This is a genomic window from Neorhizobium huautlense, assembly GCF_002968575.1.
GTDB lineage: Bacteria > Pseudomonadota > Alphaproteobacteria > Rhizobiales > Rhizobiaceae > Neorhizobium > Neorhizobium huautlense.
In genome coordinates this window covers 1-99,396 of the sequence record NZ_PVBM01000023.1, presented here as the reverse complement: position 1 = coordinate 99,396, position 99,396 = coordinate 1, and the positions used below count along the sequence as shown (strand labels likewise).

Annotated in this window: 95 protein-coding genes, 1 tRNA gene and 3 pseudogenes; 37 read left to right on the top strand and 62 right to left on the bottom strand. The window is 60.5% G+C overall.

All coding sequences use genetic code 11. The annotated features are described in order from the left end of the window. The 8 genes from C5L12_RS21715 to C5L12_RS21680 form a co-directional block, all read right to left on the bottom strand. Positions 1-1,893: DUF2207 domain-containing protein (locus C5L12_RS21715; protein ID WP_105374144.1), on the bottom strand; the 1,893-nt coding region annotated here is incomplete at its 3' end. 39 nt (positions 1,894-1,932) lie between these two features. Continuing rightward, on the bottom strand, positions 1,933-3,192 hold the full coding sequence (gene aroA / locus C5L12_RS21710; RefSeq protein ID WP_105374143.1) for a 3-phosphoshikimate 1-carboxyvinyltransferase: 1,260 nt from the start codon (positions 3,190-3,192) through the stop codon (positions 1,933-1,935). A 140-nt stretch (positions 3,193-3,332) separates the two neighbouring features. After that, positions 3,333-3,884, bottom strand: coding sequence for a LemA family protein (locus C5L12_RS21705; RefSeq protein ID WP_105374156.1), 552 nt, complete (start codon positions 3,882-3,884; stop codon positions 3,333-3,335). Positions 3,885-3,983: 99 nt separating this feature from the next. Further along, entirely contained in the window at positions 3,984-4,940 is a 957-nt protein-coding gene (locus tag C5L12_RS21700; RefSeq protein ID WP_105374142.1) for a glycine--tRNA ligase subunit alpha, read from the bottom strand. 96 nt (positions 4,941-5,036) lie between these two features. Further along, positions 5,037-5,228 (bottom strand): hypothetical protein, encoded by a 192-nt coding sequence (locus tag C5L12_RS21695; protein WP_105374141.1) that lies wholly within the window; start codon positions 5,226-5,228, stop codon positions 5,037-5,039. A 22-nt stretch (positions 5,229-5,250) separates the two neighbouring features. Next, positions 5,251-6,117, bottom strand: a complete 867-nt coding sequence (locus C5L12_RS21690) for a S49 family peptidase (protein WP_105374140.1) — start codon at positions 6,115-6,117, stop codon at positions 5,251-5,253. A gap of 119 nt (positions 6,118-6,236) precedes the next feature. After that, positions 6,237-7,037, bottom strand: a complete 801-nt coding sequence (locus tag C5L12_RS21685; RefSeq protein WP_105374139.1) for a tRNA1(Val) (adenine(37)-N6)-methyltransferase — start codon at positions 7,035-7,037, stop codon at positions 6,237-6,239. After that, complete coding sequence (locus tag C5L12_RS21680) at positions 7,037-7,258, bottom strand: putative signal transducing protein (protein ID WP_105374138.1); 222 nt, start codon at positions 7,256-7,258, stop codon at positions 7,037-7,039. Before C5L12_RS21680 ends, C5L12_RS21685 begins: the two co-directional genes overlap by 1 nt. A gap of 107 nt (positions 7,259-7,365) precedes the next feature. On the opposite strand from C5L12_RS21680, the gene C5L12_RS21675 reads away from it, so the two are divergent. The 4 genes and pseudogenes from C5L12_RS21675 to moaB form a co-directional block, all read left to right on the top strand. Further along, entirely contained in the window at positions 7,366-8,382 is a 1,017-nt protein-coding gene (locus C5L12_RS21675; RefSeq protein ID WP_105374137.1) for a polyprenyl synthetase family protein, read from the top strand. A 160-nt stretch (positions 8,383-8,542) separates the two neighbouring features. Continuing rightward, positions 8,543-10,378 carry a tetratricopeptide repeat protein gene (locus tag C5L12_RS21670; protein WP_105374155.1) on the top strand — a complete coding sequence of 612 codons (1,836 nt, stop codon included), beginning with the start codon at positions 8,543-8,545 and terminating at the stop codon, positions 10,376-10,378. A 6-nt stretch (positions 10,379-10,384) separates the two neighbouring features. Continuing rightward, complete coding sequence (locus C5L12_RS21665) at positions 10,385-11,314, top strand: 4-(cytidine 5'-diphospho)-2-C-methyl-D-erythritol kinase (protein WP_425350820.1); 930 nt, start codon at positions 10,385-10,387, stop codon at positions 11,312-11,314. Then, a pseudogene (gene moaB / locus C5L12_RS21660) lies at positions 11,311-11,853 on the top strand (molybdenum cofactor biosynthesis protein B); the annotation flags it as partial. The gene C5L12_RS21665 and the pseudogene moaB, both read left to right, overlap by 4 nt. 34 nt (positions 11,854-11,887) lie before the next feature. Here moaB and C5L12_RS21655 read toward each other — a convergent pair. After that, the gene (locus C5L12_RS21655; protein WP_105374135.1) at positions 11,888-12,406 is read right to left on the bottom strand and encodes a glycosyl transferase; all 519 of its coding nucleotides are present in this window, start codon (positions 12,404-12,406) and stop codon (positions 11,888-11,890) included. A gap of 131 nt (positions 12,407-12,537) precedes the next feature. On the opposite strand from C5L12_RS21655, the gene C5L12_RS21650 reads away from it, so the two are divergent. Continuing rightward, entirely contained in the window at positions 12,538-13,695 is a 1,158-nt protein-coding gene (locus C5L12_RS21650) for a PA0069 family radical SAM protein (RefSeq protein ID WP_105374134.1), read from the top strand. A 229-nt stretch (positions 13,696-13,924) separates the two neighbouring features. Further along, complete coding sequence (locus tag C5L12_RS21645; RefSeq protein ID WP_105374133.1) at positions 13,925-14,593, top strand: ribonuclease HII; 669 nt, start codon at positions 13,925-13,927, stop codon at positions 14,591-14,593. Between the two features lie 30 nt (positions 14,594-14,623). Here the strand turns inward: C5L12_RS21645 and C5L12_RS21640 are convergent, their stop codons facing one another. The 11 genes from C5L12_RS21640 to C5L12_RS21590 all read right to left on the bottom strand — a co-directional run bounded on the left by C5L12_RS21640 (position 14,624) and on the right by C5L12_RS21590 (position 25,074). Then, on the bottom strand, positions 14,624-15,262 hold the full coding sequence (locus C5L12_RS21640; RefSeq protein WP_105374132.1) for a glutathione S-transferase family protein: 639 nt from the start codon (positions 15,260-15,262) through the stop codon (positions 14,624-14,626). A 105-nt stretch (positions 15,263-15,367) separates the two neighbouring features. After that, positions 15,368-15,853, bottom strand: a complete 486-nt coding sequence (locus C5L12_RS21635) for a F0F1 ATP synthase subunit B (protein ID WP_105374131.1) — start codon at positions 15,851-15,853, stop codon at positions 15,368-15,370. Between the two features lie 4 nt (positions 15,854-15,857). After that, on the bottom strand, positions 15,858-16,505 hold the full coding sequence (locus tag C5L12_RS21630) for a F0F1 ATP synthase subunit B (protein WP_105374130.1): 648 nt from the start codon (positions 16,503-16,505) through the stop codon (positions 15,858-15,860). Positions 16,506-16,589: 84 nt separating this feature from the next. Beyond that, positions 16,590-16,817 carry a F0F1 ATP synthase subunit C gene (locus tag C5L12_RS21625; protein ID WP_037158317.1) on the bottom strand — a complete coding sequence of 76 codons (228 nt, stop codon included), beginning with the start codon at positions 16,815-16,817 and terminating at the stop codon, positions 16,590-16,592. 66 nt (positions 16,818-16,883) lie between these two features. Continuing rightward, complete coding sequence (locus C5L12_RS21620; RefSeq protein WP_105374129.1) at positions 16,884-17,636, bottom strand: F0F1 ATP synthase subunit A; 753 nt, start codon at positions 17,634-17,636, stop codon at positions 16,884-16,886. Between the two features lie 52 nt (positions 17,637-17,688). Next, positions 17,689-18,051 (bottom strand): AtpZ/AtpI family protein, encoded by a 363-nt coding sequence (locus tag C5L12_RS21615; protein ID WP_105374128.1) that lies wholly within the window; start codon positions 18,049-18,051, stop codon positions 17,689-17,691. A 267-nt stretch (positions 18,052-18,318) separates the two neighbouring features. Beyond that, positions 18,319-19,491 (bottom strand): cell wall hydrolase, encoded by a 1,173-nt coding sequence (locus C5L12_RS21610; protein ID WP_105374127.1) that lies wholly within the window; start codon positions 19,489-19,491, stop codon positions 18,319-18,321. Positions 19,492-19,627: 136 nt separating this feature from the next. Next, entirely contained in the window at positions 19,628-21,529 is a 1,902-nt protein-coding gene (locus C5L12_RS21605; RefSeq protein WP_105374126.1) for a potassium transporter Kup, read from the bottom strand. A gap of 15 nt (positions 21,530-21,544) precedes the next feature. After that, positions 21,545-22,516, bottom strand: coding sequence for a magnesium transporter CorA family protein (locus C5L12_RS21600; RefSeq protein ID WP_425350819.1), 972 nt, complete (start codon positions 22,514-22,516; stop codon positions 21,545-21,547). A 291-nt stretch (positions 22,517-22,807) separates the two neighbouring features. Beyond that, the gene (apbC, locus tag C5L12_RS21595) at positions 22,808-23,968 is read right to left on the bottom strand and encodes an iron-sulfur cluster carrier protein ApbC (protein ID WP_105374125.1); all 1,161 of its coding nucleotides are present in this window, start codon (positions 23,966-23,968) and stop codon (positions 22,808-22,810) included. A gap of 377 nt (positions 23,969-24,345) precedes the next feature. After that, positions 24,346-25,074 (bottom strand): LuxR family transcriptional regulator, encoded by a 729-nt coding sequence (locus tag C5L12_RS21590; protein ID WP_105374124.1) that lies wholly within the window; start codon positions 25,072-25,074, stop codon positions 24,346-24,348. Positions 25,075-25,454: 380 nt separating this feature from the next. Here C5L12_RS21590 and C5L12_RS21585 point away from each other — a divergent pair, with 380 nt between their 5' ends. Together C5L12_RS21585 and C5L12_RS21580 are read left to right on the top strand one after the other, a co-directional pair. Further along, positions 25,455-26,336, top strand: a complete 882-nt coding sequence (locus C5L12_RS21585; protein ID WP_105374123.1) for an SMP-30/gluconolactonase/LRE family protein — start codon at positions 25,455-25,457, stop codon at positions 26,334-26,336. A gap of 199 nt (positions 26,337-26,535) precedes the next feature. Then, complete coding sequence (locus C5L12_RS21580) at positions 26,536-27,144, top strand: PRC-barrel domain-containing protein (RefSeq protein WP_105374122.1); 609 nt, start codon at positions 26,536-26,538, stop codon at positions 27,142-27,144. Positions 27,145-27,226: 82 nt separating this feature from the next. Here the strand turns inward: C5L12_RS21580 and C5L12_RS21575 are convergent, their stop codons facing one another. Both C5L12_RS21575 and C5L12_RS21570 read right to left on the bottom strand, forming a co-directional pair. Next, positions 27,227-28,582: a putative bifunctional diguanylate cyclase/phosphodiesterase gene (locus C5L12_RS21575; protein WP_105374152.1), complete on the bottom strand. Its 1,356-nt coding sequence runs from the start codon at positions 28,580-28,582 to the stop codon at positions 27,227-27,229. 100 nt (positions 28,583-28,682) lie between these two features. After that, positions 28,683-30,350 (bottom strand): response regulator, encoded by a 1,668-nt coding sequence (locus C5L12_RS21570; RefSeq protein WP_105374121.1) that lies wholly within the window; start codon positions 30,348-30,350, stop codon positions 28,683-28,685. Between the two features lie 360 nt (positions 30,351-30,710). Here C5L12_RS21570 and mutL point away from each other — a divergent pair, with 360 nt between their 5' ends. Both mutL and C5L12_RS21560 read left to right on the top strand, forming a co-directional pair. Next, positions 30,711-32,525, top strand: coding sequence for a DNA mismatch repair endonuclease MutL (gene mutL, locus C5L12_RS21565; protein WP_105374120.1), 1,815 nt, complete (start codon positions 30,711-30,713; stop codon positions 32,523-32,525). Positions 32,526-32,590: 65 nt separating this feature from the next. Beyond that, the gene (locus tag C5L12_RS21560; RefSeq protein WP_105374119.1) at positions 32,591-32,824 is read left to right on the top strand and encodes a DUF2093 domain-containing protein; all 234 of its coding nucleotides are present in this window, start codon (positions 32,591-32,593) and stop codon (positions 32,822-32,824) included. Here C5L12_RS21560 and lpxK read toward each other — a convergent pair. From lpxK to C5L12_RS21530, 6 genes are all read right to left on the bottom strand, one after another. Then, positions 32,821-33,867 (bottom strand): tetraacyldisaccharide 4'-kinase, encoded by a 1,047-nt coding sequence (gene lpxK / locus C5L12_RS21555; RefSeq protein WP_105374118.1) that lies wholly within the window; start codon positions 33,865-33,867, stop codon positions 32,821-32,823. The two genes, C5L12_RS21560 and lpxK, sit on opposite strands and share 4 nt — an antisense overlap. A gap of 71 nt (positions 33,868-33,938) precedes the next feature. Beyond that, on the bottom strand, positions 33,939-34,670 hold the full coding sequence (locus tag C5L12_RS21550) for an HAD family hydrolase (RefSeq protein ID WP_105374117.1): 732 nt from the start codon (positions 34,668-34,670) through the stop codon (positions 33,939-33,941). Then, on the bottom strand, positions 34,667-35,986 hold the full coding sequence (gene waaA, locus C5L12_RS21545; protein WP_105374116.1) for a lipid IV(A) 3-deoxy-D-manno-octulosonic acid transferase: 1,320 nt from the start codon (positions 35,984-35,986) through the stop codon (positions 34,667-34,669). The genes C5L12_RS21550 and waaA overlap by 4 nt, the downstream gene beginning before the upstream one ends. A gap of 171 nt (positions 35,987-36,157) precedes the next feature. Further along, on the bottom strand, positions 36,158-36,400 hold the full coding sequence (locus C5L12_RS21540) for a DUF4170 domain-containing protein (RefSeq protein WP_105374115.1): 243 nt from the start codon (positions 36,398-36,400) through the stop codon (positions 36,158-36,160). A 51-nt stretch (positions 36,401-36,451) separates the two neighbouring features. After that, complete coding sequence (locus C5L12_RS21535; RefSeq protein WP_105374114.1) at positions 36,452-37,252, bottom strand: 3'(2'),5'-bisphosphate nucleotidase CysQ; 801 nt, start codon at positions 37,250-37,252, stop codon at positions 36,452-36,454. Between the two features lie 6 nt (positions 37,253-37,258). After that, positions 37,259-38,605 (bottom strand): TldD/PmbA family protein, encoded by a 1,347-nt coding sequence (locus C5L12_RS21530; protein WP_105374151.1) that lies wholly within the window; start codon positions 38,603-38,605, stop codon positions 37,259-37,261. A gap of 110 nt (positions 38,606-38,715) precedes the next feature. On the opposite strand from C5L12_RS21530, the gene C5L12_RS21525 reads away from it, so the two are divergent. After that, a complete protein-coding gene (locus C5L12_RS21525) occupies positions 38,716-40,524 on the top strand; it encodes a monovalent cation:proton antiporter-2 (CPA2) family protein (RefSeq protein ID WP_105374113.1) in 1,809 nt (602 codons plus the stop codon). 40 nt (positions 40,525-40,564) lie between these two features. Here the strand turns inward: C5L12_RS21525 and C5L12_RS21520 are convergent, their stop codons facing one another. Next, positions 40,565-41,101 carry a TetR/AcrR family transcriptional regulator gene (locus C5L12_RS21520; protein WP_245422993.1) on the bottom strand — a complete coding sequence of 179 codons (537 nt, stop codon included), beginning with the start codon at positions 41,099-41,101 and terminating at the stop codon, positions 40,565-40,567. Between the two features lie 154 nt (positions 41,102-41,255). Between C5L12_RS21520 and C5L12_RS21515 the strand changes: the two genes are divergently transcribed. Further along, positions 41,256-41,858 (top strand): NAD(P)H-dependent oxidoreductase, encoded by a 603-nt coding sequence (locus C5L12_RS21515; protein ID WP_105374111.1) that lies wholly within the window; start codon positions 41,256-41,258, stop codon positions 41,856-41,858. Between the two features lie 6 nt (positions 41,859-41,864). Here the strand turns inward: C5L12_RS21515 and C5L12_RS21510 are convergent, their stop codons facing one another. From C5L12_RS21510 to C5L12_RS21500, 3 genes are read right to left on the bottom strand one after another with little or no spacing between them, the layout of a single operon-like run. After that, on the bottom strand, positions 41,865-42,746 hold the full coding sequence (locus C5L12_RS21510) for a patatin-like phospholipase family protein (RefSeq protein ID WP_105374110.1): 882 nt from the start codon (positions 42,744-42,746) through the stop codon (positions 41,865-41,867). A gap of 10 nt (positions 42,747-42,756) precedes the next feature. Then, positions 42,757-43,317, bottom strand: coding sequence for a 16S rRNA (guanine(966)-N(2))-methyltransferase RsmD (rsmD, locus tag C5L12_RS21505; RefSeq protein WP_105374109.1), 561 nt, complete (start codon positions 43,315-43,317; stop codon positions 42,757-42,759). A 6-nt stretch (positions 43,318-43,323) separates the two neighbouring features. Further along, positions 43,324-45,273: a pseudouridine synthase gene (locus C5L12_RS21500; protein WP_105374108.1), complete on the bottom strand. Its 1,950-nt coding sequence runs from the start codon at positions 45,271-45,273 to the stop codon at positions 43,324-43,326. Positions 45,274-45,421: 148 nt separating this feature from the next. Between C5L12_RS21500 and C5L12_RS21495 the strand changes: the two genes are divergently transcribed. Next, complete coding sequence (locus tag C5L12_RS21495) at positions 45,422-45,904, top strand: nucleoside deaminase (protein WP_105374107.1); 483 nt, start codon at positions 45,422-45,424, stop codon at positions 45,902-45,904. On the opposite strand, the gene C5L12_RS21490 is transcribed toward C5L12_RS21495, so the two are convergent. From C5L12_RS21490 to C5L12_RS21465, 6 genes are all read right to left on the bottom strand, one after another. Next, a complete protein-coding gene (locus tag C5L12_RS21490; RefSeq protein ID WP_105374106.1) occupies positions 45,905-46,534 on the bottom strand; it encodes a hypothetical protein in 630 nt (209 codons plus the stop codon). A 130-nt stretch (positions 46,535-46,664) separates the two neighbouring features. Next, positions 46,665-49,598: an isoleucine--tRNA ligase gene (gene ileS / locus C5L12_RS21485; RefSeq protein WP_105374105.1), complete on the bottom strand. Its 2,934-nt coding sequence runs from the start codon at positions 49,596-49,598 to the stop codon at positions 46,665-46,667. A gap of 237 nt (positions 49,599-49,835) precedes the next feature. After that, positions 49,836-50,816 (bottom strand): bifunctional riboflavin kinase/FAD synthetase, encoded by a 981-nt coding sequence (locus C5L12_RS21480; RefSeq protein ID WP_105374104.1) that lies wholly within the window; start codon positions 50,814-50,816, stop codon positions 49,836-49,838. Between the two features lie 16 nt (positions 50,817-50,832). Further along, positions 50,833-51,681, bottom strand: coding sequence for a TIGR01459 family HAD-type hydrolase (locus C5L12_RS21475; protein ID WP_105374103.1), 849 nt, complete (start codon positions 51,679-51,681; stop codon positions 50,833-50,835). A gap of 99 nt (positions 51,682-51,780) precedes the next feature. Beyond that, positions 51,781-53,142: a chromate efflux transporter gene (gene chrA, locus C5L12_RS21470; protein WP_425350818.1), complete on the bottom strand. Its 1,362-nt coding sequence runs from the start codon at positions 53,140-53,142 to the stop codon at positions 51,781-51,783. After that, a complete protein-coding gene (locus C5L12_RS21465; protein WP_105374101.1) occupies positions 53,126-53,944 on the bottom strand; it encodes a chromate resistance protein ChrB domain-containing protein in 819 nt (272 codons plus the stop codon). Before C5L12_RS21465 ends, chrA begins: the two co-directional genes overlap by 17 nt. 296 nt (positions 53,945-54,240) lie before the next feature. Between C5L12_RS21465 and groES the strand changes: the two genes are divergently transcribed. The 3 genes from groES to C5L12_RS21450 all read left to right on the top strand — a co-directional run bounded on the left by groES (position 54,241) and on the right by C5L12_RS21450 (position 57,913). Next, positions 54,241-54,537, top strand: coding sequence for a co-chaperone GroES (gene groES, locus C5L12_RS21460; protein ID WP_004675403.1), 297 nt, complete (start codon positions 54,241-54,243; stop codon positions 54,535-54,537). A 55-nt stretch (positions 54,538-54,592) separates the two neighbouring features. Next, entirely contained in the window at positions 54,593-56,233 is a 1,641-nt protein-coding gene (groL, locus tag C5L12_RS21455; protein ID WP_105374100.1) for a chaperonin GroEL, read from the top strand. A gap of 138 nt (positions 56,234-56,371) precedes the next feature. After that, positions 56,372-57,913, top strand: coding sequence for a cation:proton antiporter (locus C5L12_RS21450; RefSeq protein ID WP_105374099.1), 1,542 nt, complete (start codon positions 56,372-56,374; stop codon positions 57,911-57,913). Between the two features lie 43 nt (positions 57,914-57,956). Here the strand turns inward: C5L12_RS21450 and C5L12_RS21445 are convergent, their stop codons facing one another. After that, entirely contained in the window at positions 57,957-58,271 is a 315-nt protein-coding gene (locus C5L12_RS21445; protein ID WP_105374098.1) for a hypothetical protein, read from the bottom strand. Positions 58,272-58,402: 131 nt separating this feature from the next. Continuing rightward, positions 58,403-59,449 (bottom strand): GlxA family transcriptional regulator, encoded by a 1,047-nt coding sequence (locus C5L12_RS21440; protein ID WP_205839369.1) that lies wholly within the window; start codon positions 59,447-59,449, stop codon positions 58,403-58,405. A 128-nt stretch (positions 59,450-59,577) separates the two neighbouring features. Between C5L12_RS21440 and C5L12_RS21435 the strand changes: the two genes are divergently transcribed. Continuing rightward, complete coding sequence (locus C5L12_RS21435) at positions 59,578-60,672, top strand: class I SAM-dependent methyltransferase (RefSeq protein WP_105374096.1); 1,095 nt, start codon at positions 59,578-59,580, stop codon at positions 60,670-60,672. A gap of 156 nt (positions 60,673-60,828) precedes the next feature. After that, the gene (locus C5L12_RS21430) at positions 60,829-61,278 is read left to right on the top strand and encodes a DoxX family protein (protein ID WP_105374095.1); all 450 of its coding nucleotides are present in this window, start codon (positions 60,829-60,831) and stop codon (positions 61,276-61,278) included. A 61-nt stretch (positions 61,279-61,339) separates the two neighbouring features. On the opposite strand, the gene C5L12_RS21425 is transcribed toward C5L12_RS21430, so the two are convergent. The 4 genes from C5L12_RS21425 to hisS form a co-directional block, all read right to left on the bottom strand. Then, positions 61,340-61,744, bottom strand: a complete 405-nt coding sequence (locus tag C5L12_RS21425) for a GFA family protein (RefSeq protein ID WP_105374094.1) — start codon at positions 61,742-61,744, stop codon at positions 61,340-61,342. A gap of 19 nt (positions 61,745-61,763) precedes the next feature. Further along, positions 61,764-62,462, bottom strand: a complete 699-nt coding sequence (gene hisG, locus C5L12_RS21420; RefSeq protein ID WP_105374093.1) for an ATP phosphoribosyltransferase — start codon at positions 62,460-62,462, stop codon at positions 61,764-61,766. Then, a complete protein-coding gene (locus C5L12_RS21415; RefSeq protein ID WP_105374092.1) occupies positions 62,462-63,580 on the bottom strand; it encodes an ATP phosphoribosyltransferase regulatory subunit in 1,119 nt (372 codons plus the stop codon). The genes hisG and C5L12_RS21415 overlap by 1 nt, the downstream gene beginning before the upstream one ends. Positions 63,581-63,784: 204 nt before the next feature. Then, on the bottom strand, positions 63,785-65,311 hold the full coding sequence (hisS, locus tag C5L12_RS21410; RefSeq protein ID WP_105374150.1) for a histidine--tRNA ligase: 1,527 nt from the start codon (positions 65,309-65,311) through the stop codon (positions 63,785-63,787). 192 nt (positions 65,312-65,503) lie between these two features. Between hisS and C5L12_RS21405 the strand changes: the two genes are divergently transcribed. Further along, entirely contained in the window at positions 65,504-66,208 is a 705-nt protein-coding gene (locus tag C5L12_RS21405; RefSeq protein ID WP_105374091.1) for an HAD family hydrolase, read from the top strand. On the opposite strand, the gene C5L12_RS21400 is transcribed toward C5L12_RS21405, so the two are convergent. Beyond that, positions 66,195-66,824 carry a DNA-3-methyladenine glycosylase I gene (locus C5L12_RS21400; protein ID WP_105374090.1) on the bottom strand — a complete coding sequence of 210 codons (630 nt, stop codon included), beginning with the start codon at positions 66,822-66,824 and terminating at the stop codon, positions 66,195-66,197. The two genes, C5L12_RS21405 and C5L12_RS21400, sit on opposite strands and share 14 nt — an antisense overlap. 223 nt (positions 66,825-67,047) lie before the next feature. On the opposite strand from C5L12_RS21400, the gene C5L12_RS21395 reads away from it, so the two are divergent. The 3 genes from C5L12_RS21395 to C5L12_RS21385 all read left to right on the top strand — a co-directional run bounded on the left by C5L12_RS21395 (position 67,048) and on the right by C5L12_RS21385 (position 69,545). After that, entirely contained in the window at positions 67,048-67,812 is a 765-nt protein-coding gene (locus tag C5L12_RS21395) for a L,D-transpeptidase (RefSeq protein ID WP_105374149.1), read from the top strand. A 145-nt stretch (positions 67,813-67,957) separates the two neighbouring features. Then, a complete protein-coding gene (locus C5L12_RS21390) occupies positions 67,958-68,650 on the top strand; it encodes a L,D-transpeptidase (protein WP_105374089.1) in 693 nt (230 codons plus the stop codon). Positions 68,651-68,831: 181 nt separating this feature from the next. Then, complete coding sequence (locus C5L12_RS21385; protein WP_105374148.1) at positions 68,832-69,545, top strand: outer membrane protein; 714 nt, start codon at positions 68,832-68,834, stop codon at positions 69,543-69,545. Positions 69,546-69,600: 55 nt separating this feature from the next. Here C5L12_RS21385 and glcF read toward each other — a convergent pair whose 3' ends face one another. From glcF to C5L12_RS21370, 3 genes are read right to left on the bottom strand one after another with little or no spacing between them, the layout of a single operon-like run. After that, on the bottom strand, positions 69,601-70,905 hold the full coding sequence (gene glcF, locus C5L12_RS21380; RefSeq protein ID WP_105374088.1) for a glycolate oxidase subunit GlcF: 1,305 nt from the start codon (positions 70,903-70,905) through the stop codon (positions 69,601-69,603). Further along, positions 70,905-72,110 carry a glycolate oxidase subunit GlcE gene (gene glcE / locus C5L12_RS21375; protein ID WP_105374087.1) on the bottom strand — a complete coding sequence of 402 codons (1,206 nt, stop codon included), beginning with the start codon at positions 72,108-72,110 and terminating at the stop codon, positions 70,905-70,907. The genes glcF and glcE overlap by 1 nt, the downstream gene beginning before the upstream one ends. Then, a complete protein-coding gene (locus C5L12_RS21370; RefSeq protein WP_105374086.1) occupies positions 72,107-73,546 on the bottom strand; it encodes an FAD-linked oxidase C-terminal domain-containing protein in 1,440 nt (479 codons plus the stop codon). The genes glcE and C5L12_RS21370 overlap by 4 nt, the downstream gene beginning before the upstream one ends. A gap of 290 nt (positions 73,547-73,836) precedes the next feature. On the opposite strand from C5L12_RS21370, the gene C5L12_RS21365 reads away from it, so the two are divergent. The 5 genes from C5L12_RS21365 to C5L12_RS21345 all read left to right on the top strand — a co-directional run bounded on the left by C5L12_RS21365 (position 73,837) and on the right by C5L12_RS21345 (position 79,220). Then, positions 73,837-74,343: an NUDIX hydrolase gene (locus C5L12_RS21365; RefSeq protein ID WP_105374085.1), complete on the top strand. Its 507-nt coding sequence runs from the start codon at positions 73,837-73,839 to the stop codon at positions 74,341-74,343. A gap of 128 nt (positions 74,344-74,471) precedes the next feature. Continuing rightward, positions 74,472-75,977 (top strand): inorganic phosphate transporter, encoded by a 1,506-nt coding sequence (locus C5L12_RS21360; RefSeq protein ID WP_105374084.1) that lies wholly within the window; start codon positions 74,472-74,474, stop codon positions 75,975-75,977. Between the two features lie 12 nt (positions 75,978-75,989). After that, on the top strand, positions 75,990-76,727 hold the full coding sequence (locus tag C5L12_RS21355) for a 16S rRNA (uracil(1498)-N(3))-methyltransferase (RefSeq protein WP_105374083.1): 738 nt from the start codon (positions 75,990-75,992) through the stop codon (positions 76,725-76,727). A 136-nt stretch (positions 76,728-76,863) separates the two neighbouring features. Further along, complete coding sequence (locus tag C5L12_RS21350; protein ID WP_105374082.1) at positions 76,864-78,237, top strand: glutamate--cysteine ligase; 1,374 nt, start codon at positions 76,864-76,866, stop codon at positions 78,235-78,237. An 86-nt stretch (positions 78,238-78,323) separates the two neighbouring features. Continuing rightward, on the top strand, positions 78,324-79,220 hold the full coding sequence (locus C5L12_RS21345; RefSeq protein ID WP_105374081.1) for a DUF937 domain-containing protein: 897 nt from the start codon (positions 78,324-78,326) through the stop codon (positions 79,218-79,220). Positions 79,221-79,298: 78 nt separating this feature from the next. Here the strand turns inward: C5L12_RS21345 and C5L12_RS21340 are convergent, their stop codons facing one another. Continuing rightward, positions 79,299-79,598 (bottom strand): YjiS-like domain-containing protein, encoded by a 300-nt coding sequence (locus C5L12_RS21340; protein ID WP_105374080.1) that lies wholly within the window; start codon positions 79,596-79,598, stop codon positions 79,299-79,301. Positions 79,599-79,792: 194 nt separating this feature from the next. Between C5L12_RS21340 and C5L12_RS21335 the strand changes: the two genes are divergently transcribed. Further along, positions 79,793-80,743, top strand: a complete 951-nt coding sequence (locus C5L12_RS21335; RefSeq protein WP_105374079.1) for a LysR substrate-binding domain-containing protein — start codon at positions 79,793-79,795, stop codon at positions 80,741-80,743. Between the two features lie 62 nt (positions 80,744-80,805). On the opposite strand, the gene katA is transcribed toward C5L12_RS21335, so the two are convergent. Further along, positions 80,806-82,299: a catalase KatA gene (gene katA, locus C5L12_RS21330; protein WP_105374078.1), complete on the bottom strand. Its 1,494-nt coding sequence runs from the start codon at positions 82,297-82,299 to the stop codon at positions 80,806-80,808. A 117-nt stretch (positions 82,300-82,416) separates the two neighbouring features. Between katA and C5L12_RS21325 the strand changes: the two genes are divergently transcribed. Then, complete coding sequence (locus tag C5L12_RS21325) at positions 82,417-83,316, top strand: hydrogen peroxide-inducible genes activator (RefSeq protein WP_105374147.1); 900 nt, start codon at positions 82,417-82,419, stop codon at positions 83,314-83,316. Here C5L12_RS21325 and C5L12_RS21320 read toward each other — a convergent pair. The 4 genes from C5L12_RS21320 to C5L12_RS21305 form a co-directional block, all read right to left on the bottom strand. Beyond that, positions 83,313-84,197, bottom strand: a complete 885-nt coding sequence (locus C5L12_RS21320) for a dienelactone hydrolase family protein (RefSeq protein WP_105374077.1) — start codon at positions 84,195-84,197, stop codon at positions 83,313-83,315. The two genes, C5L12_RS21325 and C5L12_RS21320, sit on opposite strands and share 4 nt — an antisense overlap. Positions 84,198-84,327: 130 nt before the next feature. Further along, positions 84,328-84,744 (bottom strand): MAPEG family protein, encoded by a 417-nt coding sequence (locus C5L12_RS21315; RefSeq protein WP_245422992.1) that lies wholly within the window; start codon positions 84,742-84,744, stop codon positions 84,328-84,330. A gap of 117 nt (positions 84,745-84,861) precedes the next feature. Then, entirely contained in the window at positions 84,862-86,367 is a 1,506-nt protein-coding gene (guaB, locus tag C5L12_RS21310; RefSeq protein ID WP_105374145.1) for an IMP dehydrogenase, read from the bottom strand. Between the two features lie 176 nt (positions 86,368-86,543). Beyond that, positions 86,544-87,533: an MBL fold metallo-hydrolase gene (locus tag C5L12_RS21305; protein ID WP_105374076.1), complete on the bottom strand. Its 990-nt coding sequence runs from the start codon at positions 87,531-87,533 to the stop codon at positions 86,544-86,546. 191 nt (positions 87,534-87,724) lie between these two features. Between C5L12_RS21305 and C5L12_RS21300 the strand changes: the two genes are divergently transcribed. Continuing rightward, positions 87,725-89,128, top strand: a complete 1,404-nt coding sequence (locus C5L12_RS21300) for an MFS transporter (RefSeq protein WP_105374075.1) — start codon at positions 87,725-87,727, stop codon at positions 89,126-89,128. Here the strand turns inward: C5L12_RS21300 and C5L12_RS21295 are convergent, their stop codons facing one another. Further along, positions 89,129-89,866 (bottom strand): RlmE family RNA methyltransferase, encoded by a 738-nt coding sequence (locus C5L12_RS21295; RefSeq protein WP_105374074.1) that lies wholly within the window; start codon positions 89,864-89,866, stop codon positions 89,129-89,131. Between the two features lie 17 nt (positions 89,867-89,883). Beyond that, positions 89,884-91,407, bottom strand: a complete 1,524-nt coding sequence (locus tag C5L12_RS21290; RefSeq protein ID WP_425350817.1) for a Ppx/GppA phosphatase family protein — start codon at positions 91,405-91,407, stop codon at positions 89,884-89,886. A gap of 250 nt (positions 91,408-91,657) precedes the next feature. On the opposite strand from C5L12_RS21290, the gene C5L12_RS21285 reads away from it, so the two are divergent. The 4 genes from C5L12_RS21285 to C5L12_RS28205 all read left to right on the top strand — a co-directional run bounded on the left by C5L12_RS21285 (position 91,658) and on the right by C5L12_RS28205 (position 92,768). After that, a tRNA-Gln gene (locus C5L12_RS21285) sits at positions 91,658-91,731 on the top strand. 159 nt (positions 91,732-91,890) lie between these two features. Then, positions 91,891-92,160, top strand: coding sequence for an integrase (locus C5L12_RS21280; RefSeq protein WP_105374072.1), 270 nt, complete (start codon positions 91,891-91,893; stop codon positions 92,158-92,160). A gap of 60 nt (positions 92,161-92,220) precedes the next feature. After that, positions 92,221-92,628, top strand: coding sequence for a hypothetical protein (locus C5L12_RS21275; RefSeq protein WP_105374071.1), 408 nt, complete (start codon positions 92,221-92,223; stop codon positions 92,626-92,628). Continuing rightward, positions 92,628-92,768, top strand: coding sequence for a hypothetical protein (locus C5L12_RS28205; RefSeq protein ID WP_157949098.1), 141 nt, complete (start codon positions 92,628-92,630; stop codon positions 92,766-92,768). The genes C5L12_RS21275 and C5L12_RS28205 overlap by 1 nt, the downstream gene beginning before the upstream one ends. 21 nt (positions 92,769-92,789) lie before the next feature. Here the strand turns inward: C5L12_RS28205 and C5L12_RS28605 are convergent. The 3 genes and pseudogenes from C5L12_RS28605 to C5L12_RS21265 all read right to left on the bottom strand — a co-directional run. Then, a pseudogene (locus C5L12_RS28605) lies at positions 92,790-93,149 on the bottom strand (hypothetical protein); the annotation flags it as partial. After that, positions 93,147-93,450 (bottom strand): annotated as a pseudogene (locus C5L12_RS28600) (transposase); the annotation flags it as partial. The pseudogenes C5L12_RS28600 and C5L12_RS28605, both read right to left, overlap by 3 nt. Before the next feature lie 171 nt (positions 93,451-93,621). Beyond that, positions 93,622-94,248 (bottom strand): TetR/AcrR family transcriptional regulator, encoded by a 627-nt coding sequence (locus C5L12_RS21265; RefSeq protein WP_105374070.1) that lies wholly within the window; start codon positions 94,246-94,248, stop codon positions 93,622-93,624. A gap of 181 nt (positions 94,249-94,429) precedes the next feature. Between C5L12_RS21265 and C5L12_RS21260 the strand changes: the two genes are divergently transcribed. The 3 genes from C5L12_RS21260 (at position 94,430) to C5L12_RS21250 (ending at position 97,206) form a co-directional block, all read left to right on the top strand. After that, positions 94,430-96,568 (top strand): prolyl oligopeptidase family serine peptidase, encoded by a 2,139-nt coding sequence (locus C5L12_RS21260; protein ID WP_105374069.1) that lies wholly within the window; start codon positions 94,430-94,432, stop codon positions 96,566-96,568. Positions 96,569-96,590: 22 nt separating this feature from the next. Continuing rightward, a complete protein-coding gene (locus C5L12_RS21255; protein ID WP_105374068.1) occupies positions 96,591-96,875 on the top strand; it encodes a hypothetical protein in 285 nt (94 codons plus the stop codon). A gap of 85 nt (positions 96,876-96,960) precedes the next feature. Beyond that, positions 96,961-97,206, top strand: coding sequence for a hypothetical protein (locus C5L12_RS21250; RefSeq protein WP_105374067.1), 246 nt, complete (start codon positions 96,961-96,963; stop codon positions 97,204-97,206). A 365-nt stretch (positions 97,207-97,571) separates the two neighbouring features. On the opposite strand, the gene C5L12_RS21245 is transcribed toward C5L12_RS21250, so the two are convergent. The 3 genes from C5L12_RS21245 to C5L12_RS21235 form a co-directional block, all read right to left on the bottom strand. After that, the gene (locus tag C5L12_RS21245; protein WP_105374066.1) at positions 97,572-98,495 is read right to left on the bottom strand and encodes an arginase family protein; all 924 of its coding nucleotides are present in this window, start codon (positions 98,493-98,495) and stop codon (positions 97,572-97,574) included. An 18-nt stretch (positions 98,496-98,513) separates the two neighbouring features. Further along, positions 98,514-98,864, bottom strand: coding sequence for a VOC family protein (locus tag C5L12_RS21240; RefSeq protein WP_245422990.1), 351 nt, complete (start codon positions 98,862-98,864; stop codon positions 98,514-98,516). A gap of 230 nt (positions 98,865-99,094) precedes the next feature. Continuing rightward, positions 99,095-99,396: helix-turn-helix domain-containing protein (locus C5L12_RS21235; protein WP_157949097.1), on the bottom strand; the 302-nt coding region annotated here is incomplete at its 5' end.

The window sequence follows — 99,396 nt, the reverse complement described above, 5'->3', positions numbered from 1 at the left end:
AGACAGACCGGAGGAGCCGCCCGAAAAGCCGGACGAGGACGAGGAGGATTTCGGCGCGGGGATGGTCGAAGCGATGGTGGAAGACATCGAGGAGGCAAAGCCACCGATGCGGTCGCCGAAGTTCGAATGGGAATTGCCGCTGTACCAGCCAGGTGCATAGGAAGCCGCTGCGGCACCCGCGGCCGTTGCGAGCCATGCTTCAAAGGCGCGGCTCCACGGCTTTTCCACGCCGAGTGCCACCGCATAGGGCAGAAGCTTTTCGAAATGCTGCGGCGACATGGTCGGTGCGCCCGCCATGTTCATGCGGTCCTGTTCCGCAAGTGTCAGATAGGTGCGCAGGCCCTCGATGCCGTCCATCAGCTTGCGGCCGAGCGGCGTCGGCGCGCCCATCAGGAAAAAGAACATCACGTTGACAAGAACGATACCGCCGACGGCCACCAGGACGGGCCAATGATCGTTGCCCGTCATTTCGGACAGGAGTGCCACCATCACCGCCGACCCGATCGACAAAGCGACCAGGCCGATGAAACCGAGGATCACGACCGAAACGACCTTCGACAGCAGGGAAGAACCGCGCCTCATTCCCTTTCCGAAACTCACGGCAAAACCGCCGATAAAGACCGCGAAAAAGGCGGGCACGATCAGCATCGCGATCATGTCCGGCTCCAGATTCCCGAAGACGATCAAGGCGAGGATCGACAATACGCTGAGAGCGACGCCGCCCGCGATATAGCCCGTATTGGCCTTGTAATACTTGCCGCGATGCTCCTTTTCGATCGCCCGCCGGAAGCTCGCGCCGACCGACTGGACCGTCGTCCCGTGCGCCTCGTCGATCACGAGGCTTTCGCCCTTTCCGCCGATGGAACCCAGAATAGAGGCTTGACCGCTCGGCAGATCCCGCGGCGCGGTCTTGTCCGTCCGGCGCAGCACGATCTTTTCCTTCAAATCATCGAGCACCACATATCCCTTGACGGCAAGATCGAGCACGCCCGCGGAAAAGGCTGTCCAACCGCCGCCCGAAAAACCCTTGTTGTCGATGTAGTTGACGAGTGCGGGGGAGATGCCGTCGGGAGCATCCCAGCGCGGCACCATGACCCCGCCGGCCGGATCGCGGCCGACGCGATTCCAGAACACCGAGTAATAGGCGACGACGAGGATCAGTCCACCAAGTCCCAAGAACAGATTGATGTTGTCGCGCAGCCACCAGTCGCGCTCCTGATCGGCAGAAGGCGGCGCGACCACGCCCTTGGGAAAGCCGACAACGACGGTCAGTCCTTCCTGTTCGCCAAGCGGACGGGTGGTGGCGAAATTTGCCTCGTTCCCGTTTGTCTGCATGCGCGCGTTGCGCTGCGTGGAGCCAAGGGGACCGGTATAGGCGGCGGTCTGAGTGACCCGGCCTCCTGGAAGCGTCACACGAGCCGAAACCTGCGCGATGCGAAACTGCCAGCCGTTGCCGGTGACGTTCCAGTAGAGTTCGTCATGGTCGTCGAAGTAACGGATCTGCCGGTCGGTCCGGTAGGTGACGACGTAGGTATGTTCGCCGTCGCGAAGGAAAACATCCTCGGATCCGGTATAGATGCGGATGCCGCCGGCCACCGTTTCCGTATGATAAGGCTCGTCGCGCCCGTCGCGGGTGACCGATATGACGTCGAAACCGACACGCACGGTGCGTCCCGCAGCGTCCTGCATGGTCAGCGGGAAATCGCGGAAGATGCCGCGCCTGATCCGGTTGCCTTCCGCATTGACAACTATCGTTTCGGAGACCGTCAGGTCGCCATCGGCGGCAACCTGGATATCGGAATGGTAGGAGCGGATGTATTCCTCCGCCCGTGCCGGGAGTGCCGCAAACAAACAAAGGAGAAGTGAGACCCAGAAACCGGAGAACCACCGCATCACGACATATCTCCCCTTGGCTTGGCCGATTTTTTTCAGTTATTCGATGTTTGTATAAGCCACACCCAGCGAGGCAAGCACGTCCCAATAGGCCGGGAAGGTCTTGGCAACGCAATCGGGATCAAGAATGGTAATGCCGCCGATCTTCAGCCCCGCCAGGGCAAAACTCATGGCGATGCGATGGTCGGCGAACGTGTTGATCTCCGCCAGCAGGGTCTGGCCCGCCAGCGATGGATCGGAGGCGACGACGAGATCATCCCCCTCCTCCGTCGCGAGACCTTCGCGAATATTGTTGAGGCCGAGCGACAGCGCGCGGACGCGATCGCATTCCTTGACCCGCAAATTGGCAATGCCGGTAAACCGTACGGGGGTCTCATTAAAGGCGGCAAGCACGGCGATAGTCGGAACGGCATCCTGCATCTGAGAACCGTCGATTTCCGCCGGCAAATGCGGGAATTGCGAGATAATCTCGTAGGCCTTGGCGTCCGGCTGCGTAAAAGCATCCGCCGGCACGCCGAGATCGATGGCGCCGCCGGTCAGCACTTCCGCCGCCCAGAGATAAGTGGCGGCCGACGCGTCAGGCTCGATGGCGAAATCAGCGGCCTGATAGCCGGTCGGTTCGATCCTCCAGGAAGACGGCGTCGGCTGGGTGACCTTGGCGCCGAAGGCACGCATGACCGCGAGCGTCAGATCGATATACCCTCGCGCGCCTATATCCGCGCCCGCGAGTTCGATGAGAAAAGGTTCGGAACCGCAGGCGGCGGCCATCTGCAGCGCCGAGACATACTGGCTGGAAAGACCGGCGTCGATAACGACCGCATTTCTGGTGAAGGCTCCATTGGCATCGATCGTGACGGGAGGGCAGCCGCTCGGTGCATCGATCGTAACGCCCAGCGACTTCAGCGCTTCGACGAGCGGCTTGATCGGCCGCTTGCGCATGTGCTCGTCGCCGTCAATGACATAGCGGCCTTCCCCGAGCGCCAGAGCCGCGGTCAGGAAGCGGGTCGCGGTGCCGGCATTGCCGAGAAACAGCGGTTCAGATGGCGGCATGAGCATGCCCGTGCCGGCGACGACGAAGGTCGTCGCATCCGGCTCATCGACCTTAACGCCCATGGCCCTCAGCGCCTCTGCCATATAGCGCGTGTCGTCGCTCTTCAGCGCGCCCGTGAGACGGCTCGTACCCATTGCAAGTCCAGCTAGAAGCAGCGCCCTGTTGGTGATCGACTTCGATCCGGGCGGCATGGCGCGGCCGGACACTGGCTTGCCGGGCGGCAGGATGGTGAGTTTGGCTCTGCCCATGGTGATCGTCTCTTATGCCATCTGCAGCGCTGTCATGCCGTTCCGGCACGTCAGGGACGCCGCAACATTGATTTTACGCCGCAAAAGCGCGGCCGACCGCGCTCATAAACCGTTGCGTCCGAAAGGTCCAATAGCGGAGTTCAGAACTTGACGGCCGGCACGGCGCGGTCCGCCGCGTTCTCGATCTCGAAATATTCGCGTTTGGAGAAACCGAACTGGCTGGCGATCAGATTGGAGGGAACGCTTTCAACCTTGACGTTCAGATCGCGGGCCGCACCATTATAGTAACGCCGCGACATCTGAATTTCGCTTTCAATCGTCTCCAGCGAGGCCTGGAGTTCGGAGAAGTTCTGGTTCGCCTTGAGGTCCGGATAGGCTTCCGCCAATGCGATGATCTTGCCAAGAGCCTGGCCGAGAAGACCTTCTACTTGCGCTCGACCCGCAACATCTCCTGCAGGTACGGCCTGCGCCTGATTGCGCAGCTTGACAACCTCTTCGAACGTACCCTTTTCGTGGGCGGCGTAGCCCTTTACGGTTTCGATGAGGTTCGGAATCAGGTCGGCGCGGCGCTTCAGCTGCACGTCGATGCCGGACCAGGCCTCTTCTGCCATCTGCCGGGATTTGACCAGCCCATTATAGAGCATGACAACGTATAGGCCGACGAGAACGACTATACCGAGAAGAATATACATGCGCGAATCCCCCAGAACCGTATAATTCCGGGCGGACACTAGGCATACTTCCTTAAGGGCGTCAAACGGACCGTCGAAGGCCTTAGAGGCTGCCGTCGATCACGCAGCCTCTTTGCCGAAATTCGCGCCGCCCGCTTCCGTCAACAGGAACGCTTCGCCGCAGGCTTTGGCAAGCGTGCGCACGCGCAGAATGTAGCTCTGGCGTTCGGTCACGGAAATCACCCCGCGCGCGTCGAGCAGATTAAAGACGTGAGAAGCCTTGATGCACTGGTCATAGGCCGGGAAGACGCATTTGTGCAGCATCTGATTGGCGTTCGCGCCGGGAGCGCCTGCCGCGAGCAGAGCCTGGCATTCCTTTTCGGCATCGATGAAGTGGCGATGCAGCATGGCGGTGTCGGCGAATTCGAAGTTGTGGCGCGAATATTCCTGTTCCGCCTGCAGGAAGACGTCCCCATAGGAGATCTTTTCCTCGCCTTCGCGGCCGTTGAAGTTCAGGTCGTAGACATTGTCGACGCCCTGGACATACATGGCGAGGCGTTCGAGGCCATAGGTGAGCTCGCCCGCCACCGGGGAGCATTCGATGCCACAGACCTGCTGGAAATAGGTAAACTGGGAAACCTCCATGCCGTCGCACCAGCATTCCCAGCCGAGACCCCAGGCGCCAAGCGTCGGGCTTTCCCAGTCGTCCTCGACGAACCGCACGTCATGAAGCAGCGGATCGAGACCGATCGCCTTCAGCGAGCCGAGGTAGAGCTCCTGAAGGTTGGAAGGGTTCGGCTTCAGGATGACCTGATACTGGTAGTAGTGCTGCAGGCGGTTCGGGTTTTCGCCGTAACGGCCGTCGGACGGTCGCCTGGACGGCTGCACATACGCCGCCTTCCAAGGCTTCGGCCCGAGCGCGCGCAGCGTCGTCGCCGGATGAAAGGTCCCGGCGCCGACTTCCATGTCGTATGGCTGCAGCACCGCGCAGCCCTTGTCTGCCCAATAGTTATGGAGCGCGAGGATCAGCCCCTGGAAGGAGCGGGTCGGGGACATATGGTCGGGCAGCTCGGTCATGGCAATATCAGGTTCGGTTGGAGGGACGCGGACGAGTGCCACGCATGAGGGGCACGGGTCAAGGATTAAAGGTTTAGAAGCGCCGGGCCGCGGTGCTTACTCCTCGTCCCGCTTCACCCGGTATTCACCGGTCAACGGATCTTTTTCAAGCGTGCCGACCGCACCCGTCTGGCGCTCCTTCTCGTGCTGGCGGGAGCGCTGAGAAAGCCGTTCGGCATCCTTGGTGAACTTCTTGTACAACATCCAGCCGCCGCCGATCAGGATGATCAAAAATATGAGCTGCGCCATTTCCCCCTCACGTTTTGGCCGTTCAAAGACCGTAGCGGCTCCACAATGCCTTTTCCTCAAGCCCGGCGGCAAGTCCCGTGGTCAGCTCTGCGGCGATTTCGCCGGCCTTGCCCTCGCCAAATACCACTCCCGGCACGCGACGTCCGAAGAGCGTGCGGGCGCTGCCGATCAGTTCCAGCTTGGCATCCTTGCCATAGCGACGTTTCAGAACGTCTCGCATGTCGCCCAATCCGTCGACCAGACCGAGGTCAACGCCGCGCATGCCGCTCCAGAAGAGACCGGAGAAGATGGTCGCATCATCGGCCAGCCTCTCGCCACGCCGCATCTTCACCATGTCAATGAAAACCTTGTGGATTTCGAGTTGCAGCGCCTTCAGATACTCGATATCGCCTTCCTTCTCCGGCTGGAACGGATCGAGGATCACCTTGTTTTCGCCAGCGGTATAGACCCGGCGCTCAACGCCAATCTTGCGGAGCAGTTCGGGAAAACCGAAGCCGCCGGAGACAACGCCGATCGAGCCGACGATGGAGGTGGGATCGGCAAAAATCTCGTCGCCGGCGAGCGCAATCATGTACCCGCCGGATGCTGCGACGTCCTCGACGAACATCAGCACCTTCTTGTTCTTTTCCTCAGCGAGCGCCCGGATGCGCTGGAAGATCAGGCGCGACTGCACCGGCGAACCGCCCGGTGAATTGATGGAAATGGCAACAACCGGCGCCTCCTTCTTCGAGAAGGCCTTATCCAGCATCGGCGCAACGCCGGCCAGATTGAGCGGCTGCTTGAATTGGCTGCCACCGGCCATGATCGCCCCATGCAACCGGACGACGGGGATCGTCACGCCAGTCTTACGGAACCGCTTCGGCATCAGCCTATTCCAAAACCCGCTCATTTTTCTTCCTTCTGTCGCATTGGGCCTGCCCCAGCATGTATGTGACGGATTCGCAAACACAATGGCCGCGCCCTGAAAACAGGCGAAAACGGCCGAAGAGCGCACCGCCGGTTCAGACTTTACGCCGGCGGCAGATTTCTTTTCGGGCCGATTCGCCGATACGCGGCGCGGCCGTTGTTGAGGTCGTCCACGAACGGCGTGAAAGCGTGTCCGTCCGCGCCGTGCACGAAGAGCGGCGCCCTCAATGTCAGCCTCGCCCGCGAGCCCTTGATGGCCGTAACCAAAATGCGTGTGGCGCTTTCATCCGGACGCGGATGGAGCGCGGTTATCTCCAACCCACCGAAGCGTTTGCCGCAGGCATCGATAATCTCGGCGATCGATTGCGGCCGGGCAATCAGCGACAATTGCCCGCCAGGTTTCATGATTGCCCCTGCAGTGCGAACCCAGCCGTCGAACAGACCTTCGGTCATGGCATGAGCCTCGGCCTTCAATGCATCCGGCGTCCGGCGGTCGGCGGCATCGTTGAAGGGAGGGTTCATGATGACGTGGTCAAAGATCTCGTCCGGGAGCCCCGCAGTTATCCGTGGCTTGCCCGTCAAAGTGACATCTGCTTCGAGAACCTCAACACGCCCCGCCAGGGAAGCGTTTTCGAGCAGCGCAAGGGTCCGGCGGGCATAATCGGCCATCAACGGCGATTTTTCGACCAGCATTACTCTCGCTTCCGCGAGGCGCGCGGCAACGGCAAGCCCGGCCGCGCCGGCACCCGAACCGAGATCGGCGACCGTGACCGGCCTGTCTGACGCCACCAACGAGGCCAGCAGCATTGCATCTACGCCGGAGCGATGTCCGCCGCCCTTCGGCTGCATGATGTGGAACCTGCCGCGATGAAATGCGTCGATAGTATAGGCCGATGCCGTCATCAGGACCGCAGCTCCGCCTCCAACCCCGCATCCGTCAAAATCCGCCGCGCCTCTTCGGCCCGCTCCTCATCCACCAGGAGGCGGCGTGGCAGCAGTCCAAGCGACCCCTCCAGCACACTCATCGACTGATCCGCGATCATGCAGTGAATGCCGGCGTCTTTCATCAGGCTTTGCGCCAGCGACAGGATTACGACGTCGTTGGTGCGAATAATCTCCAGCATGACTCTTTTTGAACTCCATTAGACCATGCAGCATACGATTTGCGCTTGCCGCACTATCCGCCTCTTTCTATTGTCGCCCGAAAGATTTCGCTAGGGAGGCCTCATCGTTGGGCGTCGTCATACCGCTTGAAGAAGGCAAAAACAAACACGCATCCGTCAAGCCTCTGGTGGACCTCACCAAAGCGGACATGGAAAGGGTCAATCAATTGATCCTGTCCAAGGCCGGTTCCGACGTGCAGATGATTCCCGAGGTGGCAAACCATCTCATCTCGTCCGGAGGCAAACGGCTGCGGCCGATGCTGACGCTGGCATCCGCTTGCCTGTTCGGCTATCAGGGCGACGCTCATGTGAAGCTCGCGACCAGCGTCGAGTTCATGCATACCGCGACCCTGCTGCATGACGATGTGGTGGATGAAAGCGATCTGCGCCGGGGCAGGTCCACCGCCCGGATGATCTGGGGCAATCAGGCAAGCGTTCTGGTCGGCGACTTCCTGCTGGGCCAAGCCTTCAAGATGATGGTGGAGGTCGGTTCGCTCGAAGCGCTCGACGTGCTGTCGACCGCCGCCTCCGTGATCGCCGAGGGCGAAGTGCTGCAGCTTTCCGTCGCCAAGAGCATGGAAACGACAGAAGACGATTATCTCTCCGTCATCCGCGCCAAGACCGCCGCTCTCTTCGCCGCGGCAGCCGAAGTCGGTCCGATCATCGCCAATGCCGACAAGGCAGGACGCGGCGCGCTCAAATCCTACGGCATGAATCTCGGCCTGGCATTTCAGCTTGTCGACGACGCACTGGACTACGGCGGAAAAGCCGCCGATCTCGGCAAGAATGTCGGCGACGATTTCCGGGAAGGCAAGATCACGCTGCCGGTCATCCTCTCCTATCGTCGCGGCACCGAGGCCGAGCGGGCCTTCTGGCGCCATGCGATCGAAAAGGGTGAAAGCAGCGACGAGAACCTGGAAAAAGCACTCGGCCTGATAAACAAATACGGCGCGCTGAACGATACCATCGCCCGCGCCCTGCACTATGGTACCATTGCTCGCGACGCGCTGGCGCCCCTGCCGCACTCGCCGATCAAGGCAGCGCTTCTCGAGGTCATCGACTTTTCGATCCAGCGCGTTAACTAAAACAGTACCGGCCAACAAAGGTTTGACCGGCGCCGCCTACTGCGGCGCTGGAGATTTCCTTGCGGACCTGCTTCAAAAAAGCCATTCTGTCGTGAATCAAATGGGCGCGAACGGCAGCGGCATTTACTGCTGCGCCACGCTCTACACGAAAGGCATCTTCATGCGGCGGACATCCAGCCTTCTTCTGCTTTCCAGTGCGGCAGTCGCGACCCTCCTCCTGTTTGGTGTGGCCGCGAATGCCGCAACCGAGGAACCAAGGCCGACCGCAGCAGAGGTCGTGACCTTCAGCCCCGGCGACGTCCAATCCTTTTCGGGCGCCTTCCTCGCCGCCCGCACTGCGGATGTGGATCATGACTATTCGACTGCCATCACCCTTTACCGCAAGGCGCTCACCTTCGACCCGGCCAACCTAGAAATCCGCGAACGGCTGATGATCTCGCTGCTGCTCAACGGCGACTTCGACGACGGGCTCCAGGAAGCGGAAGCCCTCAAGAGCGATTCGGCCGTCGAGCGGATCACCAAGATCGTGCGGGGCCTTGACGCGTTGCGCGACAAGAAGTTCGACACTGCCAAAAAAGTCCTCGCCTATGAGGGCCCGAACGATCTCGACCGGTTGACCCATCAGCTACTCCTGGCTTGGGCACAGGTTGGCGCCGGCAAGGGCAAGCAAGCCATATCGAGCGTCAGCAACCTGAAGGGCCCACCGTGGTTCAAGGTCTTCACCGACTACCATCTCGGCGCCATGGCGCTGGTAGCCGGCGACATCGGAACCGCCCGGCAGCATCTCAATACGGCCGTCACCAACAAGGAAGCCGTGGCAACCGCGCCCGATACCTTCATGCGTGCCGTCATGGCGCTCGCGCGCCTGGAAGCAGCCGCTGGCAACAGACAGAAGGCACTCGACGCGATCGCCGTCGGGGATGGCATGGTTTCAAACTATGCGCCGCTCAAGGCATTGCGGCAGAGCATAGAGAAGGGCGAGAAGCCCGAACAGCAGGTCACCAACGCGGCGGAAGGCGCTGCAGGCGTTCTGTTCTCCATTGGCGGTGCATTGAACCGCCAGGGCGCCGAGGACATGGTTTCGCTCTATCTGCAGATATCTCACGCCCTCGATCCGAAGAGCGCCGATACGCTGATCCTGCTTGGCGGCATTGCCGAAAAACTGAAGCAGCCCGAGCGCGCCATCCAGTTCTATTCAAGCGTGCCGACCGATTCGCCGATGCGGCGGATTTCGGAACTGCAGCTGGGTATAACGCTGTCGGAAACAGGAAAGGTCGATGAGGCCAAGCAGCATCTGAAATCGCTGATCGAATCGGATCCAAGCGATATCCGCAGCTATATCGCCTATGGCAGCGTGCTTTCCGAAGCCAAGGACTACAAAGCCATGGCGGAAACCTACGACAAGGCGATCGGCGTTGTCGGCCCCGTACCGAAGGCCGGCGACTGGACCATCTTCTTCCAGCGCGGCATCGCCTACGAGCGGCTCAAGCAGTGGGACAAGGCCGAGCCGAATTTCCGCAAGGCCCTGGAGCTCAACCCCGAACAACCGCAGGTGCTGAACTATCTCGGTTATTCCCTAGTCGACATGAGCAAGAATCTCGAGGAAGGCCTCGATATGATCCGCAGGGCGGTGGAGGCCCGGCCTGACGACGGCTATATCGTCGATTCGCTCGGGTGGGCCTATTACCGCATGGGCAAATTCGAGGAATCGGTCACCGAGCTCGAGCGCGCAGTGCAGCTTCGTGCGGGCGACGCGACGATCAACGACCATTTGGGCGATGCCTACTGGCGTGTCGGCCGCAAACTGGAAGCGGTCTACCAGTGGAACCGGGCACTGATCTCGGAAGGCGAGGATATCAACCGCGAGCAGATCAAGGCTAAGATCGAGAAGGGTTTGCCACCGCTGGACCCAAATGCCACCACTGCCGACCGCAGCCAGATCGCACCCGTTCCCCCGACCCCACCGGCACCTGCCAATCCCGACAAGAAGTCCTGACGCATCATGTTTGCCGATGGCATGCCTTTTGAAACCGGGTCCACCGAGGAGGCGGGCCTTTTCGAGCTGGCCCCGGCGAAGATCAATCTTGCCTTGCACGTCACGGGACAGCGGTCTGACGGCTATCATCTGCTCGAAACTGTCGTCACCTTTGCCGACGCCGGCGATCGGCTGAAGTTTGCGGCAGCGGAGGGCGACGAATTCACCGCTTCCGGACGATTTGCGCACCTTCTACCCAATCAAGCGGAAGGCACCTATGGGAATCTGGTGTTAAGGGCTCGCGATCTGCTGCGGGAGAAGCTTAGAACAACCGGCTTCACCGCTCCGCCCGTCACAATCCATCTTGAAAAAAACCTGCCCGTCGCTGCCGGAATCGGAGGCGGGTCTGCAGATGCTGCAGCCGCCTTGCGGGGTCTCCTGCGCTTCTGGAAGAGCCCACTGCCGGAACCGGAAATCCAAGCTCTTGCCCTGGCACTTGGCGCCGATGTGCCCATGTGCCTCAAGAGCGAGGCCCTGGTCGCCAAAGGCATAGGCGAAGACATTGCAGCCTTGCCCACCTTGCCGTCGCTCGCCCTCGTGCTCGGCAATCCGTTGGTGGGCGTTTCGACGCCCGACATCTTCGAGCGGCTCAGCCGCAAGGAGAATCCACCGATCGGTGCCTTGGAAATGGATTGGATCCCTTTCCTCAAAAGCCTACGCAACGATCTCGAGCCGCCGGCACGCTCCCTGGTGCGCGAAATCGACCAGATCTCCAATATGATCGGCGCAGAAGGCGCCATGCTGACGCGGATGTCCGGTTCAGGCGCCACCTGCTTCGGCATATTTCCTTCCGCCGAGATCGCAGAGAGAGCCGCGGCAAATCTGACCGGCCAAAGGCCGGACTGGTATTTCCAGGCGGTGCAGACCGTTGGCCAGAACGCTGGAAAGACATCATGAGCCGGATCGACGAAACCCGTTCCTTCATTCCGGTCGGCATTGCCGTGCTGACCGTTTCCGACACCCGCACATTGGAAAACGATAAATCGGGCGACACCCTTGCGGCACGCATTGCGGAAGCAGGCCATGAAATGAAGGCCCGCGCCATCGTGACTGACGACAAGGACAAGATCGCCGCTCAGGTGCGGGAATGGACGCTCGATCCCGAGATCGACGTGGTGATTACCACCGGCGGTACGGGCTTCACCGGTCGTGACGTCACCCCGGAAGCGCTTGAGCCGCTTTTTGAAAAACGCATGGACGGCTTTTCCGAGGTCTTCCACCGCATTTCCTACGACAAGATAGGAACTTCAACAATCCAATCACGCGCGACCGGCGGAGTGGCGAATGCCACCTTCATCTTTGTGCTGCCGGGCTCACCGGGCGCCTGCAAGGACGCCTGGGACGGCATCCTGAAGGCGCAACTCGATTATCGGCACATGCCGTGCAACTTCATCGAGATCATGCCGCGGCTCGACGAGCACCTGAAGCGCGGCGCTCATCGCAGAAATAGCCGGAGCGGCTCCCGCCCAGCTAATGCACCGCCTTGGCGACCCAGGCGGGAATAATTTCGCTGACGAGCTTGATGGCTTTTTGCCCCTTCGCCAGCGTTTCAAGATCCATGCCTGACTTCGCGAGCGCGATTGCCTGGCGTTTGGGAAAAAGCAGGCCATGTTCCAGCGGAGGAACGGCCCGCCCGATGCGCTTGAAGAACGGCCGCCGGTAAGTCCGAGATGGGGCGAATCGGGCCGGTTGCCTCCCGAGTGCGAGATATTCCATGACCTCATCGATCCAGCCTGTCTGCAATCGGGCGCCGGGCTCCAGCAACAGCAGCCACTCGCCCCGCGCGGACCGCAAAATATCCTTAATGTCCCAATGGGTGTGGAAACGGCAACCGGCGGCATCGGCCACCCGGGAGGTACCATCCCGCGAGCCGTGATCAAGCACCACCACGTCGCTCACGAGCCCTTCCACCGCCGCGGAAACAAGCAGCGAGAGCGTCTGCGCCAGCTCTGATTCCTGATCGCGGCATTCCAAGATGACAGTCAGCATTCCTGACGTTTACCGCATCGCGCCACAGAAAACCAGAAACATGTCGCCAAATTTTGTTCTTGCAATGTTCTTATTTTGCGGCTAGGAATTTAATCATCAGAAACGGGACGAACACCCGTCAGGAGCACCCCATGAACGAGCTGTCCCATTTGCGGCAGAGCGCTTTGGCGCCTGCTCATACGGCCGATATTGCCGATGCACTGGTAAAGTCCTCCGGTCTCAGGGTCGAAGTGGACCGCAGGCGCGGACGTGGGGCCGGGCTCAATCCGAGCGGCCGCTTCGAGGCAGAACGCCGGGAGGTGTTCGACGACGGGTGGCAGACCATCGAAGAACTCGAACCGTTCAAGACAGAGGTGCAAGTCGAAAAGCCGCGTACTGCAATCACCCGGAATGAATCCCCCGACCTGTCTTTCGACCGCTCGATAAATCCCTATCGTGGCTGCGAACACGGCTGCATCTATTGCTTCGCGCGGCCGACCCACAGCTATATGGGTCTTTCGCCGGGGCTCGATTTCGAATCGAAACTGTTTGCCAAACCCGACATTCCGAAGCTGCTTGAGCGCGAGCTTAGCAAACCGGATTACAAGGTGCGCGCAATCGCCATCGGGACCAATACCGATCCGTACCAGCCGATCGAGCGAGAATGGCGCATCATGCGGCAGATCCTCGAGGTCCTGAACAAGGCCAATCACCCGGTCGCGATCGTCACCAAGTCGGCACTCATTACACGCGATATCGACATCCTTTCCGAAATGGCTTCGAAAGGGCTCGCCAAGGTCGGCATCTCCGTCACCACGCTGGACCGCAAGCTTGCCCGCACCATGGAGCCGCGCGCCTCGACCCCTCCCAAGCGCCTCTCAGCCATCAAGGCGCTGACCGATGCCGGAATTCCGACAGCGGTCATGGTGGCCCCCGTGATTCCGGCGCTTAACGATCACGAAATCGAGCGGATACTCGAGGCAGGCCATGCGGCAGGCGCGACGGAGGCAAGTTATGTGCTGCTGCGCCTTCCTCTGGAAGTGAGCCCATTGTTTCGCGACTGGCTGCTGCAGAATTATCCCAACCGCTATCGGCATGTGATGTCGCTCGTCCGCTCAATGCGCGGCGGCAAGGATTACGACGCGGAGTTCGGAAAGCGGATGAAGGGAGCCGGGCCTTATGCCTGGCAGATCGGCCGGCGATTCGAAATGGCGACGAAACGGCTTGAAATGGTCCGCCGCGGTCTGCCGCTCCGGGACGATTTGTTCATTCGGCCGGATGGCGGAGGTATTCAGCTTTCGCTGCTTTGAGCCTGGTGTTTCGTCTTCACTGGCCATCTCTCGAAGGCATCAAAGGTGGATAGCGGAATCTTATGGAGCAGGCGTGAGGCCTTCACTGTTGTAATTCTGTTTCCGGCGCTTGCCCGTCCTGTCAAGCGCCGGATTCTCCCCGGTTCCACCGCCGCCCCTCGGTGGATAGCGACGCCGCATCGCCTGCCGGGGGTTGCAGGAGATCGGGTCGACGTGCGAGGTTGCCGCCATGTTGCCTCGCACGTCACCCGATTCTCCGATGCTCTTCGAAGAAGTGCCGGTCGTCCCGGACTTCAGCCTGGAACTTCTGGCGCGGAAAGCCGGCCACTGGCCGGTTGCCGGCACGGACGAGGCCGGGCGGGGACCATTGGCGGGACCAGTCGTTGCCGCGGCGGTGATATTGGACCCGGAGAATATTCCAGACGGCCTCAACGATTCCAAGCAGCTGACGGCTCTGCAGAGGGAAACCCTGTTCGAGGCGATCATGGCAACCGCAGAGGTGTCGATCGCGGCCTCCGGACCGCGCCACATTGACGAACGCAACATCCTTCGAGCGAGCCTAGACGCCATGCGCCGGGCTGTCGCGGGTCTCGCGGTCACGCCCGCCTATGTTCTTGCCGATGGGCGCGACGTGCCGCGCGGCCTCTGCTGTTCCGGCAAGGCGGTCATCCAGGGCGATGCGCGTTCCGTTTCGATCGCGGCGGCATCTATTGTCGCCAAGGTGACCCGCGACCGGATGATGACGCGCGCCCACCATGTCTATCCCGTCTACGGTTTCGCCAACCATGCCGGCTACGCCACCCCGCAGCATCGTGCGGGCATCGAGGCGCATGGCCCCTGCTCACTGCACCGCATGAGTTTCCGTCCGCTCAGGAAGGACGAGTTGCCAGGCACGTAAGGATACACCTTCGGGACTAGCATCCTGCGGTCAGCTCGTCGGGATCGTCGCTCGCATTGAAGCCCTAGAAGAAATCCGGTTCCACCAGGAAGCGAGCGCCGGAACTCCCCTCATCAGGCCGGGAGCGACTGGCGCCTTCATGAAATAATCCATCATCGGCGCCAAATGAAGATCGGCAAGGCTGAGGTCGGATCCGCCTGCCCACGGCCCATCCGTCATCAGATCCTCCAGCGCCTGTAAGCAGATTGGCGCCTTGTCGAGCGCGGTCTGCAGCCGGGAAAAATCCCTCTGTTTGCCACTACGGGGTTTCGAGACCTGCTCCACGTAGATACCCCAGACGAGGGTTGGATAGATATAGCCGTCGGCGATGCTGATGATCTGGTTCATCCGTGCTCGGCTGCGGATATTTACCGGCTGCAGTGCCGGCCCCTCGAAGGCCTCGTCCACATATCTGGTGATGGCGCCGGTCTCATCCAGCGTAAAGTCGCCATGCTCGAGCGCCGGAATACGGCCGAATGGGTGCTTTTTCAAATAGGAAGCGGGCGGGCCATCCGCAGCAAAGACGTCGATCGCATCCAGTTCATAAGCGACGCGCTTTTCGGTGAAAGCTAGCCGGGCGCTACGTACATAAACGCTGTAGTCGGCGCCAAACAGTCTGGGCTTTTGCATCGATCCTCCCGGCAGTCCCATTCGCCTGAAAAACAAGCCACAAATGAAAAACCCCCGGAGGCACAGAGCTTCCGGGGGCTTCTTATCTTTCGCAAGGTATCGCAGTCAGTTCAATCGCGACTGCACCTGGCCGAGGGCGTCCTTGAAAAGGGAGTCCTGCGTGGAAGTATCGGCCTTGTTGGCAATGACTCGTTCTGCAGCAGCGATCGCAAGATCGACAGCGGCGGCCCGAACGGCACCGATCGCGTCGGCCTCGGCCTGCCGGATCTTCTGCTCCGAAAGCGCGTTCCGGCGAGCCACAAACTCCTCCGTCTTCTGACGGGCTTCTTCACTCAAGGCAGCGGCTTCGCGTTCGGCAGATGCCACGATGTGAGCGGCTTCCGCTTCGGCTTCCTTGCGCTTGCGCTGATATTCGGCAAGCAGCGCCTGAGCCTCTTCACGCAGACGTTTGGCTTCCTCAAGTTCCTTGCGGATGTTGTCGGCACGCTCGTCGAGCGATTTCGCCATCATGCCCGGAACCTTGAGATAGGCGATCAGGGCAAGAAAGAGAACGAGACCGACGAAGGCGAAAAATGTTGCATCGAATGCCATTGTATCAGGCCTCCGTCTTCGCGGCTGCGACGGCAGCCTTGATATCGTCGCCGGATGCCTTGGCGCCGATCAGCTGATCGACGATGGCAGAGGCGGTTTCTTCGGCAATCTGGCCGACCTGAGCGAAGGCCTGAGCCTTGATTTCGCCAATGCGGGTTTCAGCCACCGAAAGCTTCTGAGCCAGTTCCGTCTCGATCGCGGCGCGATCGGCGGCAGCCTTGCCCTTGGCCGCTTCGCGAGCGGTCTCTGCAATGGTGTGTGCCTTGGAACGGGCGGCCGCCAGTTCCCTTTCGTAGGTCTCGACAGCGGCGTCGGCTTCAGATTTTAGGCGCGCGGCTTCATCGAGGTCCTGAGCGATCCGGTCGTGGCGGTGTTCGAGAATACCGCCTACGCGCGGAACGATGACCTTCTTCATCAACAGATAGAAGAGGCCGAAAGTGATGACGAGCCAGAGGATCTGCGACGGGAAATAGGTCGCATCAAATGGCGGGAAGGTGCCGCCACCGTGCTCGCCGCCATGGGCGACGCCGGTTTCGGTATGCACTTCGCCAGCCGGTGCGGCATGCGGATCGCCCGCGGGAGCGGCGCCCGGTGCTGCAGGCGTTTCAGGAGCGGCCGGCGCGGTCTGCGCATATGCCGAGGTCACGAACATCATCACCTCCAGGTGTATTCCAAATGCGAAGGATCACGGCGCGCTATCTTGCAAGCGGCCGCGATCCGGATGCCTGGTCAGGTCTTAGACTGCGTAGAGCAGCAGGAGAGCGATGAGCAGCGAGAAGATGCCCAGAGCTTCCGTAACGGCGAAGCCGAATACCAGACGGCCGAACTGGCTGTCAGCGGCAGACGGATTGCGCAGAGCGCCCGAGAGGTAGTTGCCGAAGATGTTGCCGAGGCCAAGAGCCGTACCGGCCATGCCAAAGCAAGCCAGACCTGCACCGATGAACTTTGCTGCTTCCGCTTCCATGAGAAACTCCTTCGAAATGGTTGTTGCGGCTGTAGACTGACGCCTAGGACGCCAATGTCGTTATCCTTAGTGCCCGCCGGGATGGATCGCGTCGTTGAGGTACATGCAAGTCAGCACCGCGAAGACGTAAGCCTGGAGGAAGGCGACAAGGAATTCGAGACCGGTCAGGGCGACGGTCATGATGAGAGGAAGGACGGCTCCGCCGATGCCCAGCGCGCCCATGGTTCCAAGCGAGGCAACGAAGCCCGCGAACACTTTGAGCGTGATATGGCCGGCCAGCATGTTCGCGAAGAGACGAACCGACAGCGAAACCGGGCGGGACAGGAACGAGATGATTTCGATCGACACGACCAGCGGCAGAAGCGCGCCGGGAACGCCGCTTGGCACGAAGAGCTGCAGGAAATGCAGACCGTGCTTGTAGAAGCCGTAGACGAGAACCGTACCGATGACCAGCAGCGCCAGCGCGAAGGTGACGATGATCTGGCTGGTAACGGTGAAGAAATACGGGAACATGCCGAGCAGGTTCGCCGTCAGCACGAACATGAACAGCGAAAAGACCAGCGGAAAGAACTTCATCCCGTGGCTGCCGGCGCCTTCGCGCAGCATGCCCGCGATGAATTCGTAGGACATTTCCGCTACCGACTGCGCCCGGCCGGGGATCAGCCCGCGCTGCGAGGTGGAGAAATAAAGGAAGCCGGCTGCGCAAGCCACAGTGGCGACCATAAAGAGGGAGGCATTGGTAAAGGAGAAATCGATGCCGCCGATCTCAATCGGAACGATCTTGCTGATCTGGAACTGATGGATCGGATCGTTTGCCACCGTCTACCTCTTTCATTGCCGGGCCAGCGGCCCAATCTTCCTGCGGGAGGCGTCAGAGACCGCTTCCCTTTCCATTCTCGTCGCCCCGCTTGTGCATGGTCGGCGGCGGAGCCACCATACCTACTGCGCGAAGCACATTCAAAACGCCGGCACAAAAACCCAGAAGAAGAAGGACGATCATCCCCCAGGGCGACGTACCGGCAAAACGGTCGAGCAGAAAACCCAGAATGGCGCCAACGGCTACAGCGGAGATGAACTCGGAGGAGAGCTTGAAACCGAGGGCCATGCCCCTGCGGCTCTCTTCAGATTGCGCGTCCCTCTTCGCCTCTGCCGCGTCTTCAGCCTTCCTGTCCGCGAGTTTTGCAGACAGGCGCTTCCGGCGCTCTTCCAGACCATCGTCCCGATCATCCGTCATTCACGTCGTCCCTATTCCCAGCTTCCGGGCAACCGGTCCTTAGAACCGGCCGACCGCCAAAAAGTGCAGCCAGCGAGGGATTTCGCGCCTTCAGGCCCGTTTTCAAGTCGCGCGCAACATAGTTTTGAGCGCCCCCATAGTCAAGGCGTCGGCGGCGCTTCATGCAAGGTTAATTAACCTTGAAAATTCAAATTGTTAGTAGCATTGCAACCGGGAGCGGGCAAAACTGTCGCGGGAATCGCTTCGCATTTGCGAGGCAGAAGGCGGTCAGCTCCAGCCGCCGCCATAGGTGCGGTAGAAGACGTGCAGGCCGATGCGGCCAACCTTCTTCATGGTGCGAGCCCAGGCAGGACGCACATAAACTGCGTGATAGTGGGTGGAGGAACCGACTTCCGGAAGCCAGATCTTTCCGGCGGTAACGGCCATCGCCACCTCGCGGGCCATTTTCCAATGGTATTCGGAGCGGATACGATCCTTGATGTTGTCGCAGGCGAAGGAGAACTGGCAGCGGTTGCGCCAATCCTCGTTCTGGTAGACGACATCGCATATGGTGCCGGGATAGGCGGGATTGCGAACACGATTGAGGATCACCTGCGCCACCGCGGCTTGGCCGCGGGCTGCTTCGCCGCGCGCTTCGAAGTAGATGCCCGATGCGAGGCATTGCTGTTCGCGGGCGGAAAACGCCGACGGCGGTAGCGGCGTTGCGGCCCAAGCATGATCATCGGGCCCGATCGGCGGAATGAACCGTCCCCCTTTCGGTTTTTCCGTCAAGATTGCATCGAAAGGCGATTCTTCGGCGAAGTCGGGCTCCGGCGGCGCATAGGCGGTTGCGAGCACATCAGCCTGCTGGTTGTTGATAAGGCCGGCGATCATCGGCATCAAATCATCTTGCGGCTTCGGCTCTTCCTTCTTCCGGAAATAGAAGGATGCAAGCTCGATTGGCTTCTGCGCCTTGCCGGCTCTGGCAAAGGCGGCCAGTTCATCACGCCCCTCGATCGGCAGAGTGAGCGCGCTCGAGCGCTGAAGGACGGAGCCGGCGGAGAATGCCTTCGGCGGCTGCATCGGTTCGACTGCGACGATGCGGCCCTTCTTCCCTGCCCGGTTGACGCGGTCTTCGTCGGGCCGCGGATCTGCGGATTGCTTTTCATCGACCAGGGCAATCTTGCGACCATCCGCGAGCGTAACGCCCGCATTGCCGGAAACGGCGTCCTTCAATCCCGGGAATGCCAGCGACGCCTGGTGGATCGACCCTGCGGGGGAATCTGTCAGGACCATGCGCCATTGATCGGCCCGATCCAGCCCCGTCAGAAGATCGGCCAGATCGCCATGGGCGGGGGCGGACGGAAAGATTAGCCAACAGGCAAGGCCGAAGACAGCCGGGGAAGTCCATGCATCCCGACGGGATGCAGACTTGCGACGCAAAACGCTCTTCGAACGCAAAACCGTAACTCCACAAGGCAAAGACGACCCCGTGAAGATCAATCATTAACCTTGATGAGCGGTTAACGCCGGCAGTCGAAACACCTGCAAACCGGACTGAATTAGGACATTCACATAGATGTCAGCCTGCGGAACGTCAGATGATGACGTGGGAGCCGAGTTCCACCACCCGATTGGCAGGCAGGTGGAAATAATCGGACGGGTCGGTCGCGGTGTTGGCCATGGCGATGAACAGCCGGTCCTGCCACATCGGCATGCCCGACTCCGCATCCGGCACGAGCTTGCGGCGTCCGAGATAGAAAGAGGTGGACATGATGTCGAACTTGAAACCGGTCTTGCGCAGATAAGCAAGCGCTTGCGAGACGTTGTGCGATTGCATGAAGCCGAAACGGAGTTCGATCAGCGTGAAGCGTTCGGACACCTTTTCGATCTTATAGCGCTCTTCCAGCGAAACGCGCGGCTTGTTGCCAGTCACGATCGTCAGGATGACGTTCTTATCGTGCAGGACATGGTTGTGTTTGATGTTGTGCAGCAGAGCCGCCGGAGCGGTTTCCGGATCGCTCGTCAGGAAAATCGCCACGCCCGGCACCAGGACCGGGGCATGATCGCTTTTCTTCTCGACCATCGGAATGAAGGTCGCGAGCGGCACGTCGATGCGGCGGGTCTTCTCGAACAGGATCGCGGTGCCGCGTTTCCAGGTCCACATGATAATGGTGAAGATGATCGCCATCATCACCGGAACCCAGCCGCCATCATGCACTTTCAGTAGGTTTGCCCCGAGGAAGACCAATTCCAGCGCCAGCAATGGTGCCAGGACGCCAATCGCAAGGCTCTGCGGCCATCTCCACTTCAGCCGCACGAATTCGTAGGCCATCAGCGTCGTGACGACCATGGCGCCGGTCACCGATATGCCATAGGCCGTCGCCAGTGCTTCGGAGCTTTCAAACCCCAGAACCAGCGCGATCACGCCCACCAGAAGCAGTGTGTTGACCGATGGCAAAAAGATCTGACCGGTATTAGTCTCGGAGGTGAAAAGTATCTGCATGCGCGGCAGGTAGCCGAGATGGATTCCCTGGCGCACGAGCGAGAAGGCGCCGGTGATGACCGCCTGGCTGGCGATGATGGTCGCGGCGGTTGCAAGAATGACCACCGGCAGCAGCGCCCATTGCGGGAACATCAGATAGAAGGGATCGGACATGGCCTCGGGCCGCTTGAGCACCAAAGCCCCCTGCCCCAAATAATTGAGCGTGAGAGCCGGGAATACGAGCGTAAACCAAGCCCACTGGATCGGTCTGCGGCCAAAGTGACCAAGGTCGGCATAAAGCGCCTCGGCACCGGTAACGGTTAGGAAAACCGCGCCCAGCACGACAATGCCGACAAAACCTTCGTGCAGCATGAATTGGACGGCATACCAGGGATTGAAGGCGGCCAGGATGCCGTAGTCGTCGGAAATATGGGCGATACCGCCCGCTCCCATGACCAGGAACCAGACGGCGGTGATCGGACCGAAGAAGCGGGAAACCAGTCCCGTGCCCTTCGACTGGATCGCGAAGAGCCCGATCAGAATGCCGACAGAGATCGGCAGCACAGCGCTGTCCAAAGCCGGGGTCACGAGTTTCAATCCTTCGACCGCCGACAGAACCGACAGCGCCGGCGTGATGATCGCGTCACCTAGAAAGAGTGCCGCGCCGATCAGCCCGAGCAGCATCAGGAACGCCCTGTGGCCGTTGGCTGATTTCGTGAGGAGCGCCAACAGCGACAGAGTGCCGCCTTCGCCGTCGTTGTCCGCCCGCAGCAGGAAGAGCACGTATTTGAGCGTGACGATGATGGTCAGCGTCCAGATCATCAGAGAGATCAGACCGATGATCTCCACTTCGGTGACGCCGTCATGGGAAATGGGTTTCAAAGCCTCACGGAAAGCGTAGAGAGGACTGGTGCCGATGTCGCCATAAACGACGCCGACGGAGCCGAGTGCGAGTGCAAACAGGCCTTGAACCTTGGTGGTTTCGGCAGCGGAATGTTCAGCAGGATGGCCCATGGGACGTCTGGCTTGCTACAGCCAGCCTTTCCAGCGGAAAATGAAAAAAGGGACGATGGCAGAGAGGATCATCGTTAAGATCGCCAGCGGATATCCGAGGTGCCAATCGAGTTCCGGCATGAAATGAAAATTCATGCCGTAGATGGAAGCGACCAGCGTCGGCGGCAGGAATACCACCGAAGCGATCGAGAAGATCTTGATAATCGAATTCTGCTCGACGTTGATCAGGCCGAGCGACGCGTCAAGCAGGAAGGCGATATTACCGGCGACGAACGCCGCATGCTCCGAAAGAGTCTCGACATCGTGGGCGACGGTGGCGCAGAGGCTGCCGTCGCTCTTGTCTTCATGCATGAACGGCACGTTCCTCAGGAAGGTCAAGAGTCGCGAAAGGGAGCCCAGGCTGTCCCGTACTTTTCCGACGAGCCGATGACATTCGGCAATCTCTGCCAGTTTTCGCTCGAGGAATTGCGGCGGGCGCCGCTTACCGCGATCTCGGAAAATGTCCGTGGACAAGGTATCGACCCGATCCACGGCATTCTCCAGGATTTCCGCAGTGCGGTCCGCAATGGTTTCGAGAAGCCTCGCAAGCAGGGTCGTGCCGTCGCGCGCCTTGTCGGGAATACGGCCGAAGGCGGCGATAAAGAGCTGAAAGCTCTTTGGATCAGCGTAGCGGACCGTAATGAGGCGGTTGCCGGACAATATGAAGGCTACGTCGGTGAGCTCCGGGTTCGTTCGGTCTGCATGCCAGACGAGCGAAGCAGTCATAAAAGCGGAGCTGCCTTCGATATAGAGCCTGCTCGAGGGCTCGATGTCCTTCAGATCGTCGCGGGTAGGTATTTGAACGCCGACCAGGCTCTCGACATAGGCATCCTCCTCCGGTGTCGGTTCGATCAAATCGATCCAGACAACATCGTCGGAGAGCTGGCGCTGCGCCTCAACTGGCGCAAGCGTCTTCATCGACCCATTGGCACTATAGGCATTGATCAAACGTGGTCTCCGACCGAAATCCTCGGCCTTAAAGAGAAGCGGATTTGCCGGTTCCCAGATCCGGGGCCATCAACGACCCCGGCGGGACGCGCCTATAAAGACAGCCATAGTCAAAATCAAGAGGTACCGAACTCCCGATGTGGCGCCGCAACATGACTCCGGCGCGTCGGATATTCAAGAGGAGGCGGCAAGGCGAGCCTTTTCATGACCCGCATCAAAGCCTTGGCGGGCGCGCAACGGCCGCAAGCCCCGCTCAAAGTCATAGCGTTCTGGGAAAACCTTTGCGTCAAACTATTCAAAGACGATGGCAGGAGCCTGCCGCGGCGTGCGTCCGTCCAGTTCCGCCCACACCTTGGCGGCGATATCTCGATAGATCCTGGCCGACGCGCCTTCCGGATCGGAGACTACCACCGGCGTACCAGCGTCTGAGCGCTCGCGGATGTCGATCGTCAGCGGCACCTCTCCAAGGAAGGGTACGCCGATACGCTCTGCCTCTGCGCGCGCGCCGCCATGGCCGAAAATGTCATAACGCTTGCCGGTGTCGGGGGCCAGGAAGTAGCTCATGTTCTCAACGATGCCGAGCAGCGGCACCTCAACCTTCCGGAACATGGTAATGGCCTTGCGGGCGTCGATGAGGGCCAGATCCTGCGGCGTCGAAACGACGACCGCACCTGCCAACGGCACCTGCTGGGCCATGGTGAGTTGAGCATCGCCGGTGCCGGGGGGCATATCCACGACGAGAACATCCAGATCGCCCCAAGCCACCTCCCGCAGCATCTGCATCAGCGCCGACTGAACCATCGGTCCGCGCCAGATCATCGCTGTCTCTTCATCGACGAGAAAACCCATGGACATGGCTTTCAGACCATAGTTCTCCATCGGCCTGATGATGCGGTTCTCGATCTGTTGCGGACGCCCCGATATCTTGAGGAGCCTCGGCACGGAAGGGCCGTAGATGTCCGCGTCCAGGATACCGACCTTGAGCCCGTTCGCCTGAAGTCCGAGGGCAAGATTGACAGCCGTTGTGGATTTGCCGACGCCACCCTTGCCGGATGCGACCGCGATGATGGCACCGACACCGGGCACGCCAGCCTTCTCGCGCTGCGGAGGGTGGGCGTGGCCATGGCTATGGTCATGTGCCGGTCCGGCAGCGGCAGTCCGAGGCGGAACCGGTTGGGGAGGCGGCGCGGGCGAGCCTGCCTTTCGATCAGCCGTGAGCGTCACCAGCGCACCCTTGATCCCAGGCATGGCTCTGACGCTGCGTTCGGCCGCGACGCGTAGCGGTTCAAGTTCGTGCGCCCGTTCCGCCGGCACCGTAATGGAGAAATAGACCTTGTTGTCGGAAATAAAGACGTCCGAGACCATGCCGCGCGAGACGATATCGCCTTCCAAATCCGGCCCGCGAACTTTGGCCAGCACCGCCAGCACTTCTTCCTTCGTCACCTCGGACATGGCCCTAAAGACTCCTGCTTTCGTTAGAGCAGCATTCACCCGGTTAACAGGTCAGCCGCATCCGGCGATATATAGGAGTTCAATATTGTTGAGGGCAAGGAAAGAAGCGACCACCGTTCGACCGGCGGCCATATGGCGCACAGACCGAACGGTGGCTTTTCTTGTCACGCCTCTTGGGGCGCTTTTACAGTCCCCTCTGGACCTGCACTAGAGAAGCACGAAACGTGCCACTCGGGAAGATGCTTCCTTTTATTGAGCTTTTCCAACAACTATTGGCTATTGGCGCCACTGCGGCGCAGCAATTCCAGGATTGGCCTGCCTTTAACGGCGCCAAATGCTTAAGCAACGATGAAATAGTGTGCAATGCAGCACGCGCTTTATTTGATCAAGCCGATCCGCAACGCCTTGGCAACGGCCTGAGTGCGGTTAACCGTATCCAATTTCTTCGCGGCGCGGTTGAGATAGTGGTTCACGGTGTGCTCCGACAACCCCAAAATTTCCGCGATCTCCGCGCTGGTCTTGCCGGCAGCCGTCCAGTTGAGGCAATCGATCTCTCGTTCGGTCAGGACATCGGTGGCGCGTACGTCGAGATTGCGGATCTCCGCCAGCCGCTCGAACACATGGATGGAGATATACATCAACTCCATCATCTGCTGCCGGTTGAAGAGCGGACCGTCACCGGCGAACGAAACCGCAGCCCGAATGCCCGAGGCGTCGTGGACGGGGAAATAGGCGCCGCGGACCAGGCCAAACCTCCCGAAAAAATTTCGGATCAACGGCCCTCTGTCGGAACTTACACTCTCCAAATCGAAGGTGAAAGGCAGGGTCGAACTGCGGAGCCGGCGAAGAACGGGACTGGACTGCAGCAAACCTTCCCTGTCGAAATGAGATATCAGTTCGGCCGGCCAGTTCGTGATGATTGTGTTGCTGGACAGCTCGAGCGACGTCGCATGAGGAAGATTGACGACCATGAAGGTGCGGCAACCGTAATATTCCGTCACCCGCTTCATGAAGCGAAATACGTCGAACTGGGTCTTGAGGGTCGCGATCTCCTCGACGTTTCCATCGAAAACCCAGGCCTCGGCAACTTTCTCGGTCTTGGACATCACTTACTTCTTTGCTCGGCCGCTCATCTGAGCAAATGCTGGCATCCCAACTGGATTCACACCGACGGACCGTTCGTATGGAGAGTATTTGCGCAACCGGCCGAAGTCCGCGTGGAAGCTGCCTGATCGTCGTCGCGACATCCCAAGAGCCATTCCACTCATGACAGGGCTTTACCTTCGATCGGCCGATGCTTTCAAGTCTTTACTAATAAACATTTCCAAAAATGATGACATCTGCTCGGGTTTAATGTCTTCTTGCACGGTTCCAACCCCTTGTCAGGAGATAATTATTGGGGATCAAATTCGCTATGCTCAGAGTTTGCGGACTCATGTCGGAATGATACAGAGTAATTACCTCTGACTGCAATTGGAGATTTTGTATGACCACCACTTACAATTTTGAAGGACGGATCCTCTCCCCCTCTCTCTGCTCACTTGGAGAAGGGCCGGCCTTCGAAGCAGCAACTGAGACGCTCTGGTGGTTCGACATCCTCGGCAAGGCACTTCATCAGCTGCATCTGCCGACGGCACGCGAAAGCGTGCATCACCTGCCGTTCATGGGAAGCGTTCTCGCGCCCATCGATGCGGACCGACAACTCCTGGCAAGCGACAAAGGGCTCTTCATTCGGGACCGAGCCACGGGCGAGTTCTCCGTTTACCGGGAGCTGGAGCCGGAAAAACCCGGAAACCGTTCGAACGACGGCCGAGTGCATCCTTCAGGAAGCCTGTGGATCGGTACGATGGGGAAAAAGTCCGAGGACGGCGCCGGCGCAATCTATCATGTGGCCCAAGGCGTGATCACCAAGATCTTCGACAGTATCAGCATCCCGAATTCGATCTGCTTCTCGCCGGACGGAGCAATCGGCTACTATGTCGACACACGGGTAAACAGGCTGATGCGGGTTCCACTCGATCCGCAGACTGGACGGCCCAATGGCGAGCCGTCCATACTGGTGGACCAGAATGGTCGGCCGGGCGGGATTGACGGCTCGATCTGCGCGAGCGACGGGACGATCTGGAACGCCCGGTGGGGTGAAGGGGCGGTCGACCACTATGACGCCAATGGAACGCATCTTTCCCGGCACCTCTTGCCCGCTCGCCGGACGACGTGCCCGGTGTATATCGGCCACGGACGCCTTGCGGTCACCTCGGCATGGGAAGGACTTGACGAAGCGGCCCGTGCCGCAGACCCGCTGGCCGGATCGCTGTTTGAGATCGCAGCGCCCATCCACTGCGGTGCTGAGCCCGCCTATCGCCTTTGATTGGCAAAAAACGCGAGTATTTCAAACTACGCAGATCGAAAAATGTTCCGGAAAAATCGCCTAATATTTCAGGGGGATAATCCGGAACTATTCGCTTGTCATAACATTTCCCTCTCGAACCGACGCGGACAAGGATGACTCCGGCCCGGAGAACCGCGCGTTCGAACAGATAACCTTAGCAGGAGAAGGTAGGAACGTTATGAAAAAGACCATGAACATGATGGCCGCGGCAGTTCTTTTGGCCTCAACCGCCATTGCTCCCGCATACGCCCAGACGCAGCCCGCTACACCAGCACCCCCGGCTCCGGCAGCGCCTGCCGCTCCGGCTGATCCAGCCGCAAAGCCGGCAGATAGTGCTGCAACACCAGCTCCCAAGACCGGAAGCGACTCGGCTGCCGCTTCAGGAAGCTATCTGACGGAACAAGCCGAAACCCAGATCAGCGCCAATGACTACATCGGCAAGCCGGTTTACAATGCCGAAGACAAGAGCATCGGCGACGTGAACGATCTGATCATGGAAGAAGATGGCGGCATCGTTGCTGCCGTGATCGGCGTCGGCGGCTTCCTCGGCATCGGCGAAAAAGATGTTGCCGTACCGATGGAAAAGCTCACGATGACGCGCGATGCGGAAAACAACAACGAGGTTCGCCTCACAACCACGGAAACCGCCGAAGCACTGCAGGCGGCTCCCGAGTTTAAGACTCTGAAGGACAAACAGGCTGAAACCGATGCAACGACCACGTCGTCCACCGGTACTCAGATGCCCGCAACCGGCGGCACCAACCCGCCGGCCGCTCCGAGCAAATAACACGGTTCAGGCCACATAGGTCATCACTGAAACGGGCGGCACGCATGTGCCGCCTTTTGTTACAGCAACAACGCGTAGCGCCTCAAATCCGTTCAATGGTGACGAATTCGCGGAAGTGGTCGTTCAAATAACGCAACGTCGCCGCGCCGTCCGCCGGCCTGCCGTAGTAGTATCCCTGGCCCATGCCGCATCCGAGCTCCCTCAGCTTGTCGGCGTCGGCGTTCGTTTCGATACCCTCGGCCACCACCTGCAGATCGAGACCTTCGCACATGGCGATGATCGCCTTGACGATATGTTCCGAAGCGCGGTCAGTGGTGATGCGGGAGACGAAAGCGCGGTCGATCTTCACCTTGTCGAAGGTAAAGTCGCGCAGCCGGCCCAGGCTCGATTGACCGGTACCGAAATCATCAAGGGAAATGCGAACGCCCTGATGCCTGAGGTCTGTAATGATCCGTTGTGCCGTATCGGCCGAGGTCATCACGGCCGTTTCGGTAATTTCCAGCTCCAAACGGTAAGGATCGAGGCCGACGCGGGCAAGCGCCGATAGAATAGTGTCGGTGGTGCCGGGGTCCATCAGCTGCGCGGAAGACAGGTTGAAGGACAGGAATAATTCTCGCGGCCATGAGAGCGCAGCCTCGGCAGCCTTGCGCAGCAACGTTTCAGAAAGCGCGTCAATAAATCCGCGCTCCTCGGCCAGAGGTACGAAGACAGCGGGTGAGACCGGACCCAGATCCGCATCGATCCAGCGCGCAAGCGCCTCGAAACCAACGACACCGCCGTCTTTGATACGCACGATCGGCTGGAAGTGTACATCCACCGCGTCGGCGATAATGGCATTGCGTAGCGCCTGTTCGAGCTGTGTCGCTCGCTTCATTTCCTGCGCAATTTCGCGTGAATAGACGGTAATCTGGCCCCGCCCGCGCCGTTTGGAGCGGTAAAGGGCCGTCTCCGCGCTTTTCAGCAATTCTTCGAAGTCTTCTCCGGCAAAAGGATAGATGGCGAAACCGAAGGATGCAGAGAGGCGCACGTTGCGGTCGCCCAGATCGTAGGGAGCGGAAAGCACATCCTTGATCATTTGTCCGACACGTTCGGCACTGTTTCGTTCGAACACAAGCGGCAAGACGAAGGCAAATTCGTCTCCGTCATGCCGCGTTACGGTCGCGCCGTCGGGGATGCACGCTTTCAAGCGGTGAGCGACCTGACAGAGAATTTCGTCGCCTGCCTCGGCGCCGAACAGGTCGTTGATCGGCTTGAAGCCATCGAGATTGGCAATGCAGACCGTAAAGGGCGCGGGATCTTGCGCACGTTCGGCTGCCAGCAGACGCACCTTGTCGCGCAGGCGGTATCGGTTTCCCAGACCCGTGAGTGGGTCGCTATAGGCCATTGCCTGCAGCTCATTCTGGCTGACCTGCGGCAACGGGTTTCCCGCCGGCTTCATGAACAATCCCATTACGCTTCACAAACGCAAGCAGGATGGGCGAAAAAGATTAAAAAATCATGCGTCGATCTTAACATATGTCAAGGAGCCTATTAATCGTCTAGGCGAAGGACCTTTTCATCGTCGCACCCAGGTAGCCTTCAAAAACGGCCTCGAGCGCCTCCGGGCTGATTGGTTTCAGGATCACGTCATTCATGCCGGACGCGAAACAATGATCCCGGTCCCGGTCGAAGGCAAAGGCAAGCACACCGATAATCGGAACGGAATTGTCGATCGTTTCCAAAGCGCGGATGCGGGCGCTTGCCTCGAAGCCGTTGAGCTTCGGAAGCGTGACGTCCATCAGGATGAGCCGCGGGGCATGTTGCTGCCACAGCCGAACCGCCTCTTCTCCGTCAGCCGCGATCGCATAACGATAGCCGAGGCCTTCCAGTATCTGCGAGAAGACGATCTGATTTACATCGTTGTCTTCTGCGACGAGGATATCGATGTCCGTACCTTCCGCACGGGAATCGAAAGTTATCTGCGGATTTTCGCAGTCGACACCGCGATCTTCTTTGTCTTCAAGCGCGTCATCAACGGCTGCAGCGAGCTCCTGCACCATACCATCGGCATCCATCGTGATGGTGGCTATGCCATAGTCGCCAGCAATCTCCAGGCATTGGACAGGCATGTCGGCGTCCAGAACGATGAGATCAACACCGACCCCGGCCTCTCCGGCAAGGCGCAGGAAAAGGGCAAGTTCCTCTGCGCTCGACACGGACGAGATGTCGAGCCGGAGAGTTGCAAGGATCGACAGCGCTTGCTGTTCCGTCCCCGGATGGGCGGAGACGACCAGCACCTTATGGCCAGATACACCCTTCTCGGCGACCTCCGGCTCCGGATTCGATTGACCCTTGGAGAGGTTGAGCGATGAAGAGATCAGGTCGACAGGATCGACATGCGAGGGCGCCGGTCCGCTCTCGCTATGCGTTTCAACCCGGGCCGTGACATCTTCCATCGCTGTGACAAGGTAATAGCGGCCTGGTTTGCCGATCCGGTATTTGCTGGCACTGATGACGATTTCGGCGCCATCCCGCCGCTTTACCCGTTCCGCAATCTGTACGGGTTCCCCGGTCTCGAAAAGTTGCCGGTTGACCTCCGCGAGCCGCTTTTCCAGTTCGGGCGGATGAATGTCTGATCCCTTGCGGCCCAGCATCGCCTCTGGCGGCAGGTCGAAGAACCGGCAGGCCGCCTTGTTGACGGCAACGAAGGTGAGGTTCCTGTCCTTGACCGTGATGGGGAACGGGAGATTGTCGAGCACTTCTTCGGTAATCTGGACCCGTTCCATATCACCGCGCCATTGCTCCTCCCGCTTCTTGTGGTCGGACACGTCCTTGATGACGCACACGCCGTAACCGGAGGGAAGGCGGCGTCTTGAAAGGCTCAGCCATCGGTCCATGCCCCGGCGCTCCAATGCGTCGGTGCGCTCCTTCCATAGAGTGGCAATCTGTTCGGCGATCCAGTCGTCGCGATTCAACGTCCGGCGCGAGCCGGTTCCGTCGGTGGAAAAGCGCCCACCGCTGTCGTAAACGGCGCCAAGCAGGTCCCGGAGGCGGGTGCCGGGCGCAAGAAAACTCTTGGGGACCGAGAGAAGACTAAATAAGTGCTGACTTGCAAAAACGATTACGTCATTTTTGTCATAAATGAAAACGCCGCCCGAAATGCCTTCGGATATCACTTCGAGCATGGCAGTTTGAATGTTCGCGTCCGCGGACCACAAATCATTCATAGGATGAAACTCCCTGTATGCTTTTCGGACACGGGTTAAAGCCGGCCGTTATGCCGATTGTTTCCCTCTCGGCCAAATTCCTTCTAGTTTCAGTCGTGTAGGGTCGGGGACATGCTGGTTCCAAGTCTTCAACGGGTGATCCGGCCTTTTATGGCGGCGCCCAGCGAACCGCCATCCTGATCACCTGCGGGGAGCGGGCGCTCCTCCGGTTTCATCCAGTTTTAATACCGGTCAAATTATCGACTTTGTCTTAAGGCGCAATTAATGAACGACCCTGCGCCCGCGGAAGATGCCTTCAAAAGGGGTTGAAGCCCACCGGAAAAGCTTTCCTTCACGCCGCGAATCCCAGACAATAAAAGAATGTCCGTCAAACAACTGCCCGAAACGCTGATCAACCAGATCGCAGCCGGCGAGGTCATCGAAAGGCCTGCCAGCGCCGCGAAGGAACTGATCGAAAATGCCATCGACGCCGGGGCCAGCCGGATCGAGATCGCCACCGCAGGCGGCGGCAAGAGCCTCATCCGCATCACCGACAATGGCAGCGGCATGGATGCACAGGACCTCGACCTTGCGGTACGGCGCCACTGCACCTCGAAGATATCCGAGACGCTGGACGATATCCGCACCTTAGGCTTCCGCGGAGAGGCGCTGCCTTCGATCGGTTCGGTCGCCAAGCTCACCATCACCAGTCGCAGGGCGGGCAATGCGGCCGGTTCGCAAGTCGCCGTCATCGGTGGCAAGGGGACCGGGGTCAAACCGGCCCCCGCCAATCCCGGCACAGTCGTGGAGGTGCGCGATATCTTCTTCGCCACCCCTGCGCGTCTGAAATTCCTGAAAACGGAAAAAGCCGAAGCGGGCGCCATTACCGAAGTCGTCAAGCGGATGGCGATCGCCTTTCCGAAGATACGCTTCGTGCTTTCGGGAAGCGATCGCTCGACCCTGGAATTCCCGGCTACCGGCGATGACCACCTCGCCCGGATGGCCCAGGTTCTAGGCGCCGAATTTCGCGACAATGCGATAGAGATCGATGCGATGCGCGAGGATGTAGGCCTTTCCGGCTTTGTCGGCGTGCCGACATTCCACCGCGGCAATTCCGCCCATCAATATGCCTTCGTCAACGGCCGGCCTGTGCAGGACAAGCTGATCCTCTCGGCAATTCGCGGCGCCTACGCAGAAAGCATCCCCTCCGGGCGCTACCCGGTCGCAGTCCTGTCCATCACGCTCGATCCCGCATTCGTCGACGTCAACGTGCATCCGGCCAAGGCGGATGTGAGGTTCCGAGATCCAGGCCTGGTGCGTGGTCTCATCGTCGGAGCGATCCGTGAGGCGCTGCATAGGGAAGGCGACCGCGCGGCAACGACGGGGACCTCGGGCATGATGAGATCCTTCCGGCCCGGTTTTTCTCCTCCCCCGACTGCGTCGCGCACCCCCTGGGGCGCCGCCGCCTCACCCTTCCGGCCTCTTGATCTGCAGCCCTCTCGTGATTTTTCCAAACGTGTGCAATCGGATTTCGACGTCCTGACGATGCCGGCGGCGCGGGCGGATGCGGTCATCTACGAGCCGGTTTCCCGGATCGCCGACGATGCCGCGCCGCGCTACCGCCTGGGCGCAGCACGGGCGCAGATCCACGAAAACTATATCGTCGCGCAGACTGAAGACGGCCTCGTCATTGTCGATCAGCATGCGGCCCATGAGCGCCTGGTCTTCGAGGCCATGCGCAAGGCACTCAACGACAAACGACTTGCCAGCCAGGTTCTTCTTATTCCCGAGATCGTCGATCTGCCGGAAGAGGATTGCGACCGGCTGATGGCGCATGCATCAGACCTCGACCGGTTGGGGCTTTCGATCGAACGTTTCGGTCCCGGAGCCGTTGCGGTGCGCGAGACGCCTGCAATCCTCGGCGAGATGGATGCGGGCTCGCTTGTTCGCGATCTCGCGGACGAGATCGCCGAATGGAATACGGCAGGCGGCCTTCGCGGGAAACTCGAATATGTCGCCGCCACCATGGCCTGCCATGGTTCGGTGCGTTCCGGCCGGCGGTTGAAGCCGGAGGAGATGAACGCGCTGCTGAGGGAGATGGAGGCGACGCCCGGCTCCGGAACCTGCAATCACGGCCGGCCGACCTATATCGAACTCAAGCTTTCCGACATCGAGCGGCTCTTCGGCCGGAGCTGAAAGCTCTGGCATTTGGAAACCGCGGGGTGTAGAGCAGTCCCATGTTTTTGCGCAGGAGACGAAAGATGAATCGGTTCGAGGGAAGCGGTTTCCGCGAAGCGAAAATCCGGTATCTCGACGGCGACTACCAGATCCTGACCTCAGGCTCCTATGTCGTCTGCGCCATCACAGGAAAGCAGATTCCGGTCGATGAGCTTCGCTACTGGAGCGTAGCAAGGCAGGAACCCTATGTGGACTGCGCCAGCTCACTCGAGGCAGACAAACGCGCCGGCATCCTGCCGAACCAGAGCCGCGGCTAGCCCTTCTCCCGACCATTATCCCTCAGGCGCCGCTGCCGGTAATTGGCGATGGCAGTCTCAATGATCTTGCCCGGCGCCTGCGGATCATCGAAGACCATGTCGACCTCGACCACCCTCACCTTTGACGCAAGCTCTTGCGTGCGACCGTGATGGCCCGTCAGCCGCACTGCGTCCTTTGCTGTGGTGACGAGCATAAGGTCGTCCTTTGCGGCATCGTCCAGCAGGTCCGAAATTTCGTCTTCGCTGAAATAATGATGATCTGGGAAGGCCCGCCTAACCATGATCAGCCCGCCAAGCTGCTGGACGGTGCGGTAGAACTTCTCCGGATCCGCGATGCCGGCGAAAGCGAGCAGCGCGCTCCCCGCAATCTCATTGGTTTCCCGGGGCTTCAACGATGCGACATAGACCTGCTTGCCGGCACGCGCGGCTTGCCGAACGAGGCGGTCGGCCGCCACTCCGTCGCCAACCTTCAGAATAGCTGAGAGCTGACGCATCTGTTCGGCAATCGGTGCTCGCACGGGGCCGCCGGGAACCAGATGGCCATTGCCGATGCCCCGCACGGTATCGATGACGACGAGCGCGAAGTCCAGCGCCAGCCGTGCGCTCTGGAAGCCGTCGTCCATGATGATCAGGTCCGCGCCCTCCTGGACAAGCCTGCGAGCCCCATCGGCGCGGGTGCGCGAGATCACCGTCAGCGTCTCGCGGCAAAGCAGCAAGGCTTCGTCGCCGACGGCTTCGGCACGATGGTGATCAGGGTCGACAACGGTCGTGACATCAATCGACCCGCCATAGCCTCGGCTCAGGAAGCCTGGCTTGAGCCCCTTTTGCTTGGCGGCACGCGCCAGCGCGATCGCGGTGGGTGTCTTGCCCGCTCCGCCGACCGTAAAATTGCCGACGCAAATAACCGGTACGGGAACGCTCGCCCGCCGTGCTCGCGCCATGCGGCGTCCGGCTATCCGGCCGTAAATGAAGGAAAAGGGCGAGAGACCCCAAGCGCGCCAATCCGCTTTCGTCCACCAGAATGGCGGTGCTTCCGATACCATACGCTAATCCATAGTGAGACTGCCCGCGCAGAAAATGGGAGTTTTTCCAAAAAGGCAAGTCTTCGGGGTACTTAGTGTGCTTCGGCGGCTTCCGGGAGCAGACTTTCGAGCAGGGTGATGTCGTCCAGGCAAATGTCGGAGGCGGCCGACAGGGTCTCGCGGGAACCGGTGCCGGTCAACACCGCCACTTTCAATCCAACCCCAGCGTTCCTACCCATATGCATGTCATGGTTATTGTCGCCGACCATGGCAACCGCAGAGGGTTCGATCCCGACAGTACGGCAGAAGCCTAGAACCATCCCAGGCTCCGGCTTTACGCCATGGCCGCTGTCATAACCAGCGATGAAATCCAGGTGGTCGATAAAGCCGAACCTTCTCGCCGTCTGCCGGATGGCCTCCTCATTGTCGCTGGAAGCCACCCCCAGCTTCAGGCCCCTCGCCTTCAGTCGCGAAAAAAGCGCCGAAAGATCGGTGACAGGCACGGAGAATTCGGCAGAGCGCACGAAGAGATCGTCGAGCAGCCGGGTGAGTTCGTCAACTTCGATCGGTGAACCGGCAGACACGAAACCGGCAGCGATCTCGGCGGCATTGCCGGCGGCCAGCAGGCTGTCCGGCCGCGTATGACCCGAGACAGGATCCATGCCGCCCGAAAACAGAAGCTGAGGCTCAAGGTCGGCATCACCCGCTGCTGCGATACGCGCCGCCTCACGGTTGACCGGTCCCCAGCTCTCGTCGTAACGCAACAGCGTTCCGTCCTTGTCGAAGAGGATGCCGGCGATCTTTTCAAAACCTGCAGAGGTCATCGGACGGCAGCGGCCTTCGGCTGCAGCCGAGCGCTGACGGTCAGCGGATTGATGTAAGGCTCCAGCGCCTTGATGGTCTTCGACAGAGCGCCACGCATCTCTTCCATCGCGTCATGCCCGGAATCCACCATCTTGCGGCGGGCAAGGTCGTTGATCATCAGATAGTGAACCGCCTTGGCGAGCATTTCGACATCCTTGATGATGCGAGCACCACCCTTGCGCACGAGATGCTGATAGGCGTCGCGAAAATTCTGCACCTGCGGCCCCGAAAGCACCGCACAACCAAGCATCGCGGGTTCCAGGGGATTTTGCCCGCCTTGCTGCGACAAGGACTTTCCGACAAACGCGATCTCGGTGAGCCGGAGATAGAGGCCCATTTCCCCAATCGAATCCCCGAGGAAAATGTCCGTCTCCGGCGTCAGCACGTCGTTGCGGGAGCGGCGGGCCACAGTGAGCCCGGCTTCCTTCAGCATCGCCTCGATCGCATCGGCGCGATCCGGATGGCGTGGCACCAAAATGGTGAGCTGGCCGTTCTTCGGTCTCAACGTCCGGTGCACGGCTGAGACGATCTGTTCCTCGCCGTCGAAGGTGGAGATCGCTGCCCACGTCTTGCGGCCGCCGATTTCCTTGCGGTAGCGAGCCAGGACGTCCTCGTCGCAGGGCGGCGGGTCGGTATCGCTCTTGAGGTTGCCGGAAACGATCACAGGCCAAGCACCGAGGTCTCGGAACCGTTCCGCATCAAGGTCCGATTGCGCGATAACCAGCGCCATTTTTTCGAACAATGCCTCGGCAACGGAGCCGTAATTGCTCCAGCGGGCAAACGAGCGATCGGATATGCGGGCGTTGACCCGGATCTGCGGGATGCCGCGCCGAGCCAACTCGGCGACCGTCGTCGGCCAGATTTCGGATTCGGCAGTAATGCAGGCGTCCGGCTTCCAATAGGCAATAAAGCGCTTGATCGGAAATTTGACGTCGAGCGGCACATATTGATGGATTACCTCATCGGCGAGGCGCGACTGCACAAGATTTGCCGAGGTGACGGTACCGGTGGTGAGAAGGATATGGATCTCACGACGGCGCAGCTCGCGGATCATCGGCATGATGGCAATGGTTTCGCCTACGCTCGCCGCATGCACCCACACCAGCGGACCACGCGGACGCGCCAAGCTGGCATAACCGAGCCGTTCCAGACGCCGCGCCCGATCTTCCTTGCCCTTCATGGCGCGGTAGCCGAGGTAGGGACTTGCCAGCGGATAGAGGGCCACGCCCGCCAAACGATAACCGAGAAGAGCTGTGCGCGCCAAGCCGCTGGTCATCGCATCTGTCCCCGATCAATCATGGCTGCCGTCAATGTGATAGCCCCTCCGATTAAATATCCGTAGCCGAGTTTTATGTGTTTTACAAATGCGTCAAAATAGGGTTCTCGTGCTCACGCCAAGGCGGGAGAACCGGCATTCCATGGCATAATCTATCGCGCGTGGCTTATCTCAGACCGACTTGCTGTCCGGGTCGAGCAGCCGGTGCATATGGACGATAAAATAGCGCATCTGCGCATTGTCGACCGTTTGCTGCGCCTTTGCCCGCCAGGCAACCAGGGCGCTAGCATAATCTGGATAGATGCCGACGATATCCAGGGCGGAGAGGTCTTGGAATTGAAGGCTCTCCAGGTTCTTGAGCTCGCCACCGAAGACCAGGTGCAGGAGTTGTTTCTTTTCGCCTGTTTCCGTCATTTTCCGTTATCCGTCTATTTTGCTCTCCTCTGCTGCATTCTGCCGCAAAGGTCAACCCGCAGCACCCTCCGTAACGTGCGGTAAAAGGCTTTGCAAAGCGTGAGCAGCGCCGGCGATCAGCATCTCGTGGCTGACGCTTTCGCGATTGTAGACGAGCCGGTTGCCGTCGAGGTCATGCAGGCGCCCGCCGGCGCGCTCCAAGATCAGGTCTGCGGCAGCAAGGTCCCAGTCATGGGAATTGCGCTTGACGACGGTGCCGTCGATCCGGCCATCCGCCACCATGGCCAGCCGATAGGCAAGCGAAGGAACGTGGCGGACGCGGCGCACTTCGGCGCGGAAGTCCGGAGCAAACTTCTTGACGAGATTTTCGTCCGCGGCAATGACCAGCTCGCCATCGGTGCGGCCGGCGCTGACGGTGATCGATCGCCCGTTTTTGAGCGCAGGGCCATCCTTCGCTGCCGCGAACTCCTCCTCCAACGCCGGAGCGAAGAGGACACCTGCGACCGGCTGACCGCGATGGACCACCGCCACCGAAACGCACCAGGTCTTTTCACCATTGATGAAGGCACGCGTGCCATCGATCGGATCGATCACGAACAGCGTTTCCAAAGAGAGCCGCGCGGCATCGTCGTCAGTCTCCTCCGAAAGCCAGCCATAATTCGGCCGCGCCTTCAGAAGCAGGCTCTGGAGCCTGTCATTTGCGGCGAAATCGGCGGCACTGACCGGCGACTTTCCCTCGTTCTTCCACCAAACCTCCGGCGAGCGGCCGAAAAAGCCATGAGCGATCTCGCCCGCCTGGTGTGCCGCATGGCGAATAAGTTCGAGGTCTTTTTGCCAATTTTCTGTTTCCATCGGGAATCAGCGTCCCGCCAGCGTCATGCCCTCGATGGCAATCGTCGGCGATGCGACGCCGAACTTTCGATCGATGTCGTTTGCCGGAGTGATCCGCATGAACATGTCCTTGAGATTGGAGGCTATCGTCACTTCAGAAACAGGAAACGCAAGTTCGCCGTTTTCGATCCAGAAGCCGGTCGCGCCACGACTATATTCGCCGGTGATCATGTTGACGCCCTGACCGATCAGCTCGGTGACGTAGAACCCCGTGCCGATGGAACGGATCAGTTCTTCCGGAGAAATATCACCGGGCTCCAGAGCCAGATTGGTAGATGCCGGTGTCACTGCCGTGCCGCCGCGTATGCCGCGGCCATTGGTGGAAAGCCCAAGCTCGCGGGCTGTGGACGTCGACAGGAACCATTGCTTCAGCACCCCGTCCTCGATCATTACCATGCGCTGCCCGCAAACGCCTTCGCCATCGAAAGGACGGGAGGAGGAGCCCCGTACCACGAGCGGATCATCGGTAATATTCAGTCCCGCCTTCAGAACCTGCTGGCCCATCTTGTCGCGCAGGAAGCTCGTCTTTCGAGCAACCGAGGCCCCGTTGATCGCGCCGGCAATATGGCCGACGAAACCGCGGGCGATGCGTGGATCGAAGACGACAGTGACATTGCTGCCCGTATCGACCTGGCGAGGATTGATGCGTTTCACCACGCGTTCGCCGGCGCGGCGACCGATCACATCGGGATCGTCCAGATCGGCGGCATAGATACGGCTGTCGAAATCGTAGTCGCGCTCCATCTTCGTGCCTTCGCCGGCGATGACGCTGACGGAGCGCCCGAAGCGGGTCGCCATATAGCTCCCCGAGAAACCATGCGAGGTCACCAGAACCAGCCCGCCCATGCCGGCGGATGCGCCGGCGCCGGAAGAGTTGGTGACGCCGGAAACATCGAGCGCGGCCTGCTCCATTGCGAGCGCCGCTTCGCGCAGATCGTCGGTCGGCAGGTCGGTCGCATCGAAAAGCTCGAGGTCCGGATAGGACTTGGCAAGATCGGCCTCGTCCGCCAGGCAAGCGAATGGGTCTTCCGGAGAGACCTTCGCCATGGCAACGGCGCGTTCCGCCAGTGTCATCATGTCGAAGCCGGGATTGGCCGAAACGCTCGCCACCCGTTTACCGATGAAGACGCGCAGCGAAAAATCGTCGCTTTCGGAGGCTTCGGTTCCCTCGACTTTGCCGAGACGAACACTTACGGAGCGGGAGCGGGAACGCACAACCACCGCATCCGCCTGATCCGCCCCCGCGGCCTTGGCTAGATCGATGAGTTCGCTGGCGCGGGAAAGCAGGTCGGCGGAATCGATTTGGGAGGTCATGATTGCAAGCCTTTCATTCTCGCTCCATTTATTGTGCACTGTCAGAAGCATCAAGGCCGGCTCGCCGATTCTTGAGACGACCAATCGCCTATCTATTCGAAAGTATCCCTATGGCCGCGCCGGATTCCATGTTTTCCCAAATGCTGCTTCTCCTCGGCGGAGCCGTGATCGCAGCACCCTTGTTCAGGAAGCTCGGGCTCGGTACCGTCCTCGGATATCTCGCTGCAGGGGTGGTCATCGGCCCGATCCTGCAGCAGATCGTCGAGACGGAAGAGGTGTTGCATTTTTCCGAGTTCGGCATCGTTTTCCTGCTCTTTATCATCGGCCTCGAGTTGAAACCTTCCCGCCTTTGGCAGATGCGCGGCGATGTCTTCGGGCTTGGTCCGGCGCAGGTGGTGATCTCCGGGCTGGCGCTCACGGGGCTCGCCTATCTCGCAAACATGGCGGACTGGCGCGGCAGCCTGATTATCGGTTTTGGTCTGGCGCTATCGTCGACGGCCTTCGCGCTGCAGATCCTGAACGACGACGGCGACATGAACAGCCGTTACGGGCAACGATCCTTCTCGGTCCTCCTGTTCCAGGATCTGGCGATCGTTCCGCTTCTCGCCATGATCACTATCCTTTCCCCCGGGACGGTGGAGGCCGAAGCTACGCCGCTTCTCGATTTTGCGATTGCCGTCGGCGCTGTCGGCGCCATGGTGCTTGCCGGGCGGTACCTTCTGACCCCGATGTTCCAGGTGATTGCCCGCACCGGCGCGCGGGAAGTTATGATCGCGGCGGCCCTGCTGGTCGTGCTGGGATCGGCTGCGGCCATGCAGGCAGTCGGCCTTTCCATGGCGATGGGGGCCTTTCTCTCCGGCGTGATGCTTGCAGAATCCTCCTACCGTCATGAACTCGAAGCGGATATCGAACCCTTCCGCGGACTTTTGCTGGCGCTGTTCTTCATGGCGGTCGGCCTGTCGCTCGAAGTCGGCGTGATTTTCGACAACCTGCTCTTCATCCTGCCGGCCGTGCCGCTTTTCATGACGGTGAAGGCATTGGTCATCTACGGGCTCTGCAGGCTTTGGGGCTCTCCGCACCAGGATGCGGTGCGGATCGCCGTCCTGCTGCCGCAAGGCGGCGAATTCGGTTTCGTGCTGTTCACCACGGCGACTGCGGCAGGCCTTCTTTCCTCCGCCACCGCATCGCTGCTGATCGCCGCGGTGACGCTCTCCATGGCGCTTACGCCGCTCGGGGCGGCACTTTCAAGACGCCTCCGCAGCGCCGAGACGCGCGAAGAACTGGCGGAGGATTTCAGTGGCGCCGGGGCGGACGTGCTGATGATCGGCTTTTCGCGCTTCGGCCAGATCGCCGCGCAAATCCTGCTGGCCGGCGGACGCGAAGTGACCGTCATCGATGATTCCGCAGATCGCATCCGACAAGCGGCCAGTTTCGGCTTCCGCATCTATTTTGGGGACGGCACCCGCCGGGATGTGCTGATCGCCTCCGGCATCGAGCGGGCGAAAATCGTCGCGGTCACCACTCAGAAGCGTGAAACGACCGACCGCATCGTTGACATGATCCGTTCCGAATTTCCGGACGTTCGCCTTTTCGTGCGTTCGTATGACCGCATCCATTCCCTGTCGCTTCGGGCTCGCAATGTCGACTACGAGCTGCGCGAAACACTCGAATCCGGCTTGGTTTTCGGTCGCCGTTCGCTGGAGGCGCTTGGCATGAGCGAGAACGAGGCGGAGGAAATCAGCGATGATATCCGCCGGCGCGACGAGGAGCGGCTGCAGGTTCAGGCGGTCGAGGGCCTCGGGGCCGGCCGCGAAATGCTGCTCAATCGGCCGGTCCGGCCAGAGCCGCTGATCAAACCGAAGCGAGCAGCCCTCGTGGAAGAGGTGAGCGCCGACGCAGCGGTTACCGAGTCTGGCTAGCCTGCGAGATGCCGGGTCGATGGCCGTACGGATATGGTCCTTATGTGTTGCGATCGACCATGCCGATGATCGTGTCAAAAAGTTCACTCTTGGCCTGCGAGGCAGTGATCTCCCCGGTCGCAGCAGCATTCGACAAAGCTTCTGCCGCGCCAAGCATGGCCCATAGCCCCGCCGATCCGATCGCTCTGCTTTTCGCAAAGGGAGCCAGGGCAAGCCGGCATTTTTCCATGAAAACAATCTGATGCTCGCGCTTTATCTTCTCAAGGTCGGGTGAACTCGCCAGAGCCGCGATGACACCAGGTATCTCGCGCCCCTGTGCGAGGACGCAATCCACGTACGAAGACGCGATAACCTCCGCCCGATCGTGCTTCTCGGCCTTACTCGCCTGCAATGCCGCGTCGATAATCGCCGTCTGCCGCGCATCGAAATCCAGGTAGAGCGCCGTCAACAGCGCGGGGCGAGTTGGAAAGTGATCATAGACGACCGGTTTGGCGACTTCGGCCCGCTCCGCCAGCCTGCCCAAAGTCAGGGCTTCGGTACCCTCATTGCGAACGATTTGCCAAGCTACATCCAGCAACTGCTCGTACCTCGCTTCACGCGTCAGACGCCGACGCCCGCGTTGCGCAGTTTCTTGTTCTTTCTCACTTGACATATCTATATACCAAAAGTAACTTACTAAAAGTATATAATACCACTGTAGTAGCTACAAGCCTCGTTAACAGGAATCGCACATGCACGCTCTTATTGTTGTCTCGCATCCCGATCCTAGCTCACTCACTCACGCTGTCGCCACCGGTGTCGGCGAAGGTATAGCCTGCGATAAGGCGAATTCTTTTGAAATTGCAGATATCGCGGCAGAGGGGTTCGACCCTCGATTCACGGCTGTGGACCTTGCCGTACACCGACGACAAGCAGCGGCGCCGGCCGATGTCGTAGCAGAGCAGGCAAGAATCGACCGGGCTGATGCCCTGGTGCTGGTCTACCCCGTTTATTGGTGGTCAATGCCTAGTCTCCTCAAAGGATGGATCGATCGCGTTTTCAGCAATGGTTGGGCCTATGACGAAGGCGCCGGCATGGAACTTGTCAAAAAGCTCCATCACCTTCCCGTGCATCTTATAGCCATCGGTGGAGCGGATATGCGCACCTATGCCCGACATGGCTATTTCGGTGCCATGAAGATGCAAATCGATCATGGGATCTTTGGCTATTGCGGTGCGAGGGTGGTGACCTCGGAGCTTATTGTAGAGCAGTCGGGACGTGAGGATAACCGGCTGGAGACGGCGCGTTCGATCGGATGCACCCTTTTCAGCAAGAAGACGGCTCAGGCGGCGTAGCTGGTTTCAGCCGTCGACAGCCGCAGAGTGAAGAGCGTCGATGGCGCGCTTCAGCTCGTCTTTTACGCTTTCCGACTCGTTCAGAATTTCTCGCGCCCTCAGAAAGTCCAGGACACGGAACCGGTTCACCGAGGGCCGCAGGAAGATCTGCGGCGGATTGAGCTTCAGCTTCAGGGAAATACTTGCCTGCATGGTGAGCTGGCTTGCGCCAAAAAGGCTGTCGATGCGGTTGGGCGGATGCGTGCCGTCCCCTTCCGGCGCGCCGACCACATCGACGCCGATCACCACATCGGCGAGTTCCATCAGTTGTTCGTACGGCACCGGATTGAACACACCGCCGTCGATCATGACCCGGCCATTTACCCAGATCGGCATGAAGAGGCCGGGGATGGCGGCGGACGCAGCGATCGCCTGGCGCAAATCACCCTTCTCCAGGATCACCTCTGCCTGACCATAATAATCGGTGGCCGAGATTTTCATCGGGATTTCGAGATCCTCGAAATCCTTCGGGACCTGAGGCGGCAGGAAGGCATCGAGAATAAGCTCCAGATTGAAGTGCCCGAAGCGGAAGCCGCCGAGCTTGTCCCGCATGGTTGCCGGGCCAAGGCTCCAGAGCTTATTGAGCAGCGTGCCGCGATGACCGACGGTTTCCAGCGTATAGTCCCGGATTTCGCGTCCGGTCATGCCCGATGCCATGCCGGCGCCCATGATCGCGCCGATCGAGGAACCGGAAATTGCCACCGGGCGAATGCCCAGCTCGTCGAGCGCCTCGATGATCTGGATGTGGGAGACACCCCGCGCACCACCGCCTCCGAAGGCCACGGCAAAAGTCGGTTCACCTTTTTGCTCTGCGGTCTCAAGGTCCGGAAAGGCAAGCCGGGTATTCATCCCATTCCTCTCAGATCGGCTGGTAGCGGAAGAAACCAATGCGGGTATCGCCGAAGACGCGGCTTTCGAGCGGCTTAAATACTGGATCGAGCGTCGGCGTCACGTCGGCCCGCTCCTCCAGCACCGCAAGCGCTCCGGGAAGCAGCCAGCCGCCGGCATGCGCCGAAAGCAGCGCCGCTTCACCCAGCCCCTGACCATAGGGCGGATCGGCAAAAAGGAAATGGAATGGCTCTATGGTGCCGATGGTGCCGAGCTTCGTAGCGTCGCGACGAAGGATGCGCGCCCGGCCATGCAGACCGAAATTGTCGATGTTCTCCCAAAGGAGACCTCGTCCCTCAACGCCGTTTTCGACGAAAAGCGCGCTTCGGCAGCCGCGCGACAAGGCTTCCAGCCCCACGGCGCCAGTGCCGGCGAAAAGATCGATCACTCGGGAGCCGTCGATTGCCTCCGGATAGACATGCCCGATGATGTTGAACAGGCTTTCGCGCGTCCGGTCGATCGTCGGCCGGATATCGCTGCTTTTTGGCGTGGCCAGCGACCGGCCGCGAAATTCACCACCAACGATCCGCACCGCGCGCTACCCCCTCGGCGTGCGCGGCTTACCGCCGGGCCTTGCGCCACCTGGACGACCGCCGGGCTTGCTGCCACCTGGCTTGCCCCGTCCGCCGGGCGATTTCCCGCCAAAGCCTTTTCCGCCACCCGGCTTTCCGCCGAAGGACTTTCCACCGGGCTTTCCGCTGCGCGGCTTGTCGCCAAAGGGCCGGTCGCCGGCAGGGCGTTCGCCGCGGGCGGGCCTATCACCAAATGACCGCTCGCCGCGGGGTCTTTCGGAGCGACCCTCGCTCGAGAAAGACCGTGCCGGACGATCGCCATCCTCACGGGGCTTGCGGTCACCGCGAGGCCTGTCGCCGAAGGAACGATCTCCCTTTGGTTTGTCGAAAGAACGCTCGCCGCGTGGGGGACGATCACCAAAAGAGCGCTCGCCGCGTGGACGCTCGGCACGGCCTTCTCCTTCCGCGCGCGGCTTGCGGTCTCCGCGGGGTTTGTCGCCGAACGGGCGATCACCCCTGGGCGGCCGATCTCCGAAGGAACGATCGCCGGAAGACCGCTTGCGGCCGAAATCGTCCTTCTCCGGTTTGGCCGGGGCATCGGCGCGGATCCAGTCGCTGTCCTCTTCGGCCCGCTTGACCACGACGCGACGATCATTCTCCGGAGCAGGCTTCTTGAACAATTGTTCGGCCTCGGCACGCGCGGACGTTCTCGTTCCCTTGCCATCGGCGGTCGGCCGCGCGCCAGGCGCCATCCAGACATTTGCCGTGCGGCTCGTGCCCATCGGTGGCCGCTTCTTGGGACGTTCCTCGCCAAAGTCGCGATCATTGCTCTTGGCGCCGCCCTTGCCGCGGGGCTTGTCGCCGAACTTGCGGTCTCCAGGCTTGGTGTCGAGACGGCCAAGCGCCTTTTCACGACGGTCCTCGGTTTTGCCGAAGCGCGGGCGCTCCGTCTTTTCCGGCTTCTCGGCCCAATCCGACCGTTCCGTACGCGCCGGCTTTTCGTCTTCGGCTTCTCGATCGTTATAGATCGGCGCGTCGAAATTCGCCTTGGATTCGTCGATCAGCCTCGGACCGAGCTGGTCGCGCAGCATGCGACCGCGCACCTCGATGACCTCGCTCTCCGGAAGATCCCCGAGTTGGAAAGGGCCGTAGGAAATACGGATCAGACGGTTTACTTCGAGGCCCAGCGCCCCGAGGACGTTCTTGATTTCCCGGTTCTTGCCTTCGCGAAGTCCCATGGTGATCCAGACGTTACGCCCCTGGCTGCGATCCAGCGTCGCGTCGATCGAGCCGTAGAGCACGCCGTCCACGGCGATGCCTTCCTTCAGCTTGTCGAGCGCCTCCTGGTCAATCTCGCCGTGAGCGCGCACACGATAGCGGCGCAGCCAACCGGTCGTCGGCAGTTCGAGGACGCGCGAAAGACCGCCGTCGTTGGTGAGCAGCAGCAGCCCTTCAGTGTTGATGTCGAGGCGGCCGATCGACATGACGCGCGGCAGACCTTCCGGCAGATTGTCGAAAACGGTCGGACGACCTTCCGGATCGGAATTGGTCGTCACAAGGCCAGCCGGCTTGTGGTAGAGCCACAGGCGAGTGCGCTCGATGCCGCGGATCGGCACACCGTCGACTTCGATCTTGTCGTCGAGGGTCACGTTGACGACCGGCGTCTCCAGCACCTTGCCATTCAGGCCGACGCGGCCTTCCATGATCATGCGTTCGACATCGCGCCGGGACGCGACGCCGGCACGCGCAAGGATCTTCGATATACGTTCCGCCTTGCCCTCGGCTCCAGCGGATACGGTTGCGATCGGCGCGGGCCTGCGCGCTGCCTTCGCAGGCTTTTCCTGAACCGCCTTCTGCGCAAACTTTTTCTTGGCTCCCGCCTTGTCGGCGGGCGCAGCCTTTGGAGCCGATCTTGGCTTGGTTTCGCGAACGAAGGTCCTGCCTTCGCCGCGCTTCGGCTTGTCTTTTGAATTCATTTGTTGTTTGCCTGAAGCGTGATGTCTAACGGAGCGATCCGGACATTCTTGTTCGTGTTGACTGAGACGGGTTCACGCCCGCAAATCGGGCTCTGGTTGGATGCTTCCTACCAGTTCACGCGATCCGGGTTAAGAGGGAATCGCCGAAATGCCTAATAGCGACGGGTTCATGGATGCGGCACTCGCCGAGGCAAGGGCCGCAGCGGCTCGCGGCGAGGTTCCCGTCGGAGCCGTGCTGGTGCTCGACGGCACGATCATCGCCCGGTCAGGAAACCGCACCCGCGCCGACAACGACGTTACCGCCCATGCGGAGATAGCCGTCATCCGCGAAGCATCTGCAGCGCTCGGCCAGGAGCGGCTTGCAGGCGCCGATCTCTACGTGACTCTGGAGCCCTGCACGATGTGCGCGGCAGCCATTTCATTCGCGCGTATCCGCCGCCTCTATTACGGCGCGGACGATCCTAAAGGTGGAGCGGTCGACAACGGCGTGCGCTTCTTCCATCAGCCGACCTGCCATCACGTCCCCGAAGTCTATTCCGGCCTGGGCGAGACCGAGGCAGCGGACCTGCTCACCGGCTTCTTCAAATCGAGAAGAGATATGGATGGGACCGCCGGGCACGAAGAAATCTGATCAGAACAGCTTCCACCAGTCGCTGGACTTCTTCGCGTCCGCGGCTTCCTTCCTGCGGCGCTTTTCCTTCTGAAGCTCCGGTTCGCCGACATCGCTAAGATTGGCCGCATCGGTGGAGCGGAACTCTGCGGGCGGTTCGACGAGCGAGCGACGGCGGGCCGAGACATCGACGGTTTCGGCGTCCTGCTTGGCCTTGCGAAAGGCTTCCCATTTTTCGGACTCAGTCATCTGCCCCGCCTGGCCCTTGCCAGCCAAAAGCGGAGAACGATAGCCGGGATCCTTTTCGTTCGCCGCGGCCTCATCACGCAGGCGCTGACGGGTCTCTTCCGGAGATTCGACCCAGTTCGGGTTGGTCTCACGATTGGCCAGCGATTGCTGCGGCGGCGGCAGGTTCGCCGCATCTCCCTTTGCCACGACCAAAGCGGGACGGGGATTGTATTTCAGATTGCGCTTCGCTTCGTCATTCTTGCCGCCGAGCGAAACGGACTGGCCGAGATCGTCGGTCAGCTGCTCGAAAGCCGTCTTGTCGGTACCGTAGGTCGGACCGCCCGCGCAGCCCGAAAGGGCCGATGCCACGGCAAGGACGCCGGCCACGCCCATGCCGACACGAAACGCAGATGTGGTTGTCATCAAAACCCTTCCAGCGGCGTCCGTCCCGACGCCTCAGTCTACTTGCACCCCAAGTGGCCGGAAAATCCGGCCAATTTCAGGCAGAAATACCGGATGACGCGCCAAAGCGCAATCATCCGGCCATTTTGGATCAACCGAGGCGGCCAAGGCTCGCAAGCTCACGAAGCGCGGAAGCGTCACGGGCAGAGACATCCGGATATTCCGGATCGGAGCCCACATCCTTCGTCACCCGCCAGGAACGAGCGCATTTCACGCCCTCCGCCAGCGTCGGATCGACAACCACACCCGGCACTTCCGGCAGCATGAAGGCGTCCTGCGGTCCCTCGCCTGCCACGATGGCGATGCCTGACGTGATGCAGGTTTCCTCGAAATCGTGCCCCTCAAGCGCCTTGAGAAGCTCCGGATCGGTGACATAGACCACCGGCGCCGCCTCAAGCGAGGAGCCGATACGCTTGTCCTTGCGCTCGATCTCGAGAGCGCCGGTGACGACCGAACGGACCTTGCGGATCTTCGCCCATTTCTCCGCAACAGCGTCGTTCTTCCACTCGGCTGGAACGTTCGCGAACTGTTCGAGATGCACGGAGACCGCGTGAGGGTTGCGGGACAGCCAAGCCTCCTCGGTCGTGAACGGCAGCATGGGAGCAAGCCAGGTGACCGTGCAGTCGAAGATCTTGCGGATGACGGCAAGTGCCGCACGGCGGCGCAGCGAAGACGGCGCGTCGCAGTAGAGCGCGTCCTTGCGGATGTCGAAATAAAAGGCCGACAGCTCGATATTGGCAAAGTCGATGAGCGCGCGAGCGATCTTCTTGAATTCGAAGGCGTCATACCCCTCGCGGACGACTTTATCGAGTTCCGCCAGGCGGTGCAGCATCAGCTTTTCAAGTTCGGGCAGGTCGCCATAGGCGATCTCCTCGCCCTCGTCATGAGCGAGCGTGCCGAGCATCCAGCGGATGGTGTTACGCAGCTTGCGGTAGGCGTCCACATTGGTCTGGATGATCGTCTTGCCGAGACGCTGGTCTTCCCAGTAGTCCGTCGTCATCACCCAGAGGCGCAGGATATCGGCGCCTGCATCCTTCATCACGTCCTGCGGCGCCACGACATTACCCAGTGACTTCGACATCTTCTGGCCCTTCTCATCCATGGTGAAACCATGGGTGACGACCGTGTCATAGGGCGCCCGTCCGCGGGTGGCGGCGGATTCCAAGAGCGAGGAATGGAACCAGCCGCGATGCTGGTCGGAACCTTCGAGATAAACGTCAGCCGGCCATTTCAGGTCCGGACGGTCTTCGAGCGTGAAGGTGTGCGTCGAGCCAGAATCGAACCAGACGTCGAGGATGTCCATGACCTGCGTCCAGCCTTCGTTGGCGCGAGAGCCGAGGAAACGCTCGCGGGCACCGGCGGCGAACCAGGCGTCGGCGCCTTCTTTTTCGAAGGCGTCGAGGATGCGCTGGTTGACCGCTTCGTCCTGAAGGATCTCGCCCTCGTCATCCACGAAGACGCAGATCGGCACGCCCCAGGCGCGCTGGCGCGACAGCACCCAATCCGGACGCTGCTCGATCATGGCGCGCAGACGGTTCTGTCCGCCGGCAGGTACGAAGCGCGTGTCATCGATCGCCTTGAGCGCACGGGTGCGCAACGTCGTGCCGTCCTTGAGGTCCTTGTCCATATAGACGAACCATTGCGGCGTGTTGCGGAAGATGATCGGCTTCTTCGACCGCCAGGAATGCGGATACTGATGCTTCAGGCGACCGCGCGCAAAGAGCGCGTTCCTCTCGATCAGCGCCTTGATGACGCGATCGTTGGCATCGCCCTTCTTGCCGTTGTCGTCCATGACCCTCACGCCGTCGAAGCCCGGCGCATCTGCCGTGTAGGTACCGCTATCGTCGACCGGGAAAGGGATCTTCGTGTCGATGCCGCGCGCTTCCAGCTCCCGGACATGATGCGTCCAGGCCTCGAAGTCCTCGCGGCCGTGCGAGGGGGCGGTGTGGACGAAGCCGGTGCCGGCATCGTCGGTTACGTGATCGCCGGCGAGCAGCGGGACGTCGAAGGTGTAGCCGCCGCCAAGGCCCTTGAGGGGATGGGCGCAGGTGATCGCACCAAGCTCATCGGCGGAGATATCGCGCAGACGTTTATACTGGAGCTTTGCCTTGGCGAAACTCTCTTCAGCCAGCTTGTCGGCGAAGATCAGCCTTTCACTCGGACGCGGGCCGAAGTCATTGGCGGCTTCCGTGACCTCATAGAGGCCGTAAGCGATCTTTGGCGAATAGGAGATCGCGCGGTTGCCGGGGATGGTCCATGGCGTAGTCGTCCAGATGACGACATGAGCATCCAAAAGATCGGATTTGCCCGCACCCGGCTCAACTTGGACCATCAGAACGGGAAACTTCACCCAGATCGTATCGCTCTCGTAGTCCTGATACTCGACTTCCGCTTCCGCCAGCGCGGTGCGCTCGACGACCGACCACATGATCGGCTTGGAGCCGCGATAGAGCTGGCCGCTCTTGGCGATCTTCAGCAGCTCGCCGGCGATGCGGCTTTCCGCGTGAAAATTCATCGTCAGGTACGGATTGTCGAAATCGCCGACTATGCCGAGGCGCTTGAATTCTTCCGCCTGAACCTTGATCCACTTTTCCGCATAGGCGCGGCACTCGCGGCGGAACTCGATCATCGCATCCGGCTGTTTGAGGTCCGGCTTCTGCTTGCCCTTGGAGCGGTAGTTCTCTTCCTCGATCTTCCATTCGATCGGCAGGCCGTGGCAGTCCCAGCCGGGAACGTAGTTGGAGTCAAACCCACGCATCTGGAACGAGCGGGTGATGACGTCCTTCAGGATCTTGTTCAGCGCATGGCCGATATGGATGTTGCCGTTGGCATAGGGGGGGCCATCGTGCAAGACGAACTTTTCGCGGCCGGCAGCGGAGGCGCGCAGTTGCTTGTAGAGATCCATCTGCTGCCAGAGGGCGACCAGTTCCGGCTCCTTCTGCGGCAGTCCGGCGCGCATCGGGAAGTCGGTTTCGGGCAGATAAAGGGTTTTCGAATAGTCGAGCTTTTCGGCGGTGTCGGTCATGGCGGGTAATCGTCTCTGGCAGCGCTCAGGGGGCGCATCGTGAATGAAAATTCGGTGGCGGAAGGCGCTTTACGCAAGCGCCGAAAACCCGGACCCTCCAGCCGCTCCTAAAGCGCGCGGAAGGCCGGGCCTGTAATTCGAATGATCATCTTGTCCGTGATCGGAGCCGACCTGAATTTTTTCATGGTGGCGGTTATTACGGGTTTTTGAGGAGGAAAGGAAGGGGAATTCCAAAACTCAAAACGCAATCCTCGCGTCCAGCTCGCCCAATGGCCTCACGCCAGAGAGCAGCGCCCGCGCCTCTTCCTCATCCCGCCTGATCTGGGCGACCAGCGGATCGAGGCCATCGAATTTCAGTTCGTCGCGCAGATGGCCGAAGAAGGAGACGCAGCAGGTTTCTCCATAAAGGCTGTCGGAGAAATCGAAGACGTAGGTCTCCAGCAGCGGAACACCGTTTTCCGTCACCGTAGGGCGGCGTCCATAGCTCGCCACGCCTTCATGGAGCGTCCCGTCCGCACGGCGAAAGTGCACGGCGTAAATGCCGGGTTTCAGCTCTGCTTCCGGCGGAAGCTGCATGTTGGCGGTGGGGAAGCCAAGCTGACGGCCGAGTTTTTCGCCGCCGATCACCTCCGCCTCCACCGTATACCGATACCCGAGCAAGCCGGCTGCGGCGCTCACATCGCCTTCACCCAGCAGCGCCCGGATGCGGCTGGAGGAAATGACCTCGGCATTCTCGTCACGAAAGGCGTCCATCAAGGAGACCGTGAAGCCGTGTCGCTCTCCTGAGGCCATCAGGAAGGCCGGGCCGCCTTCCCTGCCCTTGCCGAAATGGAAGTCGAAGCCGGTGACGACCGCACTGGCATGAAGCCAGTCGACCAGGATCGTCTGGATGAATTCTTCTGCCGAACGCGTCGAAAAATCACGATCGAAAGGATATTCGATTACGGATCGGAAGCCCATCGCCTCCAGAAGCCGCGCCTTCATGGGAGCGGGTGTCAGGCGGAACACCGGCTCCTCGGGCCGAAACACCGTCCGCGGATGCGGTTCGAATGTCAGCACCAGCGCCGGAACGCCACGCTCTACGGCAAGCGTCAAAGCGCGCTCCAGCACGCTGCGGTGACCGCGGTGCACGCCGTCGAAATTGCCGATCGCCACAACGCCGCCCTTCAGCGCTTCGGGCAGCGGTTCCTTCTTCTCGTTGCGGTGAAATACGGTCATCGATGCAGTTTCCGCTTCAGGCCAGGCGCGGCATCCAGTATTTCGGCGTCGCATTCTCGCGCTTGAGCCAAGCGTTCAAGATCGCCTCGTCCGTCTGACCGTTGATCGTGTATTCCGCCACATGGATGCCGCTGCTGATATAAAGAAGGTCGAGGCCATAGGCGAGAGCGCCGCGCACGTCGGTCGGCATGCCGTCACCGATCGCCAGAACCCGGCTCATCGGGAAATCGCCGCGCACCTCGCGGGCGGCAGCGAGCGTCGCTTCGTAGATCGGCCTGTGCGGCTTGCCGGCAACCCGGGTCTTGCCACCCAGTTCTTCGTAATAGGCGGCGACCGCTCCTGCGCAGGGAATGATGCGATGGCCGCGCTCGACCACCAGATCGGGATTGGCACAGATCAGAGGCACCTCGCGCTTGGCGAAGTCGGTCAGCATCTCGGTATAATCTTCCGGTACTTCCTCTTCGTCGTCGAAGAATCCTGTGCAGACGATGCAATCCGCCTGGTCTGCGGAAACGACTTCCACGCCGAGGCCGTCGAACAGGTTGAGATCGCGGTCCGGCCCGATCAGGAAGACTTTCTTCGGGCCATCGACGATCAGGTGCTGGGTCACGTCTCCGGATGTCACGATGCGGTCGTAGGTTTCATCCGGCACGCCGAGTGCGCGCATCTGCTGGATGACGCCGGGCGCCGGGCGCGGTGAATTGGTAATGAGGACAACGGTCGCCCCCGCTTCACGAGCTGCGGCGAGCGCCTTGCAGGAGTGCATGAACGGATCGACACCGTTGTGAACGACGCCCCAGACGTCGGAAAGAACCACATCGTAGTCGCCGATGACTTCGCTCAGATTCTGGATGCGCTTTGCCATGCCTGCTGCCTCGTGATTTTCGATTGGCGCTGATGTCGCAAAGCTTGCCCGCGAAGGCAAGGAGATTTGCGTCCCTCGCCGTTCGATTTCACCGCGGCGTCACAGGAGAGCCGGAAGCTTGAGCGTCAGACCGGCGAGAGCGCATATGGCCAACACAGGCACCATGCCAACCCTTATCCGGAACAAAAGAACCGCCGAAAGCAGGAAAAGCAGGAAGGCGGCCAGGTCAAGGCTCGTCCAGATAGGCCAGGAAACATGGAGGCCGGCCGCTGGCCAAAGCGAGATCTCGCCGACTTCGCGGAACAGCACATGCATGCCGAACCAGATGGCGAGATTAAGGATGACCCCCACCACAGCCGCCGTGATCGCCGAGAGGGCCGCTGAAAATGTCGCGTTGCCGCGGAGCCGCTCGATGAAGGGTGCCCCGGCAAAAATCCAGATGAAGCTCGGCACGAAGGTGGCCCAGGCAACCAGTAGGGCGCCGATGACACCGCCCGTGACGGCTCCCAGCCCGGCAGCCCCGCGGAAGCCGACAAGGAAGCCGACGAAAGAAAGCACTAATACCAGCGGCCCCGGCGTTGTTTCCGCCAGCGCCAGCCCGTCCAACATTTCGCCCGGCCTCAGCCAGCCGTAATCCTGGACTGCGACCTGCGCCACGTAGGCAAGCACCGCATAAGCCCCGCCGAAGGTGACCAGGGCCATCTTGGAGAAGAAAGTGAACATCGCCGACAGGGCCTCTGTACCGGAGACCAGCCAGAGGGCCAGAAGCGGAAGCTGCCAGACAGCGACCCAGAAGAAGAGCGTCGCGACCGCCTTCAAAGCCGGCGGGCGTTTTGGAAGATCGATGGGCGCGGCGGCTCCTGTCGGCCGGCTTCCGCCGGAACGGGCGGAGACGAAGCCGGCGATGCCCGCCAGCAGCACGACCAGCGGAAACGGAAGGCTGAAAAAGAACAGCGATATGAAAGCCAGAGCCGCAATGGCGACGAGGAACCGGCTCTTCAACGTCTTGCGGCCGAGCCGGATCACCGCTTCGACGACGATCGCCAGCACCGCCGCTTTCAGGCCATAGAAGAGGCCGGTCAGCCAGGTCGTGTCCTGGTAGAGCGAATAGGCAGTCGAAAGGCCAATGATGACTGCGAGGCCGGGAATGACGAACAGAAGCCCGGCGATGATGCCTCCGCGGGTACCATGCATCAACCAGCCGATATAAGTCGCCAGTTGCTGCGCTTCAGGCCCCGGCAGCAGCATGCAGTAATTCAGCGCGTGAAGAAACCGCTCCTCGGAAATCCAGCGCTTCTCATCCACCAAGATCCGGTGCATCAGACCTATCTGACCCGCGGGGCCACCAAAGCTCAATACTCCAATCTTGGCGAAAACCGCCGTCATCTCCCTAAGTCCGACAGGGCCGGAAACCTCTTCCTTCACCATCGCGTCCATTGCCGTGTCACTTCCGTCCGCCATGGGATACCCAATCATGTTTCTCGTCCGCCGCGTCGCGAGCCCAACGATAAAGTGCGTCATAGATGAGCATGCCCTGGTCCATCTGTTCCAGATCGCTGGAATACATCCGCGACAGGCCAAGCGATATCGCCAGGAGCCCCGCAGCCTGAGGCTCAAGGTCGGGCCGGTCCGTGTCGGCGCCTCGGACGATCCGAGCGAGGTGGCCGAGTGCGGGAAATGACAATCCGAACTCCTCGATCATGACATCGAAGCTGCAGAGTTCGCCGCGATGGCTCCAGAAGACGCCTTCGATATCGAAAGGCGTCGCGCCGAAGCGGTCGGCGACGGCCTCGACCTCTACGGCCGAGACGAATAGAAAAGTGGCGCCGGGATCAACAAAGCGGCGGATCAGCCAGGGACAGGCGATGCGGTCGATTTTCGGCCGGGCGCGCGTTACCCAGAGTGTCGCGCCGTCGGCCTTCCTGTCGGGGATCCTTTCCACAGGCAGGAGCGGCAGCCCGAGTTCCCGCCAGCTTTCGAAACCTCCCTCCAGAACCTCTGCCTCGGCGCCCGCAATACGCAGGAAGGCTGCAACGCCTTCGCTCAGCTTGCGGCCCTTCTGGCAGACGACCACAACCCATCGCCCGTTCAACGACGGAGCCCAATCGGCGACATCGTGGTGAGCCTTTTTGAGCGAAGCCGGCAGCAGGAAAGGGTTTTCGGCAAAGTCGTCCCGGTCGCGCACGTCGATAATCAGCGGCGCCTTGGGCGTGCCGATTAATCGTGCCAATTTCTCAGATGAGATAGCATTATAAGTCGCCATGGTCGTGCCCTCTAAGGTTCATATGTGATAGTCATATGAAGGACGCGAACTTCGGCATGGCGCCTCGTGGGGCACTCGCAAACCCCATATATCATTTAGACGAAATTGCTACTCCAAAGTCAAGTTTCAGCAATCGCCCGGCTCCTCGCGAAGCGCTGTTTTTTCTGTCCCTATCCTTGACTCTTCCGCTCGCCGAGCCTACATCCGCGGCGCTTAGCACTCCCTGGAGGTGAGTGCTAACATTCCAGCGGATCATCACGTGATCCGTCAATGTCATTTGATCGAGGGATTAGACAATGGCAAGCACCAATTTCCGCCCCCTGCACGATCGCGTCGTCGTTCGTCGCGTCGAGTCTGAAGAAAAGACCAAGGGCGGCATCATCATTCCTGATACCGCCAAGGAAAAGCCGCAGGAAGGCGAAATCGTCGCCGTCGGTTCTGGCGCCCGCGATGAATCCGGCAAGGTCGTCGCTCTCGACGTCAAGGCTGGCGACCGCGTTCTCTTCGGCAAGTGGTCCGGCACCGAAGTCAAGATCAATGGCGAAGACCTTCTGATCATGAAGGAAGCCGACATCATGGGCATCATCGGCTGATAAGCCGCCTGTCCTTACCGAAATTCGCTGACACCCCTTTTCAGGAGTTCTCAAAATGGCAGCTAAAGAAGTCAAATTCGGCCGCACCGCACGTGAAAAGATGCTGCGTGGCGTCGACATTCTCGCTGACGCAGTCAAGGTAACGCTCGGCCCTAAGGGTCGTAACGTCGTTATCGACAAGTCCTTCGGTGCGCCGCGCATCACCAAGGACGGCGTCTCCGTCGCCAAGGAAATCGAACTGGAAGACAAGTTCGAAAACATGGGCGCCCAGATGGTCCGCGAAGTCGCTTCGAAGACCAACGACATCGCCGGCGACGGCACCACCACCGCTACCGTTCTCGCCCAGGCTATCGTTCGCGAAGGCAACAAGGCCGTCGCAGCCGGCATGAACCCGATGGACCTGAAGCGCGGCATCGATCTCGCCGTAGCCGAAGTCGTCAAGGATCTCCAGGCCAAGGCCAAGAAGATCAACACTTCGGAAGAAGTTGCCCAGGTCGGCACGATCTCCGCAAACGGCGAGCGCCAGATCGGCCTCGACATTGCTGAAGCCATGCAGAAGGTCGGCAACGAAGGCGTCATCACGGTTGAAGAAGCCAAGACCGCCGAAACCGAACTCGAAGTCGTCGAAGGCATGCAGTTCGACCGCGGCTACCTGTCGCCCTACTTCGTGACCAACCCGGAAAAGATGGTTGCCGATCTCGATGACGCTTACATTCTCCTTCACGAGAAGAAGCTCTCGAACCTGCAGGCCATGCTCCCGGTTCTCGAAGCCGTCGTTCAGACCGGCAAGCCGCTCCTGATCATCGCTGAAGACGTCGAAGGCGAGGCACTTGCTACCCTCGTCGTCAACAAGCTGCGCGGTGGCCTGAAGATTGCTGCCGTCAAGGCTCCGGGCTTCGGCGACCGCCGCAAGGCCATGCTGGAAGACATCGCCATCCTCACGGGCGGCACTGTCATCTCCGAAGACCTCGGCATCAAGCTCGAGAATGTCACCCTCGACATGCTCGGCCGCTCCAAGAAGGTCTCGATCTCCAAGGAAAACACCACGATCGTCGACGGTGCCGGCGCCAAGTCCGACATCGAAGGCCGCGTCAACCAGATCAAGGCGCAGATCGAGGAAACCACTTCGGATTACGATCGTGAGAAGCTCCAGGAGCGCCTCGCCAAGCTCGCTGGCGGCGTTGCCGTCATCCGCGTCGGCGGTTCGACCGAAGTCGAAGTGAAGGAAAAGAAGGACCGCATCGACGACGCTCTCAACGCGACCCGCGCTGCCGTTCAGGAAGGCATCGTTCCGGGCGGCGGTATCGCCCTGCTGCGCTCCTCCGTCAAGATCACGTCCAAGGGCGCTAATGACGACCAGGAAGCCGGCATCAACATCGTCCGCAAGGCATTGCAGTCGCTGGTTCGCCAGATCGCTGACAACGCTGGTGACGAAGCTTCGATCGTCGTCGGCAAGGTTCTCGACAAGAACGAAGACAACTACGGCTACAACGCACAGACCGGCGAATATGGCGACATGATCGCCATGGGTATCGTCGATCCGCTGAAGGTCGTCCGCACGGCTCTGCAGAATGCTGCTTCGGTTGCTTCGCTGCTGATCACCACGGAAGCCATGATCGCCGAGCTGCCGAAGAAGGACGCTCCGGCCGGCATGCCTGGCGGCATGGGCGGAATGGGCGGAATGGACATGATGTGAGGCTGATGCCTCGCATCTGAGCCATCTGGTTCAGTCAGGAAGGGCGGTTTTCGGACCGCCCTTTTCTTTGCTCTGATCCATCAAAAACGAGGCTAAACCAACGCTGACAAAAGCCGCGACGGGAACTACAGTCGCCGCATGAGTTTCTTTGAGAGCCTGCTTGTCCTCTTGCTTGTCGCGGTCGTGCTGTTGCAGGTCTCGCGACGACTTTCCGTGCCCTATCCGTCCATGCTCGCGCTGGCGGGTGCGGCGGTCGCGCTTTTGCCGGGCATGCCTTACATTTCGCTGGAGCCTGCGACGGCTCTTGCTCTCTTCATTGCGCCGGCGCTGCTCGACGCCGCTTTCGATTTTCCGGTCAGGATCGCGCGCCGCTTCTGGTTGCCGCTCCTCGTCTTCGCGATCGGGGGCGTAGCCGTCACCGCCGCTGCCGTTGCCTTTGCCGGCTGGGCCCTCGCCGGCCTGCCCCTGGCTGCGGCGCTCGTTCTCGGTGCGATCGTCGCACCGCCCGATGCGGCGGCTGCAACGGCGGTTCTGTCGTCTATGGCCATTCCGCGCAGCACCGACACCGTGCTTCGGGGCGAGAGCCTCTTCAATGATGCCGCGGCACTGCTGATATTCGATGCGGCCTTGGCGGTTCAATCCGCAGGCAGCCTCGATGCGCCCGTCGCCCTGCATCTCACCCTCGCGGTGCCGGGCGGCCTCCTGCTCGGCATTGTCGCCGCATGGCTGTCCCGTCATCTTTACCGGCTGGTCAGCGGCACGCTCGGCGGCAATCTCCTGCAATTCGTCCAGACTTTCCTGCTCTGGATCATCGCCGCGCGACTGGCGTTTTCGGCGGTGCTTGCCATCGTCGCTTTCGCAATGATGCTGGCCCGTAGCGACGGGACACGATCTTCGGCGCGCATGCGTGTCCAATCCTACGCCGTCTGGAGCGCGGCGGTCTTCGTGCTCAACGTCATGGCCTTTCTTTTGATGGGCATGCAGGTGCGTGGTATCCTCGACAGCATGTCGGCCGATCGCCTCGGAGAAGCCCTCCACTTCGCGCTGCTGACCGTGATTGTCGTTGTGCTGGTCCGCTTCGTCATCTGTATCGGCTTTAACCGCCTACGCGCCTGGTATGCACGCAGCCACGGCAGGCCGGAACCCGCGACGCTGAACCAGGCGCTGCTTGCGGGGTGGTGCGGCATGCGAGGGCTCGTCACGCTTGCAACTGCCTTCGCCTTGCCAGCAGACTTTCCGCAACGCGACATGGTGGTCCTGACGGCTTTTGCCGTCGTTCTCGCAACCCTCGTGGTTCAGGGACTGACATTGGCGCCCGTCATCCGCTTACTCGGCCTCGATCGCCGAGCTGAAGGCAGAGGCGAACTCGCGACGCGGCGACGCGAGATTGCGGCCGCCGGTCTTGTCCCTCTTGAAGGACTACAGGAACCGGAAGCCGGATTGCTGCGCGCCAAGTTCCAGATCGAACAGCAGGCAATCGCCAACGCGGCCGGCGCCGCTTCTTTGGAAACCTATCGCCGGCTGGCGTTAATGGCGATCGCCGCCCAGCGCGATGAACTCGACCGGCTGCGGGTGGCGCATCAGGTCAATGTCGATGAATACAATCTTTTGCTTGAAGAGATCGACTGGCGCGAGCTTTCGGTCCTGCCGGAAGAGGCCCGCCGCATCGAAGAAATTTGACCGCCCGACCCAGGCCGGGCAGTCAGCGGGCTTGACCAGCACCCTAGTAGAGATCCCGCCCATTGTTGGACTTGCGGTAGATATTGCGAGAGGCCCTATCCTGCATACGCTCGATCCGCTGCCGCTCCCGATAGGAGACGTAGCCGTCACGGGAAGCCCGCCACTGCGCCCGGTCGATCCGCTGCTGCTGGCGGGAGAGATTGCGCAGCTCCTGCGGTGTCAGTTCGCCGCGCGCCATGCCGCGATAGATGCGATACTCCTGACGGTATTCCCGTCCCTCGCTGCGGTAGGTCTGGGCCAGGCCCGGGACGCTCGAGGCGACCAGAATGGCAAGAGCACTGACGATGATCTTCTTCATCACATACCTCCTTTCGGGGAAAATTTGCTTCGAAAACAGCTGCATCCTGATGATCCAACGATGAACCAAGGCTGAAGGTTGCGTTCAGGAAGACTGGGAAGATGTGACGCCGGAAGCTTGCCGGTTCGGAATCAGGCTAACCGTTCGCGCCTCGATGCCCGAAGCTCCGGCGGCGGCATGCTTCGCCTGCGATAGTCCGACGGAGTGAGGCCAACCAATTTGCGGAACAGTCTGCGGAAGCTCGCCGGCTCTACATAGCCCACCTCGGCCGCAACATTGTCGAGCGACATATCGGAGGTTTCGAGCATCTGCTTTGCCTCCTCCATACGAAGCGTCTGGATATATTCAAGCGGAGACTGGCCGGTCGCGGCGCGGAAACGTCTCAGGAAACTGCGCTCCGTCAGACCGCTCCGTGCCGCCATTTCTGCCACCGGATTCGGACGCGGGTAATTTTCGGCCGCCCAAATCTGCGCGGCGGCGATCAATTGGTCTTCGTGCTGGCGCCCCACGGTGAGGGAGGCGAAAGGCAATTGCCCTTCGCTGTGCCATTGCAACAAAAAGATCTTCGCAATGCGCCGCGCCTCCTCAGAGCTGACGAAACGGCCGATCAGATAAAGGAGGAGGTCGTGCCACGACGATGCGCCACCGGCGCTGATGATACGGTGGCCCTCGCCTGCGGGAATGAGGATACGCTCACGCCGCACGCGGACCTTTGGATAGCGGGCGGACATCTGGCTCGCGTAACCCCAGTGGGTGGCGGCGTCCTTCCCGTCCAGCAGGCCGGCTTCCGCGAGGAGCAGCGAGCCGGAACAGACCGAACAGATGATAGCTCCCGTCTGATAAGCGGCGCGGATCCAGTCCACCACCGCATGGTAGGAATTGGGATAGGGCTGAGTGAGATCGACAATGATATCCGGTACGATGACGATATCGGGTGCGGGTCGATCGCTCAAAGCACCGTGCGGAGTGACGGTCACGCCGTTCGGTCCAAGAAAGGGCTCGCCATCGAGCGACAGCATCATCGGCGAGAATGCGGGCGGCAGCGGTGTACGGCCGTGCAGCAATTGCCAGTCCCGACCGACCGATGAGAGAACGTCCACCATCATGATCATGCCGGTGGCCGTCATCTCCGGAAGGCTCACGATCACCGTCTCGATCGGTTTTTGTCCCGAATCCATGTCCCGCATGTCCGTTCTGGATCGCTTCCGCCTGAAACGAACCTATCAGACACCCTTCTCTCCGCATAGAGATCGCAATCAGGCGGACGTCGAAAGCAGGCCCGTCCAATCAACTCGGGAGAGAGACCATGACCACCAACACCGCACTCGCGGAAACGCAAAACACATTCAATGAAGCCAAGGCGGAAGCCTTTGCCGGGCAGATGATCGACGCGCTCAACAGCGCCTCGCTCGTGCTCATGACCTCGATCGGCCACCGTACCGGCCTCTTCGACGTTCTTGCCGGCACGCCGTCCACCACGGTCGCCAATCTTGCCCAGAAGGCAAACCTGGCCGAGCGCTATGTGCGCGAATGGCTCTCTGTGCTGGCCACCACAGGCGTTGTAGACTATGAACCGGCCACGAAAACCTTCACACTTCCGGCGGAACATTCCGCCTTTCTGACCCGGGCAGCAACACCGAACAACATTGCCGTCGAGGCACAATTTCTTGGCGTTGCCTTCGAAGTGGAAGAGGAAATCATTCAGCGCTTCCGCGACGGCAAGGGCCTGCACTACCATCACTATGGGCGTTTTCACGAGGTGATGGCGGAATCGAGCCACCAATCCGTCGTCTGCTCGCTCAACGAACACATCCTGCCGCTCATCCCTGGCATTCTTGCCAGATTGAGGAGTGGTATCCTGGTGGCGGACGTCGGCTGCGGCCAGGGCCTGGCGCTTCTAAAGCTCGCCGAGGCGTTTCCGGCCAGTCGTTTCATTGGCTACGACTTATGCACGGACGCCTTCCAGCAGGCTCAGAAGACGGCGATCGAGAAGAAGCTGACCAATCTCACCTTCGTAGAAAAAGATCTTTCGACGGCAACATCTCTCGGCACCTACGACCTGATACTTGCCTTCGACGCCGTGCACGACCAGAAAGACCCTCAAGGCCTGCTCGATACGGTGCGGAACTCGCTTGCCGAGGACGGAGTGTTCCTGATGCAGGACATAGGCGGGTCCAGCTATCTTGAAAAAAACACGGACGTGCCGCTTGCTCCCTTCCTCTATATGATGTCGACCATGCACTGCACTCCGGTTTCGCTCGGCCAAGGCGGAGCCGGGCTCGGTACGATGTGGGGCGTGGAAATGGCGGAAGGGATGTTGAAGAAGGCCGGTTTTTCAACAATCGATCTGAACCGGCTGCCCCATGATATCGTCAATGCCTATTTCATCGCCCGGCCATGAAAGGGAGACAAGAGCGCGCGGTCGCTCTTGTCGTTCACTCTCCGTAGACAAAGCGTCTATGATTGTTCATCTTCCGGACACGATCAAAAAAGGGCAAATAACCGGTCAGCAAATTCAAACCGTCTGTCGACCACAGACCACTGATCGGAGATCGAAATGTCCGCCACTTCTACCAATTCCCTGCTTCTCGTCAGCCGCCTCCTCCTGTCCGGCATGTTCGTCATGTCCGGCTTCCAGAAGCTCGTCGATCCGTCCGGCACGGCCGGCATGATCACCGGCGCCGGCCTTCCCGCCGCCACTTTGCTCGCCTATGCCGCGGGCGTCTTCGAACTTGTTGCAGGTCTTGCAGTGCTGACCGGCTTCCAGACCCGCATCGCGGCGCTGCTACTGGCCGGCTTTTCACTCTTTACCGGACTGGTCTTCCATTCTGGCGCCATCGCCATCCCCGGCTTTCCGGATGCCGCAAACGGCCTGCTCAGCCTCTTCAATAGCCTGATGATGATGAAGAACATCACGATTGCAGGCGGCTTCCTGGCACTCGCCGCTTTCGGCGCCGGCGCCTACTCGATCGACGCCCGCCGCGGTTCTGTCGCAATCGCTGCCTAAGCTTTGCGAGTTCCCTGCCTTTGACTTGATCCGCCGGACATCCGTCCGGCGGATTTTTTTGTTAATCCGTCTCGCGCGCCGGCAATTCTGCCAGCTCGGAGAGCCACGGTGCAGCCGAACGGCACCAGACCTGGCGCTGGGGCTTCAGTTCCATCCGTTGATCGATGTTTCCCCAGCGGATCCCCCAGATTTTTGCGGCCTCCCCCTCACCGTTGACGAAAAGTTGCGAGCCGCATTCCGGACAGAAATACTGGAGGCGGCCCCGGCCGCTTTCGGCCGTCTTGCGATATTGCTTCGGGGGATTGCCGGTGAGTTTGAAGTCGCCTTCCGGCACGACGGCGGTGACCCGGAAGGGCGAGCCCGTGAGCTGCTGGCAGTCGGTGCAGTGGCAGATGGAGACCCTTTGCGGGTCAAGTTCGGCTTCGTAGGTCACATGCCCGCAATGGCATCTGCCGGTGATATGCATCGATCTTTCTCCTCATCAATCAGAGGGCCGCGCGCACTGCCTCCATGATCCTTGAAACCCTCGGGTCATCATCGTGCGCCGCCTTGCGCGCCCGCACCAGGCAGGCTTCGGATTTCAGGATCACCCCGTCCGACAGGATCTTCAAGTGGTTTGCCCTGAGCGTCGAGCCGGTCGAGGTGATATCAACGATGATATCCGCCTGCCCCGCAGCCGGCGCGCCCTCCGTGGCGCCCAGGCTTTCGACGATGCGGTAAAGCTGGATGCCATGCTGCGACGAGAAGAATTGCTGCGTCAGCCGCCAGTATTTCGTGGCAATCTGCAGCCGCCTGCCGTGGCGGGCGCGGAAATCGGCGGCCACATCGCCAAGATCGGCCATGGTTTCCACATCGAGCCAGATTTCAGGCACCGCGACCACGACATCCGCCTGGCCGAAGCCGAGGCGGGCGCAGAATTCTACCTTCTGGTCGGCGCCGACCATGCCCTCGCGAACGAGGTCTTCTCCCGTGACGCCGAAGTCGACTGCGCCGTTGGCAAGCTCGCGGGCGATCTCCGAGGCCGACAGATAGGTGATTTCGACACTCTCGATGCCGTCGATCCGTCCCCGGTAAGACCGGTCGTTGCCGACTGCAGAAATGCCGAGGCCGGCCCGTTCGAAGATCGCCGCGGTGTCTTCCTTGATGCGGCCCTTAGACGGCAGGGCAATCGTAAGGACGCTCATTATTTTGCCCTCGCCGCTTCAATTCTATCGAGCCAGAGCGAAAAGCCGACGGCCGGGATTCGTTCCTTCGCTCCGAGCAGGGTCAGCAGCCGGTCGAAACGGCCGCCCCCGGCGAGCACCGCAGATGAACCACTTACCGTTACCTCGAAGACGAGGCCGGTGTAGTAGTCGAGCGGCCGGCCAAAGGCAGCGCGATAGGTCATGGCGGAAACATCGGCTCCGGCATTGGCAAGCGCTGCCAGCCGCGCGTCGAAGAGCGCGATCGCTGGCCCGAGCTTCAGATCCGCGGCGTCGGCAAACCCGGCCAGAGCCGCCGGAGCCTCCGCCAGCGGAAGCCGCAGTGTCAGGAATTCCCGCAGCAGCAACAGCGCGCCACCATCGAGCCGTGTTTCGGCAAGCTCCAGTTTCTCCTTCAGCCGTCTTGCGATCTCGGCCGGCGACCGGCTCGCATTGGTCGAATAGCCGGTCTCCTGCATCGTGCGGTCGATCCGTGCGATGAGCTCGGCCTCGTCGCCGGACGCGACGAGTTCCGCCACCTCCTGATCGAGCCCCGTTACCGGCTGCGGTCGGGCAAGCCGATCCAGCAGAGCCTCCAAATGCACCATGTCCCCGAAGGCGTGGATCAGCCGCTTCTGCCAGCCGAGCGGCAGGCCGAGCGCCCGGACGACCGCCTCGAACACGGCCTGGTCACCGAGCGTCAGCTCCAGCTTCCCGCCGGGCAGGAGCGCCCCCAGAATGCCTGTCGCATCGATGATGGCACGCGCGTCGGCACGGGCGATGTCCTTGTCGCCGAGGTCTTCAATGCCGGCCTGGTAGAATTCATGCGCGCCCTCGCGGCGCTGGCGGAACACCTCGCCGAGATAGGAATAACGCTTCGGCGTGCCGGTTGCGGTCTCGATGTGGCGCAGGCAGACCGGAATGGTGAATTCCGGACGCAGGCAGAGATTGGCGCCGGTTTCACTTTCGGTCAGAAAAATGCGCCGGCGCAGATCCTCGCCCGCCATGTCGAGGAACGGTTCGGCCGGCTGGATAACCGGCGTATTGACCCGCTCGGTACGGCGGGCGGCGAATTCATTGAGGAGGTCCGTCGAGAAATCGGGCATGTCGATCAGGGGCATGGGGCTGCTCCCGCTGTGCCACGAAGCCCCCCTCTGCCCTGCCGGGCATCTCCCCCTTGGGTGGGAAGATCACAAGCCGCACGACCGCCGCTTCCAAAGCGACGCTGCGGAGATCGGGACGTCAGAGAGGAAATGAGAAGCTGGCCTCCAGCCAATCCCCCCCCTTGAGGGGGAGATGTCCGGTAGGACAGAGGGGGGTAAGCCTTACGCATTGCCCGCCCTTTTCCGATCCTCCGCCTGGGCTGCCAGGATTTCCTTCACCTTGGTGACGAGATCGGCCTCGGCAACGGTATCCTGCGCCACCCGCGCCTCCCGCCAGGTGGCATTGTCCTCGATCTCGCCGGAAAGCCGCTTGCCTTCGATCAGGTCCTTCAACTGCACAACGCCCTGCGCCCGTTCGTCGCCGCCCTGGATGATGGCGATCGGGCAACCGCGGCGATCGGCATATTTCAGCTGGTTGCCGAATTTCTTCCAGTTGCCCTGATACATTTCGGCACGAATGCCTTCGTTGCGCAACATCTGCGTGAAGCGCTGGTAGCGGCCCATGCTCTCGACATCGCCGTCCATGACGGTGACGAGAACCGGCGCGAGAACTTCGTCCTGGCCGAGCTTGCCAAGGTTTTTGAGCGCCGTCATCAGGCGCGAGACACCGATCGAAAAACCCGTCGCCGGCACCGGCTGGCCCATGAACCGCGATACCAGGCCATCATACCGCCCACCGCCGCCGACCGAACCGAAGACGACCTTTTCCCCTTTTTCATTGGTGACGTCGAAGAGGAGCTCGGCTTCGAAGACGGGGCCGGTGTAATATTCGAGGCCGCGGACGACGGAAGGATCGATCTTGATGCGGTCGTCGGTATAGCCAGCCCCCAGGCATAAGCCTTGGATGACATTCAATTCATCCATACCAACCCACGCCAAATCAGCTCCGCCGGATTGGAAGAGATTCTTAAGTGTTGCGCTCCAGTCAACCGCAGACGCACCTTCGATGAACTTAGTGACGAAGGCGATCTGCTCAGCATCGAGTCCGGCACCCTTGGTGAAGTCACCGCTCTCATCCTTGCGGCCCGGTCCAAGCAGCAATTTCACGCCATCGACGCCAAACTTGTCGAGCTTGTCGATGGCCCGCAACACGCTGAGCCGCCGACCCGCATTCTCATCGCCACCAAGCCCGATGGCCTCCATCACACCATCCAGAACCTTACGGTTGTTCACCCGGATCACATAATCACCGCGTTTGATGCCGAGCGCTTCCATCGTGTCGGCCATCATCATGCACATCTCGGCATCGGCCTGGACGCCTGGGGCGCCGACGGTATCGGCGTCGAACTGCATGAACTGGCGGAAACGGCCGGGACCCGGCTTCTCGTTGCGGAAGACGTAACCGGCGCGATAGGTGCGGAACGGCAGCTGGATCTCGTTGAAATTTTCCGCGACGTGGCGGGCGAGCGGCGCGGTCAGGTCGTAGCGCAGGCTCATCCACTGGTCGTCGTCATCCTGCAGCGAAAAGACGCCCTCGTTCGGGCGGTCGCTGTCCGGCAGGAACTTTCCGAGCGCGTCCGTATATTCGAATAGCGGCGTCTCGACCGGGTCGAAGCCGTAGCGCTCGTAGACCTCGCGGATTTTTGCGATCATCTCGTTGGTGGCATGGATATCGGCAGCGGAACGATCGACGAAGCCGCGCGGCAGGCGGGCCCTCAATTTCTGCGGTTTCTTTTGCTTGTCGCTCATGATCGGATTCCATTGCCTGCGGCCTGAAGAGGCCGGATTTGTGTGCGGTTTCTTAGAGGATAGAGGCCGGAGCGGCAAGGGCAGCGGCGGGCGAAGAATCGTTGCGGGCGGCATGACAATCCATCTCTGGCGGCGTCCCCGCTTGTCCGCCGTTCCGCGATCCTCCATATGAACGGTTGGAGGAAGTTTGACATGCGCCCGATTACTGCGATCGGTTTCGATGCCGACGATACGCTCTGGCAGAACGAGCAATATTACCGTCTGACGGAAGAGCATTTCCAGACACTGCTCGGGGATTATGCCGAAGGTACGCATATTGCAGAGCGCCTGCTGGAAGCCGAAAAGCGCAATCTTGCCCACTATGGTTTCGGCATCAAAGGCTTCACCCTGTCGATGATCGAGACGGCAATCGAGATCACCGACGGTAAGGTGCCGAGCAAGACGATCGGCCAGATTCTCGATATCGGCCGCGACCTTCTTCGCCACCCTGTGGAAACCCTGCCGCATGTCGAAGAGACATTGGAGGCCCTCAACGGCGAATATCTTCTGGTGCTGATTACCAAGGGCGATCTCTTCGACCAGGAGCGGAAGCTGGCGCAATCAGGGTTGGGCGACTATTTCGACGCGATCGAGATCGTCAGCGACAAGAGCGCCACGGTCTATCGGCGCATCTTCTCGAAACTGGCCGACGGCCCCGAACGGGCCATGATGGTCGGCAATTCCCTGAAGTCCGATATCGTCCCTGCAATAGCCGCTGGAAGCTACGGCGTCTTTGTGCCGCATGCGCTCACCTGGGTCCTGGAGCATGTGGACGCGCCGACCGACGCGCCGCGCTTTCGTCAGATCGAGAATCTCGGCGACCTGCACCAGGTTCTGCTCGAGATCACGGGCGTTTGAACCTCAACCGCAATTCATCGACCTCCTGTCGGCAAAAACAACCGTCGAGATGATCGTTGACGAGACCCATCGCCTGCATGAAGGCGTAGACCGTGGTCGGGCCGACGAAGGTCCAGCCCCTTTTCTTCAAAGTCTTGGAGAGCAGCACCGAGACCGGCGTGGTCGGATTGGCGCGCAGCGTCGCCAGATCCATCATTTCCGGACGCTCATGTGTTCCCGGCTCGAAGCTCCAGAAGAATTTTGCCAAAGATCCGAATTCGTCCCGCAATTCCCGTGCCCGGGCGGCATTGTTGATGGTGGAGACGATCTTGCCGGGATGGCGGATGATGCCGGTGTCGCCCAGCAGGCGGGCGACATCCTCTTCTCCGAACTCGGCCACCTTGTCGAAGTCGAAACCGGCAAAGGCGGCGCGAAAATTCTCGCGCTTGCGCAGGATCGTCAGCCAGGACAGTCCCGACTGGAACCCTTCGAGACAGATCTTCTCGAAAAGCCTAAAGTCATCCGTCACAGGCCGGCCCCATTCCTCGTCATGATAACGACGATAGTCCTCCAGGCCGCCGTGCCAGAAGCAGCGCCCCTTGCCATCATCACCGATGATGATTCCTGCCTTTTCCATCCCAAACCCCGATTCTTAACAGCGTTTGCCGCCCCTTTAGCACTGGTCAACCATGTTTCAAAACCGAGCGGTAACCCTGCCAAAAGGTTTATAGGCAAGATGCGTTTTCGTGTTCCACCCGTTTACCATTCGCTTTCACCTCGCGCTCACCATGCCGTCAACACGCGTGCCGCCCTCGTCTTGGGATGGCGCCCGTCGGTGATTGTAACGAGTGGATCCGACCATGACGAAAACCCTGTTTCTGGCGCTTGGCCTTGCGGCCGCCTTTTCCAGCGCCGCCCTCGCAAACGACCGCTACCGCGAACGCCCGCCGGTCATCGTCAGCCCAGACCTTGCCGCTCCTTGGGTGATGCAGCTTGCCGGGCCGAATGCCCGGCCGGTCGTTTATCCCCGGCAGGTCGCTCAGCCTCGTGTCATCTACCGTCAGCGCGAATACCAGCAGCCACGCGCGGTCCAGCGACGCGGCATCTTCGGAGAGAGCCGGGTGGAGCCCGCTGCAGTCCGGCCGACCAGGCCGGTCCGTAGCCAGATCGAACCGCAGTTCCTGCCTCAGACGGTGGCCTACGATACTTCGGAAAGGCCGGGCACCATCATCATCGACACCAATAACCGCTTCCTCTATCTGGTAATGGGCGATGGCCAAGCCCGCCGCTACGGAGTGGGCGTCGGCAAACCGGGCTTCGAATGGGCCGGCGAACATCGGATCACCCGCAAGGCGGAATGGCCGAACTGGACGCCTCCGAAGGAAATGATCGCCCGCGAAGCCGCCAAGGGCCACTACCTGCCGGCGCGCATGGACGGCGGGCCGGAAAATCCACTCGGCGCCCGCGCCATGTATCTCGGCTCGACGCTTTACCGCATTCACGGCACCAACGCTCCCTGGACGATCGGCAGCGCGGTGTCTTCCGGCTGCATCCGCATGCGCAACGAAGACGTGGTGGATCTCTACGAGCGGGTAAATATCGGCGCAAAAGTCGTGGTCATGTGATCCGTTTACTTCAATGTGAGGCGGCGGCGACACAGTCCCGCCGTCTTTTGACCTTCACATCTTCTTTATTAGCCATGTACAGTCTTGCTTTGCCGCCGGAGTCAGCTAGCTTCCCGCCATTCTGAAATTGAGAAGGACTGCGGGAATGAGGAGAGGCATGACCGTCGCGATGGCCATGGGGATGGCTGGCGCGATATTTCTGACGGCCGGAAACGCAGGCGCGTTCACCACGGCCGCATCGCAAATCGAACGTCCGGCAAGCGACGTCACACTTGTGGCCCAGCCCCGGGAAGTACCCGAGAAATACAAGCGCCGCATGGTGCGTTTCTCGACGAGCGAAAAGCCCGGCACGATCATCGTCGATACCGACAACAAGTTCCTCTACTACATCGAAGGCCCGAACCGTGCGACGCGCTACGGTATCGGCGTCGGTCGCGAGGGCTTCGGCTGGTCCGGCATCGTCAATGTCGGCCGCAAGGAGGAATGGCCGTCCTGGAGGCCGCCGGCGGAAATGCGCGCGCGCGAAGCCCGCAACGGCCGTATCCTGCCGGTCGTACAGGAAGGCGGCATCGACAATCCGCTCGGTGCCCGGGCGCTCTATCTCTATAAGGGCGGGCGCGACACCATCTTCCGCATCCACGGCACCAACCAGCCCTGGACAATCGGTCTCAACATGTCGTCCGGCTGCATCCGCATGATGAACAAGGACGTCGAGCACCTTTACGCCCGTGCCGGCATCGGCTCCAAAGTGGTTGTCATTGGCCCCGGCAACCGTCATGGCAAGGTCGATTACAAGGACCGCGGCATCGATATTTTCGGCACGATCTTCGGCGGATGAGAAGACCATTCCAAATGACAAAAAGGGCGGCGGGAGCTGCCCTTTTTGCCGGTTTACAGTTCATTAACCATAATCGATCTAGCTTCGTAGGCGACTGGTGCAAAAAAGGCACAGACCGGCGCGGCATCCGCGGCTAATGTGCGCTGCAAAAGCCAATATCCTTTTTCTGCAGGCTGATTCCATGCGCAAGCTTCTTTCTCTTTCCTTGATTTCCACGGCGCTTGCCGCCGGTATTGCATTCACCTCCGCCCATGCCGCCGATCCCACCCAGGCAGAAGCGCCTTATGTCGCTCCGGTCGAGACGGGCGGATGGGAAATCTCCGCTTACGGCGGCTACCAGGTTTCGCCCCACTCGGACATCGAGGTTTCCGACCAGCCCGATTTCACGGCCGGCTGGGATACCAAGCCGTTCCAGATGCCGCCTTACTGGGGTATCCGCGGCACCTATTGGTTTGACGGCGGTGCGCTCTCGAACTGGGGTATCTCGCTCGACTATACCCACGCAAAGGTCTACGCGGACGACGACACCCTGGCTGATGCCGGCTGGTCGCATTTCGAGTTCACCGACGGCATCAACCTGCTGACGTTGAACGCGCTCTACAAGTTCCCGATCGAAGGCAGCAAGTTCACGCCTTACGTCGGTGCCGGTGTCGGTATCAACGTTCCACATGTGGAAGTCACCCGCGCCTCAGGCCGCACATTCGACTATCAGTTCGGCGGCGCGACCCTGCAGGCGCAAGCCGGCGTGAAGTACCAATTCACCGACAACTGGTCGGTCTTTGCCGAATACAAGGGCAATTATTCCTGGGTCGACGTGGACATCGACAGCGGCGCTTCGCTGAAGACCAACATCCTCACCCATGCCGTCAACTTCGGTGTGTCCTACAAGTTCTGAGGCGTTAAACCCTCTCACAAAAAAGCCGGCGTCACCGCCGGCTTTTTTGTGCCTCTCACCTGGCAGAAAGCTTTTGCGGCTGAGGACCGCCATAGGCCCAATCAAGCAACTCCACGGTGTGGAGGATGGGGATGGCGGTGCCCGTGGCGATCTGGGTGATGCAGCCAATATTCCCTGTCGCGATCACATCCGGCTTGGTCGCCTCGATATTCCTGACCTTGCGAGCCTTGAGTTGGCCGGAAATCTCCGGCTGCAGGATGTTGTAGGTCCCTGCGGAGCCACAGCAGAGATGCCCTTCAGCCGGATCGCGGACGGTGAAGCCGGCCACCTTCAACAGGTTCTTCGGCGCAAGCGTGATCTTCTGGCCGTGCTGCATTGAACAGGCCGAGTGATAGGCAACGTTGAGGCGTTTCGGCTCCAGCTTCGGCAGATCGAGAACCGATAGATATTCGGTGATATCCTTGGCAAGCGCCGAGACCTTTGCCGCCTTTTCCGCATAGGCCGGATCGAGGCGCAACATGTGCCCATAGTCCTTGATGGTGGTGCCGCAGCCCGATGCGGTGATGATGATGGCATCGAGGCCGCCGTTGTCGATCTCACGGATCCAGACATCGACATTGCGGCGGGCAAAATCCAGCGCCGGCTCCTCGCGGCCCATGTGATGCACCAGCGCGCCACAACAGCCCTCGCCCTCAGGCACGACGACTTCAATGCCCAGCCGAGACAGGAGTCGCAACGTTGCTTCGTTGATGCCGGGATCCAGCACCGGCTGGGCGCAGCCGGACAGGATCGCCACCCGGCCCCGCCTTTCGGCTTGCGGCGCGCGCGTACCGGGCGTTGCCGCGTCTGAAGGCCTAGCGATGGATGCCGGGGCAAGATCCAGCATGGCGCCGAGGGGCTTCAACGCCGGGACCCGCTTCAGGATCGGAACGAAGGGGCGACCGAGCTTTGCGAACACGACGGCGGCGCGGAAGCGCGCCGGATAGGGTAGCACGGCCGCAAGCAGGCCGCGGATCAGCCGATCCATCAACGGGCGCCGATAGGTCTTCTCGATATGAATGCGGGCGTGGTCGACCAGGTGCATATAGTCCACGCCTGAAGGACAGGTGGTTACGCAGGCCAGACAGGAAAGACAGCGGTCGATATGGGTGACGACTTCCTCGTCCGCGGGGCGACCATTCTCCAGCATGTCCTTGATGAGATAGATGCGGCCGCGCGGGCTGTCGAGTTCGTTGCCGAGCGTGACGTAGGTCGGACAGGTCGCGGTGCAGAAGCCGCAATGCACGCAGCGACGCAGGATCTTTTCCGATTCGGCCACATGCGGATCGGCAAGCTGTTCAAGTGTGAAGTTGGTCTGCATCAGAGGGCTCCCGCCATCTTGCCCGGGCTGAAGATGCCGGCGGGATCGAGTTTCTGCTTCACGCGCGCCGAGAGCGCCGCTACCGCGTCGGGCTGAGGTTCAAAGGCCGGCGTCACTGCTCGCACCTGTTCCGATGCCCGCATGAGCGTCGCATGGCCACCACCAAGCGCCTTGATGTAACGGCGCAGCAGCTCGGCCTCCGGATCGGCCTCCATGCGCATCCAGATCAGGCCGCCCTGCCAGTCATAGAAGGCATCGACGCCTGCTTCGAGGCGAAGAGCGGCGACCAGCTGATGGCCGATCGACGGCGCGACGGAAACGCGCCACAAGGGTTTCTGAGTGCCGTCGGCATAGGGATGGACGTCGCGGATCTCCCGCCAGAGAGTGACGCTCTTATCCTGGCCTAACCGGGAGACCGGGCCAAAGGCTTTCATGACGGCTGCAAGCTTTTCCGCCCGTACCGCCACCGAAGCGGCAAGCCCTTCGAGACGCAGCACGGTCGCTTCCCCTTCCGGGAGAGCGCCGCCGACAAAGCGGCCCTTGACCGTTTGAGGCAGATGCGCCGCGCCCGATACCTCAACCGGCAGCGAAAGCGCCGATGCCATGGCCCGGGCCGCCGCCGCGTCGTCCAATCCGGAGATGACGATCGTCTCAATCGATTGCGGCACCGGCAGCACCCGGAAGGTCACCTCCGTCAAGAAGCCTAGTGTCCCGTGCGAGCCTGCCAGCAACTTAACCAGATCCAGACCCGTCACATTCTTCATGACCCTGCCGCCGGCGCGAATCACCTGCCCTTGGCCATTGACGAAGCGGATGCCGAGCAGGCTGTCGCGCGCAGCCCCTGCTACGAACCGCCGGGGACCGGAGACGTTCGCGGCAAAGACGCCGCCGATCGTTGGCTCGCCGGACGTGCCCATGATGCCGCGGTGATCCATTGGCTCGAAGGCCATCATCTGCCTGTTCGCGGCAAGTGCCGCTTCAATTTCGGCGACCGGCGTGCCGGCTCTTGCGGTCATCACCATTTCGGCGGGCTCGTAGTCGACGATACCGGAGAGCCCGCGGGAGCTCATTGCTTCCGCCCCCTCGACGGGATTGCCGAAACCCACGCGACTATTGCCGCCGCAGAGTGAGAGCCTCGTCCCTTGGGCGGCTGCGTTGCGGATCACGTAAGCTGCGTCCGTCTCGGTATGCGGTATCAACGTCATGCAGCGGGCCGTCCGTCGAGCGGGAAAACCTTGGAGGGATTGAGGATCCAGCCCTCATCGAATGCCGAACGCACCGCCATCTGCTGGGCGAGATCGGCATCCGAATACTGATGCCGCATCAGGTCGCGCTTCTCAATTCCGACGCCGTGCTCACCGGTAAGGCAGCCGCCCGCATCGACGCAAAGCTTGAGGATCTCATTGCCCGCCGCTTCGGCCTTGGCAGCGTCTTCCGGATCGTTCGCGTTGAACAGGATCAGCGGATGCATGTTGCCGTCGCCCGCGTGGAAGACATTGGCAACCCGCAGGCCGAAGCTGTCGGTAATCTCGGAAGTCTTCTTCAGCACGTAGGAAAGCTTGCCGAGCGGCACCGTACCATCCATGCAGATATAGTCGGCAATCCGGCCGGTCGCCCCGAAGGCGGATTTACGCCCCTTCCAGATCAGCGCTGCCTCGGCCGCGGATTGGCTTTCGCGGACGGTTTTCACTCCGTGGCGGCGGGCGATCTCGACGACGCTTGCCAATGTCGCTTCCATTTCCGCCTCGGAACCTTCGACCTCGACGATCAGGAGAGCGCCGACATCGAGGGGATAACCCGCATGGGCAAAGGCCTCGCAGATTTCGATCGCCGGCTTGTCCATGAATTCGATCGCGACCGGAATGACGCCTGAGCCGATGATATCGGTCACGCACGCGCCGGCCTCTTCCGAGGTTTCAAAGCCGAAGAGCACCGGGCGCGCGCCTTCCGGCTTGGCGATTAGCCTGACCGTGGCCTCGGTGACAATCCCCAACTGGCCTTCCGAGCCGCAGACAAGGCCAAGCAGATCGTAACCCGCACTGTCCAGGTGCTTGCCACCGAGATCGACGACCGTGCCGTCGACCAGCACCATCTTGACGCCGAGCAGGTTGTTGGTCGTGACACCGTATTTCAGACAGTGTGCACCGCCGGAGTTCATGCCGATATTGCCGCCGATCGTGCAGGCGAGCTGCGAACTCGGGTCCGGTGCGTAGAAGAAGCCGTCGACGCCGACCGCCTCGGAGATATTGAGGTTCGTGACGCCGGCCTGAACCGTCGCCGTGCGGTTGGCATAGTCTACCTCCAGGATGCGCGACATCTTGGAAAGACCGAGCACGATCGCGTCTTCTTGCGGGATCGCGCCGCCGGAAAGCGAAGTGCCCGCGCCACGCGGCACGACAGGAACGCCGTAGCGATGACAATATTTCATGACCGCTGCCACCTGGGCCGTCGTTTTCGGCAGCACCACAGCCAGCGGCAGACGCCGATAGGAGATAAAGGCGTCCGTCTCGAAAGGGACAAGTTCGCGCGCTTCATGAATGACACATTCCGCCGGCAGAAGATCCGTCAGGTCGGCAATGATTGCCGTCCGCCGCGAAAGGACCGCAGGCCGGGGCGGCAAAAACTCTATCGCTTCGGACACCGCAACCTCCCTATATGCCAAAGCCGGCAGTTCCTCGTCATCCGTATTCCACGATCCCGTTACCGCTTCAACGTCCTTGTCGCATTTAGGCGATACCGATTCGCGATACCACAATTGTTGAACAGGTGTGCAAACTACGTATTGACCTGAAACCAAGCCGGGTCACAATTGTTATAGCTCCTGCGAGCTCGTCCAGCCTGATTCTCTAAAAAATGGTTGTGGATGGCTCGTTAAGCTTCACGCAATTCCCATATTAGTAAAATACGAATCACTCGGAGGTACGGCAGAAATTGGGCTTCATGGATCGGGTAAGCAGCAATCTTCGGTTGATGTTGCAGCGGCCACCGCGGCAGCAATACGCAGCGCTGTGTTATCGGTTCAAGAAGAAGCAGGGCCTGCTCGAAGTTCTGGTCGCCACCAGCCGCGACACCGGCCGGTGGGTCATTCCCAAAGGCTGGCCGATGACCGGCAAGAAGGCCCATCAGGTTGCTGAACGCGAGGCCTTCGAAGAAGTCGGCGTCAAAGGTCAGGTCGAGAAGGAGCCCTTGGGCTTTTACCACTACCGCAAGATGCTCGATAACGGCCTGAAGATCCCGGTTCGGGTGCAAGTGCATGCGCTGGAAGTCACCGACTGCCTAAAGAGCTTCCCTGAAAAGGGCTCCCGGACACTGGAATGGGTATCGTGCGAGGAAGCGGCCCTGCGGGTCAACGAACCGGAGTTGAAAATCCTGTTCCTCCAATTCGCGGAGAGAATGCAGCCGCATATTCCCCCACAACCGACCAAGGCTGCGAGCTGATCACTTTGCAATTCGGCAACATTGCCATCGCAACTTTCTGCGACTAAGCGACAAGCCACGATTTTCGCCGCAGGACGGGAAATGGCCGGACGCCATCCTCCGCTTGCTTTTCATTCAGGGACGGAGACATGGGCCAAAAACGGCCGCGCCTGGCGAAGCCGACGCTGGACAAGGACTTGGAGAAATTCTCTTCCGTGGAGGAAGCAGCACGGCAGATGTCGCGCCGGTTTGCGGCGCCGGGAACGGCGGTTCTCTTCATTGTCCTGGTCGGCATCTTCGCAGCGTCCTATGTGACCGGACAACCCGGCACCTTCCTCGTCATCGCCGCTTCCGGGCTCGCCGCCTATATGGCGATGAATATCGGCGCCAATGACGTAACCAACAATATCGGCGCGGCTGTCGGCGCGCGGGCCATGACGATGACTTTCGGCCTCGGGCTTGCCGCGGTTTTCGAGGTTGCGGGCGCGGTCATTGCCGGCCGAGGCGTCGCCAACACCATTGCCAACGGCATCATGCAGGGCGGCATGATGGTCAGCGCGGACATATTTGTCTGGGCGATGATGGCGGCACTGCTTGCCGCAGCCATCCTCATCAATGTCGCGACCTGGTCCGGCGCACCAATCTCCACCACCCATTCCATCGTCGGCGGGGTGATGGGTGCCGGAATAGCGACCGCAGGCCTTTCCACCATCAAGTGGGGGACGATCGCCGGCATCACCGTAAGCTGGGTCTTTTCGCCGATCCTTGGTGCGGTCATCGCGGCAGCCTTCCTCGCCCTCATAAAGGAAACCATCATTTATCAGGCGGACAAGATCGCCTCGGCGAAGAAGTGGGTGCCGGTACTCATCGGCGTCATGACCGGGGCTTTCGCGGGCTTCCTCTCTCTGGTCGGGCTGGGGCAGCTCGTGGATGTGTCGGTGCCAGTCGCGACGTCGATCACGCTTGCGACCGGCTTCATCGCGTGGCGGCTTCTTATCCCAATCATCGCAAGGCAGGCGGAAGGGCTTGAAAATCGCAACCAGTCGCTCCGCAAGCTGTTCCGCATTCCGCTCGTTTTCTCAGCTGCCCTGCTCTCGTTCGCGCACGGCGCCAATGACGTCTCGAACGCCATCGGACCACTCGCGGCTATCGTTTCGGTGGCACAGCAAGGTGCTGCCGCGAATATCCATGTGCCGTTCTGGGAGCTGGTCATCGGGGGCCTCGGGATTTCGCTCGGGCTGCTGCTCTACGGCCCGAAACTCGTAAGGGTCGTGGGCGCCGAAATTACCAAGCTGAACCCGATGCGGGCCTATTGCGTGTCGCTCTCCACCGCGCTGACGGTAATTGTTGCTTCCTGGCTGGGCCTGCCAGTTTCCTCGACGCATATCGCGGTCGGAGCGGTGTTCGGAGTCGGCTTCTTCCGCGAATGGTACACCAGCCACTCAAAGCGCCGCTACGAATACATGCGCATTCGGGCCGGCAAGGAGCTCGACGTGGACGAGCCCTTCGAACGCAACGACGACGAGTTGAAACGACGCTATCTGGTACGCCGTTCGCATTTTCTCAGCATCATCGCCGCCTGGTTGATCACGCTGCCGGCCGCTGCCGCTCTTGCAGCACTGATCGCAACGGCTATGTTCGCCCTGTTCGTCTGACACGGGATATCCATGCGCGCCAATTTCCGGATGCAGAGACTGTTCATCGACGCGCCGCTTGCCCTCGGACAGCGGCATGAGGTCTCCGCAGAACAGTTCAACTACCTCGCCAATGTATTGCGGCTGACGGAAGGAGCGGAAATCCTGGCCTTCAATGGTCGAGACGGCGAATGGAGGGTGAAAGTCACCTTCCCCAGCCGCAAGAAGATCGCGCTTGAAGCGGCTGAACAGACCCGGCCACAACCGGCGGCATCCGATCTCCATTACCTCTTCGCACCATTGAAGGTCGGGAGGCTCGATTACCTGGTCCAGAAGGCGGTGGAAATGGGCGCAGGGCTCCTGCAGCCGGTCATGACCCAGCATGTGCAGGGCAAGATCACCAGCCTGGAACGGCTTCAAGCGAACGTCATCGAGGCGGCCGAGCAGTGCGGCATATTGTCGGTGCCGGAGGTCGTGCCGCCGAAGAAGCTCGGCGACCTCTTGGATCAATGGCCCGAGGATCGCCGCATCATCTTCTGTGATGAAGGAGATGAGGGCCAAAATCCCTTGCCGGTGCTTTCGGCTGTCCAAGAGAAGAAACTGGCGCTTTTGATCGGTCCGGAGGGCGGGTTTTCCGAAGAAGAAAGGCGCAGCTTGCGCGAACGCCCCTTCGTCACGGCCATCCCGCTCGGCCCGCGGATTCTCAGGGCGGACACGGCAGCAGTCGCCGCCCTGGCGGTCATCCAGGCGACGATCGGCGACTGGCGGTAACGAGGATTGCGCGGTTGACACACTGGCTGTGAAATTCTGAAGCTATCTTGAAAGAAATTCACTTGCACCGCACATCAATCCGGTTCAATCAGCCGGACATTCGTCCAGATCAGGCATTCCGCACAGGGTAGTTTCTATGGCGCGTGACACCATCGACCAGACACCGCTTTCTTCGGTGTCCGAGCTTTCCGCCTACCTGGCGAAAGGGCCGCGGCCGAAGGACCAATTCCGCATCGGAACCGAGCACGAGAAATTTGCCTTTTTCCGGGCGGACAACAGCCCGGTGCCGTATTTCGGCGATGCCAGCATCTCCGCGCTGCTCAAGGGCATGCAGGAAAAGCTCGGCTGGGAACCAATCATGGATGGCGAGAACATCATCGGGCTCGGCGAGCAGTCCGGCATGGGCGCTATTTCCATCGAGCCCGGCGGACAGTTCGAACTGTCCGGTGCGCCGCTGGAGACCATCCACGAGACTTGCAGGGAGTCCAACCGGCACCTGGCTGTGCTCAAGGAGATCGCAGAGCCGATGGGCATCCGCTTCCTCGGCATAGGCGGCAGCCCGAAATGGACATTTGCCGAAACTCCGCGTATGCCGAAATCGCGTTACGAGATCATGACGCGCTATATGCCGAAGGTCGGCACACAGGGTCTCGACATGATGTATCGCACCTGTACGATCCAGGTGAACCTCGACTTCTCCTCGGAAGAGGACATGGCGGCCAAGATGCGGGTCTCCATGAAGCTGCAGTCTATCGCAACCGCGCTTTTTGCCTCGTCGCCCTTTACCGAAGGCAAGCCGAACGGCCTGCTCTCTTGGCGCGGCGACATCTGGCGCGACACCGACAACCAGCGCTCCGGCGTGTTGCCCTTCGTGTTCAATTCGGATTTCGGATTCGAGGATTATGCGGCGTGGGCGCTCGACGTGCCGATGTATTTCGTCGTCCGTGACGGCAAATATCACGACTGCACCCATGTCACCTTCCGACAATTCATGAACGGCGCGCTGAAGGGCGAGATCAAGGACTGGGAGCCAACGATCGGCGACTGGACAAATCATCTCTCCACCCTGTTTCCGGATGTCCGGCTAAAGCGTTTTCTCGAAATGCGAGGCGCCGACGGCGGACCGTGGCGGCGCATCTGTGCCCTGCCCGCGTTCTGGGTCGGATTGCTTTACGACGAGACGGCGCTCGCCGACGCCGAAGCGCTGACAAAGGATTGGACGTTCGAGGATGTCGTCGCCATGCGGAATGCGGTGCCGGCGAAAGGCTTGAAGGCCGAGATCCGCGGCAAAGGCGTGCTAGATGTCGCCCGCGACGCGGTGGCTATCTCCAAGGCCGGGCTGAAGGCTCGAAACCGTCTGAATGGCGAAGGTCAGGACGAAAGCATTTTCCTGCAGCCGCTCGATGAGGTGCTCGCCAAGAAGACAACCATGGCGGAAGACATGCTCGCACTCTATCATGGCCGGTGGAACGGCTCCGTGGAACCGGTGTTCGAGGAATATCAGTATTAGGAAATCGAACCGGTTCTAAAAATCGGTTTCCGTCAATCACTTTCCGGATATAGTGTCGTCACACGCAAGCCGGAAAGGATTGGTCCATGGTGCCACTGTTCGATATGATGCTGAGAGCTCAGAACGGCGCAGGCATAGAGGCCATTGCCAAGCAGTTCAACCTGGCGCAGGAACAGGCGACCCAGGCCATGGCGGCTCTGATGCCGGCCTTTTCCTCCGGCCTCAAGCGCACCACCAGCAATCCCTACGACTTCAGCGCTCTGATGAGCAGCATGTTCTCCGGCGCCTATGCGAAATATTTCGAGGACATGACGAAGGCTTTTACGCCGCAAGGCCTGACGGACGGCAATGCAGTGCTCGAAAAGCTGTTCGGCTCCAAAGAAGTCTCTCGCGCCATTGCCCAGCAGGCGGAACAGTTCACCGGCATCGGCCAGGAAATATTCAAGAAAATGATGCCGGTTATGGCGGACACCCTGATGGGCGGACTCTTCAAGCAGATGACCGGGCAGATCTCCGGCGCAAGCGACGCCTTTTCCGCCTCGCCAATGGGCCAGATGACGCAGCAATGGCTGGAAGGCATGGGGTTGCAGCCGAAGGCTGCGCCACAGCAGGCCGCAAATCCGTTCGACAACCCCTTCACGCAGGCGATGCGCTCGATGTGGGGACTGGACAAGGCGGAACAGCCGCAGCCGGCGAGCGGCAATCCGTTTACGGACAATCCGTTCGCCAAGGCCTTTCAGGAGATGATGGCCGGCAACTTCAGCGGGCAAGCGGCAACTTCACCGGAAAAGCCCGGCGAAAAACCGGCGTCGGAAGCAAACCCGTATCGCGACGTTCTGAACAACATGTTCGACAGCGGTCTTGAAGTGCAGAAGAACTATCAGAAGAGCATGGAAGCGATCTTCGACAACTATCTGCGCAGCGCTTCAAGTGACAAAGGCGAGCCGCCTCCTGTTCCGCCCGAGACGAAACCTGCCAAATAAAAAAAAGCCCGGCGCGGATCGACCGGCCGGGCAAGAGGCAGGGCTATTGGCTATCACCCTGCGGGGAAAACGGTAAGGTCAGCGATTGGCCGGCCTTGCAAAGCGTGTGCGAGCCCGCTCGCGAGCCGCGCGCGACAGAAGAAGCGACGGATCGTCCAGAACACTGGAACGGTCCAGGGCCTTCACCAGATCATGCCGGGTAATTCCGATGTCATTGAGCTGCCTGTCGTCGAGATCATGGAGGCCGTTGGCTGCCAGACGATTGCGAAAAGCACGCCATACGGATTTCGTTCGCTGCACCAGACCCGTCGAGCGGCCTTTCGTGGCCCTCGTTCCATGAAGGAGGTCGAGTTCAGTTCCGCAGTCGGTCGTGCTCATCGGTTTATCCTTTCGCAGGCACGAGAAAGGCCGTCCCTTCCGTGGAGGTCCGCGGAAGGGCTGCCTGGTTGGGCGCCTCAGGGAGAAGGCGGCCCGTCGAACTTGATTTGCGATCTCGTTATGCTGAAAATCTATTGATCAGTCCAACGAATGTTCCTAATGATTAGCATCAAACCTTCTGATGGATCATCGCCATGTCTGCTCCACTCGACATCGACCAATTGCATACCTTCCTCGCGATCGTGGATACCGGCAGCTTCACCAAGGCTGCAGACCGGGTCTTCAAGACTCAGTCGGCGGTCTCCATGCAGATGCGCCGGCTCGAGGAAAGGATCGGCAAGCAGCTTTTTGCCAAGGATGGCCGTGGCAACCGGCTAACCGCCGAAGGCGAAAAGCTGTTGAATTATGCGCGGCGTATCATCCGACTGAACAACGAGGCGATCGCAGCCTTCGACGACAACCGGCTTGAAGGAACGCTTCGCATCGGTACACCGGACGATTATGCGGACCGATACATGCCGGAGATCATCGGCCGCTTTGCAAAGACCCATCCGAACGTCGAGCTTTATATCGTGTGCGAGAACTCCGCGAGCCTTGCCGAAAAGATGGCGCGTGGGGAACTCGACATAGCGCTTGTTACCCACAATCCCCGCCAGCGGATTTCCGACGTGGTGCGGACTGAGCCACTCTGCTGGGTCGGTTCGGCCAACCATCCATTGAAGGACGATGCGCCGGTGCCGCTTGCAGTCGGTCGGCGCGATTGCCTATGGCGGCAGCTTGCCTGCTCCGCGCTTGACGCCGATGGGCGGGAATATCAGGTTCTGTTCACAAGCTGGTCTTCGACCGTGGTCGCGGCTGCGGTGCTGGCGGGCATGGCGGTTTCGGTACTGCCGGAATCGGCGTTACGGACGGGAATGAAGGTGCTTACCGCATCTGACGGCTTCCCGCCGCTGCCGCCGGTGCAGATCGGGCTCATGAAGCGCCCGGGCCTGTCGCCCTCGCTGATGAACGCCATCACCGATCACATCACCGCCTGCCTCGACAACATTTCGCCCACCGTCATTCCCGACGATCTGGATGGCGAGGTAAAAGCCTTTCAGCGCATTGGACGAAGCCGAGCCGCTCAAGTCATGCCCGGTTGGTAAAAAATCATCGGGCTTGAAAGCCGGGGCAAGACCCCGGCTTTTTATTTCAAAGCTTCACCGTATTACTCGGCAGCGGTCGGCGCCGCGCTGATCGTATCGACCTTGTAGCCATGCTGCTTTTCGAGCGCTGCGCGGACGCCTGCCTCGTAGTCCGGATGGATCAGCTTGAAGTGGGCGAGCTGACGCTCGATGATCTCGCCAGGTACTCCGCCCATCGCAGCTCCGATGTTGGAGAACAGGCGAGCCTTCTGATCCGCGTCGAAGAGGTTGAAGAGCGCGCGCGGCTGCGAATAATCATCATTGCCTTCACGATGATTATAGCGGCCCATGTCGCCTTCGATCTTCAGCGGCGGCTCCTTGGCCGACGGCTGCTCGATCGGCCCATTGACCGAATTCGGCTCGTAATAGGCATCCGGATTGCCGGACAGCAGACCGCCATAGGTATTCATCTGGCCATCGCGATGATAGTGATGGACCGGGCATTTCGGCTGGTTGACCGGAATATGCTCGTAGTGAGTGCCTAGGCGGTAGCGGTGAGCGTCCGCATAGGAGAAGACGCGCGCCTGAAGCACTTTGTCCGGCGAATGGCCGATGCCAGGTACGATATTCGACGGCGAGAAGGCGGCCTGCTCGATCTCGGCGAAATAGTTTTCGGGGTTGCGATTCAGCTCCATGACGCCGATGTCTACCGGCGGAAATTCCGCATGCGGCCAGACCTTGGTCAGATCGAACGGATTGTAAGACGTCGCCTCCGCCTGGGCTTCGGTCATGATCTGGACCTGGACCTTCCACTTCGGGAACTCGCCCTTTTCGATCGTTCCGAAGAGGGCTTCCTGGTAACCCTCGCGGGTCTTGCCTATAACCGTCTCGCCTTCCTCGTTCGTAAAGTGCTTGTGGCCCTGCTGGGTCTTGAAGTGGAATTTGACCCAGAAGCGCTCGCCCGCATCGTTCCAGAAGGAATAGGTGTGCGAGCCGTAGCCGTTCATGTTCATCGGCGTCTGGGGCAGGCCGCGGTCGGACATCAGGATGGTGACCTGATGGAGGGCTTCCGGCGACAGCGACCAGAAATCCCACATGGCGGTCGCGGAGCGCAGGTTGGTCTTCGGATGACGCTTCTGCGTGTGGATGAAGTCGGGGAACTTGTAGGGGTCACGGATGAAGAAGACCGGCGTATTGTTGCCGACCAGATCCCAGTTGCCGTCCTGAGTGTAGAACTTCAATGCAAAGCCGCGAACATCGCGCTCGTGGTCGGCCGCTCCCATTTCACCGGCTACGGTCGAGAAGCGGGCGAGCATCGGAGTAACCGCGCCGGGCTGCAGACACTTCGCTTTGGTGTATCTGGAGATATCGCCGGTAATGGAGAGAGTACCGTAGGCGCCCCAACCCTTGGCGTGTACGACGCGTTCCGGGATGCGCTCGCGGTTTTGATGAGCCAGCTTTTCGATCAGTTGGTAATCTTGCAGCATCAAGCCGCCGCGCGGGCCGGCGGTCATCGAGTTCTGGTTGTCCGGCACCGGCGAACCGGCAGTCGTCGTCAAAATCGGACGATCGGTCATCGTTATCTCCCTACTGAAAACTATGGAACCTTTAGAAGATTCCCCGGTTGAACATCCCACCTGCCATTGATAATTTCCAATCGTATTTGATGCTGAATGCGATTGGAAAATCTTATCGTGCTAACCCTCCGACAGATGCGATACTTCGACGCGCTCGCCTCCACGCGCCATTTCGGAAAGGCTGCCGCCCAGGTGCATGTCAGCCAGCCCGCGCTGTCTGCACAGATTATCGAAATGGAAGAGCAACTTGGCTGCAAGCTCGTCGAACGCAACCGTTCCGGCGTTCTCCTGACCCGCAAGGGAATGGAGGCGCTGCGGCGCGTCCAGACAATCCTGGCGGAGGTGGAACGTCTGGAGGATGCGGTCCGTGAAGACGGCGGCATACTGCATGGTCTCGTGCGGATCGGCATCATCCCGACGGTCGCTCCCTATCTCGTCCCCCGGCTGGTGCCGCATCTGCGGCGGGATCATCCCGACATCGAAATCGAGTTGAGGGAAGCCGTTACCGACCGCCTGGTGACGGATCTTCTCGATGGACGGCTGGACACGGTCATCGCGGCCCTTCCGATCGAGGCGGACAACGTCGAGGTCCAACCGTTGTTTTCCGACCGCTTCTTCATGGCAATGGCAAATAATGACCGGGACGTGCTGATGTCGCCGCTGACGGAAAACCAGGTGGACGTTGATCGGCTCCTGCTCCTTGAAGAAGGACACTGCCTGCGCGACCAGGCGCTTGCCGTCTGCGGCACGGCGGGCAAACGGAGCCTCGTCAATTTCGGCGCGACATCCATGACGACGCTCCTGCAGATGGTGTCGCACGACATGGGCATGACGCTCATTCCCGAAATGGCGATACCCACCGAGACCGCGCGCAACGATCTTAGAATCATACCGTTCGCCGATCCTGCGCCATCGCGCGAGATCGGCCTCATCTGGCGGAAATCGAGCGGCCGGGCAGACGACATGGCCGCTCTTGCGCAAGCCATTACCGCCTGCGTTCCCGCAAACGCCGCTTAAGTCAGGTTCTTCTTGAAGAAAGCGACGGTTCGGCTCCAGGCGAGATCAGCGGCAGCCTTGTCATATCGGGCCGAGGACGTATCGTTGTTGAAGGCGTGGTTCGCACCCTCATACACAAAGATCTCGAAGGTCTTGCCATTCTTTTCGAGAGCTTCCTTAAAGGCGGGAATGCCTGCGTTGATGCGCTCATCCAGCCCGCCGTAGTGCAGCATCAGAGGTGCCTTGATCGCCGGAACGTCTTCCGGCTTCGGCTGCGAACCATAATATGCAACACCGGCATTGAGATCCGGTGACTTCACCGCGAAATTGTTCACCGCGCCACCACCCCAGCAGAAGCCGATCGCACCGACCTTGCCGTTCGCGCCGGTGATGCCGGCGAGATAGACCCTGCTCGCCTCGGCGTTCGCCGCAACCTCGCCGGGATTGAGCGACGAGAACATTTGACGGGCCTTTTCCTCGTCTTCAGGCGTGCCGCCACTCGGGGACAGAAAATCGACCGCCAGGGCGTTGAAGCCTTCGAGCGCCATGCGGCGAGCTACGTCCTTGATGTGATTGTTGAGTCCACGATTTTCATGGATGACGATGACACCGCCCAGAGCCCCCGAAGCGCTTTTGGGCCGGACAAGATATCCCTTCATCGTGACGCCGTTTGCGCCTGGATAAGTCACGTCCTCCGCCGTCAGGCGGTCGTCATTGGCAGGAATGATTTCGGCCTTGGCGCCGTTGGCCGCAAGCATCGGTGCGATTGCCGCCGCCGCTGCACCCGACCCTGCAAGCTGCGTCAGCTTCTCCATAAAGCGGCGGCGGTCGAGGGTGAGGTGGGTATATTCGTCATAGGCATTGATCATCGCCTGGGTGATCTTCGGCGTTTCGTTGTCCATATCTCTCTCCTCCTGGCTTTTTGGCAGGGCGGAAATCTAACGCCGCAAGCGCTCCTTGGAGATGAAACAGTCCGTGAAAAGCGGGCCGACGACTACACTTGTTCGTGAGAATGACGACGGGCGGAGCCCTCTAGGCTAATGCCAGCCATATGGCGAGCCACGTCCACATCCCAACCAAAGACACGAACCCGATAATGAACAAGGGGCGGCGATGCCGAAGTCGATTGCTGGTGATGTGTATGTAGGAGTGGGCATACCGCGACAGAACGAAGATCCAGGCCAAGGCGACCGTCGCCCAGTTATCCGCGGTCGAGATATAGAGCGCGAGGCAGACTGCATGGAACAGGACCGGGAGCTCAAACTGGTTCCTGAGATTGTTGTGAACCAGCAGGCTTTCTAGCGGCTCCTGCCGATTTTCTCGAAACTGTGCGGCTTGCGCACTGCCGGAATGGACAGCAGCAAACCGCCTTTTTGACAGCAGCCAATAGAGAAGGAAGACAAGCGCCGCGTGCGCGATCATCGGCCAGAGCATGGCGTTCGACAGCATATTTCCTCCATCCGAAACGATCAGGCGAACTTGTAGGGCGCGCCCGGAGTTTCAACGGCGCCAGCAGCAGCGCCGTTGAAGTCATTCAGGTGAACAAAATGTCCTGGCTGTTGGCTCTCAAGCCCCGGCACCCGGGTAGTTGGGGCTTTCGCGGGTGATGGTCACGTCGTGAGCATGGCTCTCGCGGAGGCCGGCACCGGAGATGCGCACGAAGGTGGCGCGCTCCTGGAATTCCTTGAGCGTCGCGCCGCCGACATAGCCCATGGCGGCCTTGAGGCCGCCGCCAAGCTGATGCAGCACGCCCGAAACCGGCCCCTTGTACGGCACCTGGCCTTCGATGCCTTCCGGCACAAGCTTCAAGGTATCGCGCACCTCCGCCTGAAAATAGCGGTCGGCAGAACCACGAGCCATGGCGCCCACCGAGCCCATGCCGCGATAGGCCTTGAACGAGCGGCCCTGGTAGAGATAGACCTCACCCGGGCTTTCGTCGGTGCCCGCAAGCAGGGAGCCGACCATCACCGCCGATGCACCGGCGGCAATTGCCTTGGCAAGGTCTCCGGAAAACTTGATGCCGCCGTCGGCAATGACCGGGATGTTTCGCGTACGGGCAGCATCAACCGCCGCCATGATCGCCGCGAGCTGCGGTACGCCGACACCGGCCACGATGCGGGTCGTGCAGATCGAGCCGGGACCGATGCCTACCTTGACTGCGTCCGCACCGGCATCGATCAGCGCGAGGGTACCGTCGGCAGTCGCGACATTGCCGGCCATGATGCGGACCGAATTGGAGAGCTTCTTGACCCGTGTGACCGCATCAAGAACGCGCTGCGAATGACCGTGCGCGGTGTCAACGACCAACAGGTCGATACCGGCATCGATGAGGCGTTCGGCGCGCTCGTATCCGTCGTCGCCGACGCTGATCGCGGCGGCGGCGCGAAGCCGGCCCTGCGCGTCTTTCGACGCGTTCGGATTGAGCTGCGACTTTTCGATGTCCTTGACGGTGATGAGGCCGACGCAACGGCCATCGCCATCGATAACGACAAGCTTCTCGATGCGGTGTGTGTGAAGCAGACGCTTGGCTTCAGCCTGGTCGACGCTTTCCTTGACGGTGATGAGGTTTTCCCGCGTCATCAGCTCATAGATGCGCTGGCTCGGATCGGAAGCAAAACGAACATCGCGATTGGTCAGGATGCCGACAAGCCGGCCGGTCGTATGTCCACCGGAACCACCATTCTCGACAACGGGGATGCCGGAAATGCCGTGAGATTTCATCAGCGACAGCGCCTCTGCGAGCGTCGCATCCGGGCCGATCGTCACGGGATTGACGACCATGCCGCTTTCGAATTTCTTGACCTGACGGACTTCCTCCGCCTGCTCGACGGGGGTCAAGTTACGATGGATGACACCTATGCCGCCCGCCTGAGCCATCGCGATGGCCAGACGGCTTTCGGTCACCGTATCCATGGCTGACGACAGGATCGGCAGGTTGAGGTCGATATCCTGCGCGATGGTCGTCGAAATGTTGGTCTGGCCCGGCAGGACTTCGGAATGGCCGGGCTGCAGCAGCACGTCGTCAAAGGTAAGCGCATCCGCGCCGGTTGCCGTTTCAATGATGCGTGCCATGGCCAATTCCTCGATCAGAAAATGCAGATCATGCTCCGGAACGTGATCTCCGCCCGGGCGGTCTTGCAAGAGTTGCTTGGAAGTTGGCGAGGGCTGGTAACACGTTCATGACAGGAAGGGAATAGCAAAAACCCGACAAGCCATTATGCCGGGTTTTTCCAAAGCTTTCGATGACGTCAGATATCGAACTGATAGCTCTTCGGCACGAAGCGATAACCGGTTTCCTGCCTCTCGACGAAACCCACGGCCGGGAACGGCATGTGATAGCCGAGGAAAGCGACCTTGTCGGTCGCGATCATGTCGTAGACTTTCTTTCTGGTCGCGGCGGCCTGGGCCTTGTCCATGTCGAAGCGGACTTCCCACTCCGGACGCTGCAGCGAAAGAATGTAATGATTGGCAGTGTCGGCCGTCAAAACGAGCCGCTTTCCCTCCGACTCGATGTTGAAGATCAGATGGCCGGGCGTATGACCAGGCGCCGTCATCGCCGTGATCCCGGAAATCACGTCGCCGCCGTCCTTCAGGAATGTCATCTTTTCCACGTGCGGCTTTACGTTAGCGAGTACGGCCTTGTGGTTTCCCTCCGCAGGCGTGCCCGCCCGTCCCACATCGGTCCAGAAATTGTATTCAGTCTCGCCGGTTACGTAACGCGCCTTCGGGAAGGCGGGTTTTCCGTCCTCCATGATGCCGCCGATGTGGTCGCCATGCATGTGGGTGATGACAACAATGGAAATATCCTCGGGCATATATCCGGCGGCCGCCAATCCCTCGATCAGGCGGCCACCGCCCTGGGCGCGGGCGCCTTTCCCGAGGCCGGTATCGAAGAGGATGACCTCGCTGCCGGTGTCGACGAGCGTTGGGGAGAAGCTGTTGACGAACTGGTCCGTTGGCAGAAAATTCTCGTTCAGCAACGTTCCGACCGCTTCTGCAGATTGATTCGTGCCGAAGGTCTCTTGCGGGTTGGCTGAGGGGCGGGCGCCGTCCTTGACGACGAGGACCTGGAAGCCGCCGACCTTGAACTTATGGATATCCGGAGGCGTCACCCGATCGATCGCCAGCGGCTTGCTCTCCTGCGCGAAAGCCCGGCCGCTGATGATTGCCGGAGATGCTATGATACCAAGGCCTGCGGTTCCAAGCAGCGCCCGCCTGCCGAATTTAAGCGAAGTCATAATCTAGCTCCCTATGATTCCCCATAACCGGCCCATCGAGCCCGTGGTGATTTCGAACATAGCCAGGCTCAGGAACAAGAAAATCGCATTTCACGCAGACGTGACCCAAAGAGGAAAAAGGTGAGATTCGCTCATTGGCAGAAGGGACCTGGAGGTTTACAGGAAAGCCGTTCCGCGCACCGCAGGCCGACATGAATCGCGTCATTCCACTTATTCTCGCTGTCGCTCTTTTCATGGAGCAGATGGATTCGACCGTTATCGCCACGGCGCTTCCGGCGATCGCCGCCGATCTGAATGTCGGGCCGATCACGCTGAAGCTCGCACTGACCTCCTATATGGTGGCGCTCGCGGTTTTCATTCCCATCAGCGGCTGGATGGCAGACCGGTTCGGCGCCAAGAAGATCTTTCGACTGGCAATCCTGGTCTTCGTTATCGGTTCGATCTTCTGTGCAATCTCGTCCTCGCTGATCGAATTTGTGCTGTCGCGATTCCTGCAAGGCATGGGCGGCGCGATGATGACCCCAGTCGGTCGCCTCGTTCTCCTGCGCACGACGAAACGCAGCGAACTCGTGTCGGCCATGGCGCTATTGACCATACCCGCCCTTATCGGGCCGTTGACCGGCCCTCCGATTGGCGGCTTCATCACCACCTATTTCTCCTGGCACTGGATTTTCATCATCAATGTGCCGGTAGGCTTGCTCGGCATCTACCTTTCAAGCATTTTCCTGCCGGAGATAGAGATGGCCAATCCGCCTTCGATCGACTGGATCGGCTTTCTGCTGACTTCAGTCGCGGCGGCGGGAACGGTGTTCGGCCTCTCGGTGGTTGGCCTGCCTGCGCTGCCGCCCGCGGTCGGGATTTCCTCGACCGCGATCGGCCTTGCTTCCGGCTTCGCCTACCTTCGCCACGCGCGGAGACATCCCTCGCCGATCCTCAATCTCTCGATCTTCAGGAACGACGCGTTCCGAGCCGCCACGTCGAGCGGCACACTCTTCCGTATATCAACCGGCGCCATTCCCTTTCTGATGCCGCTGATGCTGCAGCTCGGATTTGGGCTAAACCCGTTCCAGTCCGGCCTGATCACCTTTGCGGGCGCCCTCGGAGCGCTTACTGTGAAATTGGTAGCGCGACGCGTCTTTGCGGCAACGGGTTTCAAGGTAACACTTCTCATCGCAGGTGTTCTTGGGGCCGCCACTACCGCGGCCAACGGGTTTTTCAACCCGGAAACATCCCACGCCCTGATCGTCGCCTTCTTGGTGGCATCCGGCCTTTGCCGATCCTTCTTCTTCACCGGCTCGAACGCACTCAGCTATTCGGAGATCAGCGACGAGCAGGCCAGCCAGGCAACGTCGATCGCCTCGGTGCTACAACAGGTCAGCATGGCTCTCGGCGTGGCTTTCGCCGCCTTCATCCTCGAAGTCTCGGCGGCCTTTTCAGGCACGTCTCTGCAGCTTGCGGACTTCCATCTTGCTTTCTTCGTGGTGGCCGCTCTTTCGCTCTTCGCCATCGGTCCGTTGCTGAAGCTCGACCCGATGGCGGGAGCAGCGGTTTCCGGCCATCGTGGCGGCAGAATCCAGCCGGAAGCGGGGGAATGATCAGGCTTCGGTTCCGGCTTCGGCTTCGATCGCCGCGGGTTCGGCTCTGCGACCCTTGAAGTGTTTGGCCAGCAGGAACATTTCCACCGATTCCGAGCGCGACGCCCCCGGCTTGACATGGATGACCTGCCGGAAATTCTGCTTCAGCATGTTGAGTAGGTCCCGTTCGGTCCCCCCTTGGAAGGTCTTGGCAAGGAAGTGACCGCCTTCGCCCAAGACCTCGACCGCAAAATGGGCCGCGACTTCGCAGAGATGCATGGTGCGCAGGTGATCCGTCCTCTGGTGGCCGGTTGTCGGCGCAGCCATGTCCGAAATCACCAGATCGGGCGTCCCCCCGACCGCTTCGATGAGCAGCTGCGGCGCCTCAGGATCCAGGAAGTCGAGCTGCAGGAATTTCACGCCCGGCAGCGGCGCCATCTCCAGAAAATCGATCGCTGCGACGCGAATATCCTCGTCGGTGGAATCGGTCACCTTCGCGGCAATCTGCGACCAGCTTCCTGGGGCAGCGCCGAGGTCGATGATGCGGCGGGCGCCTTTCAGGATGTGATGTTTCTCGTCGATCTCAAGAAGCTTGAAGGCGGCGCGGGCACGATACCCTTCCAGCTTGGCGCGCTGTACGTAGGGATCGTTGATATGGCGCTCCAGCCAGCGGCGCGAAGACGCCTTCAGCTTGCCCTTCTTGACTTTCTGGCCGAGCTTGCGGCCCGTACGATTGCCGCCCACCGGTGGTTTCGCCATCGCCCTGCTCCTGATTGTTACTGTCCGCCGGTTGCCGGCCGGCGCTGGCGCGCACGGCGCCACACGCCGTCGTCCGCCATCATATCCGTCAACAGCCCTTCGCGGAGCCCCCGGTCCGCCACCCGCATGCGCGGGCTCGGCCAACGGCGGCGGATCGCTTCCAGGATGGCGCAACCGGCAAGCACCAGATCCGCTCGGTCCGGCCCGATGCACGGATTGGCCGCGCGGCCGGCAAAATCCCACGAGAGCAGCTTGGCCTGCATGGCGCTTACTTCGGCATCGGTCAGCCAAAGGCCGTCGACCTTGCGGCGATCGTAGCGCGGCAGATCGAGATGGACGCCAGCGAGCGTCGTCACCGTTCCGGACGTGCCTATCAGATGGAAGTCCTCTGCGCCGTGACGCCGGACGGCTTCGAGCGGCGGGCAGTAAAAATCCGCCAGCATGCCCTCGACTTCCGCCACCATGGCGGAGAAAACCTCCGGCGTGACATTACGCCCGCCGTGGCGCTCCGACAGCGTCACCACGCCAACCGGCAGCGATGTCCAATGGGTAATGTGGTTGGCAAGCCGGCTGGACCGATTTTCGCCGATGCGGATGACCGCGATTTCCGAAGAACCGCCGCCGATATCGAACAACACCACGGAACGGGCTTCGCGGCCAACCAGCGACGCACAGCCCGACACTGCGAGCCGCGCCTCCGTTTCGCGGTCGATGATCTCCAGTTCCAAGCCCGTTTCCGAGATAACGCGGTCAAGAAATTCTTCACCGTTCTCGGCGGCGCGGCAGGCTTCCGTCGCAATCAGCCGCATGCGGCGGATCGGTTTGTTGGCAAGCTTGGCAGCGCAGATGCGCAACGCTTCGACCGCACGATCCATCGCCTCCGCCGAGAGCCTTCGGCTCGCTGCAAGCCCCTCGCCCAGGCGTACGATACGCGAAAAGGCGTCGACGACCCGAAACTGTCCGGGGCGGGTGGGCTGCGCGATCAGCAGACGGCAATTGTTGGTGCCGAGATCCAGTGCTGCATAAAGATCGTTGACGAAGGGAAACCTGTCTCCCCGCGGATCGAAAGCCGACGCATCGCCGCCACTCCTGTTGCGGCCCTCCTTGCCGGGCGCCGGCGCGGGCGGCACGACTTTTGCGACGTTCGGCTGCGTCTTGGCCGGCGCCAGCGGCCGGCCCTGCAGACCGCGGCCGCCGCGATTCTTCTTCCGCCGATGGCGCGACTTTCCGGAAGGCGCCAGGGTTTCACTCGGGCGAACGGATTCCACCGCTGCAACGTCGCTTACCGCCGGTGCCGCCTGCTGGGCGCCACCGGATTTCCCGCGTCGACGCTTGCGCTTGCGGGCCGGTTGACCGGGCTCCTGGATATGGGAACGTGCGGCAGGGCTGGCAGAATCAGCCGAACCCAAGGGTGCGAACGACGCCACGTCGCGGCTTTTGCCGCGTCGTTTCGCCTTTCGGCGCCGAGAGGATCTTTCCTCTCCGCGCGCTGCCGACGCCCCGCCTTCCGGCGTCTTCGCGCCGCTATCGGGGTCCATCACTTCTATGTCCATCTCGCCGCGCAACGCCTTCGTGAGGCATGCCGCTGGCGTTTGTTTGTTTCGTTGGCGTGAAGATAACAGCCCAATGCCTTTTCGCCAACGGCTTTTTGCCGCCTGCTGCCGTTGCGGATACCAGTATCGGAAAGAGGCTTTCGTCTCTCTATTTTTTTCCAAATCGGTATTTGCAATTCGTCCGCTTTTGTTTATAAGCGCCGCACATCAGCCGAGCCGGTTTACCGGTTGAGCCTGCTGGGGAATAGTTCAACGGTAGAACGACGGACTCTGACTCCGTTAATCTTGGTTCGAATCCAGGTTCCCCAGCCAATTCTCTCTAAACTCCCTTAATTCCTTGATTTTCCAGTCGTGCCGGATAGTGTTTTGGCATCATTGGCGACCTGATGCCCAGAACTGGTGCCCACAGGTGATGCCCAAGCGCCATATGCGCGGCGGCGGCACCGGTGGCAGGCAAGGGCAAAAAACCTCATGGCGGTCCGCCACGACGTCGAAAACCTCACCCGCCGCGGCAATATCGTCTATTGGCGTGCGCGCGTCCCAACTGCCTTCGGGCAATGCCGACCGGGCAGTCGGCTTTCACTCAGCCTTCACTGTTCCGATCATAAGAAAGCGCAGGCGATCGGCCGCAAGCTCAACATGCTGGTCGCCGAACTGAAGTTGAAGCAGAAGGAACCCATGTCCAAGGCGCAGCTCCAAAAGCTTTGCGAACACGAACGAGACATGATGCTTATGCATTAGGAAGACGTCTCGATCGCTGCGCGCCGCTACGGCCGTCCTGCCGACATTTCAGTGCTGGAAATGGATCTCGAAAATGGATGGGCCTATCGACTGCTCGGCATGTTCGGCATAACCCATCACCTGACGCTGAACGACAATTGCCGCGGCTTAGCCTACCTCAGACAAAACGACGTTCCCGCCTCCCATATTTTTGCACTCAACTCGAATTGTCTTGAACTTCTCCAAGAGGCGAACTCGCGCGGCTTCAAGGAGGGCATTCGAAGATTGATGCACCTCTTCGAAATCAGCCCACACCCGCTCAACGAGGAGAAGGCCATGAAGCCCTATTTCAGCGGCCGGGCAGAAGCTCTTTTCGACGTCGCGGAACGGCATCCGCTCGCCGATCGCAATCTCAGCGAACTCACGGGCGGTTCAGTCAGGGCAGCGAGACAAGCCTTCGCTACACCAATCCCGCTGGTTTGCCGTTGATGCGCGATGCTCTGAGCAAGTATCCGATCATCACCGCCGGGATCGAACCCAAGCCGATCAAACTGCTCCCATGGGTGGAAAAGCGGCTGCCGCCGCCCTGGGCGCGCGAGGCAAAGAACGAGGCGAGACGCCGGAAATGATTTCCGACGCCTCCTTCCGCATCAGGCGGCCTCCCAGACCTGATTGAGGATGCGAGCGGCAAGTGCGGCCTTATCCTGGGGGAGGAAGCGCCCGTAGTGCTTGGCGACCATATCGGCTGTGTCTTGGATCGCATAGCTCGCCTGCTCGTAAGAGCCGGTCTGCTTCAGGATGTGAGTTGCCAGCACGTTGCGGACATTGTGCGGACCGTGCGGCAAAAGCCCCTTGATTGCGCCTCGTCCGGTGTAAGGGTTGTAGATCCCGTAGCGCTGGATGGTGAGACGCCATGCCTCGTAGAAGCTGGTCGTGTTGTAAGCCGCATCAGTGCTCGTCGTCTTGATCGTTTTGACGAACAATGTGCCGGGATCGGCGGCCGACCGTACGCGGCCATCAAGACCGAGCCGACAGAACGAGCGATACGCCAAGTTCAGATGGACCTCATCGCACAGTCGGCGTTCCGAACGGATGCCAAAAGCAATAGCCGACAAGCAGCATGCGGATCATCAGTTCAGGATCAATCGATGGCCGGCCCGTGTGACTGTAAAAACTGGCCAGCTCTCCTCGAACTGCCGACAGATCGATAAAGCGGTCGATCGCGCGAAGCATGTGATCAGCGGGGATGTGGCCTTCGATTGAGAACTCGTAAAACAACGCGGCCTGATCGACTTGCCTGGGTCCCAGCATCTGCTTCGCTCCACTTTAGATATTGGAAGTGAATCAGTGATTTGCAGTGCAGGCAACCCCGGAGTGTTTCAACAAAATCGGCCCAATGCGGGCATATGAACGCGTTTAACTCGAAAAGGTGAAGTCGCGGCAGCCGATCGTAATTGGCCGAAACTTAAGTTGTTTTGCCCTTCACCTGGGTCTTGGCGTGACGGGGTCGCAGAATGGTAGCGTGCTCGCGCGTCGTATCGCTTGCGCCAGTCGGTCGTTCGTCTCTGCGACTGTCGGTACCTGGCCGTACTTAACCGCGCCACGACTAACGTTCTCGTCGACGATCCGCATGGCCGCGGCGACCGTTGCTGCGCATAGCATCACATCGAAATCTTTCGGCGAGAGATCCAGCCGCTTGGAAATGACCTCGGCCATCGTCTCTTCGGTGTTTCGGCTTGACATATGCCACGGCCCAAGAAGCGCCGGTTCCTCGTCCAGGCGAGCGATGAGATGGATGAGGAGCCCCGTATCTATCTTCTCCTGCGCATCAATCTTGCTCATGTCGTAAGCGACCTGCAGAAACTGTTCTAGCGAGTTTTCAGTCGGCCAATCGCGGAACCTGGCTGCGAGGCGTTGTGAGGCCAGTGCGAACAGCGGCTCCACGCAGCTCTCCTTTGTGCGGAAGTAGCGCCAAAGCGTCCGTTTAGAGATGCCGGCGGCTTCCGCGATCTCGTCGCCAGTCGTGTCAGCAACGCCTTTTTGTAGAAATAGGCGGGCGGCACTGCGCGCCACTTCAATATGTGCATCTTCCGGGATCGTTCTGCTCATCCATGTTCCTCAATAATCTTCACCGTCAATTTAACGGACATTTAGTGTCCCATCTACGGGTATGAAGCCTGCAGCAGAGGCGGAGTGCTTGACCACTTCGAAGGACACAATAATGACACTTAGTGCCATTATCGCGGTTTTGAACCAAGAATAATTGCCACTGTTTCTATCGGAGTTGCCAATGCGAACCCCCACCGCCGTCGTCGCCTTTCTGCTCACCTGTGTGGACGGCAGTTCCGCCGATCAACTGAAGGGCAAGATGCCAAAACTGACCTATCCGGAGACAAACCGCATCGACGTGACCGAGCAACATTTCGGTCAGACGATCGTCGACCCCTATCGTTGGCTTGAAAACAAGGTTTCCCAGGACGATGCGGTCCGGTCCTGGATCGAGGCACAGAATGCCGTTACCCGATCCTATCTCGACACGCTTCCAGGACGAGACCACTTTCGCCAGCGCATGACGGAGCTGCTCAATTACGATCGCTACACCGTCCCGCGAAAGCGGGGAGACCGCTACTTTTTCAATGTAATCAAAGGGAATGAAAATCAGCCCTCCCTCTATGTCCGTGAAGGAGCTTTTGGTGCCAGTCGTTTGCTCATCGATCCTGATCGCTGGTCGGATGACGGCACCGACGCCTTGGCCATTTGGAGCGCGTCCGACGACGGCCGTTTCGTTGGCTTCGGCATCCAGACAGATGGTAGCGACTGGCGGACCCTTAGGGTGCTGGACGTCGACAGCGGCGAGACACTTGATGACATCGTTGAAATGGCGCGCTTCACGCGCATTGCGTGGGCGCCCGATGGATCCGGCTTCTTCTATTCCCGCGTTCCGAAGCCAGCGGATGGCACAGCCGATGCGGTAGTTGCCAACCACGCCGTTTATTTCCACAAGCTGGGCACGGATCAGGCAGAGGATCGCTTGATCTACGCCACCCCTGAACGCCCTGAACTATTGCACGGTGCCGACAGGGTTTCTGGCGGACGCTACCTCACTATCTCCTCCACACCAGGGACGAATGAAAGCTCCCTGACCATCGTCGATATTCAGTCTGACGACTGGAAGCCGCGGACGGTCGTGGCCGACATGGATTCTGCTTGGTATGTGATCGGCAATGATGAGCAAAGGCTGTTATTGGCCACGACACACGAGGCCGAGCGCGTTCGCATCGTCTCGCTCGATCTAGCTGAAGACAATCCGAAGCCAAAGGAGATCATCGCCGAGGCTGCCGATGGCGCGGTCCTGGACAGCGCAGTGCTTGCCGGTGACAAACTGCTGGTGAACTATCAGCTCGACGTCAAGACGGAGCTGCGACGCTTCACGCTCGATGGAAAGTCGGGTGGCACCGTGGACCTGCCGGGTGTGGGGAGCGCTCGATTTCTGGAAGGCAATGCCCGTGAAGCCTTCTTCGTCTTTACCAGCTACGACGCACCGATAGCGATCTATCATTACGACGCGGCCTCCAAGACGGTGACGCCCTGGGTAGAGCCGAAAGTGCCGATCGACCTCAGCAGATTCGATGTCGAGCAACGCTTCTATCGTTCGAAAGATCATACTGAAGTGCCGATGTTCATCATCCGGCGCAAGGATGTGACCGGGCCGGCTCCCACGCTGCTCTATGGCTATGGTGGGTTCGGCATCAGCCAGATTTCCATCTACAACCCCATGTACCTCTCCTGGGTCGAGCAGGGTGGCGTGCTGGCGATCGCCAACATTCGCGGAGGCGGGGAATATGGCCGGACGTGGCATCGCGCCGGTCAGCTCGAGAAGAAGCAGAACGCGTTCGACGACTTCATCGCAGGGGGCGAATTCCTGAAGCGGGCGGGGATCACGACACCGAAGGGGCTTGCCATCCAGGGCGAGTCCGCTGGTGGCATGCTTGTCGGCGCCGTTACGAACCAGCGCCCGGATCTGTTCGACGTAGCACTTCCCGGTGTTGGGGTCATGGACATGCTGCGCTACGACAAATTCACCGGCGGCGCGCTCTGGCGAGGTGAATATGGCGATCCTGCCGATGAGGCATCGTTCCGTAACCTGTTGACCTACTCGCCTTATCACACGATCAGGGACGGCCAGAACTATCCCGCAATCTTGGCCACCACAGCGGATGCCGACGACCGCGTCGTTCCTGCTCACACTTTCAAATATATCGCCGCACTGCAGGCCGCCGCCCTTGGCCCCAAGCCGCGACTGGTGCGCATCGAAACCCGTGCCGGCCATGGGGGCGGTCTACCGGTCGACAAGGCCGTCGCGCAGACCGCCGACCTTTACGCGTTCGCCGCCTACTGGACGGGCTTGAAGATCACACCTGCGGAATGACTGATCAAAAGGAGAATGGGAAATGACGAAATCTGAAAAGCCTATACTCAAAGCTATGACGTCGATCTTCGGAGGTGGCCTCATCACGCTCGCGGTTGCTGGATGCACATCCGCTCAAGATCAACACTACGAAGACAGCCGAGCCTGCTACGGTTCGCGACACTATGCCGGGTGTATGAACCAGCAACAGTTCCAGCGCGATCGGGAACAACTGATGAACCAGGAAAGAGCCCTGATCAGTTCGCAGCAGGCCAGGGAAAACCTCAGGATGCTCCGCGAGATCAGACGGAAGCGTGGAGAATACTAAAGCAATTCCGGACGAAAAACCCAAGACTGTTTGCTGAAAATGCTCATTCTACCAAACAGCGCCATAATGGACGAGGAATCATCATATGCCAATAAATGAAAAGCCGGACAGGTTTGGCACGGCCGAGGGCGCACGGCTGCTTGCAATCGATACGGTGATCCGCGCTTTGGTTGACCATGCCAGCCTCACGGATCCGGCTCTCCGTAAACGTACGATGACAGGTGTCAAGGACTATATAGCAAGCCTCGACCCACAATCGGAGGCGGAACTTGACTTTTCCGAACGGGCAATAGGCTTTGCTGCAAAGCTTGTAAGACCGTTTGGTTCGTGACCGAGCAATAGCGAGACCTTACTGGCTTTTGGTCGGAACAGCAGCATCATTGTTCCATCGAGCCCGTCTGCACGAGTTTTGGACTCGCCGTCGTAGTTGTTTATGCCGACGTTGAAGCAAGCCCAGTGGGTTTGCTTCAACGTCGCCTGCGACCCGACGGGATGGCTAACCGATCGTTGCCGACAGAGGATCGTTCCTCACTGCGCCCCGGGCCCGTGTCAGCTTTCGGCGCTTTGCAGACTAGGCGAGCAGACCGGCAGGTTTCGGGCAAACGAAAGAGCATGCTGAATCGCTGAGATGAAGGCGCAAAGCGGTATCATTTCCGTAGGCGGGGCCGGTAGCGGAAAGTCTGCTATAGCGCAAATTTATCGGATAGCCATCCTTCGGCAACCGCGCCATGGCGCTGCTGTTCCGAGCGCTGCGGCTATTACGTCAAGCAGGCCGCGCCCGGCGCTGCCGTCCTCATCAAGGCGCGGATTGTAGATGGTGGTCTCGAGGCCGACCGACTTGCCGCTCGCCAAGGCAACCCGAAGCGCCGTCCCCAGTTCGTCCCACGACAACCCGCCCGCCACCCGGAAATCGACAGCTGGCATGAGGACGTCATCGAGGCAATCGGCGTCGAGATGTATGAAGAAGCCGTCCAGTTCCTCTCGCGTCAGGTGGTCGACCGCTTCGCGCGCGGCGGCCTCGATGCCCATCGCGCGCACGGCGGGAAGATCAATCGCCTTGAGCTCTTCGGGCAGCGGCTGGCTTCCGTACTCCTCCTGATCCTTGTGATCGCGATACGCGAACGCGACAGCGTCTTCGGGACGGACCAGAGGACAGCGACCTTCTATGTCGCTCAGGAGCGACGGGCCGTAGCCGGTGACCAGGGCGAGGTCCATCGAGGCGCCCTCACCATTGGGTTCCGCCTCGGGTTGGAAGAAATCGGCATTGCCGTCGATGAAGAGTAGGCCGTAGCGGCCGCGCCGTTTAAGTGCGAGCATCGAGCCCAGCACGATCGTGCAATCGCCGCCGAGCACGACCGGGAGCTCGCCGGCGTCAAGGATCCCTTCCACCGCCGCGGCGAGCTTGGGCGACCACGCCGCAATTGCCGCGGCATTCAAGATGCCAGACTCGGGATCGGGCGTCGGGTCCTTCGGAGGCACCGCCAGCCGCTCGGCGCGGCGGGCATGGATGCGTTCTGCAAGACCGAGGTCCAAGAGCTGATCGGACAAGCGCTCCACCCCGTCGGTCGCCAATCCCAGCGTGGAGGGGGCTTCGAGAATTGCATACGGAAGGGTCGGCATGCGCACCTCCGTTGGCGGCTATTTTGCAGAGTAAGTCACTGCCTCGATCTTGTGACCGTCTGGATCGCGGACGAAGGCCCCATAATAGTTGGCATCGTAGTTCGGCCGCAGCCCCGGAGCGCCATCGTCGGTTCCACCATGTTCTAATGCTGACGCGTAAAATCGATCGACCATCGAACGATCCTCTACGGCAAAGGCGATATGACTGCCATTGCCCACGGTCGCTGGTTCTCTATCAATCGGAACCTGAACGCTGAAGTGAAACGTGCCGCTTCCATAGCCTAGTCCACCCTCGTCTTCGGCCATCGACACAAAGGCGACGATGGGGCAAAACGGCGTCGTAGAAGCGCTTCGAACGGCCAACATCATTCGTCCCTACCGAGACATGGTGGATCACAACTACCTCCGCTCCAGCTTTGTCCCCCTAACGGCAGCTTCTGGTCATTGTTCCCTCAAAGCCGACTGTCGTCCGTTCGAAACTAAAGCAGGTGGTGCGAACAACCGACTGACCGAAACGAACCGGCCGCTCTTGTACTCTAGGCCCATTGACGGACATTTGTTACAGGGTCAGTTAAGCTGAGCTTTGCGTCTAACATGGTTCACCTGCTCGTATGGGTCTCGCGGAAATGTCGCGGCGTCACGCCGAAGCGTCTTTGGAAGACCCGCGTGAAGCGTGCGACCGGCGCAAGCCCCACCCGTCTTGCGATTTCCTTCAACGGAAGTTTTTGGGCGAGCAAGATACGCGCCGCATCCAGCCGTACGGTCTCGATATACTGTGCCGGCGTCTCGCCTATCGCGGCGACAAACCGTCTGTGAAACGTCCTCTCCGAGAGGCCAACCTTGGCCGCAAGCCTCGGCACATCCAGCGCGGCATCGAGATTGGCCTGTGCCCACACCAGAA

What these genes read in the sequence shown, in the direction of transcription:
- aroA (WP_105374143.1), bottom strand. Translation starts at nt 3,192, where the DNA reads ATGGGCAGAGCCAAACTCACCATCCTGCCGCCCGGCAAGCCAGTGTCC.
- C5L12_RS21705 (WP_105374156.1), bottom strand. Translation starts at nt 3,884, where the DNA reads ATGTATATTCTTCTCGGTATAGTCGTTCTCGTCGGCCTATACGTTGTC.
- C5L12_RS21700 (WP_105374142.1), bottom strand. Translation starts at nt 4,940, where the DNA reads ATGACCGAGCTGCCCGACCATATGTCCCCGACCCGCTCCTTCCAGGGG.
- C5L12_RS21695 (WP_105374141.1), bottom strand. Translation starts at nt 5,228, where the DNA reads ATGGCGCAGCTCATATTTTTGATCATCCTGATCGGCGGCGGCTGGATG.
- C5L12_RS21690 (WP_105374140.1), bottom strand. Translation starts at nt 6,117, where the DNA reads ATGAGCGGGTTTTGGAATAGGCTGATGCCGAAGCGGTTCCGTAAGACT.
- C5L12_RS21685 (WP_105374139.1), bottom strand. Translation starts at nt 7,037, where the DNA reads ATGACGGCATCGGCCTATACTATCGACGCATTTCATCGCGGCAGGTTC.
- C5L12_RS21680 (WP_105374138.1), bottom strand. Translation starts at nt 7,258, where the DNA reads ATGCTGGAGATTATTCGCACCAACGACGTCGTAATCCTGTCGCTGGCG.
- C5L12_RS21670 (WP_105374155.1), top strand. Translation starts at nt 8,543, where the DNA reads ATGCGGCGGACATCCAGCCTTCTTCTGCTTTCCAGTGCGGCAGTCGCG.
- C5L12_RS21665 (WP_425350820.1), top strand. Translation starts at nt 10,385, where the DNA reads ATGTTTGCCGATGGCATGCCTTTTGAAACCGGGTCCACCGAGGAGGCG.
- C5L12_RS21655 (WP_105374135.1), bottom strand. Translation starts at nt 12,406, where the DNA reads ATGCTGACTGTCATCTTGGAATGCCGCGATCAGGAATCAGAGCTGGCG.
- C5L12_RS21650 (WP_105374134.1), top strand. Translation starts at nt 12,538, where the DNA reads ATGAACGAGCTGTCCCATTTGCGGCAGAGCGCTTTGGCGCCTGCTCAT.
- C5L12_RS21645 (WP_105374133.1), top strand. Translation starts at nt 13,925, where the DNA reads ATGTTGCCTCGCACGTCACCCGATTCTCCGATGCTCTTCGAAGAAGTG.
- C5L12_RS21640 (WP_105374132.1), bottom strand. Translation starts at nt 15,262, where the DNA reads ATGCAAAAGCCCAGACTGTTTGGCGCCGACTACAGCGTTTATGTACGT.
- C5L12_RS21635 (WP_105374131.1), bottom strand. Translation starts at nt 15,853, where the DNA reads ATGGCATTCGATGCAACATTTTTCGCCTTCGTCGGTCTCGTTCTCTTT.
- C5L12_RS21630 (WP_105374130.1), bottom strand. Translation starts at nt 16,505, where the DNA reads ATGTTCGTGACCTCGGCATATGCGCAGACCGCGCCGGCCGCTCCTGAA.
- C5L12_RS21625 (WP_037158317.1), bottom strand. Translation starts at nt 16,817, where the DNA reads ATGGAAGCGGAAGCAGCAAAGTTCATCGGTGCAGGTCTGGCTTGCTTT.
- C5L12_RS21615 (WP_105374128.1), bottom strand. Translation starts at nt 18,051, where the DNA reads ATGACGGATGATCGGGACGATGGTCTGGAAGAGCGCCGGAAGCGCCTG.
- C5L12_RS21605 (WP_105374126.1), bottom strand. Translation starts at nt 21,529, where the DNA reads ATGGGCCATCCTGCTGAACATTCCGCTGCCGAAACCACCAAGGTTCAA.
- apbC (WP_105374125.1), bottom strand. Translation starts at nt 23,968, where the DNA reads ATGTCCGAGGTGACGAAGGAAGAAGTGCTGGCGGTGCTGGCCAAAGTT.
- C5L12_RS21590 (WP_105374124.1), bottom strand. Translation starts at nt 25,074, where the DNA reads ATGTCCAAGACCGAGAAAGTTGCCGAGGCCTGGGTTTTCGATGGAAAC.
- C5L12_RS21585 (WP_105374123.1), top strand. Translation starts at nt 25,455, where the DNA reads ATGACCACCACTTACAATTTTGAAGGACGGATCCTCTCCCCCTCTCTC.
- C5L12_RS21580 (WP_105374122.1), top strand. Translation starts at nt 26,536, where the DNA reads ATGAAAAAGACCATGAACATGATGGCCGCGGCAGTTCTTTTGGCCTCA.
- C5L12_RS21575 (WP_105374152.1), bottom strand. Translation starts at nt 28,582, where the DNA reads ATGAAGCCGGCGGGAAACCCGTTGCCGCAGGTCAGCCAGAATGAGCTG.
- C5L12_RS21570 (WP_105374121.1), bottom strand. Translation starts at nt 30,350, where the DNA reads ATGAATGATTTGTGGTCCGCGGACGCGAACATTCAAACTGCCATGCTC.
- mutL (WP_105374120.1), top strand. Translation starts at nt 30,711, where the DNA reads ATGTCCGTCAAACAACTGCCCGAAACGCTGATCAACCAGATCGCAGCC.
- C5L12_RS21560 (WP_105374119.1), top strand. Translation starts at nt 32,591, where the DNA reads ATGAATCGGTTCGAGGGAAGCGGTTTCCGCGAAGCGAAAATCCGGTAT.
- lpxK (WP_105374118.1), bottom strand. Translation starts at nt 33,867, where the DNA reads ATGGTATCGGAAGCACCGCCATTCTGGTGGACGAAAGCGGATTGGCGC.
- C5L12_RS21550 (WP_105374117.1), bottom strand. Translation starts at nt 34,670, where the DNA reads ATGACCTCTGCAGGTTTTGAAAAGATCGCCGGCATCCTCTTCGACAAG.
- waaA (WP_105374116.1), bottom strand. Translation starts at nt 35,986, where the DNA reads ATGACCAGCGGCTTGGCGCGCACAGCTCTTCTCGGTTATCGTTTGGCG.
- C5L12_RS21540 (WP_105374115.1), bottom strand. Translation starts at nt 36,400, where the DNA reads ATGACGGAAACAGGCGAAAAGAAACAACTCCTGCACCTGGTCTTCGGT.
- C5L12_RS21535 (WP_105374114.1), bottom strand. Translation starts at nt 37,252, where the DNA reads ATGGAAACAGAAAATTGGCAAAAAGACCTCGAACTTATTCGCCATGCG.
- C5L12_RS21530 (WP_105374151.1), bottom strand. Translation starts at nt 38,605, where the DNA reads ATGACCTCCCAAATCGATTCCGCCGACCTGCTTTCCCGCGCCAGCGAA.
- C5L12_RS21525 (WP_105374113.1), top strand. Translation starts at nt 38,716, where the DNA reads ATGGCCGCGCCGGATTCCATGTTTTCCCAAATGCTGCTTCTCCTCGGC.
- C5L12_RS21515 (WP_105374111.1), top strand. Translation starts at nt 41,256, where the DNA reads ATGCACGCTCTTATTGTTGTCTCGCATCCCGATCCTAGCTCACTCACT.
- C5L12_RS21510 (WP_105374110.1), bottom strand. Translation starts at nt 42,746, where the DNA reads ATGAATACCCGGCTTGCCTTTCCGGACCTTGAGACCGCAGAGCAAAAA.
- C5L12_RS21500 (WP_105374108.1), bottom strand. Translation starts at nt 45,273, where the DNA reads ATGAATTCAAAAGACAAGCCGAAGCGCGGCGAAGGCAGGACCTTCGTT.
- C5L12_RS21495 (WP_105374107.1), top strand. Translation starts at nt 45,422, where the DNA reads ATGCCTAATAGCGACGGGTTCATGGATGCGGCACTCGCCGAGGCAAGG.
- C5L12_RS21490 (WP_105374106.1), bottom strand. Translation starts at nt 46,534, where the DNA reads ATGACAACCACATCTGCGTTTCGTGTCGGCATGGGCGTGGCCGGCGTC.
- ileS (WP_105374105.1), bottom strand. Translation starts at nt 49,598, where the DNA reads ATGACCGACACCGCCGAAAAGCTCGACTATTCGAAAACCCTTTATCTG.
- C5L12_RS21480 (WP_105374104.1), bottom strand. Translation starts at nt 50,816, where the DNA reads ATGACCGTATTTCACCGCAACGAGAAGAAGGAACCGCTGCCCGAAGCG.
- C5L12_RS21475 (WP_105374103.1), bottom strand. Translation starts at nt 51,681, where the DNA reads ATGGCAAAGCGCATCCAGAATCTGAGCGAAGTCATCGGCGACTACGAT.
- chrA (WP_425350818.1), bottom strand. Translation starts at nt 53,142, where the DNA reads ATGGCGGACGGAAGTGACACGGCAATGGACGCGATGGTGAAGGAAGAG.
- C5L12_RS21465 (WP_105374101.1), bottom strand. Translation starts at nt 53,944, where the DNA reads ATGGCGACTTATAATGCTATCTCATCTGAGAAATTGGCACGATTAATC.
- groES (WP_004675403.1), top strand. Translation starts at nt 54,241, where the DNA reads ATGGCAAGCACCAATTTCCGCCCCCTGCACGATCGCGTCGTCGTTCGT.
- groL (WP_105374100.1), top strand. Translation starts at nt 54,593, where the DNA reads ATGGCAGCTAAAGAAGTCAAATTCGGCCGCACCGCACGTGAAAAGATG.
- C5L12_RS21450 (WP_105374099.1), top strand. Translation starts at nt 56,372, where the DNA reads ATGAGTTTCTTTGAGAGCCTGCTTGTCCTCTTGCTTGTCGCGGTCGTG.
- C5L12_RS21445 (WP_105374098.1), bottom strand. Translation starts at nt 58,271, where the DNA reads ATGAAGAAGATCATCGTCAGTGCTCTTGCCATTCTGGTCGCCTCGAGC.
- C5L12_RS21440 (WP_205839369.1), bottom strand. Translation starts at nt 59,449, where the DNA reads ATGGATTCGGGACAAAAACCGATCGAGACGGTGATCGTGAGCCTTCCG.
- C5L12_RS21435 (WP_105374096.1), top strand. Translation starts at nt 59,578, where the DNA reads ATGACCACCAACACCGCACTCGCGGAAACGCAAAACACATTCAATGAA.
- C5L12_RS21430 (WP_105374095.1), top strand. Translation starts at nt 60,829, where the DNA reads ATGTCCGCCACTTCTACCAATTCCCTGCTTCTCGTCAGCCGCCTCCTC.
- C5L12_RS21425 (WP_105374094.1), bottom strand. Translation starts at nt 61,744, where the DNA reads ATGCATATCACCGGCAGATGCCATTGCGGGCATGTGACCTACGAAGCC.
- hisG (WP_105374093.1), bottom strand. Translation starts at nt 62,462, where the DNA reads ATGAGCGTCCTTACGATTGCCCTGCCGTCTAAGGGCCGCATCAAGGAA.
- C5L12_RS21415 (WP_105374092.1), bottom strand. Translation starts at nt 63,580, where the DNA reads ATGCCCCTGATCGACATGCCCGATTTCTCGACGGACCTCCTCAATGAA.
- hisS (WP_105374150.1), bottom strand. Translation starts at nt 65,311, where the DNA reads ATGAGCGACAAGCAAAAGAAACCGCAGAAATTGAGGGCCCGCCTGCCG.
- C5L12_RS21405 (WP_105374091.1), top strand. Translation starts at nt 65,504, where the DNA reads ATGCGCCCGATTACTGCGATCGGTTTCGATGCCGACGATACGCTCTGG.
- C5L12_RS21400 (WP_105374090.1), bottom strand. Translation starts at nt 66,824, where the DNA reads ATGGAAAAGGCAGGAATCATCATCGGTGATGATGGCAAGGGGCGCTGC.
- C5L12_RS21395 (WP_105374149.1), top strand. Translation starts at nt 67,048, where the DNA reads ATGACGAAAACCCTGTTTCTGGCGCTTGGCCTTGCGGCCGCCTTTTCC.
- C5L12_RS21390 (WP_105374089.1), top strand. Translation starts at nt 67,958, where the DNA reads ATGAGGAGAGGCATGACCGTCGCGATGGCCATGGGGATGGCTGGCGCG.
- C5L12_RS21385 (WP_105374148.1), top strand. Translation starts at nt 68,832, where the DNA reads ATGCGCAAGCTTCTTTCTCTTTCCTTGATTTCCACGGCGCTTGCCGCC.
- glcF (WP_105374088.1), bottom strand. Translation starts at nt 70,905, where the DNA reads ATGCAGACCAACTTCACACTTGAACAGCTTGCCGATCCGCATGTGGCC.
- glcE (WP_105374087.1), bottom strand. Translation starts at nt 72,110, where the DNA reads ATGACGTTGATACCGCATACCGAGACGGACGCAGCTTACGTGATCCGC.
- C5L12_RS21360 (WP_105374084.1), top strand. Translation starts at nt 74,472, where the DNA reads ATGGGCCAAAAACGGCCGCGCCTGGCGAAGCCGACGCTGGACAAGGAC.
- C5L12_RS21355 (WP_105374083.1), top strand. Translation starts at nt 75,990, where the DNA reads ATGCGCGCCAATTTCCGGATGCAGAGACTGTTCATCGACGCGCCGCTT.
- C5L12_RS21350 (WP_105374082.1), top strand. Translation starts at nt 76,864, where the DNA reads ATGGCGCGTGACACCATCGACCAGACACCGCTTTCTTCGGTGTCCGAG.
- C5L12_RS21345 (WP_105374081.1), top strand. Translation starts at nt 78,324, where the DNA reads ATGGTGCCACTGTTCGATATGATGCTGAGAGCTCAGAACGGCGCAGGC.
- C5L12_RS21340 (WP_105374080.1), bottom strand. Translation starts at nt 79,598, where the DNA reads ATGAGCACGACCGACTGCGGAACTGAACTCGACCTCCTTCATGGAACG.
- C5L12_RS21335 (WP_105374079.1), top strand. Translation starts at nt 79,793, where the DNA reads ATGTCTGCTCCACTCGACATCGACCAATTGCATACCTTCCTCGCGATC.
- katA (WP_105374078.1), bottom strand. Translation starts at nt 82,299, where the DNA reads ATGACCGATCGTCCGATTTTGACGACGACTGCCGGTTCGCCGGTGCCG.
- C5L12_RS21320 (WP_105374077.1), bottom strand. Translation starts at nt 84,197, where the DNA reads ATGGACAACGAAACGCCGAAGATCACCCAGGCGATGATCAATGCCTAT.
- C5L12_RS21315 (WP_245422992.1), bottom strand. Translation starts at nt 84,744, where the DNA reads ATGCTGTCGAACGCCATGCTCTGGCCGATGATCGCGCACGCGGCGCTT.
- guaB (WP_105374145.1), bottom strand. Translation starts at nt 86,367, where the DNA reads ATGGCACGCATCATTGAAACGGCAACCGGCGCGGATGCGCTTACCTTT.
- C5L12_RS21305 (WP_105374076.1), bottom strand. Translation starts at nt 87,533, where the DNA reads ATGACTTCGCTTAAATTCGGCAGGCGGGCGCTGCTTGGAACCGCAGGC.
- C5L12_RS21300 (WP_105374075.1), top strand. Translation starts at nt 87,725, where the DNA reads ATGAATCGCGTCATTCCACTTATTCTCGCTGTCGCTCTTTTCATGGAG.
- C5L12_RS21295 (WP_105374074.1), bottom strand. Translation starts at nt 89,866, where the DNA reads ATGGCGAAACCACCGGTGGGCGGCAATCGTACGGGCCGCAAGCTCGGC.
- C5L12_RS21280 (WP_105374072.1), top strand. Translation starts at nt 91,891, where the DNA reads ATGGCGGTCCGCCACGACGTCGAAAACCTCACCCGCCGCGGCAATATC.
- C5L12_RS21275 (WP_105374071.1), top strand. Translation starts at nt 92,221, where the DNA reads ATGGATCTCGAAAATGGATGGGCCTATCGACTGCTCGGCATGTTCGGC.
- C5L12_RS28205 (WP_157949098.1), top strand. Translation starts at nt 92,628, where the DNA reads ATGCGCGATGCTCTGAGCAAGTATCCGATCATCACCGCCGGGATCGAA.
- C5L12_RS21265 (WP_105374070.1), bottom strand. Translation starts at nt 94,248, where the DNA reads ATGAGCAGAACGATCCCGGAAGATGCACATATTGAAGTGGCGCGCAGT.
- C5L12_RS21260 (WP_105374069.1), top strand. Translation starts at nt 94,430, where the DNA reads ATGCGAACCCCCACCGCCGTCGTCGCCTTTCTGCTCACCTGTGTGGAC.
- C5L12_RS21255 (WP_105374068.1), top strand. Translation starts at nt 96,591, where the DNA reads ATGACGAAATCTGAAAAGCCTATACTCAAAGCTATGACGTCGATCTTC.
- C5L12_RS21250 (WP_105374067.1), top strand. Translation starts at nt 96,961, where the DNA reads ATGCCAATAAATGAAAAGCCGGACAGGTTTGGCACGGCCGAGGGCGCA.
- C5L12_RS21245 (WP_105374066.1), bottom strand. Translation starts at nt 98,495, where the DNA reads ATGCCGACCCTTCCGTATGCAATTCTCGAAGCCCCCTCCACGCTGGGA.
- C5L12_RS21240 (WP_245422990.1), bottom strand. Translation starts at nt 98,864, where the DNA reads ATGATGTTGGCCGTTCGAAGCGCTTCTACGACGCCGTTTTGCCCCATC.